This window comes from Pseudomonas morbosilactucae (genome assembly GCF_023241665.1).
Taxonomy (GTDB): Bacteria; Pseudomonadota; Gammaproteobacteria; order Pseudomonadales; family Pseudomonadaceae; genus Aquipseudomonas; species Aquipseudomonas morbosilactucae.
Window position 1 is genome coordinate 1 of the sequence record NZ_JALQCX010000049.1, and the last position, 96,627, is coordinate 96,627.

Below are 96,627 nucleotides of genomic sequence, written 5' to 3' on the forward strand. Positions count from 1 at the left end.
TGATAGCAACCAAGCCTTTATTGCCACATAGGGTTATCGGACATTTCGCCTTCCCCATTCGCCAAAAAGCCGGCCCCCACTGTCCGTAGGGGCCGGCTGGCTGGCGAAGAACACCGAGGAATAAAAAGCCGGAAAGGCGCGCCGATCAGCGGCTGCGCAGGCCCATGCGGCAGGCGATTTCGAAGGCTTGGCGGATCGCTCCAACGTTGGCCTTGCCCTGCCCGGCAATGTCGAACGCGGTGCCGTGAGCCGGGGTGGTGATGGGGATCGGCAGGCCACCCTGCACCGTCACGCCTCGGGAGAAGCCCATGAGCTTGATCGCGATCTGCCCCTGGTCGTGATACATGGTCACCACCGCATCGAAAGCACTGGCATCGCCCTGGACTTTCAAGAAAATCGTGTCGCCCGGGTACGGACCGTCCGCGGCAATGCCCAGGGCCTGGGCGGACCTCACGGCCGGGCCGATGATGTCCAACTCCTCGCGGCCAAACGAGCCGTTGTCGCCGTTGTGCGGGTTCAAGCCGCAGACACCGATCCGCGGCCTGTCCAGGCCATTGCGCTTGAGGGCGTTGTCGATCAGTTGGATGGCTTCCAGCACCCGCTCCTGGCTGAGCAGGCCCGGCACTTCGGACAGCGCCACGTGGGACGTCACCCGGGAAGTCCACAGATTGTCCAGCACGTTGAATTCACAGAACGGCCCATGGAAATCCAGCAGCTCGGCGAACCAGTGCAATTCATCGTTGTGGGCCATGCCGGCCATGTGCAGCGAGGTCTTGTTCAAGGGCCCGAACAACACCGCGTCCGTGGCCCCGCGCTCGGTCAGGCGCAGGGCCACTTCCAGGGTGTCGAGGCTGTAGCGCCCGCCGATCGCACTGGCTTCACTGCGCGGGAACGGGCCCAGGGCGCTACCGCGAAAATCGTAGAACAACGGCGTGTCGTCACTGAACACCAGGTCTTCCAGGGAACTCACCGGGCGATAGGGAAACGTCACCCCGGCGATGTCCATGCCGCGGCGCATCTCTGCCTCATCGGCGATCAGGATCACCTGGGCCTGGGCCCGCACTTGGGGATCGCCGAGCAAACGCGCGATAAGCTCCGGGCCGATGCCCGCGGGGTCGCCCAGGACCATGGCTAGGGTACTTTTATTCATGCTTGGCTCCTTACAGATTCAGGCCGTGTGCGGTCGCGGGCTTCAGGCTCGCAACGATAGAGGCGTTGGGCGTTGCTGTAGAACAGGCGCTCCTGATCGGCGCGGGGCAGATCGGCAACGATGTGTTTGAAACCGCTGTAGATGTCATCGAACGAGCCACACAGGCTGTCCACTGGGAAGTTGCTGGCGAACATTGCGCGGGCGCTGCCGAACAGTTCGATCACCTGGCGTACGATCCAGGCGTTGTCTTCGGCGCGCCAGGCTTTACCCCTCTGGCCCAGGCCGGAAATCTTCACCTGCACATTGGGCCATTGGGCCAGCCGCGCCATCGCCCCGTGCCAGGCCGCCAGGCCTTCGGCGCTGCGGTCGCTGGGCAGCCCGGCGTGGTTGAGAATCAGGGTGGTGCCGGGAAAATCCCGGGCCAGCCGCTCGGCTTCCGGCAGGTTCCACCAAGGGGTCTGCAAATCGAAATGCAGCCCCAGGCCTTCCAGGGCGGCAAAGCTGCGGCGCCAGTGTTCATCGCTCATCAGGGTCCGGGCCTGGCCCACCTGTTCGGGCGTTTGGGGCCCGCCGGGCTTGTGCCGGACACTGCGCACGCAAGGGTAGGACGCCTGCTCGGTGAGCACCGCAAGGGCGTCCGGATGATCGAGCCAGGCCTGGGCCACCACCGCATTGGGCACCCCGTAACGCTCGGCCAGGCCCTGGATGAAACGGGTTTCGCCGATCGGATCGCTGGGGTCCCATTCGGTTTCGACGTAGACCGTCTGCACCACTCGATGGGCACCGGCGTCGGCGAAATAATCCTCTGGGAAATAACGCCGCTTAATGGCGCTGTAGTCGCCATAGCGAAAGGCGATCCGTGCCTCCGGCGCGAGCCAGGGGTGGTAGTTGTTCTGCGGGTCCCAGAAGTGATGGTGGGCGTCGACGATCGGGCCATCCCAGAGCTCAGCCATGCGTCACCTCCTGAGGGCCGTCGAGGCTGATCAGCAAAGTGGCCAGGACAAACAGCGCCGAGCAGACCGCAAAGAAGCCCAGTACCGGGGCAAAGCCACCGGCGAACTGCAGGATCACTCCCACCAGGATCGGCACCGCGATGCCACCGGTGCTGCCGGCCATATTCATCACCCCACCGATCAGGCCGACCCGCGCCGGGGCGGCGAGCAGGGCCGGAAAACTCCAGTACAGGCTGCCCCACATCAGGAAGAACGCCGTCAGCGCCAGCAGGGCCACGGCGGCGAAGGGGTTGCTCAGGGTCGGCAGCAGCAGGAACGCCAGCAGCGCAATCACCCCGGAAAACGCCAGCAGGCTCTTCACCGCCACGCCCCGGCTGACGCCCTTGCGCATCAGGCCGTCGCAGAGAAAACCGCCGGTCAGCGAGCCTAGGGCGCCGCAGATAAAGATCACAAAGGTGGCGGCGCCAATGCCCTTGATATCAAAACCCCGGGCCTGGGACAGGTAGCTCGGGCCCCAGGTCAGCAAGCCGAAATAGACCATGGCCCAACTGGCCCGGCCGATCAGCAGCCCGCACAACGAACGGCTGGCGATGCCCAGGCCCTTGACCGGAATCCGTGCCGCTTCGGCGGCCGGTGTGGCCCGGCCGGCGTTGATCTTTTCCAGCTCCGCGGCGTTCACCTGAGGATGACTGGCGGGGTCGTCGCGCAGGTAACGGTAGGCCACCCAGGCCAGCACCAGGGTCGCTACGCCAGCGATCAAAAAGGCCAGCCGCCAAGAGTCAAGAATGGCAATCAGGTAGGCGATCAACAGCCCGCCAATGGCCACGCCCAGGGGGCTGCCACTGTCCATCAGCACCGCGCCGCGACTGCGTTCGCCCGGGGCCAGCCACAGGGAAATCAGCTTGCCGCCGGAGGGAAACAACGGTGCTTCGGCAGCGCCCAGGGCGACCCGGGCGAACAGCAGGGAAAGCCCGCCAGTGGCAAATGCGGCCAGCACTTGGAAGGTGCCCCAAAGCCCGGTGGACCAGCCGATGACCCGGTGCGGGCCAAAGCGGTCGATCAGCCAGCCGCCGGGAATCTGCAGCAGCGCATAGGCCCAGAAAAAACTGCTGAGGATCAGCCCTTGCAGGCTGGGCGACAGGGAAAACTCATGGGCGATGGTGGGCATGGCGATGGACAGCGAGACCCGGTCGATCAGGTTGACCATGGTCAGGGCGAAGATCACCGCGAAGATCCGCCAGCGCACATGGCTGGCTCGGCCCCCGGTGGTCGGGGCCGCTGAAGCCGGTTCGACACTTGCCGTGGGCAAGTGCAGGGAAGCACTGGAACGAGCCATGCTGGGTACCTCGTTTTCTTATTGTTGTGGGTGCAGCGTGCGCCGTCGAGGACGCGACCTGGGGAGCACTATCGAAGGCACAGTGATAACCGTCTAATCAAAACTTGAGATAAGGCGATAGCCAGAGGATATCCCTACAACGATTTCAGACCGCTCCGAGTCCAGCCCCCGTTTTTCCAGGGTTTAACAGCAACCGCTCTGGCTCAATACTTAGCACTGTGAACCTGGTGCAAGCCCGGCCCAACCTATAACCCCAGGCTATCGGTGTATGTATTGTTTTGAGTAGACGTTCGTGGCGTGGCTTCCCACACTCGGCCCAGGCTTGCGGCCCCGGCCAGTGACAAGCCACTCATAACAACTACAAGAACACGAGGCCCTCCCATGCGCACAACATTCGTTCGTCGCACGTCCCGCCTGCTCCTGGGTTGCACCCTGCTGTGCGTCGGCACGCTACCGACCCTGGCCCAGGCCTGGCAACCCGATAAGAACCTGGAAATCGTCGTCGCCGGCGGCCCCGGTGGCGGCACCGACCAACTCGCTCGGCTGATCCAGTCGATCATTGCCACCCACAAGCTGCTGGACGTCAACACCGTGGTGCTGAACAAAGGCGGCGGCAACGGCGCCGAGGCCTTCCTCGACCTGAAAATGGCCAAGGGCGAGCCCGATAAACTGGTGATCGGCACCAACAACATCTACCTGCTGCCCCTGGTGTCCAAGCTCGGCTACCAATGGCAGGAACTGACCCCGGTGGCCGCCGTGGCGGAAGACGACTTCATCCTCTGGACCTACAAGGACGCGCCCTGGAAAGACGCTCGGGGCTTCTATGAAACCGTCAAGGCCGACGCCTCGAAACTGCGCATGGGCGGCAGCCAGTCCAAGGATGTCGACCAGACCCTGACCCTGTTACTGAACCAGACCACCGGCAGCAAGCTCACCTACATCCCCTTCAAGAGCGGCAGCGAGGCGGCCACCCAACTGGCCGGCAAACACATCGCCAGCAACGTCAACAACCCTGCCGAGAGCATCAGCCAATGGCGCGGTGACCAAGTGCAACCGCTCTGCGTGTTCAGCCAGGAACCCATGCGCTACACGGAAAAGGTCGCCGGCGACAAAGCCTGGGCGGATATCCCCACCTGCCATTCCCAAGGCCTGGGCATCGATCAATACCGATTCCCGCGGACCGTGTTCATGCCCGGCGAAGTCAGCGCCGAACAACAGGCGTTTTACGTCGAGCTGCTGCGCAAGGTCACCCAGACACCGGAGTTCAAGGCCTACGTGACCCAGAACGCGCTGGTGCCGACCTTCCTCGAGGGCGAGCAACTGACCGCCTACATCGAGCAAGACACCGCCCGCGTCACCCCGGTGTTCAAGAACGCCGGCTGGCTGCGCAACTGATCCAACGGCTGCCGCCCCTCCGGCTCGTTGACTGAGCCGGCCGGGCCCTCGGCAGCCCCTTCTTGCGGAGAGACACCCATGTCCCCTTCTGTGGATTCACCCTCACTGGTCGGCACCCGCTGGGTCGAACTCGGCCTGGCCCTGTTCACCACCCTGGTGGGCGCGATGGTCATGTTCGGCAGCGTCGAACAAGGCATCGGCTGGGGCGACAGCGGCCCCGAGCCGGGTTACTTCCCCTTCTACATCGGCCTGCTGCTCAGCGGCGCCAGCCTGGCCAACGGGCTGTTGACCCTGTTGCGCTGGCAAGCCCTGGGCCTGGCGTTCGTCAGCCGCAGCGCCTTTGGCCAGGTGATGTCGGTGTTCGTGCCCATCGCCCTGTTCGTCGCGGCCATGCCGTTGACCGGTATCTACCTGGCCTCAGCGCTGTTTATCGCCTGGTTCATGTGGCGTGACCGGGTACGGGCCAAACCCTACGGGGCCTGGATGATCGGCAGCGTGTCCCTGGGCGCGGTGTTGGCCAGCTACTTGATCTTCGCCCTGTGGTTCAAGGTGCCGCTGGATACGGGCGCCGTGGGCGACTGGCTGGCCATAGCCGGGAGCAACCTGAAATGAGCGAATTCGATTCCCTGCTGCAAGGCATGAACCTGATCCTCACCCCCGGGCACATCGGGCTGATGGTGATCGGCGTGCTGCTGGGCATCCTGGTGGGCGTGCTGCCTGGCCTGGGGGCCCCAACGGCGTGGCGTTGCTACTGCCATTGACCTTCACCATGGCCCCGGTGTCGGCCATCATCCTGTTGTCATGCATGTACTGGGGGGCGTTGTTCGGCGGGTCGATCACCTCAATCCTGTTCAACATTCCCGGCGAGCCGTCCTCGGTGGCCACCACCTTCGACGGCTACCCCATGGCCCGTCAGGGACGAGCGGCAGAGGCCCTGACGGCAGCCTTCAGCTCGGCGCTGATCGGGGCGCTGTGCGGGGTGTTGCTGCTGACCTTCCTGTCCACGCGCATCGCCGAGTTCGCCATGTCCTTCAGTTCGCCCGAGTTTTTCGCGGTGTACCTGTTGGCGTTCTGCACCTTTATCGGCATGAGCAAGAACCCGCCGCTCAAGACCCTGGTGGCGATGATGCTCGGTTTCGCCATGGCCGCCGTGGGCATGGACACGGTTTCGGGCAACCTGCGGCTGACTTTCGACCAGCCGATCCTGATGACCGGCATCAGCTTCGAAGTGGCGGTGATTGGCTTGTTCGGCATCGGCGAAATCCTCTGCACCGTGGAAGAGGGCCTGGTGTTTCGCGGCGAGCATGCGCGCATCACGCCCATGGTGATCCTGCGCACCTGGGCCAAGTTGCCCCGTTACTGGCTGACCATTGTCCGCAGCACCCTGGTGGGCTGCTGGATGGGCATCACCCCGGGCGGGCCGACGGCGGCCTCGTTCATGGGCTACAGCCTGGCGCGGCGCTTCTCGAAAAACCGCGAGCAGTTCGGCAAGGGTGAAATCGAAGGGGTGATCGCCCCGGAAACCGCCGACCACGCCGCAGGCACCAGCGCCCTGCTGCCGATGCTGACCCTGGGTATTCCCGGCTCGGCCACCGCCGCGGTGATGCTCGGCGGGCTGATGATCTGGGGCCTGCACCCGGGGCCGACGCTGTTCGTCGAGCAACATGATTTTGTCTGGGGCCTGATCGCCAGCATGTACCTGGGCAACGTGGTCAGCCTGATCGTGGTCCTGGCCACGGTGCCGCTGTTCGCCTCGATCCTGCGGATTCCGTTCTCGATCATCGTGCCGATCATCATCATGATCTGCGCCATCGGGGCCTACTCGGTGCACAACGCATTTTTCGACGTGGTGCTGATGCTGGGCTTTGGCGCCCTGGGTTATCTGTTCAAGAAGCTCGGCTACCCCATCGCGCCCCTGGTGCTGGCGGCGGTGCTGGGGGACAAGGCCGAAGACGCGTTCCGCCAGTCGATGCTGTTTTCCGATGGGCAACTGGGCATCTTCTGGTCCAACCCGCTGGTGGGCAGCCTGACCACCGCTGCGCTGCTGATGCTGTTCTGGCCGCTGCTGTCACGCGCAGTACGCAGCCTTCTGGGGCTGCGGGGCGGGCAACCGGCGAAGAGCAACTCGGTGCCCTGATCCCCCCCTGGCAAGACCTGGCATTTGTTGTCAGGCTTGCCGCTGTCTTTCTCAAGAGCCCGGCCCCATGACCCGAATTCCTGATGCCAATATGATCCACAGCCGCCTGCGCCTGCGACAGATGCGCCTGATGCTGGCCCTGCAGGAGTTCGGTTCGCTCCGCCGCGCCGCCGACCACATCGGCATGACCCAGCCGGCCGCCACCAAGATGCTCCACGAAGCCGAGGACCTGCTGGGCGTCGAGCTGTTCGAGCGCTTGCCCCGGGGCATGCGCCCGACGCCCTACGGCGACACGGTGATCTACTACGCGCAGATGGTTTTCGCCGAACTCAGCGGCATGCGCGAAGAACTGGTGGCGCTGGAGTCCGGCAACCTCGGGCGGGTGGCGGTGGGGGCGATTCCGGCGCTGGCTTCAGGGCTGCTGACCCGTACCATCGCCACCCTCAAGCAAAGCCACCCACGGCTGTCCATGAGCATCCAGGTCGACACCAGCGACGTGCTGGTGCAAGCCCTGTTGCAGGATCAACTGGACATTGTGCTGGGCCGGATTCCCGCTGGCGCGCGGGCGGAGGAATTGATTTTCGACAGCCTCGGCGAAGAGGCGCTGTGCGTGATCGCCGGCGCGCAGAACCCCCTGGCCCAGGCCACGCAACTGAATTGGGCGCAGTTGCAGCATGAGACCTGGGTGCTGCAACAACACCCAAGCCCCATGCGTTCGATCATCAATCAGGTGTTCCATAATGCCCGGGTCGACATTCCCAGCAGCATTGTCGAAACCACCTCGATCATGACCTTGCTCTCCCTGGTACAGCAGACCGACATGCTCGGGGTGACGCCGCTGTCCGTGGTGGAGGACTACCCCGGACGTGACTTGCTGGCGATCCTGCCGATCAACTTCGAGGCGCGCTTGCCACCGTTCGGCCTGATTACCCGACGCCATCGCATCGCCTCGTCAGCGATGCAGGCTTTCGTCGGCTCGGTACGCGCCGAGCACCAATTGACCCTGCCCTGAACTAGGGAAGACTCAAAGTCACCAGGTAGTTGCCCGATGTCACGGGCCGGCCCGCGGTATCGACCAGTACGTACCGCTGCTGGTAATAAGGCTGGGCCGTGCCACTGTCGGCCAATAACTTGACCTTGACCCCGGAGCGGTTCAGACCGCCGACCGTGGCCACCGGGTTGACGCTGATGACATTGCCCCGCGCCGCCTTCGGGCATTGGCCCAGCTCCAGGCCGCCGGGCGAGGCCGTCTCGGACGCGCGGCAAGGGGTCTCGACGACACTGCCGCTAAAACGGATCACACCTTGAGACATGGGGGGTGCGGCCAAGCAACTGCCCGCCACCCCGAAGAACACGCTGATGCCGGTACCGATAAGTAGACCTCTCATACGAACTCTCCTGTGTATAAGCGTTATGTCGTCCCCCCTCATCAGCGACTTTAGTATTTGCGATTCACCCACCTGAGTTTTTTTGCGCACACAGCCCTTGCCCAACCGCCCCTGTTTAACGACGGTTGCCGACAGCGATGCGCTCCGCCCCCAGGGGAACGCGCAAGATCACCGGCTGCTGCCCTGCCGATCCGTTTTTTACCGATGACATGGCTGGAATATCACTGATCATTCATGTCGTTGATGACCAATCCAGGCAGTGTCCATCAGTGGCCAACCACAAAAATGGCCTCTAGCCATCATCGCGTAACTATGAGAATAATCTTCGCCAGAAGCAGGAAGGAACAGTTCCTGACGGGGCACTACGCGCATGCAGCTTTCGCCTGGTTCGGAGGTGGCAATGAGTAGTCGGATGTCGCAGTGGATCGAGCACTTCCTCAACCGCAGTCGGCTGATTGAGCCGACACTTTGGCTGGCCCTTGGCAGCGCCATGATCGGCTTGCTGTGGTTGCCCGATCAGCACCCGTTGCACCACCTGGCCACGGGGCTGTTGATCAGCCTCGCCGCACTCCTGCTGGTGATGCTGTTCTGCACGGTGCGTCAGCAGCGTGAGACGCGCCGCCAGTTGCATGAGCTGAACGCGCGCAAAAACCGCATCAAGGCGCTCAATACCCGCTTCGATAACCTGATGAACGCGGCCACCCAAGTGGCCGTCATCAGCACCACCGCTGAAGGACGGATACGCCTGTTCAGTGCCGGCGCCGAGGCCCTGTTCGGCTTCAACCGCGCCGAGATGCTGGGGCGCAATCTGGTGCAACGCCTGCACCTGCCGTCCGATCTCGATGAACGTCGCAAGGCCACCCAAGACCCGGCGCTGTTGCACACCTCGAACGTGCAACTGATCGATCACCTGTGTCGCAGCAGCGGCGACCAGGCCACGCAATGGAGCTACCAGCGCAAGGACGGCAGCCTGTTTATCGGCGAACTGCGCCGTGCCGAGTTTCACGACCCTGACAGCGGAGGCCTGGAACAGCTCAATGTGATCATCGATGTCAGCGAACGCAACGAACTGCTCAAGGACATCCAGGAGAGCAAGGCCTTCCTGAAAAAACTCACCCAGCGCATTCCCAACGTGCTTTACCAGTACCACCTGCGCGCCTCGGGGGACGGCTATTTCGCCTTCTGCAGCCCGAGTATCGAACAACTTTTCGAACTCAAGGCCGAGGACGTCCTGGGCTTGAGCTTCCTGCATAACCCGCTGTTCAAGCGCGTCCATCCCGAAGACATGCCGCTGATCATCAGCGTAACCCTGGAGTCCAGCCGCAGCGGCGAGGCCTGGGCCTGTGATTTTCGCGTGCAACTGCCACGCCAAGGGCTGCGCTGGCTGCACGGCGAAGCCTACGCCGAGCGCCAGGAGGATCGCAGCGTGATCTGGTACGGGTCGTTCATGGATATCACCGAACTCAAGGACCGCGAGCACGCCCTGAGCACCCAGGCGGTCACCGACGAGTTGACCGGTATCTACAACCGCCGGCACTTCATGGGCCAACTGGAGTGCCTGGTGGACAGCGGCAAACGCTACGGGACGGGATTTTCCCTGATCCTGCTGGACCTGGATCACTTCAAGTCAGTCAATGACCGCTGGGGCCACGACATGGGGGACGAGGTGCTCAAGCAAACCTGCCAACTGATCGGCCAACGGCTGCGCACCAGCGATATTTTTTGTCGGATCGGCGGCGAGGAACTGGCGATCCTCTGCCCGCAAACCTCAGGGGAACAGGCCGAACAACTGGCCTGGCAACTGCGGGAAAACCTCGCCCGGCAATCGCTGCCCGTGGTCGGCTCGGTCACCGCCAGCTTCGGTGTGGTGGCCTGGGACCCGGAGCTGTCAGCGGAAAACCTGCTGCGCCTGAGCGACCAGGCGACCTACGCCGCCAAGCTGGCCGGACGCAACCGCGTGCTCAGGGCCTGACGGCGCCGCCGCCAGGCCCTGGCAGGTCAGGCGCTCTTACGGAACACGAACACCAGGCCGACGATGATCAAGAGCATGCCGAGCAGGCTCAACAGCGCCAGGCGATTACCGAAGAACAGGTAATCCATCACCGCCGTCACTGCCGGCACCAAGTAGAACAGACTGGTGACATTGACCAGGTTGCCCTGGGCAATCAGCCGGTACAGCAGCAGGGTCGCCAGCACCGAAACCACCAGGCCCATCCACAACACCGGCACCACAAAGCCCAGGCTGTACTCGACATGCATCGGCTGGAAGGGCACGAACACCGCGCACAGCAAGAGCCCCGCCAGGTACTGCACGGGCAACGTCCCCAACGGGTTATCGGTGATGCGCTTCTGCATAATCGAGCCCAAGGTCATGCTGACCAGAGCCAGCAAGGCAAAGAGCATCCCGGCCAGGGACATTCCCGCCAGACCAATGCCTTGGTAGACCACCATGATCAGCCCCGCCAACCCCAGGCCCAGGCCGAACATCCGGCTCCAGGACCGCTGACGCTCCATCAGCACCACGGTAAGGATCGGCTGCACCCCCATCAGGGTGGCCATGACCCCGGGCGTGACCCTCAGGCTCAAGGCCAGCAGGTAGAAGATCTGGTAGGCGCCCAACAGCACCAGGCCCGTGGCCGCCGCGTAGAGCATCGGGCCACGCCCACGGGGCAACCTGAGCTTGAGCAAGGGCATCAGCAGCACCAGGCCGCACAGGGCAATGGCAAAGCGGATCACTAGGAAGGCAAAGGGCGATGCATGAGCCAGGCCCCATTTGGAGAAGATTGCGCCACTGCTCCAGAGCAGGACGAACAGGCTCGTGGAAGCCGCCGCCAGCGCGGATTTTTTGGAAATGAGCAACATGAAAACCACCTGTAGTCAGGCAAAAAGCCAACTCAGCAAAAGCTGAAATTCAGTCGTGTTTTTTCAGGCGGGCGCAGGCAACAACAGCGGTTGCTGATCAGCCCGGAATGCCAACGCCTGGCGGTGCTACGACTGCGTAGACCGGCACACTACTGACAGGTGGGGGGTATTGACCGATCTGCGCAGGCTGCTGATTCCCGCACGGCACGACGCCAGCGTTGACCGCTGAAACCACTACCGAGCTGTTGAGGGAAAAGGCCATGTACAGAGGGCTCTTGAGGAGGGAAAAACCTGAGTCGTCTGACTCGTCGAGCGCCGAATATACTCAGCGCCCGATCTTCATTGCAAGAATTATCAGAACAGCCACTTCCACAACGCCACCAGCACCACCACCGCCAGGATCGGCCGCAGGATGCGGTACAGCTTGGGATTGCGGCGCTTCCACTGTTTCACCACGCCGCTGAAGCGGTCGCTGAAGCGCTTGCTCCAGGCGTAGGCCTGGTTGATCCCGCCGACGCGCTCGTCGTCCAGGTTCTGCGGTGCGGTGGCACGGCCCAGCAGACCACTGACCCAACGGTTGAGGCGGGTCATCAGGCGGTTGCTCAGGGGGCGTTCGATATCACAGAACAGGATCACCCGGGTGGTTTCGGTTTCGTTCTTCACCCAGTGCACATAGGTTTCGTCGAACATCACATCTTCACCGTCGCGCCAGGCATAGACCTGGCCATCGACGAAAATCCGGCAATCGTCAGAGTTGGGGGTCGACAGCCCCAGGTGATAGCGCAGGGAACCGGCGAACGGATCACGGTGCGGGTTCAGATGGCTGCCACCGGGCAGCAAGGCGAACATGGCGCCCTTGACGTTGGGGATGCGGCTGACCAGCTCAACGGTTTTCGGGCACAGGGCTTCGGCCGAAGGCAGGGGTTTGTCGTACCACTTGAGGTAGAAACGCTTCCAGCCCTTCTTGAAAAACGAACCGAAACCGGCGTCGTTGTTCTTCTCGGCGGCGCGGATATAGCCCTCGTCGAACAGGTGCATGGCCTCGTCGCGGATCACTTCCCAGTTGTCCTTGAGCACGTCCAGTTCCGGGAACTTGCTGCGGTCCAGGTAAGGCTTGGAAGGCACCGCGGAGAACAGGTACATCAAGGCGTTGTATGGGGCGAACAGCGCGGAATGGTTGACGAACTGGCGCAGTACCGGCAGACGCGCCTTGCCCCGCAGGTGCACGTAAAGAATGCTGCCGACAAACAGCGACAACACCGCGAACTTGGCGGCAAAGGAAAAGCTCATGCAACGACTCCTTGGAAATAGGCAACCGTGAGGGGAGTGTTCACCCGGCCTGGCAGCCGGCAATGATAAACACTCCTGGGCCATGGAAAAACCCGCACCACTGAACATTCAGTATTAACGGCTTTGCAACAAAGGCGTTAAGTAGCATAAGCGCCCGAAGCCTTGAGTGATGTGGGTCAGCATTCGCCGGCAAGCCGGCGGCTTACAGGCGAATGGCGGCCGTCGCCTTACTGTTGGTTTTCCTGCTCGGTGAACAGGTCGCTGAAGAGCATGCTCGACAGGTAGCGCTCGCCGGAGTCCGGCAGGATCACCACGATGGTCTTGCCCTGCATTTCCGGGGTTTCTGCCAGGCGCACAGCAACGGCCATCGCCGCACCACAGGAAATGCCGCAGAGGATGCCCTCCTCCTGCATCAGGCGCAGGGCCATGGCCTTGGACTCTTCATCGGTCACCAGCTCGACCCGGTCGACCATTTCCAGATCGAGGTTCTTCGGCACAAACCCGGCACCAATGCCCTGGATCTTGTGGGGGCTGGGCTTGATCTCCTCGCCAGCCAGTTTCTGGGTAATCACCGGCGACCCCGAAGGCTCGACCGCCACCGAAAGAATCGGCTTGCCCTGGGTCTTCTTGATATAGCGCGACACACCACTGATGGTGCCGCCGGTGCCGACACCCGCTACCAGTACGTCCACGGCGCCGTCGGTGTCATTCCAGATTTCCGGACCGGTGGTCTTTTCGTGGATGGCCGGGTTGGCCGGGTTATCGAACTGCTGCGGCATGAAGTACTTGGCCGGGTCGCTGGCCACAATTTCCGCCGCCTTTTCAATGGCACCTTTCATGCCCTTGGCCGGCTCGGTCAGCACCAGTTCGGCGCCCAGGGCCTTGAGCACCTTGCGTCGCTCGATGCTCATGGAAGCAGGCATGGTCAGCATCAATTTATAGCCGCGGGCGGCGGCGACGAACGCCAGGCCGATCCCGGTGTTGCCCGAAGTGGGTTCGACGATGGTCATGCCAGGCTTGAGCCGGCCGGTGCTTTCGGCGTCCCAGATCATGTTCGCGCCGATTCGGCATTTCACCGAGTAGCCCGGGTTGCGCCCTTCGATCTTGGCCAGGATGGTCACGCCACGGGGCGCGATGCGGTTGATCTGCACCAAGGGCGTATTACCGATGGAATGGGCGTTGTCAGCAAAAATGCGGCTCATGGCTGGGTCCTTATGCAGCAGTGAAGAAGTGCTCAAGGGTATGCCTCGGACCCATGAGCGTCCAGTCGAGCCGAACGACTGCGGCCACCGGCAGTCCATCCTCTATACGGCTGGAGGCCCATCACCATGAAACGTCGCTACAGTTGGCCCTTGTGGACCCTGGCAGGCCTGGTCGTGCTGCTGGTGGCCCTGCATATCGCCCTGCCCTACCTAGTACGCGATTACCTGAATGACAAACTGGCGGACATGGGCGACTACCGTGGCCAGGTCAGCGACGTGGACCTGGCCCTGTGGCGCGGCGCTTATCGCATCAACGGGCTGCAGATCGTCAAGGTCGACGGCAAGGTGCCGGTGCCTTTCGTCGACGCGCCGCTGATCGACCTGGCGGTGAGCTGGCATTCGTTGTGGTACGACCATGCGGTGGTGGCCAAGGTACTGTTCGTCAAACCGCAACTGAACTTCGTCGACGGCGGCGCCAACAAACAGGCCTCGCAAACCGGCCAGGGCACCGACTGGCGGGCGCAACTGGGCAAGCTTGTACCCATTACCCTGGATGAGGTGCGAATCGACGACGGCACCATCAACTTTCGCAACTTCAGCTCCACGCCGCCGGTGAACATCGGCGCCACCCAGGTCAACGCCAGTATCTACAACCTGACCAACGTCGCCGACGCCGCCGGCAAGCGCGCCGCGCGCTTCGACGGCAAGGCCTTGCTGCAGGGCCAGGCGCCCCTGGAAAGCAGCGCCACCTTCGACCCGTTGAGCAACTTCGAGGACTTTGAGTTCCGCCTGCGGGCCCGAGACATCGAACTCAAGCGCTTCAATGACTTCGCCTCGGCCTACGGTAAATTCGACTTCAACGCCGGCCACGGCGATGTGGTGATCGAGGCCCGGGCGGAAAAAGCCCGCCTGACCGGGTACATCAAGCCCTTGCTGCGGGACGTCGAAGTGTTCAATTGGCAGCAGGACGTGGAGAACAAAAACAAAGGCATCCTGCGCTCGGTCTGGGAGGCACTGGTAGGCGCCAGCGAGAACCTGCTGAAAAACCAGAGCAAAAACCAGTTCGCCACCCGGGTCGAACTCAGCGGCAACGTACACCGCCAGGACATCAGCGCCTTCGGGGCGTTTCTGCAGATTCTGCGCAACGGTTTCGTCCAGGCATTCAATGCCCGTTATGAGCAGCCCAAGCCATCGACTGACTGAGTCACCGTGTGACGGCCCATTCAGAGACTGAATGGGCCGTCTGCGTTCACAGTCGACCGGGCGCCGCGTTATAGTCAGCCACCGCGTTTTTCAGTCGAACTGCCCCGGGCAGCTCGCCGTCACCGTTCGAGGATTTGCAGATGAAATTCGAAGGCACCCGCGCCTACGTCGCCACCGATGACTTGAAGCTGGCCGTCAACGCCGCCATCACCCTGGAGCGTCCGCTGCTGGTCAAGGGCGAACCCGGCACCGGCAAGACCATGCTCGCCGAGCAACTGGCCGAGTCCTTTGGCGCCAAGCTGATCACCTGGCACATCAAGTCCACCACCAAAGCCCACCAAGGCCTTTACGAGTACGACGCGGTCAGCCGCCTGCGCGACTCCCAACTGGGGGTGGACAAGGTCCACGACATCCGCAACTACCTGAAAAAAGGCAAGCTCTGGGAAGCCTTCGAATCCGAGGAGCGGGTGATCCTGCTGATCGACGAAATCGACAAGGCCGACATCGAATTCCCCAATGACCTGCTGCAAGAACTCGACAAGATGGAGTTCTACGTTTACGAAATCGACGAGACCATCAAGGCCAAGCAGCGGCCGATCATCATCATTACCTCCAACAACGAGAAGGAGCTGCCGGACGCCTTCCTGCGTCGCTGCTTCTTCCACTACATCGCCTTCCCCGACCGCACCACCCTGCAGAAAATCGTCGATGTGCATTACCCGGACATCAAGAAGGACCTGGTCAGCGAAGCCCTGGACGTGTTCTTCGACGTGCGCAAAGTGCCCGGCCTGAAGAAGAAGCCTTCAACCTCGGAACTGGTGGACTGGCTCAAGCTGCTGATGGCCGACAACATTGGTGAGGCGGTGCTGCGCGAGCGTGATCCGACCAAGGCCATTCCGCCCCTGGCCGGCGCCCTGGTGAAAAACGAGCAGGACGTACAACTGCTGGAGCGCCTGGCGTTCATGAGCCGCCGCGGCAGTCGCTAGGCTCTGCCCAGAAGCGGCCTGCGCGTCGATCATGCTGCGTTAAAAACAGGTTCGGAATGCTCATTTAGCAGGCTAAACTCCGCTTCCTCTCCTGTTTTTGCCTTGCCTGATCGCCGCTCGGCGAGCTTCTGAACAGACCCAAAGATTATTAGAGAGCGATAGACATGCTGCTCAACCTGTTCAATGAAATGCGCGCGGCCAAGGTGCCGGTGTCGGTGCGCGAACTGCTGGACCTGATCAACGCGCTCAAGCAGCGCGTGACCTTCGCCGACATGGACGAGTTCTATTACCTCGCCCGGGCGATCCTGGTGAAGGATGAACGGCATTTCGACAAGTTCGACCGGGCTTTTGGTGCGTACTTCAACGGCCTGGAAAAGCTCGATGACCACCTGCAGGCGCTGATCCCCGAGGATTGGCTGCGCAAGGAGTTCGAGCGTTCCCTGAGCGATGAAGAGCGGGCGCAGATCCAGTCCCTGGGCGGGCTGGACAAGCTCATCGAAGAGTTCAAGAAACGCCTGGAAGAACAGAAGGAACGCCACGCCGGCGGCAACAAGTGGATCGGCACCGGCGGCACCAGCCCCTTTGGCTCCGGCGGTTTCAACCCGGAAGGCATCCGCGTCGGCGACGCCGGCAAGCGCCAGGGCAAGGCGGTGAAAGTCTGGGACCAGCGCGAGTACAAGAACCTCGACGACTCAGTGGAGCTGGGCACCCGCAACATCAAGGTAGCCCTGCGTCGCCTGCGCAAGTTCGCGCGCCAGGGCGCAGCGGACGAGCTGGACATCGATGGCACCATCGACCACACCGCCCGCGATGCCGGGCTGCTGAACATCCAGATGCGCCCGGAACGCCGCAACAGCATCAAGCTGCTGTTGCTGTTCGACATCGGCGGTTCCATGGATGCCCACGTGAAGATCTGCGAGGAACTGTTCTCGGCCTGCAAGACCGAGTTCAAGCACCTGGAGTACTACTACTTCCACAACTTCATCTATGAATCGGTGTGGAAGAACAACATGCGCCGCGGCTCGGAACGCACCTCGACCCAGGACCTGCTGCACAAGTACGGCGCCGACTACAAAGTGATCTTCGTCGGTGACGCCGCCATGGCGCCCTACGAAATCACCCAGGCCGGCGGCAGCGTCGAGCACTGGAACGAGGAAGCCGGTTATGTGTGGATGCAGCGCTTTATGGAGAAGTACAAGAAGCTCATCTGGATCAACCCCTACCCGAAGGACACCTGGGGTTACACCGCATCGACCAACATCGTCCGCGACCTGATCGAGGACCAGATGTACCCGCTGACCCTGCGCGGGCTGGAAGAGGGAATGCGCTTTCTGTCCAAGTAGGTAGAGATTGGTCTTGCGGGCGTGAGCGCTGGCGAGCCGGCGGCTAAGGGAGCCGGCTCGTATAGCGGCTTAGAGGCCTTTAAGGTCGCGCTCTTCGATGGGGCGACTCTGGCGCAGGCGCTTGCCGCCCAGCACGACCCAGTCGATCAGGCGGAACAGGCATTCCAGGCCAAAAGACAGCAGCAAGGCGCCGCTCATGCCCCAGACCATGGCCTCGGGGGTCAGGAGGATTTGGTAGCTGTAGCCGTTCCAGGTTTCCTTGCGGATATCCGGATCGGCGGCCAGCGCCACTTGCAGCACGCGGATGTACCAAGGGCCCTGCATCGCCTGGAATTGCTTGTCCAGGGCCAATTGCCGAGTGAGCAGGCTGCTCAGGCTGTCGGCGTCGCTGCGAAATACCGGGTCGTCACTGGCGCGGTAATGAGCCACCAAAGCCTGCATATCACCCTTGAAAAACTGATTGGCGGTGCCCTGGAAGCCTTGCAGGCTGGTCTGGGCCTCAATCAAGTGGGCTTCCACGCGCTTGGCGTAGTCGCTGATGAAACCGGGTACCTGCACGCCCACCAACAGGCCAGCGGCAAACAGCACCAACCGCAAATAACTGAGCAACATAGGGGATGTCCTTATTCGGTCTGGCCGTGGCTGATGCATTCACCGCGCCGCCACAGGCTCCACTGCCCGGGTTCGTAGCGGGTCCAGGTTTCGTTTTCCGTCAGGGGTTCGGTGGCGATCACCGTAACCACGTCGTTGGGGGTGGTTTCGGCCTGGAAGTCGACGATCACGTCCACATCCTTCAAGCGCGCCGGCCCGAAAGGCGCACGTCGGGTGATCTGCGCCAACTTGGTCGAGCAGTAGCAGAACAGCCAGTCACCGTCGCTGAGCAAGCAGTTGAACACACCCTGGCTGCGGTATTCGGCACAGGCTTGCACCAGCGTCGGCAGCAACGCCTCGACCTCCACCGGCTCCGGGAAGGCACCGCGTACGCGGTTGAGCAGATCACAGAACGCCGCCTCGCTGTCGGTATCCCCCACCGGGCGATAGAAGCTCTGCGCCGGCCGGAAATCCGCCAGTTGGCCGTTGTGGGCGAAACACCAGTTGCGCCCCCACAGCTCGCGGACAAACGGGTGGGTATTGGACAGGCAGACCTTGCCGACGTTGGCCTGGCGAATATGACCGATCACCACTTCGCTCTTGATCGGGTAGCGCTGCACCAGGTTGGCCACTTCGGACTCGCAGCTGGCCGCCGGGTCCTGGAACAGCCGCAAGCCGCGGCCTTCATAAAAAGCGATGCCCCAACCGTCGCGGTGCGGGCCGGTACGCCCGCCGCGCTGCATCAGCCCGGTAAAGCTGAAGACGATATCGGTCGGTACATTGGCGCTCATGCCCAATAACTCACACATGCTCGGACTCTCGCTTCAATGCCGGGGCGGGCTTACAAACGCGGTTCGACTCGCGAACGCTGGGGGTTGCTGGGCACCGCCGGGCGGCCGTAGCGATCATCGCCGGCGCCGCCAAAGGGTTGGTCGTCTTCCACATCACTGGCCTTGACCGCTGCCTTGGCGGCCTCGGCGCGCTCGCGGCGCTGCTGGGCGGCACGCTCGATGGGCCAGCGGATCAGCACAAACAACAGGTAAACCGCAAACGCGATCATGCCGTACATGAACAGATCGGAAATGGCCCGCCAGGCGTTGTTGCCAACCTTGAGCAGCAGGTCCAGGGCGGTGATGGCCACGGCCGGGGCAAGCATGTCCTTGGTGGCGTCGACCATGGTCGGGCTGAACAGCAACACCGCCATCAACACACGCAATGGCTCACGCAACCAGCGCCACATCCAGCGGGTCAGGCGCATCCACACCAACAGGCAGCCCAAGGCGGCGAAGGCGTAGAGGCCCCAGGCGATCAGATAGTCGTTCTCGGTCATGGTGTCCATGGCAAGGCAGGCAAAGAGGCGCTTATGATAACGGCTTTTCGCATGTCAGGCTGCAACGCCGTCTGCCAAGCCCTCATTTGTCATCCGCCGAGAGCCATTCATGCCTTTATCTGCCAACGTCACCAGTGCCCCCCTCGCCCACAAGGCCGAAGGCGCTGACCCGTATGCCTGGCTGCAAGAGCGCGACAGCGATGCGGTGCTCGACTACCTGAAGGCTGAAAACAGTTATCAGGAAGCCCAGCTCGCCGACCAGGCGGCACTGCGCGAGACCCTGTTCCAGGAGATCAAGGGACGGATTCTCGAGACCGACCTGTCCCTGCCCTCGCCGTGGGGCCCGTACCTCTACTACACCCGCACCACCGCCGGCGACGAATACGCCCGGCATTACCGCTGCCCGCGCCCGGCCGATGACAGCCTGGTGGTGGATGAAAGCCAGGAGCAACTGCTGCTGGACCCCAACGCCCTGGCCAACGGCGGTTTCTTTTCCCTGGGCGCCTTCAATATCAGCCCGGACCATCAGCGCCTGGCCTACAGCCTCGACACCACAGGGGAGGAAATCTACACCCTGTTCGTCAAGGAGCTGTCCAACGACAAGGTCAGTGAGCTGGCGTTCGCGAATTGCGACGGCAGCATGACCTGGGCCAACGACAGCCTGACCCTGTTCTTTGGCGAGCTGGACGAAACCCATCGCCCGCACAAACTGTTCCGCTACCGCCTGGACGGCACCGCCGCCGAAGAGGTGTTCCACGAACCGGACGGGCGCTTCTTCCTGCACTGCTACCGCTCCAGTTCCGAACGCCAGTTGCTGCTGTCCCTGGGCAGCAAGACCACCAGCGAAGTCTGGGTACTGGATGCCGCTCAGCCGCACTTGCCGTTCATTTGCCTGGCACCGCGGATTGAAGACCATGAATACGATGTGGATCACGGCCAGCTCGACGGCCAGTGGACCTGGTTTATCCGCAGTAACCGCGACGGCATCAATTTCGCCCTGTACCAGACCCCGGACGCCGGCCAGGTGCCGACCCAGGACCAGTGGCTGGAACTGATCCCCCATGACGATCAGGTGATGCTCGACGGCGTGAGCCTGAACGCCGGGGCCATGACCCTGAGCCTGCGCGAAGGCGGGCTGCCGATCATCGAAGTGCACCCTCAGGACAGCCCGTCCTACCGGGTGCAACTGCCGGACGCCGCCTACAGCTTGCACGTGCAGAACAGCCTGGAGTTCAGCAGCGACCGCATCCGCCTGCGCTACGAGGCCCTCAATCGCCCGGCCCAGGTGCGCCAGTTGATCCTGCTCGGCGGGCAACAGACCGTACTCAAGGAAACCCCGGTCCTCGGTGATTTCGATGCCGACGCCTATGTCAGCCAGCGCCTCTGGGCCACCGCGCCGGACGGCACCCAGGTGCCCATCAGCCTGGTGGTCAAGCGCGACGCCCTGGGCCAGCCGACCCCGCTCTATCTCTATGGCTATGGCGCCTACGGTGAAAGCCTCGACCCGTGGTTCTCCCATGCCCGCCTGAGCTTGCTGGACCGAGGCGTGGCCTTTGCCATTGCCCACGTGCGCGGCGGTGGCGAACTGGGCGAAGCCTGGTACCGCGCTGGCAAGCAAGAACACAAGCACAACACCTTCAGCGACTTTATCGCCTGCGCCGAGCACCTGATCGCCCAAGGCCTGACCACCTCCAGCCAATTGGCCATCAGTGGCGGCAGCGCCGGTGGGCTGCTGATCGGCGCGGTGCTCAACCAGCGTCCGGAGCTGTTCCGGGCGGCGATTGCCGAAGTGCCGTTTGTCGACGTGCTCAACACCATGCTCGACCCCGAACTGCCACTGACCGTCACCGAGTACGACGAATGGGGCAACCCTGAAGAACCGGAGGTGTATGAGCGGATCAAGGCCTATGCGCCTTATGAAAACGTCAAGGCCCAGGCCTACCCGGCGACTCTGGTGATCGCCGGCTACAACGACAGTCGCGTGCAGTATTGGGAAGCGGCCAAGTGGGTGGCCCGGTTGCGCGCCACCAAGACCGACCAGAACCTGCTCCTGCTCAAGACCGAGCTGGGCGCCGGCCACGGGGGCATGAGCGGGCGTTATCAGGGATTACGTGACGTAGCCCTCGAATATGCATTTGTTTTTAAGGTTCTGGGCCTCGCCTGAGGAACTCCAGCCGGCGCTCCTGTCTTAATCTCGAGCGCCGTCGGTGGGTGCCCTGCTCAGGTGTCCAGCGATGCAACAGACACAAGAAAAAGACCGTGACGACATGTCAGAACCGACCTTACTGAATAACGAAATCCGCGACTGGCTGATGGACTGCGGCCTGTTCGACCAACTCTTGCCGGCCGACTTTGTCGCTGCCGCCGGTTACTTCAGCATCAGCAGCATCGCCGAGGGCGAGGAAATCTTTCACGAGGGCGATGCCGGCAGCTTCATGTGCATCCTCCATTCCGGCCAGGTGGCCGTGCAGAAAAGCACCGGCGACGGCCAACCTGTAACCGTCGCCACCTTGCGCAGTGGCCGGGCCTTCGGCGAGATGGCGGTGCTCGACGGCGAGCGGCGGTCAGCCACTTGCGTGGCTGCCAGCGATTGCCAGTTACTCAACCTGGGCAAGGACTCCCTGGAAAAGATGCTCAACGACGCGCCGAAAATTGCCGCCAAAATCATCCGCGCCCTGGCCATTTCCCTGTCCAAGCGCCTGCGCATGGCCGACGGGCAACTGCTGGCCCAGCATTTCTAAAGCAGGCTTCAGCCGCCCGGCGTCTTGGATTTGTTCTCGCTCTGCTCCAAGCCCGGCAGCGTCTGGTCCTTGGGGGGCTTGGGCATGTCGATCGGTGGCAGCAACGGCGCGCCCCCATTGCCGCCGGCCTTGGGCGTGCTCGGTGGCGTGACTTGCGGGTAAGGCGTGGGGGTCGCAGTGCCCGGCGAGCCGACGCTGGGGGTCGGCGTGACCGGCACACTCAGCAAATCCTCGGCCAGGGCACCACTGATCCATAGCGTCGCACTTAGCGAGAGCGCCGCCTGGGCAATGACCGTTAGAATAGTGCGCTTCATCAATGGCTCCCTCGCTATTGTCTGCCCCTCAGGCTACTCCCAACCGGGCCGGTTTGCCTTCTTCAATGAGACCCACATGAAACGTTTCGTTCTGCTCGACACCACCCCGATTCCCGACAATGGCGGTGCCCTGTGCCTGTTCGAATACGGCGAGGATTTCGTGATCAAGATCCAGGGCGGCGATGGCGGGCAGTTGATGAACACGCGCATGCACGGCTCCGAAGACGCCCTGGCGGAGATCCCTTGCCGCAAGGTGGCCGGGCGCCCTGGTTCGCGGGTGCTGATCGGCGGCCTGGGCATGGGCTTCACTCTGGCCTCGGCCCTCAAGCACCTGGGCAAGAGTGCCGAAGTGGTGGTCGCCGAGCTGGTGCCGGGGGTGGTGGAGTGGAACCGCGGTCCCTTGGGGGAAAAGTCCGGCCGGCCGCTGCTGGACCCGCGCACGGTGATCCGCCAGGAGGATGTGGCCAAGGTCCTGCAGGCCGAGCCCCAGGGGTTCGACGCCATCATGCTCGACGTCGACAACGGCCCCGAAGGCCTGACCCAGAAAGCCAACAGCTGGCTGTACTCCGCCGGTGGCCTGGCGGCCTGTGCCAAGGCTTTGCGGCCCAAGGGCGTGTTGGCCGTGTGGTCGGCCAGCGCCGACAAACAGTTCTCTGACAAGCTGCGCAAGGCCGGCTTCAAGGCCGAGGAAGTGCAAGTCTTCGCCCACGGCAACAAGGGCACCCGGCACACCATCTGGATTGCCGAGAAGCTCAAGGGCTGAGCTAAACTTCGTCCATTACCGTCATTAGTCTTTCTACAAAGGTGAACCCATGAGTTCGTCCACTACGCCGTCCAACACCTCCAAGCTGGACCGCATTCTCGCCGACGCCCAACGCGACCGGGAGATGGGCTACCGCGACAAGGCCCTGAAAATGTATCCCCACGTCTGCGGCCGCTGCGCCCGGGAATTCGCCGGCAAGCGCCTGAGCGAGCTGACCGTGCACCACCGTGACCACAACCACGACAACAATCCCCAGGACGGCTCCAACTGGGAGTTGCTGTGCCTGTACTGCCACGACAACGAGCACTCGCGCTACACCGACCAGCAGTACTTTGGCGAAGGTTCCCTGAGCACACCGAAGATCGCCAAGGCCACCCACAACCCGTTCGCCGCCCTGGCCGGGTTGATGAAAAAAGACGACGAATAACCCTCCCTTTTCCACCGTAGGAGCTGGCTTGCCAGCGATCGCGTTCCCGAGGGCGGTGCAAGGCTCAAGGGCCTTTCGCCGGCGAGCCGGCTCCTACAGGGGGTGGCGTGCGCAAGGGGCCGCCACAGCCTGTTCAATCCCCGTATAATCGCGCTTTTTCTCGAAGGCTCCCCGCTCGTGGCAAACAAAAGGTACAGCTGCATTGGTTTGTATAACCCCAAGTCGCCGGAGAACGTGGGTTCGGTGATGCGTGCCGCCGGCTGCTACGGCGTCGCCTCGGTGTTTTACACCGGCAAGCGCTATGAACGGGCCCGGGACTTTGTCACCGATACCAAGAAGGTCCATCAGGACATCCCGCTGATCGGCATCGACGACCTGAAGAAAATCCTCCCCCTGGGCTGCGTACCGGTCGCGGTAGAGCTGGTGGAAGGCGCCCGCTCACTGCCGGAATACACCCACCCGGATCGCGCGCTGTACATCTTCGGCCCCGAAGACGGCTCGCTGGACAAAGACATCCGCGACTGGTGCGAAGACGTGGTCTACATCCCCACCACCGGCTGCATGAACCTGGCCGCCACGGTCAACGTGGTGCTTTACGACCGCCTGGCCAAGGGCAACAACACCCGCTCCGGGCCCAAGTTCTGACAGACGGCCGGCACATCGGATGGAACGAGCAGGCGCCTGATGCAGTCAGCTTTATAGCCCTTCCCCTCTCTGGAGACAGAACATGAGCGACAGCAAAACGGTACAGATCATCGAGTCCACGCCCTTCCAGACCCCGCCCACGCAGAACGTCCAGGGCTGGGAACGCATCGGTTCCCTGGCCGGTGGCGTGGTGATGATGGGCAAGGGCCTGCGCCGGGGCGGCGTGTTCGGCCTGATTCAGGTGGCCATCGGCGGCGTGGCCCTGGCCCGCGGCATCACCGGCCACAGCTCAGCCAAGAGCCTGCTGGAAAAAAGTCGCCGGGACATGGACAACGTACGCTCGAAGATCGAACGCGCCGGGCAGGAACTGAAGAACCTCAAGGCCAATGCCGAAGCCGCCGGGCGCAAAGCTGAAGCCGCCAGCAATGATTCGGCCAAATCGCCCAAAGCCGGTAGCTGATCACCGCTGTGCCCGCTCCTGGCAGAGCGGGCTCAACGCAGCAAGTCGTTGTCCAGCACCGTCGAAGCCTCTCCCAGCACACTCTCGCTGAGCTTGACGAAATCTTCGGTGTTCACACTGCCCAGCCGCATCACCCCCAGCAAGACATCGTCCAGGGACCGCTTGTTGCGGGTCTTCAGGCGAATCTCCCGATCCAACTCCTGCAGCAGCAACACCGCCTTGGCCACCGTGGCACTGTCCACTTGCTCGCCCCGCAAGCTGTGGACCTTGTGGCTGTCCTTGGCCAGCCGCGCTTCCAGCGCCTGATAGCGCTCATCGCTGATGCCGCCAGCCCGGCGCAGCAACTCAATGGCGTAGTAATCGGCCAAGCCCTCGCTGATCCAGTCGCTGCGCTGGCGGTCATCGACGCGGGTCAACGCCTGCACCAACTCGCGCAACACCCCACTGCTGCCACTTTCGCTGACCAGTGGCAGGCGGCTGTGCAGGTAGACCGAATGGTGCCCGGAGCGGCTGCCGCGCCACATAGGATCAGCGGCGCCGACCACCAGCAATTTGTTTGGCTGCTGGGGGAACACCGCCTGCACCTGGGGCCAGACGAAGGTCAGCAAGGTCAACACATCCATACGCCGCATGCCCTGCCCCTGGGGCGAGGCCACGGTGACTTCGGTATGGCCCAGGCGGGTGCGGCGGCTGCCCAGGGCGCCGGCAAGCATCCAGCCGGTGGGGCGGTCGAACAGACGTGAGGGGTTGTCGATGCGAAAGCGGTTCTTGCCGATACGCGGCCAAGCGGTCTCGACGCTTTTCCAGGTGCCGGGCAGGTCGAAGGTCAGGCGCGACACCAACTCCACGCCGTCCTGTTGGTCCAGCCGGGCGGCCGGGACCAGGGTTTCCCCCCGCAGCAACGCCCAGTTGGCGGTGATGCGGCTGTCGAAGCCGGCTTTCTTCAGGCTGTGGTTCAGGCGTACACGGTAGCTCAGGCTGGCTTGGCCGCTGGCCGGGCGCCAGACGCCGCGCTGCGGGTGCTCCGCACTGGCCGCCGTCGCCTGCCACTGGCCATCGGCCTTGAAGTCGCTGTAATCGCCAGTTTGGCCCAGGGTGAAATCCAGGCTGCGCACCGCGGCACCATCGGCCAGGGTCAGGCGCACTTCGGCCTGATCGCTCTGGGGCAGAAAGCGCACGTGATAGTCCAGGTCGACCTTCTTCACCGCCCATGCCGGCGCACTCAGCGCCAGCAGCAGCGAGGCCAGCGACAGCCTTGCTCCCACAGCCATACACACTCCTTGGTGATGCCAGCGGCGGCGAGATCAGCCGGCGCGGAAAATCAGGTGATCTTCCCAATCGTCTTCCGGCACGCTGCCTTCGGCGAGCATGCGCCCGGACTGGGAAATACGCTCGTGGTGCACCGCGTCGCGGTCACCGCAGACCAAATGGTGCCAGAGCGGCAGGTCCTTGCTTTCGCTGACCAGGCGATAGCCACAGGTCGGCGGCAGCCACTTGAATTGGTCGGCCTTGCCCGGGGTCAGTTGGATGCAGTCAGGCACCGAGGCGCGGCGATTGGCGTAGTCGCTGCACTGGCAGGTTTTCAGGTCCAGCAATTTGCAGGCAATGCGTGTGTAGTAGACGGTGTTGTCGTCTTCATCCTCAAGCTTCTGCAGGCAACACAGGCCACAGCCATCGCACAACGACTCCCACTCCTCCTGATCGAGTTGTTCGAGGGTTTTGCGTATCCAGAAAGGTTCGACTTTGGCGGCCATGGTTCGAGTATCAGTATCAACGGAGTGAAAAGGCCGCCAGTCTAGTGCCACGGGGCCCCGGGGCCAAGCACTGGCGACTGTCGGTAGATCCCTACTTGCCAGCCGTGGCGCCGCGCAGTAGTTTTGCCAATCGGACCGACCCTGGTTCGCGTGCCATTAACGCTCAACCGCGTCGCACCCGGTGAACTGCACAGGGTCAGGAAAACCCCATCGCTCAGCTCAACTGCGCTCGCCGGTTTCCACCTCTTTTTTCTGAAAACGTTGCCTGGAGTCTTTTCATGAGCGCCAATTCCCGCGTTGCCGACTACGCGATCCACCCTCAATTCACCGCGCGCTGGTCGCCCCGCGCCTTCACCGGCGAAAGCATCCCGGAAGAAACCCTGCTGAGTTTCTTCGAAGCCGCTCGCTGGGCCCCATCGGCCTATAACTCGCAGCCGTGGCGCTTCCTCTACGCGCGCCGTGACACGCCGAACTGGGAACGCTACCTGGGCCTGCTCAACGAGTTCAACCGTGGCTGGGCACAACACGCGTCGGCCCTGGTGATCGTGATCTCGAAAACCACCTTCACCGCCCCTGGCGCGGCTGAAGAAAGCCCGGCCCTGTGGCACACCTTCGACACCGGCTCGGCCTGGGGCCACCTGGCCCTGCAAGCCAGCCTCAGCGGCTGGTACACCCACGGCATGGCCGGTTTCGACCAGGAACTGACCCGCAAGGAGCTGAAGATTCCAGAAGGGTATGCCCTGCACGCTGCCGTGGCAGTGGGCAAGCTGGGGGACAAGTCGACCCTGGCCGAGTACCTGCAAGCCCGTGAAGAGCCAAGCCCGCGCCGGCCGCTGAGCGAGACCGTGGCCGAGGGCGATTTCAGCCTGTAAGCCTGGGTTCAAGGATGGGCGGGCAACCCGCTCATCCCGCCAGGCCCCACAAGCTTGGGCTCAATAACCCCGTGCGAAGTCCACTTCCCCGCGCAGCCCTTCGCTGGCCTGATAGGCCCGCAGATTGTCGAGGAACAGCTGCACCATCAGGGTGGGCGACGTCGGTGCCGAGCTGTGGCCCGTCAGCAGCAGGCCCCAGGCAGTCCAGAACGGATGCCGTTGCGGCAAGGGTTCTTGCCGGCAAACGTCGATCACCGCCCCCGCCAGATGGCCTTCCTTCAAGGCTTCCACCAAGTCCGCATCAACCACCGAAACTCCGCGCCCGACGTTGATGAACAGGCCCGTGGGTTTGAACCGCTTGAACAGCGCCGCGTCGTACAGGTCGTGGGTCTGGGGCGTGTTGGGCAGCAGGTTGACCACGTAATCCACCTCGCCCACCAGGCGTCCGAGGTCCTCCAGGGCCGCCACTTCGACAAACGGCGCCTGTTCCCGAGGCTGGCTGGCGATGCCGTACAACTCGACGCCGAACGGCAGCAGGAACTGCGCCACGCTCTGACCGATGTCGCCGCTGCCGACAATCAGCACCTTGCGCCCTACCAGGCTTTGGCCCTGGCGGTTGTCCCACTTGCGTTCGACCTGGCTGACCAGCCGCGCCAGCACTTCGCGTTCATGGCCGAGGATGTAGGTCAGCACGTATTCGGCCATGACCTGGCCAAAAATTCCCACGGCCCGGGTCAGGCGGTAGTGACGCGGCAGGCCGTCCACCAGCAAGGGCGTGATCCCGGCCCAGGTGGATTGCAGCCACTGGGGCTGATGGCCCTGGCGCAACAGGGTCGCCAGCAGGTCCGGCTGGCCCAGCCACACGGGGCAGTCGGCGGCCAGGCGCGACAGTTCGGCGGAGTCGCCGCTGGTCAGCACCTCCAGCTCCGGCGCCGCTTCGCGCAGCAGGCGTTGGTAAATAGCGTGATCGTGTTCAGCAATCAGAACGCGCATGGTTCAAACCTTTCAAAACGGTGCAAGCGGCCGTCGACGAAGTCTGCTCCGTCGGCGGCCGCCGCCAAGATAATCAGTGCCATTGCCAGGGATGCTCAGGAGCGAGCCGCTACGGATGCCCGTCAGATCGGGTCATTGCGCCGCAACAACTCTTCCGGCAGATGCTCGATGTACTCATCTTCGGCCGGTGGCATTTGCAGGTGATAGCCCTGCTGGTCGAGGTTCTCCAGCACCTGGTGGATGTCCTCGCGGGACAGCTTGCGCTCCGGGCTCAGCACCAGGTCGAAGGCGTGTTGCGGTTTGCCGAAGGCCAGCAGGAGGTTTTCCGGTACGCGCTCCAGGGCATCGCTTTTCAGCACGTAGAGGTACATCCCGCTTTTGCGCGGGCTTCTGTAGATGGAGCAAATACGTTTCAAGGCTGTTCTCCGGAGCTGGCCAGGCTGTCGAGCAAGGCCTGGCCCATCAGTTCGCGGCGCCAGCCACGCAGCGAATCAGGCAATTTATAGGGTCCGTCTGGGTAGCCGCTCTTAAGCAGGCTTTCCAGGGTTTTCTTGCGCAGCATCAGTTCCGGCGCAATGTTCAGGCGCTCGGCTTCGGCCTGCCCCAGCGCCTTGAGCTGCTTGAGCAACGCCGAGGCCTCGATCGGCAACGGCTCGGCAATTGCCGGTGGCCATTGATCCGGGCCGACGCTGGCGGCGCGCTTGATCAGGTCGAGCAGGAAGGTGCCGTCCTGGCGCACGGTGCGCGGGTGCATGTCTTCGATTTTCGCCAGGGCGCCGAGGTTATCCGGCTGGGTCTTGGCCAGGGGCCATAGCGAGTGCTCGCGCACGATACGGTTGCGCGGCAGGTCGCGGGCACGGGCTTCGCGCTCGCGCCAGGCGCAGAGTTCGCGCAACACGGCTAGTTGGGCGCGGGACAGTTTCCAGGCCAGCTTGGCCTCGCGGTAGACCTCGTAGGGGTCCACTTCGCGGCGCAGGTTGGCCACCAACTCGGCGCCGTCTTCCAGCACCCAGTTGTATTTGTCTTCGGAGAGCTTGGGCCGCAGTTGGATAAAGACTTCCGCCAGGTGCAGGGCGTCTTCCGCGGCGTAGCTGATTTGCGTCTCGGACAACGGCCGCTGCAGCCAGTCAGAGCGGGTTTCACCCTTGGGCAGGTCAATGCCCAGGACTTCCTGCACCAGGCGCGAATAGCCCATGGAGAAGCCCAGGTTCAGGTAGGCCGCCGCCAGTTGCGTGTCGAACAACGGCACCGGCAGGCTGCCGGTCAGGCGCAGCAGGACTTCAAGGTCCTCGCTGCAGGCGTGCACCACTTTGACCACGGCGGGGTTTTCCAGCAGTGCCGCCAAGGGCTGCCAGTTGTCGATGGTCAGGGGGTCGATCAGGTAAGCGCGTTGACCGTCGCCTACCTGCAGCAAGCCGGCGATGGGATAGAAGGTGTCGACCCGCATGAATTCGGTGTCGAGGGCGACGAATGGCAGCTGCTGCCACTCGGCGCAAAACTGACCGAGGCTATCGTTGTCGCGAATCCAGTGAATATCGATGGCCACACGGCTCTCCCTTGAAGAATGGCGCGCAGTATATATCGCCCCCGGCGATTTCTGAGCATTCACTCGACAAGAGCCAGTAGGAAACTAACTGCAAACGCCAAAGGATAGTCCTGACCGCATCAGTCAGCCCCGTTTTCGCAGGACATAGACCCGGGAAACGCCGCAACCGGGAATGAAATCCTGGTGGTTGACGACTTCGAATCCGGCACTCTTGAACTCGGCCTCAAGCTGACACTTGTCGGCCAGGGGCGGCCCCTGGATCGGCCATGACGGGCTGCCCGGGTCATTGAGGCGGCCAGACACCCCGTTGCAGCGCCCGGCAATGCGCACCGCGACAATCACCCCGTCGCGGCTGACCCGGTGAAACTCGCGCAACAAAGCCAGGCGTTGTTCGGCGCACGCCAGGTGCTGAAACAGTTGCATGCAGAAGATGCAATCCACGGCATTGGCCGACAGGCCGATGTCGAACGCCGAACTCTGAAAGGTCTTGATGCGCTTGAGCAGGCTGGCCGAATGATGGGTCAGGGCGTGGTTGAGCATGTCCTGGGAGTGGTCCGCCGCCAGTACCACACGGTTGCCATGCTCGCCCAGCACTGGCCAGAAACGCCCGGCGCCGCAGGCCAGATCGAGCACCAACCCCGGTTCACCGGCGTGTTTCAAGGCGCGGCGCACCAACTGCTCGTGGCGCCACAGCATCAGCCTGGGCCACAGGCCGACCGGGTGCGGTTGCAAGCAGACCCGGGCATGGGCCAGGTCATAGCGCCTGGCGAACTCAAGCTCGATGGACGGTGGGGGTTGCGATGACATGACTCGCGAACTCTTGTTGAAATCCGATGGGCGCAGGTTACCCGGCGGTTCGTGAAAAAAAGGTCGATGGGGCGTCAAACACTCATTGCCGGGCCAATACGCCGTCCACCAGGCTGCCCCGGCAACCGGCGAACAGGTCCAGCGCAGGTTTGTAGACCTGGCTGTTGACCTCCAGCAGGCCGAGCATCGAGTGGAACAGGTTGTCCTGGCTCAGAGGCAGGTCGCGGCTTTGCTGCAGGCAGTGGGTGTCCACCGAGAAGGTCTTTTGGTAACTGTCGGAAAACCACGCCAGCATCGCCACGTGCTTCTGCTGCTCGGGCGCCAGCATGTAGGGCGTGCCGTGCAGGAACAGGTTGTATTCCCCCAGGGACTCGCCGTGGTCCGACAGGTAGAGCATGGCCGTGTCGACCTTGTCCTGGTTGCTGCGCAGCAGGTCGATCAGGGTCGCCAGCACATGGTCGGTGTAGACCAGGGTGTTGTCGTAGCCGTTGACGATGCTCTCGCGACTGCAATTGTTCAGCGCATTGCTTTCGCAGACCGGGGTGAAGTGCTGGTATTCCTTGGGATAGCGCTTGAAATACTCCGGGCCGTGGCTGCCCATCTGGTGCAGCACCAGCACGGTGTCCTTGTCCAGGGTGTCGATGAAGTGCTGCAGGCCCTGGAGCAGAATCTCGTCGCGGCACTCGCTGTTGGCGCACAGCGACGGATCCTTGAGGTTGCTCACATCGTCGAGGGTGACCCGATCGCAGGTGCCCTTGCAGCCCGACTGATTGTCACGCCAGACCACTTCCAGGCCGGCACGCTTGAGCACATCGAGCAAGCCCTCCTGGTTCTTCGCCTTGCTGGCGTCGTAATCCTTGCGCCCCATGTTGGAGAACATGCAAGGCACAGACACCGCCGTCTCGGTGCCGCAGGAGTGAACATCGGTGAAGGCGATCAGGCCGCTCTCCTTGCTCAATTGCGGCGTGGTATCGCGGTCGTAGCCGAGGATGCCGAAGTTCTCGGCCCGGGCACTCTCCCCCACCACCAGCACAGTCAGGGATTTACGGGCGTGGCTCTGCCAGGTCGGATTCTTCTGCGCGTCTTCGCCGATCTTCACAAAAGGCTGGTGGGCCGACACCACTTGCTCCCGCAGGTAGCCCACCGAGGCGCCGATGTAGTTACTCGGCACAATCATCAAGCGCAGTTCGTGGTGGTTGCGAAACAGCGAAGCCAGCCCCTGGTAATTGAGCAGTGCCACCGCGCCGAGCAACAGCGCCGAGGTGCCCCCCACCAGCACCTTGCTCAGCACTTCGCGGTGCCAGCGGCGATAGTGAATCGGGGTCTTGTACAGCAGCCAGGACGGCAGCGCCCCGAGCAACAGCACGTACACTAGCAACTTCAGCGACAGCAGGTCGCGGACTTCAGTGACGTTGGTCTCGGCAAAGTTGCGCAACATGCCGGCATCGATCATGACCCCGTACTGAGCCATGAAATAGGCCACACCGGCGCTGATGAAAAACAACAGGATCAGCAGCGGCTTGAGGACGGGACGGAACGCCACCAAGGTCAGGACGATGTTGAAACCACACAGAATCATCAAGCCAAATGCCAGGCGCATGGCCTGGCCAGCAGCGTCAGACGCGGTAATGTCAAACAGGTGCTGCCAGAGTACAACGTTGAAACCGACGAGCAAAAAGGCACTGGCAATCAGGGTGACCCACTCGGGGCGCACGGGTTTTATGTTCAACATGACGGTCTGCTTGATCCTGGAAAGAAACGCCATCCGGGAATCATGGATTGATCCAGCCCATGGCAGCCCGAACCTTAGGCACTGTGCCATCAACGTTTCGTGAAAAAGACGCCAAGGAATAGTTAAGCCAGGGAGCAGGACGGTCCTGCCTGCCGCAGTCGTCACTGGGCGGCGATCCGCGCTATCGGATTTTTAAATACCACTCGCGACTTTCTGATTTGCCCCACCCCCCCAGGCCAACGCCTAATCGCCGCCTGATTTCTTCAAGGCCTGGTTATGGAAAACGTTCGTGCAACCTCTCGCCCCGCCGTCTGGCTGATGCTCAGTGTGGTGCTGGTGGCCCTCAACCTGCGGCCGTCGATGGCAGCCGTCGGACCGTTGCTGTCGGGGATCCGCGGGGAAATACCGCTGAGTTTCAGCCTGGCCGCCCTGCTCACCATGCTGCCGGTCATGGCCATGGGCTTGGCGATGTTCTTTGGCATGGGCATCAGCCAGCGCCTGGGGGAACACCGCACCGTGGTCCTGTCGCTGCTGATCATCGGCCTGGCGACCCTGTCCCGGTTGTTTCTCGACTCGGCGGCCGAGCTGATTCTCAGTGCGGTGCTGGCGGGTGTCGGCATCGCCCTGATCCAGGCGCTGATGCCCGCGCTGATCAAGTCGCGCTTTGCCGACAACGTCTCGCTGTACATGGGGCTGTACGTCACCTCGATCATGGGCGGTGCCGCCGTGGCGGCCTCCTTCGCCCCACTGGTCATGAACCGCAGCGGCAGTTGGCGCCTGGGGCTGGCCATCTGGGCGGCGCTGGCGCTGCTGGGCCTGCTGTTCTGGTACGGACAAAAGGCCGCCCTGCCCAGGCTGCCAGCCTCCCGCGAGGGCCAGGAGTCCTTTGTCGGCAACCGCCGGGCCTGGCTGCTGGCGCTGTTCTTCGGCCTGGGCACCGCCGCCTACACCTGCGTGCTGGCCTGGCTGGCGCCGTATTACGTGGAACAGGGCTGGAGTGAACAGAATGCCGGGTTGCTCCTGGGCTTTCTCACGGCCATGGAAGTGCTGTCCGGCCTGGTGACCCCGGCCATTGCCAACCGCAGCAAAGACCGACGCGGGGTGCTGGTGGTCCTGCTGGTGCTGATCATCGCCGGCTTCTGCGGCCTGGTCCTCAGCCCGCAACACCTGAGCCTGCTGTGGCCCTGCCTGCTGGGCCTGGGGATCGGCGGCCTGTTTCCCATGAGCCTGATCGTCTCTCTCGACCACCTGGACAACCCGCGCCGGGCCGGTGGCCTGACCGCTTTCGTGCAGGGCATCGGCTACCTGATTGCCGGGCTCTCGCCGCTGCTGGCCGGGGTGATTCGCGACCAACTGGGCAGCTTCGAATGGGCCTGGTGGTCCCTCACTGCAGTGATGGTCCTGATGATCCTGATGGTGCTGCGCTTCAACCCCCAGCACTACCCGCAACACATTCGCTGATGACCCGGACACTGCCATGAAACCTGCCAACTTTGCCCACGCCCACCTCGGCATGCTGCTGTGGGCGGTCCTGATAGCCGCCTCGTTTTTTGCCGCCGCCCAGGTCAACCCGACCATCGACCCGGTGCTCCTGACCGGCTTGCGCCTGTTGTTTTCCGCCCTGCTGTTCGCGCCGCTGCTGTGGCTGCAAGGTGCACCGGCCATGACCCTGGCCGCGCTGCGCGGGCATGCCCTGTTGGGCTTGTTGCTGGCGCTGTACTTCGGGTCGCTGTTCGAAGCCTTGCGCTACACCTCGGCGGTCAACACCGGCACTTTGTTTACCCTGGTGCCGCTGCTGACCCTGTGCTTCGAGGGGTTCCTGCTGCCCGGCACCCGGCAGAAGCACCGTCTGCTGCCGATGCTGATGGCGGCGGGCGGGGCCTTGCTGCTGATCCTCAAGGGTGACGGTCCTGAAGCCCTGCCCGCGCCTTACCCGATCCTCGTGTATGGCATCGGCTGCCTGGCCATGGCCCTGTATTCGCCCCTGAGCCAGCGCCTCAAGGCCGGCAGCCTCGGGGGGCGCAGCCCGGTGGCCATGACGTTCTGGAACATGCTGTTTGGCGCACTGTTTCTGTTCGCCTTCTGCCTGGCCAGCGGGGGCTGGCGCAGTGGTGCCCTGCTGAGCGCCCACGACCTGTTGTGGCTGGGCTACCTGGCGCTGTTCGCCACCCTGGCGACCTTCTGGCTGCTGCACCGGGCCATTGGCGTGATCGCCCCCGCCACGGTGATTTCGTACATCTACCTGAGCACCTTGCTCCTGACGCTGTTTCACTGGCTCTGGCTCGGGCAGTCACCACGTCCCCTGGAGCTGATCGGCGCAGGGCTGGTGGCCCTCGGCATGCTGGCCCTGGTCCTCGGCAGCCGGCAGCCCCAGCTTGTCCGGGCATGACCGACGCTCATTCCGGCATGTTGCCCGGCGCAGTGTTGCGTTAGCATCCTGCCGGTTGGCGCTCCTGGCGCCGGGTGCTCAATGAGAACAACGGATGCTCAGCAGCAATTTGCTTAGAAAGCTCGATATGCAAGACCTGATGGTGTTCGTCGCCGTGTACGAGCAAAACAACGTCACCGAGGTGGCGGAGTCCCTCAGCGTCAGCCAATCCACCGTCAGCTATTGCCTGAAAAAACTCCGCGCCGGGTTTGAGGACGAGCTGTTTATCAACACCCGCACCGGCATGCATCCGACCCGCAAGGCCAGGAACATGTACAGCCATGTGCGGCAGATTCTCGACAGCATCAACCTCTGCCATGCCGGCGCCCAGGCCTTCGACCCGAGCCGCCAGGCAGTGACCTTCAATCTCTGCGCACCGGAATATTTCGAGCAACTGATCCTGCCGCGCCTGCTCCAGGCCTTCGACAGCGCCGGCCTGGCCGTGACCATTAACGTGCTCAAGCTAGAGACCGAGATTCCTGCCCAGGAATTGCGGGACGGCAGCCTGGACTTGGTGATCGGCTTCGGCCCGGACTTCCATCGCCATCACCCGGACCTGATGTCCCGGCAGTTGCTGGAGGATGATTTGCTCTGCGTCCTGGACAGCGCGGCGGATTCACCGCCGGGGGGACGCTTCGAGCTCGCGGATTTTGTCGAACGGCGCCATGTGTTCCCCACGCCCTGGACGTCGGACAGCAACATGGTGGATGGCTGGCTGGCCCGCCAGGCGCGCAAACGCCAGATCGTCGCCCGAGCCAACAGCTACGGCGCGGCGCTGAAGATGATCGTCGGCAGCGACTTCGTCCTCACCCTGCCCCGGCGTATCCAAGCCCTGCTAGCCCAGGAACCGCTGTTCAATCATTGCGAGGCCCCCAGCGGCTTGCCGGGGTTCAGCCTGGATATGCACTGGAGCCAGAACGCCGATCAAGACAGCGCCAACAGCTGGTTGCGCCAGCAGGTGCTGCTGGCCAGCAGCGAACCGGGCCTCTAGGCCCGGACGCGTTGTGCCTCAGAGGCCAATGGCGGTCTTGGTGTAGGACGCGCGGTCGATATCGAGGATTTCCACGCACAATTGCACGGCGATCTCGGCAGGCCATTCAGCCACGTCCTGCAACACCGCGAACAGGCTCTCCGACAGCTGCTTCTTGATTTCCGGGGAGCGCCCGCTGAGCATCGCCAGCTTGACGTGAACAAAGCCGCGCTCGCCCTGGCCGGTGCCGATACGGAACACCTCGTGCTTCACCGCCCGGCTCTTGATGTCGAACTCTGCCGCAAACTGCCCGGACGCCACCAGTGCGTGGTTGAGCCGCAGCAGGGCTTTGTCGGCATCCAGTGCCAGGTTGGCGGTGTATTCCATATGCAGCTGAGGCATGGCAGAGCTCCCGAGGGTGATGAAAAAAAGGGCGATAGATATACCACAGCACGGCCACTGTGTTTTGCCCGTGAATGCTCTAGGGCGGCGCTTCCAGTGTCCGGAGCCGGGGACCAGCCGAGCCCTCGCTCAACGCCCCTTGGCCAGGGCATCGGGCAGCAGGTCGCGCTCGCTCATGAAACTTTCCAGGCGTGAGCGCAACCAGCGTTCGGCAGGGTCGGTGTCGACATGGCTGAGCCAGACCATGGACAGGTCCAGGGTCGGGGTCTTGAACGGATAGGGCTCACAAAACAACTGCCCCGACGCGGCCATGGCCTGCGCCGTGTAATCCGGCAGGCTGGCCAACAGGTCGGTGCCGGCGAGCAGGGCTGGCAAGGAGCTGTATTGCGGTACCGACAGCACCACCTGGCGCTTGCGGCCGATATCCGCCAGCCACTCATCGGCAAAGCCGCTGATATTGGCCGTGTGGGACACCAGCACATGGGGCCGGGCGCAGTACTCATCCAGGGTCAGCGGTGTGTCGCTGGCATCGGCCCGCAATACGCTGGGCTGGATATGCCGCAGCAACTTGCGCTTGGCATTGGCCGGCAAGCCGCGGGTCTGGCTGATGCCCACGGTGATATCGCCCGAGGCCAACAGGTCGGGAATCCGCCAGTAATCCACATGCTGGACCACAAACACCACTTGCGGCGCCTCCTGGCGCAAGGCCCGCAACAACGGCGGCAGCAGGCCGAACTCGACGTCATCGGACAGCCCGATGCGAAAGGTCATGGTGCTGCTGGCAGGGTCGAAATCGTGGGTCAGGCTCAGGGCCGACGACAGCGCATCCAGGGCCGGCGACAGGTGTTGGATAATCTCCTCAGCCCGCGCCGTGGGCTCCATACGGTGCCCGACGCGGATAAACAACGGGTCGTTGAACATCGCCCGCAGACGGTTGAGCGCCGAACTGATGGTGGGCTGGCCAAGAAACAACTTCTCCGCCACCCGCGTGACATTGCGTTCGAGCATCAGCGTCTCGAACACCACCATCAAGTTGATATCGGCCTTGCGCAATTCATTGCGATTCATCCATCTACTCCCCTGTCCCCATCCGCCGAGCAGTGTAGAAAGGCCAGGGGGCGCCGTCTATGCGACTCAGGGTGAAGAATCGCTCGGGTTCAAACTGGGCGTTGTCAGGGAACCAGTCCAGGGGAGCAACGCGCACTGTTTCGCATCAAACATCCCCTGCTACGAGGCCGTGGGCGCAAGACGTGGCCGCTCCAGAGCGGTGGCGATCAGCCGGGTAAATACCTGCAAGGTTTCCAGCAGATAAGGGTCGTGCAGTTTGGCCGGCTGCGGATCCAGGGCACACAAGGTCCCGAAAAACGTGCCGTCGGAGAAGACGATGGGCAGCGAGATGTAACTTTCGAAGCCATACATTTTCGGCACAGGGTGCTGGGCAAACACGGGCTCGGCGCTGGCGTGCTGGATGATGATCGGCTTGCCGTGCTGACGCAGTTCATTGCACAGGGTGGCTTCAGGCATCAGCTCATCCCCCGGCCCCAATCCGAAATGCAATTCGTCATGCACCGCGCAGGCGATCCAGCGCTGCTCAGTCACCTTGGCAATGGCGGCGAAGCGCAGCGAGGTCAAGCGCGTCACCTGCGTAAGGATATCGGATGTGGCCTCGATCTCGGCGATGGTGGCTATTTCCTCCGCCGTCAGGAGATCGATGCCCAAGGCCGATTTAACTTTGAACGGCTCCGCTGTCGTATTAATCCCTGTCACTTTCAGGCCTCCATTTTCTCTCGCAAAAGATTGCATGAACGCCGCATTGCAACACGCCAGAAGAAACCTGATCAAGCCGATCAACACCTGCCTTAACCCTCGACAAGGTCTTCGACCGCAACTCGGTTCGGTGGCGCCCAATGGGGCAAAGTCCGCGTGGAATCACAACCTTGCTTAGGACCACCGCAAAATCGTTGCGTGCTGCCTGCTAATGACAAAAATATCGCCCACAAAAAAGCCCCGTAACTTATTCAGTTACGGGGCTTTTATTTGTATGGCGGAGAGATAGGGATTCGAACCCTAGGTACTGTCGCCAGTACAACGGATTTCGAATCCGTCCCATTCGGCCACTCTGGCATCTCTCCAACGGCGCGCATCATAACAGCACCTTTGCCCGAAGCGAAGCCCCTGGGCAAAATTTTTCCGTGCTATCAGTTGCTTGCGTCGATTACAGCGGTACGCCCAGACGGTTGGCGACTTCTTCGTAGGCTTCGATCACATCACCGAGGCCCTGGCGGAAGCGGTCCTTGTCCATCTTCTTCTTGGTGTCCTTGTCCCACAGGCGGCAGCCGTCGGGGCTGAATTCATCGCCCAGGACGATGGAGCCATCGCTGAACACACCGAACTCCAGCTTGAAGTCCACCAGCAGCAGGCCGGCGTCGTCGAACAGTTTGCTCAGGACTTCGTTGACCTTGAGGGACAACTCTTTCATGCGCACCAGTTGCTCGGCTGTGCCCCAACCGAACGCCACCACGTGGGATTCGTTGATGAACGGGTCGCCCTTGGCGTCGTCCTTGAGGAACAGTTCGAAGGTGTAAGGGTTGAGTTTCAAGCCCTCTTCCACACCCAGGCGCTTGACCAGGCTACCGGCCGCGTAGTTACGCACTACGCATTCCACCGGGATCATGTCGAGCTTCTTCACCAGGCACTCGTTGTCGCCCAGCAGCTTGTCGAACTGAGTCGGCACACCCGCTTCTTCGAGTTTCTGCATGATGAAGGCGTTGAACTTGTTGTTCACCATACCCTTGCGGTCCAACTGCTCGATGCGCTTGCCGTCGAACGCCGAAGTGTCGTTGCGAAACAGCAGGATCAAGCGGTCAGCGTCATCGGTCTTGTAAACCGATTTGGCTTTGCCGCGGTAGAGTTCTTCACGTTTTTCCATGATGGGCTCCGCTTGCTAAGTAGGTGGGCTAGGCGATGTGTCGCCAGTCGAGCCCTGAATCTTGATCGGCCAGTTGCAGCCAGTCCGGGTCGCACCCAAGGGTGTCGACAAAACATTGCCGGGCCAGCTGCGGCAGGTTGTTCTTGCTGCTCAGGTGGGCCAGGACCAGGTGTTGCAGGTCTTGCCAGCCCAACTCATACACCAGGTACGCCGCCTGGTGGTTGTTCAAATGTCCCAGTTCGCCGCCCACCCGCTGCTTGAGAAAGTAGGGGTAATGACCGCGAGCCAGCAGGTCTCGGCAGTGGTTGGACTCGATCATCAAGGCATCGAGGTTCCGGTAACCGTCCAGCACCTTGGCGCAGTAGGATCCGAGGTCGGTGAGGACGCCGAAACGTCGCTCACCGTCACTGAATACATACTGCGTCGGTTCCTGGGCGTCGTGAGCCACGGCAATCACGTCAATGCTCAAGGCACCGATTTGCAGCTGCTCGCCACCGGCCAGGAAACCTGCGGGTTCAATAGGTTTGCGCATCCCGCGCAAGGTACCGCGACTGAGGTACACCGGAAGATTGTAGCGCCGAGACAGCAAACCCACGCCATGCACGTGGTCGGCATGTTCGTGGGTCACCAGGATGGCGCTCAGCTGCGTGGGATCGACTCCCAGGCGCAGCAGGCGCCGCTCGGTTTCGCGCAAGGAGAAACCACAATCCACCAGGACGTACGTGTCATTACTGGCTACCAGCGTGCCATTCCCTTGGCTACCACTGCCGAGAACGGCGAAACGCATCAGATCAGCCCAGGTTGTCCTGAATCACGCCCAACACTTTGCGCGCCACATCGGCGGGCGCCACGGTGTTGATGTTTTTCTCGACGGTAACCTGCACGTTCTCGCCAACCTTGCTCAGGCGAACCTGATAGCGCTCGGCACGGGCTTCGATTTCTTCCTTGGCCGGCTTGCTGCCGAAGAGCTTGCCGAAGAAGCCAGGTTCTTCGTTCTTGCGCTCGGCTTTTTCCGCCAGGTTGATGTAGTACAGGCCCAGGCTGCGGTTGATGTCCTCAACCCGCCACTCGCCCTGCTCCAGGGCACGGCCAACGCTGGACCAGGCGCGATCGAGGTCGGCGCCCAGGTTCAATACCGGGTTGCCGCTGCCGTCTTCGCTCAGGCTCACGCGGCTTGGCGTATCGAAATCACGCGCAGCGAGCAGGGACACGGAACCGCCCTTCTCGGCGCTGCGGCTCATGCTGGCCAACAGGTCATCCACCAGGGCGGCGTCCAGGCCAGTGTTGACCGAACGATTGGTGAACTCGACATCCGCCGTACTGCCGGCAGGGCGCGCGGCGCTGACCACATAGACTTCACTGGTGTTGCGCTGCACGCCAGGCTCGATGCGCACCCGCACGCGGGCCTCGCTGTCGCCGGACACACCAGCACTGCTCAGGCGTTTGGCCACCGACGCAGAAAGCTCGTCAGGGTGCTGCCAGGAGGTAGTGAACTCACCGGTTTGCGGGCGCTGCTCATCCAGGCGGAAACCGTTGTCCTGGAAGAACTGCACGGCCACTGGCCAGACTTCCGCCGGCGAGTGCTGGGCCAGAACCCACTGGGCGTCGCCGCTCTTCTGCAGGGTGTAGTCGCTAGCATCGGCCATCGCCGACAGTGGCTGCGGACGCGGGACGATGTACTCGCCCTTGACGTTGTCATCCGCCACGTTGCGCGGGATCGGCAGCAGGGGATCCAGGCGCTTGGCCGTGCTGACGTCCGGTGGCAGTTGCATCGGAGCGGTTTGTTGCGCTTGCAGGTAATCACTGCCGCGGTCGCGGAAATAACCTTCCGGACCCCAAATCCAACCGCAGCCGCTGGTGCTGGAGATAATCAAGGCAAGTGCGGAAAGTCCGGCCATTCGCTTCATGCGTAGTACTTCCTCAATTAAACCAGTACGCCGGACTGGCGCATGGCCTGCCGCAGCGGTTCGTGACAGGCTGCGCTGAGCCAGGTGAGCGGCAGACGGATACCGTCCGGCATCAAGCCCATTTCATGCAGGGCCCATTTCACGGGAATAGGGTTGGATTCGATGAACAAGGTCTTGTTCAGCGGCATCAGTTTTTCGTGGATCGCCCGGGCAGTGGCGGCATCGCCGGCCATGGCCGCTGCGCACAGTTCGCTCATGGCGCGCGGTGCGACGTTGGCGGTCACCGAGATGTTGCCCTTGCCGCCCAGCAGGATCAGCTCGACAGCGGTGGCGTCGTCGCCGGAATACACCAGGAAATCGCTGCTCACGCCGGCCAGGATGTCCTTGGCCCGCTGCAGGTCGCCGGTGGCTTCCTTGATACCGATGATGTTTTTCACGGTGGACAGGCGAATGACTGTTTCAGCCTGCATGTCACACGCGGTGCGGCCTGGCACGTTGTAGAGGATCTGTGGAATGTCCACCGCCTCGGCAACGGCGCGGAAGTGCTGATACAGGCCTTCCTGGGTCGGCTTGTTGTAGTACGGAGTTACCAGCAGGCATGCATCGGCGCCGGCGGTCTTCGCATTGGTGGTCAGTTCGATCGCTTCACGCGTCGAGTTGGCGCCTGTGCCGGCAATCACCGGGATACGCCCTGCAACCTGAGCGACCACGCGACGAATCACTTCGATGTGTTCGTTGACATCCAGGGTGGCCGATTCACCGGTAGTGCCGACCGCCACGATGGCGTTGGTGCCCTCTTGCAGGTGGAAGTCCACCAGTTTGCTCAGGCTGTCCCAGTCGAGACGACCCTGTGCATCCATGGGTGTGACCAGTGCCACCATACTGCCCGCAATCATGCAACCGCTCCTGCCGGAAAAAGAGAGCGGTAATGGTACTGGCGCCAAGATGCTTGCACAAGCGAAGTCCAGCGCCGTGAGCATTCCCCTGAGCGATGGTTTTCGCTACCCTTCAGGCTTTGATCGCTACCGATAAGCTGGTACACCGGCCTCCAGCCCGCCCGTTCGGCCCCCAAAGCCCCATTCCTGCGTTGCCACCCTGCGCCCTCGCTGCTCAGGGGCTTGTTGCAACCGCCTGGTTCAGGGGCTCTGAAATCCGTACGACGCGCTGACCGGACACTGGCTTGCGAAAAGTATCGACCGCTCATCGCTTTAGGAATGCTGCATGTCCACCCCCACAGTCCGCGAACAATTCCTTGTTATCAGTGCCCTCGGCGCCAACCCCATGGAGCTGACAAACGTCCTGTGCCGCGCCAGCCATGAAAACCGCTGCGCCGTGGTGACCTCCCGCCTGACTCGTCATGGCGAATGCAGCGCGCTGGTCTTGCAGATTTCCGGCAGCTGGGACGCCTTGGCGCGCCTGGAAAGCGGCTTGCCGTTCCTGGCCAAGAAACACGCCTTCACGGTCAACGTGGTGCGCAGCGCTGCCCTGGAAAACCGTCCCCAGGCCCTGCCTTATGTGGCCTATGTCAGCGCGGCCTACCGCTCGGACATCGTCAACGAGCTGTGCCAGTTCTTCATCGACCACCAGGTCGAGCTGGAAAACCTCACGTGCGACACCTACCTGGCACCGCAAACCGGCGGCACCATGCTCAACGCCACCTTTACCGTGACCTTGCCGGCCGGCACCCAGATCAGTTGGCTGCGTGACCAGTTTCTGGATTTCGCCGATGCCATGAACCTCGATGCCCTGATCGAACCTTGGCGCCCACAGAACCCAATGTAAGGAAGCCCCCATGGCCGTTGCCATCGACCAAGCCGTTGCCGATTTCCAGGCCCCTGCCACCAGCGGGCAAACCGTCAGCCTTTCGGGGCTGAAGGGTAAACAGGTAGTGATCTACTTTTATCCGAAGGACAGCACTCCGGGTTGCACCACCGAGGGCCAGGGCTTCCGCGATCAATACGCGGCATTCCAGGCGGCCAATACCGAGATTTTCGGTATCTCCCGCGACAGCCTGAAGTCCCACGAGAACTTCAAGTGCAAGCAGGAGTTTCCTTTCGAGCTGATCAGCGACAAGGACGAAGCCGTCTGCCAGCTGTTCGATGTGATCAAGCTGAAGAAACTCTACGGCAAGGAATACCTGGGGGTGGATCGCAGCACCTTCCTGATCGATAAGGACGGCGTCCTGCGTCAGGAGTGGCGCGGTGTGAAGGTGCCAGGCCACGTCGATGCCGTGCTGGCCGCCGCTCAGGCGCTGAACAAGGTCTGATGACGACATGACAGGGCGGCTGAGCCAGCCGCCCTGCTGCCTTTAGAGCAGAGGCGCGACCACCGGCTCTTTTCTCGGCCAGGCATCCAGCACCGCCTTGAACAGGGTGGCCAGGGGAATCGCAAAGAATATCCCCCAGAAGCCCCACAGCCCGCCGAACAACAACACCGCACAGATGATCGCTACCGGATGCAGGTTCACTGCCCCCGAAAACAGCAGCGGCACCAAGACGTTGCCGTCTAGGGTCTGGATGATCCCGTAGACTGCCATCAGGTAAATGAATTGATCGCTCCAGCCCCACTGGAACAAGGCGATCAGCGCCACCGGCACGGTCACCACCACGGTGCCGACATAGGGCACCACCACCGAAAGCCCGACCAAAAGCGCCAGCAACGCCGCGTAGTTGAGCCCCAGCGCCACGAAGGCGATGTAGGTGACGCCACCACAAATGACGATTTCGATCACCTTGCCGCGAATGTAGTTGGCGATCTGCCGATTCATTTCCTGAGCCACCCGAGTGATCAACGCGCGCTCACGAGGCAGGTAGCCACGCACCCAGCGACTGATCATCGCCCGGTCCTTGAGGAAGAAAAACACCAGGATCGGCACCAGCACCAGGTAGATCATGATATTGACCAGCAAAGGCAGGCTGGACAGAGAGAACGTCAGCGCCCACTGGCCAAACTTGCCGATCTCCCCCCGCGCAGCCTCAATGGCTTGCAGCACCTGCTCGTCGGACACCAGGTGGGGATAGCGCTCCGGTAGCAGCAGGAGCAAGGATTGCCACTTGGCGAGCATGCCCGGCAATTCGTTGAACAAGGTTACGAACTGATGCCAAAGCAAAGGCACCACCACCAGGATAAACACCAGCAACAGCCCCATGAACAGAGCGAACACCAGCCCCACCGCCGCACCGGCAGGCACCCGCAAGCGCTCCAGGCTGACCACCAACCCCTGCATCAGGTAGGCCAGCACCATGCCTGCCAATACCGGCGCAAGCATGCCGCCGAGTGTCAGCACCGCCGTGAAGCCGAGGAACAACAGCACCGCGAGCACCACGGCCTCCTCGTCGGAGAAGTAGCGCTGAATCCAGTCGCGTAACACTTTGAACATCAATGTTCCTTAAAGAGAGGTGGCAAAGAACAGCCTGCACTCAGGCCTTCTTCAGCCAGTAACGATAAACCCCCGCCTCGTCTTCTTCACGCAGCAAGGTGTGGCCAGCCAGGCGGGCAAAGGTACGGAAATCGCGCTGCGACCCAGCATCTGTCGCAATGACTTTGAGCACGGCTCCGCTGGCCAGGCGGTTGAGCTCCAGCTTGGCCTTGAGTAACGGCAACGGACAGTTCAAACCGCTGGCATCCAGCTCGGCGTCATGCTCTACAGCGTCGATCATTGGGTCACTCCGGTCCGGTTTTCAAGGCACCTAGAATACCCTGCAAGGTCACTCGACATGTAGCGAGCCAATCAAAGAGCGGTAGCACGGCGATTTTCCTGAGGCTGCATAAACAGACGCCCAGGGTTTTGAGAAAGCACTTTTAGCCGCGCAGTTTTCACACCAATCGTCTGGTCCCGGACCCAGTGTCCAGCTACAGTAGAGCCTTTGTCGACTAAGGCTTTGTGCATGACTTTTCTGCGCCCTACCCTGCTGACGCTCGCTTGCCTGCTCGCCTCACCGGGCTTCGCCGACGACCTGCCGTCACTCGGCGACGCCAGTTCTGCCATTGTCTCGCCGCAACAGGAATACCAACTGGGCCGCGCCTGGCTGGCCCTTCTGCGTAGCCAGGTTTCGCAGCTCAACGATCCGCAACTCAAGGATTACGTCGAAACCAGCGTCTATAAACTGGTGGAAACCAGTCAGGTCAATGACCGGCGCCTGGAGTTCATCCTGATCAACAGCCCACAACTCAACGCCTTTGCCGCCCCTGGCGGGATTGTCGGGGTTAACGGCGGGCTGTTTCTCAACGCCCAGACCGAAGGCGAGTACGCCTCGGTACTGGCTCACGAATTGGCTCACCTTTCGCAACGCCACTTTGCCCGTGGCGTTGAAGCCCAACAGCGGATGCAGGTGCCAATGATGGCCGCCCTGCTGGCCGGTATCGTGATCGCCGCCGCCGGTGCCGGCGACGCCGGGATCGCCACTATTGCCGGGACCCAGGCGGCGGCCATCCAGGAGCAGCGGCGCTTCTCTCGACAGAACGAGCAGGAAGCCGACCGTATCGGCATCCTCAACCTGGAGAAAGCCGGCTACGACCCGCGCTCCATGCCGACCATGTTCGAACGCCTGATGCGCCAATACCGCTTCGACGCCAAGCCACCAGAATTCCTCCTCACTCACCCGGTGACCGAATCCCGTATCGCCGACACCCGCAACCGCGCCGAGCAGGCCAAACTCGGCGGCACCGAAGACAGCATGCGCTACCAGCTGATACGCGCGCGGGTGCAATTGACCTATGAAGACTCCCCGGGCCTGGCCGCCAAGCGCTTTCGCGCCCAGCTCGACGAAAACCCGAAAAATGACGTGGCCCGGTACGGCCTGGCCATTGCCCAGATCAAAGGCAGCCAGTGGAACGACGCCCGAGACAACCTCAAACAGTTGCTGGCCAAGCTGCCGAATGACATCACCTACAACCTGGCGCAAATCGAACTGGACATCGCCAACAGTCGCCTGGCGGATGCCCAATCACGCACGGAGCGCATGATTGCCCTGTACCCCGGCAACTACCCGCTGAACCAGATGCGCGTCGACTTGCTGCTCAAGCAGAACCGTCCGGCCGACGCCGAAAAAGCCCTGGAGAGCCTGCTCAAGACTCGCCCGGACGATCCGGACGTCTGGTATTCGGTGGCCGAGACCCGCGGCCTGTCCGGCAACATCATTGGCCTGCACCAGGCTCGAGCCGAATACTTTGCCCTGGTGGGCGACTATCGCCAGGCCATCCAGCAGCTCGACTTCGCCAAACGCCGCGCCGGCAGCAACTTCCCGCTGTCTTCACGTATTGATGCTCGCCAACGCGAGCTGATGGACCAGGAGCAAATGGTCAAAGACATGATGCGCTGACGGTTCAAGCGCCCACAAAAAAGCCCGCCTCTTTCAAGGCGGGCTTTTTCATGGGGTCAGATACCCGTCGGACAGGTTACTCAGCCAGTTTGAAGGTGATAAAGCTGGCTCGCCCCTGACGCAACACACGCATGGACACCGAACGATTCTTCGGCAATGCCTGAGCAATCTCAGTGAAGTTCTTCGCCGATGTAATGGCTTGGTTGTTCAGGTGAGTGATCACATCGCCGGGCTGCAGGCCGATCAGCGCGGCTGGGCCATCCTGCACCTCCTTGATGACCACGCCGCCTTTGAGGTCGAAGGACTTCTTCTGCTCATCGCTCAGCTCAATCACGGCAACACCCAGGCGGTTGCTGCTGCGCTCGACACCAGACTTGGGCAACGCACTCAACTCCTTGTCTTCATCAGGAATCGCGCCCACGGTCAGCTCAACGTTCTTGCGCTTGCCCTCACGAATCACTTCCAGATTGGCCTTGGCACCAGCCTTCAGTGCACCCACCAGATGGGGCAAATCGGCCGACATCACAATAGGCTGGCCATTGAGGCTGAGGATCACATCACCCACTTGCAAGCCACCCTTGGCTGCCGGGCCGTCATCCTGAATCTGTGCCACCAGCGCACCGGCCGGCTTGTCCAGACCGAAGGACTCGGCCAGGTCTTTGTTCACTTCCTGAATAACCACACCCAACCAGCCACGACTGACTTTGCCACCGCTTTTCAGTTGGTTGGAAACGTCCATGGCGACATCGATCGGAATGGCGAACGAAACGCCCATGAAGCCACCCGAACGGGTGTAGATCTGGGAGTTGATCCCTACTACTTCACCCGCCAGGTTGAACAACGGACCGCCGGAGTTGCCCGGGTTGATCGGCACATCGGTCTGGATGAACGGTACGTAGTTTTCATTCGGCAGACTGCGGCCGATGGCGCTGACGATACCTTGGGTCACAGTGTGGTCAAAGCCAAACGGCGAACCGATGGCGACAACCCATTGGCCGGCTTTCAGGTCCTGGGATTTACCCAACTTCAGGACCGGAAGGTCTTTACCGTCGATTTTCAGCAACGCCACATCGGAACGCGGGTCGGTGCCGATCAGCTTGGCCTTCAACTCACTACGGTCAGCCAGACGCACAAGGATTTCATCCGCGTCGGCAATCACGTGATTGTTGGTGAGGATGTAGCCGTCGGAGGAGATGATGAACCCCGAACCCAGGGATTGCGCCTCACGCTGGCGACCGCCCTGAGGCGAACGTGGCTGAGGCATGCCCCGCTCAAAGAACTCCCGCAGCATCGGCGGCAACCCTTCCAGATCCGGCATTTGCTGGTTGGAGACCTTGCGATCAGGCAACTTCTGCGTGGTACTGATGTTTACCACGGCGGGCGACGCCTGCTCGACCAACTGAGTGAAGTCAGGCAAGTCAGCGGCCTGGGCCGACACCGCCTGACCGAGCACAATCACGGTGGCAAAAATGGAAAGGTAAGACTTCAAGCGAGGTATCGACATACGACTCCCGTTACTACGAGCGTGATTAAGCGATATGGGGCAAAAAATACCGTGCTGAATGCGCAGGTACTTTTGCTCCAGGAACGGCGAACAAGGCCAGAACCGAGGGGCTCTGACCTATAGAAAAATAAAGGGGATTTTGCAAATGAAATTGCTGACCAAACATTTCATCTTCTCAATTGTGGAGTCGACATCACTGTCCTCTTACACAACCAACAAAGGCTTGCCGAGCGCTAAATCAGCGCTCACTGCTTGGCGGTAGCGTCGGAGCGCATCGACAAGGCAATACGCTCAGCAGTACCAATAGGGATCTCGCCAACCACCGTCACCATCATCTCCCCCTCGGGCGTGGTCAAACGCCGCGAAACCGCTACGGTTGGCCCCAGTTGGGTTCGAGTGTCCGTCACCGTGGCGCCATTGAGTGGCTCCAGGAATACGGAGAAACGCGCCAGGCCGTCGTCATACAGAAGGCTGTTAACGATAGTTCGGGTTTCAGGATCCTTGCGGGCCGTGCTACTGGTTAGTTCAAAGCCAGGCGGAAGCCAGTCCGAATGCCAGACCTGCGCAGCTTTCACCGCGGAAGCCTTGTCACTTTCCAATGTGACCGCCTTACAGTCAGAGCTAGGTTGCAGCTCGCTGCTTTGCGGCACATCTGCAGTGTCCAGTCGAGTGAACTGGAAACGCTCCAGCAACTGCCCTTTGTCGTTCAACAGCAACGACTTCAGGGGTAACCCGGTCTCACGATCCAAGTGCAGTTCGAAACCGTAACGATGCTGATCGCGCGGCGTCAGAGAGATGATCACAGCCTCGCGACCCGCCACACGGGATTTTCCGATGACGGCGAGGTCGTACCAACTCTTGAGTTTTTTCGGATCCAGGGCTCGCGCCGAGGAATCAGGAGCATCGCCCAAACCCGCTACCAGCGTGCCGCTGACGCACTGAGTACGCCCATCGACACGCACGACCTCCTGAGCGGATCCATCGAGCTGAATCAAGCGCTCGCGGACCTTACCATCCTGGACTAGATGCCAGATGTTATGGGTCGAAAAACTACCGTTGCGCTCATAAACGAAGGTGCCCTGGAAGCTCTGCTGCTGCTCGGCTTGCCCAAGACGCTGCAACCAATCCTGGGCTTCATCGGCATGGGCTGGAACAACAAACCAGCCACTAAGCAGAAGCGAAAGTAGAGGTATGGCGCGCATGATCCTCCTTAGCGGTTTTCCAAGCTCGCCGCACGGGCGTAAGGCAGAGCGCTTTCAGTACCTTTAAGGGCCGCTTGCTGAGCATGTTGACGCAGGTAGCTTGGCAGACGCTGATCGTGCCAGCCTGGCTGACCTTGCAATACACCATTGGCCATTGGACCGGTGGTGTCCGAACTCTCACTATAGCCGGCCAATACAGCAGGGCCTTTGACTTGCGGAGCCGCCAAGGTTGTCTGGCCGGACTGCTGAGCCAATTCGACACCAGCGATCTCGTCCTGGTTGTACAGGCGAACACCTGCCAATACAGCCACCGTCACCGATGCTGCAACCGCCAGGCGACCCAGGCTACGCCATGGTCCGCGAGAGGCTTTAGCCGGTACGGCTTCATCAGCCAGCGCAGCAGAAACGGCGGCTGCAATGTCTAGACGTGGAAGCAGCAATTCCTTGTGCATGGCCGCCCGGGCGATTTGATAACGAGCCCAAGTCTCACGGGTTTCCACTTCGTCAACGGCATTTAATACCCGACGCAATTCCAGTTCGTCCGCTTCGTTATCCATCACCGCGGACAGCGATTCCTGCAGGGCTTCACGACTCATGGCGGTTCCTCTCTTGGCTGTCGCCGCTGTCTCAGGTTTCCTGCAACAACGGCTGCAGGGCTTTATCGATGGCTTCCCGAGCGCGGAAAATCCGGGAGCGCACGGTACCCACCGGACATTGCATGACGCTCGCAATGTCCTCGTAACTCAGACCATCGAATTCACGTAAAGTTAAAGCTGTACGCAAATCTTCTGGAAGTTGCTGGATGGTTCGATGGACGGTGCCTTCGATCTCATCCCGCAGCAATGCACGCTCCGGCGACTCGAGATCCTTGAGGCCATGATCGCCATCGTAGAACTCTGCATCCTCAGAACTGACATCGCTATCCGGCGGCCGACGGCCGCGTGAAACCAGATAGTTTTTCGCCGTGTTAATGGCGATACGATACAGCCACGTATAAAACGCACTGTCACCGCGGAAATTACCAAGTGCACGGTAAGCCTTGATAAAGGCTTCTTGTGCGACATCCTGGGCTTCATGGGTGTCGTGCACAAAACGCACGATCAACCCGAGAATTTTGTGCTGGTATTTCAGCACTAGCAGATCGAACGCTCGCTTGTCACCGCGTTGAACGCGCTCGACCAGCTGCTGATCCTCTTCCTGGGTTAGCATGAACACTCCTCGATAAGCTCGGAGGAGGCTTGCATTGCTAATCGATCAGGCTTGCAAACATAGACTCGGGCTTTTCGCAAAAGTTCTCCCCCTCCAAGCAAGTTTCCTGCGGGCTCTGATCCGGCACGCACGAAAAACGCAGCGCGGGCTGGGCCGGCTGCGCGAATAATCCTGTCGTCGATTTCAGCGGCAATGACCGCAACACAAATGCTGCATAAAGCCGACGCTGTCCCTTCTTTCAGGCAACCTTCTATTGAGCTTGGGCACTTGGCAAAAGTTCCCAATCTTTATAGCCGTGCAGAACGAACATTGTGTAACCGAGAAGAGAAAAAGACTGCTACATCTTCGATACAGTCGTCAGATCACCGACACAAGCAGGCAATTGATCCAGACGAAGCGGCGGACACGAACCACTCTTTTGGTCACCGTAGTTTCACAATGCCACGAAGGCTCGCTATTGTGCCGATCCCCCCCTCTATATACTAGTGGGCTGTGTGGCTGCCTTGACTCGCCGATCCAGGCTTCTTGCGCCACCCCCGACCCGGGTCGCTTTGAGCGGAATCCTGAAATGAGCCAACAGTTTCAACACGATGTACTGGTGATTGGCAGCGGCGCTGCCGGCTTGAGCCTCGCACTGACCCTTCCCGATCATCTGCGCATTGCGGTATTGAGCAAGGGCGACCTCGCCAATGGCTCCACATTCTGGGCCCAGGGCGGCGTTGCTGCCGTTCTGGACGATACCGACACCATCGAATCCCACGTCGCTGACACCCTCAATGCTGGCGGCGGCCTGTGCCACGAAGACGCGGTGCGTTTCACCGTCGAGCACAGTCGCGAAGCCATCCAGTGGCTGATCGACCAGGGCGTACCGTTTACCCGCGATGAAGACGGCAGCAATGTCGACGGTACCTTCGAGTTTCACCTGACCCGCGAAGGCGGCCACAGCCATCGGCGCATCATCCATGCCGCCGACGCCACTGGCGCGGCGATCTTCAAGACATTGCTGAGCCAGGCTCGGCAACGCCCAAACATCGAACTGCTCGAACAACGAGTCGCTGTCGACCTGATCACCGAAAAACGCCTGGGCCTCGACGGCGACCGCTGCCTGGGTGCCTATGTGCTCAACCGCGGCACGGGCGAGGTCGACACCTTTGGCGCACGGTTCGTGATTCTCGCGTCCGGCGGCGCCGCCAAGGTCTACCTCTATACCAGCAACCCGGATGGCGCCTGCGGGGATGGCATCGCCATGGCTTGGCGCTCCGGCTGCCGGGTGGCGAACCTGGAGTTCAATCAGTTCCACCCCACCTGCCTGTATCACCCCCAGGCCAAGAGTTTCCTGATCACCGAAGCCCTGCGGGGCGAAGGCGCGCACCTGAAGCTGCCCAACGGCGAACGCTTCATGCAACGCTTCGACCCTCGGGCCGAGCTGGCGCCACGGGACATTGTGGCCCGTGCCATCGACCATGAAATGAAGCGCCTGGGCATCGACTGCGTGTACCTGGACATCAGCCACCAGCCGGAAGCCTTTATCAAAAGCCACTTCCCGACGGTCTATGAGCGCTGCCTGGAATTTTCCATCGACATCACCAAGCAACCGATCCCAGTGGTGCCGGCGGCCCACTACACCTGCGGCGGCGTGCTGGTGGACCAACATGGCCGCACCGACGTGCCAGGCCTCTACGCCATCGGCGAGACCAGCTTCACCGGCCTCCACGGCGCCAACCGCATGGCCAGCAACTCATTGCTCGAATGCTTTGTCTACGCGCGTTCCGCGGCCAGCGACATCCTCGAACAGCTGTCCCAAGTGAACATCCCCGAAGCCCTGCCCGCCTGGGACGCCAGCCAGGTCACCGATTCCGATGAAGACGTGATCATTGCGCACAACTGGGACGAACTGCGGCGATTCATGTGGGACTACGTCGGCATCGTGCGCACCAGCAAGCGCCTGCAACGAGCCCAGCACAGGGTTCGCTTGCTGCTGGACGAAATCGATGAGTTCTACAGCAACTACAAGGTCAGTCGTGACCTCATCGAGTTGCGCAACCTGGCCCAGGTAGCCGAGCTGATGATTCGCTCCGCCATGGAACGCAAGGAAAGCCGCGGCCTGCACTACACCCTCGATTACCCGCAGATGCTGGCCGAGGCCCGGGACACTATTCTGGTGCCGCCCACCTACGCCGACTGAACTTGAGTCGTACCCGCAGGCGGCGATGCACATCCGCCGCCTGCGAGTCGGCGGGCACACAGATTGATCGCACCCGGCGCTCCCCGCGCACACGAAAACGCAGCACCACCATCAATGGCAAGGCCAGGCTGTCAGGGCGCAACTGCACTGCCTGCCAGCCTGCTGCCGCATTCCACAGCTCCCAGCCATCGGCAGTGCGCCGCAACCCACGGAAAGCCCGAGGGTGAGTCAATAGAATCTGGCGCGGCAAGACCCAGGCGCCATGCGCCAGGCACAGCAAAATGCCGAGCAGGCAGGCCCAGGGCGGTGCATTCAGGATCAACAGAGTGCCCAGCGCGAACAGCTGGGCCAGGAGATACGCCGCCAGCAAGTGCCGTGAGGCCCGCCAGCGGCATTCAAACGCGTTACTTGGGCTGGACACGATCCAGGATCATGCGAACCATGCGCTGCAACTCAGGATCTTCCGATTCGCTGCGCTCCATGAACCAGCCGAACATGTCCTGATCTTCGCACTCAAGCAGCTTGCGGTAGCATTCGCGATCCACCTCATTGAGATGCGCATAGACCTCTTTCACAAAGGGCACCAGCAACACGTCAAGCTCAAGCATGCCGCGGCGGCTGTGCCAGTAGAGGCGGTTCAGTTCAACATCTTCGACCATGGAGCGCTCCTCAAATAGAGCGCAAGTATACAGGCCGAAGGGCACGAGAACAGTCGGCTTTGGTCGGCCACCACCGGTCCTTTGTGAACTACCCATTTCAAGGGCGCCCCCTTATGATGGCGACCAGACTTTTTGACCCTGCGATGACCCATGGCTGATTCCGCTTTTTTCTGCACGCTGTCCCACGAAGGCGTCCTCGCCGTCCGCGGCCCCGACGCCAGCAAATTCCTTCAGGGTCAGTTGACCTGCAACCTCAACTACTTGAGCGAATCCCAGTCGAGCCTCGGCGCCCGCTGCACCCAGAAAGGCCGCATGCAATCCAGCTTCCGCATCTTGCTCGAGGGCGACGGCTGCCTGTTAGCCATGGCCAGCGAGCTGCTGGAGCCGCAACTGGCGGACCTGAAAAAATACGCCGTGTTTTCAAAGGCCAAGCTCAGTGATGAAAGTGCCAACTGGGTGCGCTTCGGCCTGCAACAGGCGGATGCCAGCCTCAGCGCCCTGGGGCTGGAGCTGCCGGAAACCGATGGCGCCGTGGCCCGGGCTGGTGGCCTGATCTCAGTGCGGGTTTCCCCTCAGCGCGCCGAACTCTGGGCCCCGGCCGATCAAGCCGACAGCCTGCGCACCCGCCTGGCCAGCCAATTGGCTGAAAGTGACCTGAACCCGTGGCTGCTGGGGCAGATCCGCGCCGGCATTGGCCAGGTCATGCCCACCACCCGCGAGTTGTTCATCCCGCAGATGCTCAACCTGCAAGCCATCGGCGGCGTCAGTTTCAAGAAAGGCTGCTACACCGGCCAGGAAATCGTGGCGCGTATGCAGTACCTCGGCAAACTCAAGCGTCGCTTGTATCGGCTGACCGTGGCCGCCGGGGATTTACCCGCGCCGGGCACGCCGCTGTTCGCTCCAAGCCACAACAGCGCGGTGGGTGAAGTGGTGCTCGCCGCCCACGCCGAACAACAGATCGAACTTTTGGCGGTGTTGCAGGCCGAAGCCGTGGAAGCCGCCGATATTCATCTCGCCAGCCTCGAGGGCCCTGCCCTGCAATTGCTCGACCTGCCTTACCAACTGGACCGTGATCGCGAGATCCAGCGTTGATATAGCTGCACCTTGATAGCGACACCCTAGAGAACATACATGAACAATCTGGCGGATAAGGTCCAACAGGATTTGGTTGAGGCCATCGATAACGATGACCTGGTTCTGCCAACGTTACCGGAAGTGGCCATGCAGATTCGCCGGGCCGCCGAAGACCCGGAGATCAGCGTCAGCGCCTTGAGCAAGATGATCGGCCGCGATACCGCACTGTCCGCACGCCTGATCAAAGTGGTCAACAGCCCATTGCTACGCGCGACCCAGGAAGTCACCGATCTCTACACCGCGATCACCCGCCTGGGCATCAACTACAGCAGCAACCTGGCCATCGGACTGGTCATGGAGCAGATTTTTCACGCCCGCTCCGACGTGGTTGCGCAGAAGATGCACGATGTCTGGCACAAAAGCCTGGAAGTCGCCGGTGTCAGCTACGCCCTGTGCCGCCGCTACTCACAGCTCAAGCCCGACCAGGCCGCCTTGGGTGGGTTGGTGCACCAGATCGGCGTACTGCCGATCCTCACGTATGCCGAAGACCACTACGAGCTGCTGGCCGACCCGGTCAGCCTCGACCATGTGATCGAGAACATTCATCCGCTGCTCGGTGAAAAACTCCTCAAGGTTTGGGACTTTCCCGAGCAACTGGTGACGATTCCCCTGAAATACCTGGATTTTCAGCGCCAATCCCGACAGATCGACTACGTGGACCTGGTCCAGGTAGCCACCCTGTATTGCCACAAGGATTGCGACCATCCCCTGGGCCGCATCGACGCCCGCAATGTGCCGGCGTTCAAGAAACTGGGGATTGACCCGGAAAACCTCCAGGGCTGCCAGGACCTCGAAGAATCTCGCTCGATGTTTTACTAAAAGGGCACTCGGGCAAGGAACGCCCGGGCTGCTAGCCGCCGTTAAAACTCACCCGCACCTTCAGCCCCGAAAGCTCGCCGTCATGCAGGCTGACCTGGGCCAGATGGGCACGACAAATCTCCCCCACAATCGCCAAGCCCAACCCAGACCCGGCCACTTGCTGGTTACGCCGGTAGAAGCGTTCGAACACCCGATCCCGGTCTTCCAGCGGGATGCCCGGCCCATCGTCTTCAACCTCCAGTACACCCGGTGGCAACACCCGCAAAATTACATTGCCGCCCGAAGGCGTGTGGGCCAGGGCGTTATCCACCAGGTTGCTCAGCAGTTCATTGAGCAAGGTTGGCTCGCCCTTGAGCCACACCGGCTCGTCGGCTTCCAGGGCCAGCGCCACGCCACGGGCGTGGGCCAAGGGCGCCATCGCCATGCCCAGCTCCCGGGCCAGTTGGCTGAGGTCGAGCAACTGCGCGCCGCCTTCGGCAATCGCCCGGGCGCCGTTTTCGATCCGCGCCAGCGACAGCAGTTGGTTGGCCAGGTGAGTCAGGCGGTCCGTGCCTTGGGCCGCGCTCTCCAGGGTTGCCCGCCAGGTTGGCGGGTCCTCGGCACGCAGCCCCAACTCCAGCCGCGCCTTGAGCGCCGCCAGAGGCGTGCGCAGTTCATGGGCCGCGTCGGCGATAAACTGCGCCTGGCGTTCAAACTGCCCACGCAAACGCTCGGTGAAGTGATTCAACGCCCGGACCAGCGGCCACAACTCACGTTGCACCTCCACCAGGGGCAAGGGCCGCAAATCATCGGGCTGACGCTCTTCTACCGCACCGCGCAAACGCTCCAGGGGGCGCAGCGCCGCACTGACTGCGAACCACACCAGCACCAGGGCGCCAACCGCCAACATGCCCAGGCGCAACAAGGTATCGGCCATCAGACTACGGGCCATGGCCACACGGGCCTCGTCGGTTTCAGCCACACGAATTTCAGCCATGCCATTCATGTTCGGCTCGCTGACCGCCTTGAGCAGGCTCACCACCCGCACATTCTGCCCCTGGTAAGTGGCGTCGTAGAAACGCGCCAATGCCGGGTAATCGTCGGTGCGTGGTGTGCCCGGCGGAGGGCCTGGCAGGTTTTCGTAGCCGGAAATCAACTGCTGGTGAATGTCATTGACCTGGTAGTAGATGCGCCCGGCGCTGTCGTAGGCGAAGGTGTCCAGGGCCACATAGGGCACATTGGCGCTGAGGCCGCCGTCCCGTTGCGAAAGGCCCGCGGCAATGGTCCGCGCCGACGCCAGCAAGGTGCGGTCGTAAGCCGTGTCGGCAGCTTCGCGCCCATTCCAGTAGGCACTCAAGCCGCTGGCCAGCATCAACACCACCAGCAGCAGCGCCAAGTTCCACAACAACCGCCAACGCAGGCTGCTGGGCTTATGCATCGCGGCTTTCCAGCAGGTAGCCCAGGCCGCGGAAGGTGACGATGGCCACGGCATGCCCATCGAGCTTCTTGCGCAGGCGGTGGACGTAGATTTCGATCGCGTCAGGGCTGGCTTCCTCATCCAGGCCAAACACCTGGGAGGCCAATTGCTCTTTGCTCATCACCCGACCCGGCCGGGCAATCAGGGCCTCAAGCACCGCCTGCTCACGAGACGTCAGGGTCAGCAAATCGTCGCCCAGGGTGAAGCGCCGGGTATCCAGGTCGTAGGCCAGCACCCCGCAACGTTGCTGGCGCTCGCCGCCGAGCACACTGCGCCGCAACAGGGCCTTGACCCGCGCCTCAAGTTCAGTGAGTTCGAAAGGTTTGGCCAGGTAATCATCGGCGCCCAGGTTGAGGCCGTGAACCCGGTCCTTCACATCGCTGCGGGCCGTGAGCATCAATACCGGAAGGTTCTTGCCCCGCCCGCGCAAGCGCGCCAGCACTTCAAAGCCATCCATGCGCGGCAAGCCCACATCGAGGATCGCCATCGCATACTCCTCGCTGCTCAGCGCCAGGTCTGCCGCCACGCCATCGTGCAGCACATCCACGGTCAGACCCGTGCTTTTCAGGGCCTGGGCGACACTTTCGGCCAACTGCAGATGGTCTTCAACGAGCAGGACACGCATGGGTTTTTACCTCGTTCAGGGGGCATCGACGCCACTCTTTGCCGCGGAGTTTACAGCCGCAACCGTCGCTGTGAAGCCCGAAAACCGTGAAAGCCAGCTGAAAGGTTAGCGAAAGGTTGGCCCTTTAGAGTCGCTCCACGGACAGTCCCGACTGCCGTGGCCACCCCGAGTGGCCAATCGAAAAACGCCTCGAAGCGTTTTCGCCAAATAAGAACAATAACGGAGTACCACTGGATGCCATCCATGCAACCTCAGGCTAGCCAGCCTGCGCGTTTTTCCCGTCTCAGCCACACCGCCCTGGCCAGTGCCGCCGCCCTCGCCGGCTTTTCGCCGTTGAGCCAGGCCGCGTTCATCGAAGACAGCACGGCCAACTTCGAAACCCGCAACATGTACTTCAACCGTGACTTCCGCGACGGCACCAGTGCCCAGCAATCCAAGCGCGACGAATGGGCCCAGGGCTTCATGCTCAACCTGCAATCGGGCTACACCGAAGGCACCGTGGGCTTCGGCGTCGATGTACTGGGCATGCTGGGGGTCAAGCTCGACTCCAGCCCGGACCGCACCGGCACCGGCCTGCTGCCCACGCACGATGATGGCCGTGCGGCGGACCAGTACTCCAAGCTCGGCCTGACCGGCAAGGTCCGGGTCTCGTCCACCGAGCTGAAGATCGGCAGCCTGATACCCGAACTGCCGACCCTCAAACCCAACGACGGGCGCATCCTGCCGCAGACCTTCGAAGGTGGCTTGCTGACCTCCAAGGAAATCAAGAACCTGACCTTCACCGGTGGCCGCCTGAACAAGGCCAAGGACCGTGACGACAGCAACTACGAGGAGCTGCGCCTCAACAACAAGAACGGCCGCTTCGCCGACGACGTGAAGAGCGAGCATTTCGATTTCGGCGGCCTGGACTACAAGTTCACCGACAAAATCACCGGCAGCTACCACTACGCCCAGCTGGACGACGTCTACAAACAACACTTCATCGGCCTGGTAGCCTCCCAGCCGATGGGCCCCGGCACCTTCGCCAGCGACCTGCGCCTGGCCATCAGTGACGACCAGGGCCAGGCCCGTGGCGGCAAGATCGACAACAAGTCCCTCAACGGCTTGGTGAGTTATGCCCTCAATGGCCATAAACTCAGCGCCGGTTACCAGCGCATGTCCGGCGACAATGCATTCCCCTACGTGGATGGCACCGACCCGTACCTAGTCAACTTCGTGCAGATCAACGACTTCGCCGGCGCCGATGAGCGCTCCTGGCAGGCTCGCTACGACTACGACTTCGGCAAGCTCGGGGTGCCCGGCCTGAGCTTCATGACCCGCTACATCAGCGGCGACAACATCCAGCTGAAGAACGGCGACACCGGCAAAGAGTGGGAACGCAACAGCGAAATCAAATACGTGGTGCAAAACGGCACCTTCAAGGACGTCGCCCTGCGCCTGCGCAACGCCACCTACCGCTCCAACTACTCGGCTCGCGACGCGGACGAAGTGCGCTTGCTGGTGAGCTACAACGTGGACCTTTGGTAAGCAGAGACCTGGCTTCACCCTTTAGCCGTTTCGTAGAGGCTGGCTTGCCAGCGAAGAGGCCCGCGGGTCCCGCACAGGACCCATGGGCCATCGCCGGCAAGCCAGCGCCTACAGATCAGGGTCGAGGATGACCCGAACAGACCAACAACAACTCCTGTGGAGACGATCATGGACTTATCACTGCGTAAACTGGCCCTCGCCGCTGGCTGCATACTGTTCGCCGGCCAACTGCTGGCGGCTTCTTCCGCCGAGCCCAAGCGCCCGGAATGCATTGCTCCGGCCTCCCCCGGCGGCGGTTTCGACCTGACCTGCAAACTGGCGCAAAGCGCCCTGGTCAACGAAAAGCTGCTGAGTAAACCAATGCGCGTCACCTACATGCCCGGCGGTGTCGGCGCGGTGGCTTACAACGCGGTGGTGGCCCAGCGCCCCGCCGATGCCGGGACCCTGGTGGCCTGGTCCAGCGGTTCGCTGCTGAACCTGGCCCAGGGCAAGTTCGGTCGTTTCGATGAAAGCGCTGTGCGCTGGCTCGCCGCTGTCGGCACCAGCTACGGCGCCATCGCGGTGAAAAACGACTCGCCCTACAAGAACCTCGACGATCTGGTCCAGGCGCTGAAAAAAGACCCGAGCAAAGTGGTGATCGGCTCCGGCGGCACCGTCGGCAGCCAGGACTGGATGCAGACCGCGCTGATCGCCAAGGCCGCCGGCATCAACCCCCGTGACCTGCGCTACGTGGCCCTGGAAGGCGGCGGTGAAATCGCCACCGCCCTGCTCGGCGGGCATATCCAGGTCGGCAGTACCGACATCTCCGACTCCATGCCGCACATCCTCGCCGGTGACATGCGCCTGCTGGCGGTGTTCTCCGACAAGCGCCTGGACGAGCCGGAAATGAAAGACATCCCCACCGCCAAGGAACAGGGCTACGACATCGTCTGGCCGGTGGTGCGCGGTTTCTACCTCGGGCCGAAAGTCACCGACGCGGAATACGCCTGGTGGAAAGAAGCCTTCGACAAGCTGCTGGTGTCGGAAGAGTTCGCCAAGCTGCGTGACCAGCGCGAGCTGTTCCCCTTCGCCATGACCGGCCCCGAGCTGGACACCTATGTGAAAAAACAGGTCGCCGACTACAAGACCCTGGCCAAAGAGTTCGGCCTGATTCAGTAATCGCCCCTGTTCTCACAGCCCGATCCTCGCGACGAGGACCGGGCTCAGGAGTTTGCCATGCTCATTCAACGTATTTTCGCCTCGGTGCTGTTGCTGGTGTGTGTCGGCCTGGCCCTGATGGCCTGGCCGTACCAGGCGGCTTTTTCCTATGAACCGGTCGGTCCCCGCGCCTTCCCCCTGCTGATGCTCGGGCTGATGGGCCTGGCGCTGCTTTACATGGTGTTTCGTCCGGCCCCCATCAAGCACACCGAAGACGAGCCGCCCCTGGACCGTGAAACCCTGACCAAGATCGCCATCTGCGTGGTCCTGTTGCTGGTGTTTGCCGGCCTGTTCGAGCCCCTGGGCTTCATCCTCAGCAGTGTGCTGATCGGCATTCCCATGGCGCGCCTGTACGGCGGTCGCTGGCTGCCCAGCGCCGTGGTCACCACCTTGATGGCCGTCGGGCTGTACGTGCTCTTCGACCGGGTCATGGATGTGCCTCTGCCCCTGGGCCTGCTCGACGTTCTGGAGAACTGATATGGATACTCTTGGCTATTTGGGCCAGGGTTTCGGCGTCGCGCTGAGCCCTTACAACCTGGTCACCGCCCTCGCCGGCACCCTGATCGGCACCGTGGTCGGCCTGCTTCCGGGCCTGGGCCCGATCAACGGCGTGGCCCTGCTGATCCCCATCGCCTTCGCCCTGGGCCTGCCCCCGGAGTCGGCGTTGATCCTGCTGGCAGCGGTGTACCTGGGTTGCGAATACGGCGGCCGGATCAGCTCGATCCTGCTGAACATCCCGGGGGAAGCCTCCACCGTGATGACCACCCTCGACGGCTACCCGATGGCTCGCAAAGGCATGGCCGGCGTGGCCTTGTCGCTGTCGGCCTGGAGTTCGTTCATCGGCGCGTTCATCGCCACCTGCGGCATGGTGCTATTTGCCCCGCTGCTGGCCAAATGGGCGATCGCCTTCGGCCCGGCGGAATACTTCGTGCTGATGGTGTTTGCCATTGTCTGCCTCGGCGGCATGGCCGGCGACCGGCCGTTGAAGACCTTTATCGCCGCCCTGATCGGGCTGTTCCTGTCGGCGGTGGGCATCGACGCCAACAGCGGCGTGTACCGCTTCACCGGCGACAACATCCACCTCACCGACGGTATTCAGTTCGTGGTGCTGGTGCTGGGCCTGTTCTCCATCAGCGAAATCCTCTTGCTGCTGGAAAAGACCCATCGCGGCCAGGAAGCGGTGAAAGCCACCGGGCGCATGATGTTCAACTTCAAGGAAGCGGCCTCGGTGTTCGTGGTGAACGTGCGCTGCGGCCTGCTGGGTTTCATCATGGGTGTGCTGCCGGGCGCCGGCGCGACCCTGGCCAGTGCCGTGGCCTACATGACTGAAAAACGCATCGCCGGTGCCAGCGGCAAATTCGGCCAGGGCGACGCCCGTGGCCTGGCCGCCCCGGAAACCGCGATCGGGGCCTCCGCTTGCGGCGCGCTGGTACCGATGCTGACCCTCGGTGTTCCGGGTTCCGGCACCACCGCGGTGATGATCGGCGCCCTGTCGTTGTACAACATCACGCCGGGCCCGCTGTTGTTCCAGCAGCAACCGGACATTGTCTGGGGCCTGATCGCCTCATTGTTCATCGCCAACATCATGCTGGTGATCCTCAACATCCCGATGATCCGCATCTTCACCCGCATCCTGGCCGTACCGAACTGGGCCCTGGTGCCGGTGATCGCGATCATCACCGGGATCGGCGTCTACGCAGTGCACGCCACCACCTTCGACCTGTTCCTGATGGTCGGTATCGGCATCTTCGGCTACATCCTGCGCAAGCTGGACTTCCCACTATCGCCGGTCCTGCTGGGCTTTATCCTCGGCGGCCTGATGGAGCAGAACCTGCGTCGCGCCCTGTCGATTTCCAACGGTGCGATGGAGATCCTCTGGTCGAGCCCGATCACCCTGGGTGTGTGGATCCTGACCATCCTCATGCTGCTCATGCCGCTGCTGCGCATCTGGCGCAAGCGCTCGGCACAGCAACGCACGGTGGCCGATGTCTGAGGTCACCTTCAGACAGTGGTGGGGCACGCCCCTGGTGGGTCTGGCTGGCGGTTACCTCGCCAGCCAGGTCGGCTGGCCGCTGCCCTGGATGGTCGGCTCGTTACTGGCGATCATCCTGGTGCGCTGCCTGACCCCCTGGCAATTGGCGGAAATCCCCGGCGGCCGTAAATGCGGGCAATGGGTGGTGGGCATCGGCATCGGCCTGCACTTCACCCCGGTGGTGATGCAGCAGGTGATGAGCCACTTCGGCCTGATCTTTTTCGGGGCCCTGGTCACCAGCCTGTCCAGTGTGGTCGGGGTCTGGTTGCTGCGGCGCACCGGTGAGGATCGGGCCACTGCGTTTTTCTCCAGCATGCCGGGGGGCTCCGGCGAAATGGTCAACCTCGGCGCACGCAATGGCGCGGTGCTCAGCCGGGTTGCCGCCGGGCAGAGCCTGCGGGTGCTGACGGTGGTGCTGTGTGTGCCGGCCGCCTTCAAGTACCTGTTAGGCGACGGCGTGCCGCAGTTGCACCCGGCCAGTGTCGACGTCTATTGGCTGGCCTTGCTGTTTCCGGCGGGCGCCCTGCTCGCCTGGATCTGGCAACGCCTGCGCCAGCCTAACCCCTGGTTGTTCGGCCCCTTGCTGGTGAGCGCCGCGGTGAGCATCGGCTGGGACCTGCACATCGGTCTGCCGGACGGTGGCAGCCAGATCGGCCAATGGCTGATCGGCAGCGGCCTGGGCTGTCACTTCAACCGCCAGTTTTTTCGCCGCGCCCCATCGTTTATGGGCCGCACCCTGATTGGCACGGCCCTGACCATGCTGATCGCCAGCCTCGCGGCCCTGGCCCTGAGCGCCATGACCCATCTGGACCTGCGTTCACTGACCTTGGGCATGATGCCCGGCGGTATTGCGGAAATGAGCCTGACAGCCGAGACGCTGCAACTGTCAGTGCCCCTGGTGACGGCGATGCAGGTGATGCGCTTGTTGTTTGTGCTGTTTCTGGCAGAGCCGTTATTCCGCCACTGGAACCGCCAACCTTAACCCCACCGCAGGAGCCGGCTCGCCGGCGATAGCGCCCTCACCACCAACCACCCAACTCCCACCTCGCCTTGAGCTCGACCTTAAAGCGGCGGCAGGCGCCACTCGATCGGCGTCTCGCCGTTCTGCTCCAGGTACTTGTTGGTGCGGCTGAAATGCCCGCAGCCAAGAAACCCTCGATAAGCCGACAACGGCGACGGGTGCACCGAGGTCAGCACCAGGTGCTTGGTGGCGTCGATCAGCTTCTGCTTGCTCTGGGCATGGGCGCCCCACAGCAGGAACACCAGGTGCGGCTGATGCTCGCTGACCACTTCGATGATCCGGTCGGTAAAGAACTGCCAACCTTTGCCCGCATGGGCGTTGGCGTTGGCCCGCTCCACGGTCATGGTGGTGTTGAGCATCAGCACGCCCTGGTCGGCCCAACTTTGCAGGTAGCCGTGGTTGGGGATGTCGATGTTCAGGTCGCGCTTGAGCTCTTTATAGATGTTCACCAGGGACGGCGGCGCCGGCACCCCGGGCTGTACCGAGAAGCACAGGCCGTGGGCCTGGCCCGGGCCGTGGTACGGGTCCTGGCCGAGGATCACCACCTTGACCTTGTCCAGCGGCGTGGAGTTGAGCGCGTTGAAAATCATCGGGCCCGGCGGGTAGATCTCTTTGCCGGCAGCGTGTTCCTGGCGCAGGAACTCACGCAACTCTGTCATGTAGGGCTGGTCGAATTCGGCACGCAGTGCTTCCTTCCAGCTCGGTTCGAGTTTGATACGGTCGTCGACAGTCATGGGGGCACCCGGAAAAAACAATGGCCGCACCCTAGAAAAGCCCACCACGCTTGTCAATTGATCTGACACAGAACCGACACTTTGCCCCACAGCGATCATACTGAGCGCTCAAATTTCCGATCGAGGTCACGATGAATCTGCACTTCGAAGAACTGACCGGCACCGATGGCGCCCGTCTCGGCATCGCCAGCCTGGATGCCGAAAAGTCCCTGAATGCCCTGTCCCTACCAATGATCCAGGCCTTGAGCGAACGTCTCGACACCTGGGCCAAAGACCCGCAAGTGGTGTGTGTGCTGCTGCGCGGCAACGGTGCCAAGGCTTTTTGCGCCGGCGGTGAAGTGCGCAGCCTGGTCCAGGCCTGCCGGGCGCACCCGGGGCAGGTCCCGCCCCTGGCCGCGCAGTTCTTCGCCGACGAATATCGCCTCGACTACCGCTTGCACACCTACCCAAAACCGCTGATCGCCTGGGGCCACGGTTACGTGCTGGGCGGCGGCATGGGGCTGTTGCAGGGGGCCAATATCCGCATCGTCACCCCCAGCAGCCGGCTGGCCATGCCGGAAATCAGCATCGGTCTGTACCCGGACGTGGGCGCCAGTTGGTTCCTCTCGCGCCTGCCGGGCAAGCTCGGGCTGTTCCTCGGTTTGACCGGTGCCCATATGAACGGCCGTGACGCCCTCGACCTGGACCTCGCCGACCGCTTCTTGCTGGACGAACAACAGGAAGAACTGATCGACGGCCTGCTGCAACTCAACTGGCAGGAACAGATCCCCATGCAACTCAACAGCCTGCTCAAGGCCCTGCAGCAGGAGGCCGTCGGGCAACTGCCGCAAGCCCAATGGCTGCCGCGCCGAAGCCAGATCGACGAGTGGCTGGATGTCAGTAACGTGGCCTGCGCCTGGCGCGCCCTCAACCAATTGAGCGGCCACAGCGATGAACTCTTCAGCCGCGCGGCGAAAACCCTCAGCGAGGGCAGCCCCCTGACCGCGCACCTGGTGTGGGAGCAGATCCGTCGGGCGCGGCACCTGTCCCTGGCCGAAGTGTTCCAGATGGAATACACCCTGAGCTTGAACTGCTGCCGCCACCCGGAGTTCAGCGAAGGGGTGCGCGCGCGCCTGATCGACAAAGACCACAAGCCCCATTGGCACTGGCCGGATGTCAACAGCGTGCCCGAAGCGGTGGTCGAAGCGCATTTCCACAAGGCCTGGGAAGGTCGCCATCCGTTGGCGGATTTGTCGGACTACTGACCCGGGTTTCTCTCGCCCACAAAAAACGGCGCTCAATGCGCCGTTTTTTCTACGTCTCAAACCCCGGCCGTAGCCGGATCAGCGGTTATGGTCGCCGCGACCATCGTGGCCTCGGTCCCGGTCACCGCGACCGCCATGATCACCCCGACCGCCTCCGCCATTGGGTCGGTTTTGCCCGCCGCCATTGTTCCAGTTGGGACGGTCATGACCGCCACCGCTGCTCAAGTTGGGCCGATCACGTCCGCCGCCACCGTTGTTCCAGTTCGGCCGATCACGCCCACCGCCGCCGGTGCTCCAGTTCGGCCGGTCACGCCCGCCGCCGCCATTCCAGTTAGGGCGATCGTGCCCACCACCGTTATTCCAGTTCGGACGATTATGCCCACCGCCCCAGCCCGGGTTGGGCGCAGGTCGGTAGACCGTACGTGGCGCTGAATAGTAGCGCGGGGCCGGCTGGTAATAACGGGGAGCAGCCTGGTAGTAGCGCTGCGTGTAGACGGTGCTGCCCGGACTGTAATAGGAGCCGCCGTAGTAGCTCGGTGCCGGGCTGCTATAGATATCTGAGCTGTAATAGCTGGAACCTCCGCCGTAATAGGGGACGCAAGCAGAAAGAGTCAAACCCAGGAACGCAGTGATAAGCAGTCGACGATACATGGCGGCCTCCTGGACCGCGGATGAGCCACACCAGCGACGCTGGCGAGCGGCAGTCAGATAGGCTCTGGCTGACGAATAATCTGACCGCGAAAAGCCTATCTGGTGCGGCTTTCGCAATACATTGAAACAACTGTCCGACCGGCAACCGCCCCGCCCGCGCCAAGCAAAAAAAGCGCCGCCCAAGACACGGGCAGCGCGGGTTTGCAGGCAACGCCAGATCGATCAATGACGCCAGCGGCGGCCGCCATAACCGCCACCGTAATAGTGCGGACCATAACCTCCGTAATAGTGAGGGCGGTAATAACCAGGGCCGTAATAACCGCCGTAGTCATACGGGCGATAACCGTAGTAGTAAGGGCCCGGCACCGTATACACATCGGTGCGGTAATACCCCGGGCCGGGGTAGTAAGGTACACAGGCGCCCAGGCTCAGGCCGAGCACAACAGCGAACAGGATTCGACGGGACATGGCGGCCTCCTGGACCGCAAGGAAGCCGCGCCAGCGACGCTGGGCGGCGTCAGCCGATCAAGCAAGGCTGACAGTCAATAAGACCGTAAAAACCCCCGGCGGTGCGCCGCCACTCGGGCCTGCCGACAGAAGGACAAGGCCCCCGCAAAAACGCCCCTGGCTCAACCTGATCCGAGCCAGTCAGCTCCCATTCAAGCCTCGCCACCTCGGCCCCACGCTGGTGCAGGCGCACCAACTCAACGCAAGCCGCCCCCCTTCCAGCTCGCCGAAAAAGCCGCCCAGCCCCTCAAGACCGGGGGTTGAGCCGACTTGGCACGCCTCTCGCTTTACCCCAAAGGTGCAGGAGTCATCACAGCTTCGCGGCACCACAATTTGCAATGGCTGACTAGGGTTCCGGCTCGCATTCGCGAGTGGCTGGTCCGAGAGTTGGCGACCTCCAGTTGAGGTTACACGGCGGGACAAAAGCCCGGGAGACAAGCCACCGTTCACGGTGCCGCGTTGCCTTCTGTCCGCCCTTGATCAACTGGAGAACCGCCATGCCATCACGTCGTTTACCCGCCCTGTTCGCCGCCGCCTTCGCCGCCCTGGTGAGCCTCTCGTCCCACGCTGCGCCAAAAGACCACTTCAGTGTCTGCTGGACCCTCTACGCCGGCTGGATGCCCTGGGAATACGCTGGCAGCCAGGGCATCGTCGATAAATGGGCGAAGAAGTACGGGATCAAGATCGATGTCGTGCAGCTCAACGACTACGTCGAATCCATCAACCAATACACCGCCGGCCAGTTCGATGGCTGCACCATGACCAATATGGACGCCCTGACCATTCCCGCCGCCGGCGGCGTGGACAGCACCGCGCTGATCGTCAGCGATTTCTCCAATGGCAACGACGGCATCGTGCTCAAGGGCGAAGGCAAGACGGTCGCCGACCTCAAGGGCCTGGACGTCAATCTGGTGGAGCTTTCGGTGTCCCACTACCTGCTGGCTCGCGCCCTGGACTCGGTGGACCTGAGCGAAAAAGACCTGAAGGTGGTCAACACCTCCGACGCCGACATCTCGGCGGCCTTCAACACTGACCAAGTCAAGGCCGTGACCACCTGGAACCCCATGCTCTCGGACATCAAGGCCAAGCCCGGGGTGACGCAAGTCTTCAACTCCAGCCAGATCCCCGGCGAGATCATGGACATGATGGTGGTCAACAGCCAGACCCTCAAAGACAACCCCGCCCTGGGCAAGGCCCTGACCGGCGCCTGGTTCGAAGTGGTGGCGCTGATGAACGCCAAAAATGCCGCCAGCCAGGCCGCCCTGGAGCACATGGCGAAGGCCTCGGGCACCGACCTCGCCGGGTTCCAGGCACAACTGGACACCACCAAGCTGTTCGCCACGCCCCAGGAAGCCCTGGCCTTCGCCACCAGCAAGCAATTGCCGGACACCATGCGCAAGGTCGCCGAGTTCTCGTTCCAGCACGGCCTGCTGGGGGAAGGCGCCAAGGACACCAGCGCGGTGGGCATGAGTTTCGCCGGCGGGGTCAGCAGCGGCGACAAGAACAACCTCAAGCTGCGCTTCGACCCGATCTACGTGCAACTGGCCGCCGACAACCAGCTGTGAGCCCTGTCATCCCCTGGAGGACCTGGCCATGCGCCTGATCAATCGTCACCCCGATCGCCCGAGTCGCCTGTTGCTGGTGCTCCTGCCGTTCGCCCTGGTGCTGCTGGCTTACTTCATGGGGTCGGCCGAGCGTCTGGCGGACAACCCCAACGACAAGCTGCTGCCCAGCGCAGTGCAGATGGTCGACGCGGTCAAGCGCCTGGGCTTTACCGCCGACCCGCGCAGCGGCGACTACCTGTTGTGGCAAGACACCGCTGCAAGCCTCAAGCGCCTGGCCATGGGCCTGGGCATCAGCGCCCTGGCCGGCCTGTGCCTGGGCATTGCCGCCGGCACCTTGCCGTTGTTCGGTGCGCCCTTGTCGCCGTTGCTGACGGTGCTGTCGATGGTGCCGCCGTTGGCGATCCTGCCGATCCTGTTCATCGTCTTCGGCCTCGGGGAGCTGTCCAAGGTGATGCTGATCGTCATCGGCATCACCCCCTGCCTGGCCCGGGACCTGGAGCAGCGGGCCCGGGAGATCCCCGTGGAACTGCTGATCAAGGCCCAGACCCTGGGCGCCTCGACCTGGACCCTGATCCTGCGGGTGGTGCTGCCGCAATTGCTGCCACGGCTGCTGATCGCCCTGCGCCTGATGCTGGGGTCGGCCTGGCTGTTCCTGATCGCCGCCGAAGCCATCGCCTCCACCGATGGCCTGGGCTACCGGATTTTCCTGGTGCGCCGCTACCTGGCCATGGACGTGATCCTGCCGTACGTGGTGTGGATCACCCTGCTCGCCTGGCTCATGGACTGGGGCCTCAAGCGCCTGACCCGACGTGCGTTCCCCTGGTACGAAGGGGCACGCCCATGAGCTTCATCACGGTCAACAACCTGTGGCAGCAGTACGCCGGACAAGTGGTGCTGGAACGCCTCAACCTACAGATCAACGAAGGAGAGTTCTGCACCCTGGTGGGCGCCTCGGGGTGCGGCAAGTCGACCTTCCTGCGCTTGCTGCTGGGCCAAGAACGCGCCAGCCGCGGCGAGATCCTGCTGGATGGCCAGCCCCTGCTCGGCGAGCCGGACCCCAGCCGCGGCGTGGTGTTCCAGCGCTACTCGGTATTCCCCCACCTGTCGGTGCTGGACAACGTCGCCCTGGGCCTGGAACTGCCACGCTCGCCGCTGCTCGGCCGGCTGTTCGGCAGCGCCAAGCGCGAAGCCCGGGAACAGGCCGCCACCCTGCTGCACAAGGTCGGCCTCGGCCATGCCCTGGACAAGTACCCGGCCCAACTCTCCGGTGGCATGCAACAACGCCTGGCGATTGCCCAGGCGCTGATCATGAAACCCCGGGTACTGCTGCTGGACGAACCCTTCGGCGCCCTCGACCCGGGCATCCGCAAGGACATGCACCAACTGCTCCTGGAGCTGTGGCGTGAAACCCGGCTGACGGTGTTCATGGTCACCCACGACCTGGCCGAAGGCTTCAGCCTGGGCACCCGCTTGCTGGTGTTCGACAAGGTCCGTCACGACCCCCACGCCCCAGGTGCCTATGGCGCACGCATCACCTACGACATCCCTTTGAACAGCGACCGCCGCGCACTGCGCGCCGCCGTCGACGCCCTGCCGGCAACGCTGGCAGGCACGCTGCGTATTGCTTGAGAGGACTTTAGCCATGACCGATTCGACCCTACTGTTCCCGCCCTTCGCCGAAGAAACATTGCCCGGCGGCGGCCACCGCTCCTTTGTCCTCAAGCGCGGCCAATTGCTGCGCCTGACCGACCTGCGCGGCGGCGCCAACGTCAGCCTGACCCTGCTCAATGCCCACGAGAAAACCGAACGCCTGAACCTGCCCGACAGCCTCAAGTGCCAACACACCGCCAAACTCACCGCCGGCCACTGCCTGTACTCGGACATGGGCCGGGTGCTGGCGGCCATCACCGCCGACACCTGCGGCTGGAGCGACAGCCTCGGTGGCGTGCTGTGCGCAGAGGAAGTCGAAGAGAAGTACGGCCAGGGACGTTTCCAGGAACGGCGCAACGGTTTCTACCGTAATGGCACCGACAACTTGCTGGTGGAACTGGGCAAATGGGGCCTGGGCCTGTCCGACCTGCTGATGACCCTGAACCTGTTCAGCCGGGTCGATGTGGACGCCGACGGCGGCCTGCATTTTGTGCCCGGCAACGCCAAGGCCGGCGACTACATCGAACTCTACGCACCGATGGACACCCTGGTGGTGCTCACTGCCCTGCAGCACCCCATGGACCCCAAACCCGAATACGCCCCCCAGCCGCTCAAGCTCAGTTGGATGAACGCCGACCCCAGCGTCGCCGAGCATTGCCGCACTTCGCGCCCGGAGAACGAGCGCGGTTTCATCAACACCGACCGTCTGTTCGCCTGAGGATCGCCGCCATGTCTCTCGCCCTCGCCACTGCTGAAAAACACCCCGACACCGCGGTGTACCGCGCCACCATCCCCGCCGGCGAACCCTGGCTGATGGAAGTCAAGGCCGGTCAGACCCTGCGCATCCTCGACCTGGAAGGCAACCAGGCCGTGGACACCCTGTTCTACAGCCTGGCCAACCCCAAGGAGCGCTATGACGTGCAACGCACCCTGCGCCGGCAAAACCGGGTCTACCTGAGCACCGGCAGCGTGCTCTATTCCAACCTGGGCCGGCCGATGCTGACCCTCGTGGCCGACACCTGCGGCCAGCACGACACCCTGGGCGGGGCCTGCGCCCAGGAAAGCAACACCGTGCGCTACGCCCTGGAAAAACGCTACATGCACAGTTGCCGCGACAACTACCTGCGGGCCTGCGCCCACGATGGCCGCCTGGGCAAGGGTGACATCGGCCCCAACATCAACTTCTTCATGAACGTGCCGGTCACCGCCGACGGCGGCCTGACCTTCGAAGACGGCATTTCGGCACCCGGCAAATACGTCGACCTGCGGGCGGAAATGGACGTGATCGTGCTGATCTCCAACTGCCCGCAACTGAACAACCCCTGCAACGCCTACAACCCCACCCCTGCGGAGCTATTGGTATGGAACTGAAATTCCCGCGTCTGCGTCGCTGGTTGTTCGCCCTGTGCCAGAGCCGTTCGGGGCAGTGCCTGAAGTAACCCGGGCCTGGACTTTGCCGCCGGGGACGACCCCGGCGCCCATCGACAACTGCGGGACGGCCCGCATCCCAGGTCGAGGCGGATCCGTGATCGCCTCCAGGGGTTATGCCATGTTCGAAACTCTCTTGATCGCCAACCGCGGCGCCATTGCCTGTCGCATCCTGCGCACCCTGCGCGAACTGCAGGTCAAAGGCGTTGCCGTGTATTCCGAGGCCGATGCCGCCAGCCTGCACATTTTGCAAGCCGATGAAGCCCACAGCCTCGGCGAAGGGGCCGCGGCGGGCACTTACCTGGCGGTGGACAAGATCCTCGCCATCGCACGGGCCAGCGGCGCCACGGCGATTCACCCCGGCTACGGTTTTCTCTCGGAGAACGCGGCCTTCGCCGAAGCCTGCGAAGCCGCGGGCATCGCCTTTGTCGGGCCAACCCCCGATCAGTTGCGCGTGTTCGGCCTGAAACACACCGCCCGCGCCCTGGCCCGTGCCCAAGGCGTGCCGTTGCTCGAAGGCAGCGAGCTGCTGGACGACCTCGACGCCGCCCTGCTCGCCGCTGCGCAGGTGGGCTACCCGGTGATGCTCAAAAGCACCGCCGGCGGCGGTGGCATCGGCATGCGCGTCTGCCGCAGCGCTGCCGAGTTGAGTGAGTGCTTCGAAGGGGTCAAACGCCTGGGCCAGAACAACTTCAGCGACGCCGGGGTGTTTATCGAGCAATACATCCAGCGCGCTCGGCACCTGGAGGTCCAGGTGTTCGGCGACGGCCAGGGCCAGGTCATCGCCCTCGGCGTGCGCGACTGCTCGGTGCAACGGCGCAACCAGAAAGTCCTTGAAGAAACCCCGGCGCCCAACCTGCCCGAAGGCATGGCTGAAGCCCTGTGCGCCGCGGCCATCCAACTGGCCAAGGCGGTCAACTACCGCAGCGCTGGCACCGTGGAGTTCGTCTTCGACAGCGACACGCAACGCTTCTATTTCCTCGAAGTGAACACCCGCTTGCAAGTAGAGCACGGGGTCACGGAGCAAGTCTGGGGCGTCGACCTGGTGCGCTGGATGGTGCAATTGGCCGCTGGCGACCTGCCGCCGCTGAGCCATCTGAGCCAGACCCTTCAGGCGTCCGGCCATGCCATCCAGGCGCGCTTGTACGCCGAAGACCCGGGGCGGGATTTCCAGCCCAGCCCCGGTCTGCTGACGGCGGTTAGCTTCCCGGAGGCCGATGGCAAACAGCTGCGCATCGACACTTGGGTCGAAGCCGGCTGCGAAATCCCACCCTATTTCGACCCAATGATCGCCAAGGTCATCAGTTGGGCCCCGGACCGCGAACAGGCGCGCCAGGCACTGCATCAGGTACTGGGCGACAGCGTGCTCTATGGCGTGGAGACCAACCGCGATTACCTGCGGCAGATTCTGCTCGCGGCACCTTTCGCCAGCGGCCGGCCCTGGACCCGTTGCCTGGAAGGCCTGAGCTACCAGGCCAATACCCTGGAAGTGCTCAGCGCCGGCACCCAGACCAGCGTCCAGGACTACCCCGGGCGCCTCGGCTACTGGGCGGTCGGCGTGCCGCCTTCCGGGCCGATGGACAGCCGAGCCTTGCGTCTGGGCAACCGCCTGCTGGGCAACGAAGAGGGCGCCGCCGCCCTGGAAATCACCATGAGCGGGCCCTTGCTACGCTTCAACTGCGATGCGGTGGTGGCCGTGACCGGCGCGGTGATCCCCCTGACCTTGAACGGCGAACCGCAGCCGATGAATCGCGCGCTGCTGATTCCGGCCGGCGCCACCCTGAGCCTGGGCACCCTCGCCGGGGCTGGGGCACGCAGCTACCTGTGCCTGCGCGGCGGGCTGCAGGTACCGGATTACCTGGGCAGTAAAAGCACCTTCACCCTGGGCCAGTTCGGCGGCCATGGCGGTCGTGCCCTGCGGGCCGGGGACGTGCTGCACCTGCCGGTCCTGAACGAGCGCAGCGCCGGCCAGCAACTGGCACCGCAGCAGCTCGTCGAGTTGCCGCCCGTGCGGCAGATCCGCGTGATCTATGGCCCCCATGGCGCGCCGGAATACTTCACCGAGGGCTATATCGAAACTTTCTTCACCACCCAGTGGGAAGTGCATTTCAACTCCAGCCGCACCGGGGTGCGGCTGATCGGGCCGAAGCCGGAATGGGTGCGGGCCGACGGTGGCGAGGCCGGGCTGCACCCGTCGAATATCCATGACAACCCCTACGCGATCGGCGCCGTGGACTTTACCGGCGACATGCCGGTAATCCTCGGTCCGGATGGCCCAAGCCTGGGTGGTTTTGTCTGCCCGGTGACGGTAATCGAGGCCGACCTGTGGCAACTGGGCCAGCTCAAGGCCGGCGACAAGGTGCAGTTCTTTCCGGTCAGCCTGGAGCAGGCCCGCAACGCATGCCGGGACTGGCTGAGCGCTTCGGGCCCGCAACCTTCATTTGCGCCAGGCCCTCTCCAGGATCCGGTGGTCCTCGACCTTGGCCAGGACGATCGACGGCTGGTGGCGCGGCTGGCCGGGGACACTCACCTGCTGCTGGAAATCGGCACACCGGAGCTGGACCTGGTGCTGCGCTTTCGCGGCCACGCCTTGATGCAAGCCCTGGAAGCCAAGGCCCTGCCCGGGGTGATCGACCTGACCCCGGGCATCCGCTCGCTGCAAGTGCACTACCGACCGGAGCAACTGCCCCTGGCCGACCTGCTGGGGATCATTGCCGGTGAATGGGATGGGGTGTGCGCCGCCCAGGACCTGCAAGTGCCGTCGCGCATCGTTCACCTGCCCTTGTCCTGGGACGACCCGGCTTGCCAATTGGCCATCGAGAAATACATGACCACGGTGCGCAAGGACGCGCCCTGGTGCCCGAGCAACCTGGAGTTCATCCGCCGCATCAACGACCTGCCCAACCTCGACGAAGTGCAGCGCACGGTGTTCGACGCCAGTTACCTGGTGATGGGCCTGGGCGACGTCTACCTCGGCGCCCCGGTGGCCACGCCGCTGGACCCGCGCCACCGCCTGGTGACCACCAAATACAACCCGGCGCGAACCTGGACCGCGGAAAACTCGGTGGGCATCGGCGGCGCCTACCTGTGCGTCTACGGCATGGAAGGCCCGGGCGGCTACCAGTTCGTCGGCCGCACCTTGCAGATGTGGAACCGCTACCGCGAGGTCGCGGCGTTCGAAGGCAAGCCCTGGTTGCTGCGCTTCTTCGACCAGATCCGTTTCTACCCGGTCTGCGCCGATGAGCTGCTGCGGATTCGGCGCGACTTTCCCCTTGGCCGTTTCGACTTGGACATCCAGCACAGCCAGCTCAAGCTGGCGGACTACCAGGCCTTTTTGCAGCAGCAGGCCGAGAGCATCGAGGCGTTTCGGCAGCAACAACAAGGCGCTTTCCAGGCCGAACGGGAACGCTGGATCGCCAGCGGCCAGGCGCACTTCGACAGCGAAGAGGCCTGCGCGCCCATCGGCGCCGACACGCCCCTGGAACTCGGCCAACTGAGCGTCGACAGCCACCTGGCCGGCAACCTCTGGCAGGTTCAGGTGGAGACCGGTAGCCGGGTCGCGGCGGGGGATGTGCTGGTGATCCTGGAGTCGATGAAAATGGAAATCCCGTTATTGGCCCCGGTGGCCGGGGTGGTCCGCGAGGTCCGAGTGCAGCCCGGTTCCGCGGTGCAGGCCGGGCAACGGGTGGTGGTACTGGAAGAACAACGGTAAAGGCCAGCGTGCCGGCGACAGGGCACTGGAGCCCATCTTGGAGCCCCCTCGCCGGCCCCTCGGCAGGGGCTGATTTTCTGCCGAAGGCGCCGCTAAATGACGCAGTTATTTCCGTGCCGTGCCACTAGAATGGCTCCCATCGGGCCACTGCCAACGGAATCGCCATGTCGCTTCGTTCTCCCCTGTATTCACAACGTTCGTTGGTTATCTCACTGGTTGCCCTGCTGGGCTGCGGCTTCCTTGCCACGTCGCTGCTCAGCTACTACGCCTCCCGTACTTCGATCCGCGACAACATCGTCAACACCGAACTGCCGCTGACGTCCGACACGGTGTATTCGGAAATCCAGAAAGACCTGGTCCGCCCGATCCTGATCTCCTCGATGATGGCCCGCGACACCTTTATGCGGGACTGGGTCGTGGCCGGCGAACGCGACCCGATGCAAATGACCCGCTACCTCAACGAGGTCATGACCCACTACAACGCCTACACCGCGTTCTTCGTTTCCAACACCAGCCTGACCTACTACCAGGCCAAGGGCGTGCTGAAAAAGATCAAGGCCGATGAGCCCCGGGACGCCTGGTACTTCCGGGTTCGCGACATGACCGCGCCCTACGAGATCAACGTCGACCCGGACCTGGCCAACCAGGACAACCTGACCTTTTTCATCAACTACAAGGTCTACGACTACCAGAACAACTTCATCGGTGCTGCTGGCGTGGGCCTGACGGTGGACGCCGTGATCAAGCTGATCGACAAGTATCAGCAGCGCTACCAGCGCAGTGTGTATTTCGTCGACACCTTCGGCCGCCTGGTACTCACCGGCGCCGAGGGTGGCCCCGGCGGGGCCCGCAGCGGCCAGTCGCTGAGCGAGCTGCCGAGCATGCAGGAACTGCACGCCAAGCTGCCCAAGCCCCACAGCGGCAGCTACGAATACTCGGCCCAGGGCCAAGGGCATTTCCTTAATGTGCGCTTTATTCCCGAGCTGAACTGGTACCTGTTCGTCGACAAGCGCGAAGACGGCGCCCTCAGCGAAATCCGCCAGTCGCTGTACCTCAACCTGCTGATCTGCCTGCTGGTGACCCTGGTGGTGATCGCCTTGCTGGCCCGCGTGGTGCGCCGTTACCAACGCAAGATTGAAGCCCAGGCGACCCTCGACAGCCTCACCGGGCTGCCCAACCGCCGCGGCTTCGACCTGCTGGCGGCCCAGGCCATACACGAGGCCGTCCGCGAACCCAAGCCCCTCAGCGCCCTGCTGCTGGACCTGGATCACTTCAAGCGCCTGAACGACACCTACGGCCACCTGGCCGGCGACCAGGTGCTGACCGGTTTCGCCCGGGACCTGGAGAGCTGCCTGCGCCAGTCGGACATTGTCTGCCGCTGGGGCGGGGAAGAATTCATCATCCTGCTCAAGGACACCGACAGCGCCACGGCCCTGAAGATTGCCGAGAAGATCCGCCTGCTGACCGAACAACGGCACTATGAGTACGAAGGGCAGTCCCTGCGCCTGACCGTCAGCATCGGCTTGACCACCCTGCAAGCCGACGACACGCTGCACAACCTGCTGTCACGCGCCGACAAGGCGATGTACCGTGCCAAACAGACCGGCCGTAACCGCACCTGCGTGGAAATGCCTCACTCCAGCTATGAATAAACCCGACCTCTGCCCCGCCTGTGGTGCCCGCAACGACTGCACCCTGGCCGACCCGCGCCGCGCCAGCCAGGCCTGCTGGTGCTACAGCGTGAGCATCGACCCGGCCGTGCTCGAAGCGCTGCCTGCGGCGCTGCGCAACCTGGCCTGCCTGTGTCCGCGCTGCGCCCAGGTCGAGGCACAGTTGCAGGCAGCGGCCAAGCCGATCCCGTAAGATGCGCGCCCCTTCCAAATACCGCCGACAGCCATGCGAGTAGACCGTTTCTTCAGCAACCTGCCGCGCTTCAACCGACAACAGGTGCGCCTGCTGCTGGTACAGGGGCGGATCAGGATCGATGGGCAGGTCGTCAGGGACAGCCGCGCCGACGTCACGGAATTCAGCCGGGTCGAACTCGACGCCGAGCTGCTGCAGGAGGCCAAGCGCGCCCGCTACTTCATGCTGCACAAACCCCAGGGTTGCGTCAGCGCCACCCAGGACCCCGAACACGCCACGGTGCTGGACCTGATCCACGAGCCGGACAAACACGAGCTGCACATTGCCGGGCGCTTGGACTACAACACCACAGGACTGATGCTGATCACCAACGACGGCCAGTGGTCCCGGCGCCTGACCCAGCCGCAGACCAAACTGCCCAAGCTCTACTACGTGGAAACCGAACAGCCGCTGGGCCCGGAGTACATCAGCACCTTCGCCCAGGGCCTGTACTTTGCCTACGAAGACCTGACCACCCTGCCCGCCGATCTGGAAATCCTCGGCCCACGGTGCGCTCGGCTGAGCATCGTTGAAGGGCGCTATCACCAGGTCAAGCGCATGTTCGGCCACTTCGACAACAAGGTGCTGCGCCTGCATCGTGAACGCATGGGCCCGTTGGTGCTGGACGCGAACCTGCAACCGGGCGAGTACCGGGCATTGACCGAAGGCGAAATCCGCCAAGTCTGAAACTGCCGCGACTGCGCACGTCGCAGGCGCCAGAAATGACCACTGGGCAGAACCTGCCGAACAATTTGTCCAAGGCACTTGCAGGTTGGTCGCGGCCCTGCTTGAATCAGACCGTCGGCCAAAATGTGACCGATGAGTCACCACCATACTTCTAAGAAACTTTTTGCCGGCAGTGAGCCCTCAGGCTCCGCATTCCCGCCAGCAGATCGCCCGCCTATAACAACACCCGTCGACCTGCCTTATCGGATCGACATGGGCTCCCAGATTCCAGGCGTATGCCTACCTGTCACAAAGCCCGCGCACACTCAGTTGCGCGCATACCCGCTTGCCAGGAGTCTTACGACATGAGGCCAGAAATCGCTGTGCTGGATATACAGGGTCAGTATCGGGTTTACACGGAGTTCTATCGCGCAGATGCCGCAGAAAAGACCATCATTCTGGTCAACGGCTCGATGGCCACTACTGCGTCTTTTGCCCAGACCGTGAAAAACCTGCATCCGCAATTCAATGTGGTGCTCTACGATCAGCCCTACGCGGGCAAATCCAAGGCTCACAACAAGCATGAAAAAATGCTCACCAAGGAAGTCGAAGGGCAGATCCTCCTGGAACTGATCGACCACTTCGCCGCTGAGCACGTGATGTCCTTTTCCTGGGGCGGCGCGCCCACCCTGATCGCCCTGGCGCATCGCCCGCGGCGTATCGAAAAGGCCGTGATCAGCTCCTTCTCGCCGGTGATCAACGAACCGATGCGCGACTACCTGGAACGCGGCGTCGACTACCTGGGCAGCCGTGATGGCAATCGTGTCGGCCACCTGGTCAACGACACCATCGGCAAACACCTGCCGTCGTTGTTCAAGCGCTTCAACTACCGCCACGTCAGCAGCCTGGCGGAGCACGAATACGGGCAGATGCATTTCCACATCAGCCATGTGCTCCACAGCGATCGCCTGTGCTACCTCAAGGCGGCCAACAGCATCGATGTTCCGGTGTTGTTCATGAACGGCGAATGGGACGAGTACACCGCTGCCGATGACGCCAAGCTGTTCGCCAATCATGTGCAGAACTCCAGCTTCAGCACCATCCAGGCGACCGGTCACTTCCTCGACATGGAACACAAATCCGCTTGCCGAGACAGTCGCGACGCCTTGCTGGGGTTTCTGAAACCGGCCAGGCACGAAAGCCGTTCGCGGTATCAGTACGTCCAGGACCACCATGCATTGGCGCTCTGAAATGAGGTCATCGCGGGCAGCCTTGCGCTGCTGAGAATCCGCTGTTTTTTCCAGCAACAGGGTTTGTCCGCGATCGACTGCAACGCCTGCTGTTTTCCTGCCTGTCAGCCTGCCCCGCCTCTGCGTGCCCAACGCCCGCCGTCGACACCCTCCCCTGCCCGCGCGTCCCATTCCACACGCGCAAACGCACGCCACACAAAGAAAAACTTCAAATCCACGCTCACATCTGGTACAAAGTCAGCCGTTCGAGCGGGTGTCGTATAATGGCATTACTCCAGCTTCCCAAGCTGATAACGAGGGTTCGATTCCCTTCACCCGCTCCAGTCCATTTCAAATCCAGCGTCAGGATGCAATGACGAGGGATGCAGCACAGATAAAAGCCGGTCCAATGGACCGGTTTTTTTATGCCCGTCATTCGGCCATGGCTCCTGCCGCAACCCATATCACTGCCGAGAAAACCTCGGGCTGCGTCGCGACAACGCTTGTGTGCAAAAAAAACGGCCCTGGGCTTTCGCCCAGGACCGCGTTCAGTGGTTGCCCCCTTGTTGCCACCCGGCTCCTGCCGGGCATGGGCTTTTTTACCAGCCCGCCACTGTCAGTTGGCTGAACCTGAATTCGATGCAGCGCTGACCGCAAGCCGATTGCAGGCAAAAAACCGGCCACTGAGTGCCGGTTTTTATCTCGCTGGCACCGCCTCAGGTCTTGATCAGCAAGCCCTGGCCGGTCGGTAGGCTGGCAATGGCCACGCCCATGTTCGCCGCCCACTCATCCATGCCCTCTTTCTGCGGTTGGTAGCCATAGAAGGCGTAGTCATCGAGCAGCACGATCGCCCCAGGGACCAGGCGGTCCCACAGGTAGTCCAGGGCCGCGACTTCCGGTTGGGTGCAGTTGAGGTCGATGTGCAGGAACGCAATGCGCTGCGCGTCGATCTGATCGAGGGTCCCGGGAATGCTGCCCTGAATCAGGATCGCCCCTGGCCACTCGGCGAAGTTCTGCTGCACCGCTTCGAAGTTGGTGGTGTAGAAACCCGACGCGATCTCCTTGCGATTGCGCTCGGCCACGCCACCTTCCACTTCGGCATCCGAGAGCGAGCTTTCATCCAGACCGGCAAAGGTGTCCAGCAGGAAGAAGCGCTTGCCACTGTAGTTCCAGTCCAGGTCATGCATGATCGCCGAGCTCAGGAAGCCGCGGTTGACCCCGCACTCGACAAAATCACCCTGCAGCTTGAACGCGGTTCTCGCCGCCCACAGGCCCATGTGCACGCGCCAGAACCATTGATAGTCGGCACCCGCCGCCTTCACCCCACGGCCATACGCCGCCATGTAGGTGGGGTCGATCATAAAGTCATGGTTATGCCGGGACGCCAGGCCATCGTAGTGATAGGTGTCGGCGATCTTCGGCATCAGGGGGTTGTGGGTGGTCTTCTCCACATAGCGGGCATTGCCCTTGTAGGCACGCCCCTCGTTAAGCCCAAAACGCAGATAGTGCTGCGCCGGATCAAGGCCGGCCGCCTTAACATCCGGGTGCAGGTGCAGGTAGTGCTCGGCTGAAAAATCGTCGGGGAGCGACATGGATTATCCCTATCTAGCGAGTGGAGTGGCGCCGGTGACTGACGTAGGGCAAGCGCCCCAGGCACGCAGAATACAGGCAAGGCTCGGCGCACTCCATCAGCGCGCACGAACCTTTACTCCAAACCGTTGGGGATGAGCCTCTAACGAGTCAGGCCAGGCCGATCAGCCCTCCAGCGGGTTGATCTGGCGCCCAGCCTGCAAGGCCTTGGCCATCTGCAGGTGAGTCTCCAGCTTGGGCAGGGTTTCCTCGGCAAAGGCCTTGAGTTCAGGCACCTCGCTGGTTTGCGCCTGCTGCTGGATCTGCTCGATGGCCTCTTCGGTGGCCTTGACCTGGCTGGCGGCATAGGCCGCGTCAAAACCTTCGCCTTCCGGCACCTGGGGCATCATCGCCTTGGCCTTGCTGGCCACCTCTTCCCGAGGGGCCACGGGCAAGTCGAGCTTCTTGGCGATTTTGGCCAGGTGCTGGTTGGCGGTGGTGCGGTCGTTGATCACCTGGATGGTGTAATCCTTGACCTCTTTGGAAGAGGTTTTCTGATGAGCCTGGCGACTGGCTTCAATATCAGCCATGGCCTGGGCCGACGCTTCGTCGATAAAGGCCGCAGGCGACTGGGCGAACGCGCTGCCGGCACTCAAGCCCAGCAACAGCGCCAAGGCTGTACGGCACAAGGACGGGCTCCACGAGTGGGAGTTTCTGGAGTCGGTCATGATTCTCTTCCTCTTGGCCATTGGGGCTGCAACACGCAACACCCGCATGGACTGGGAAACGCCCAACCGGAAAAGGTTTAGAAAAACCGCCTCCGACACGACGAACGGCCCCTGGCCTGTCGCCGTCGATCAGCCTGATGTTGGCTCGCTGTAGCGTTGTTTCGCTGCACGCTTGGCGGCATACATGGCGTCATCGGCATGCTTGAACAACTGCTGCTCCTCAACCCCGTGCTCAGGGTAAAGCGCCACGCCGATGCTTGGCAGCACGCTCAGCAATTGCCCCTCCAGACGCAAAGGTTCGCTGAGCACATGGCGCACTTTTTCGGCCACGATGCCAGCGTCCTCGGGCTGTTGCAGGTTCTCCAGAAGAATCACGAACTCGTCACCGCCGATACGCGCCACAGTGTCGGTGTCGCGCACGCAACGCTTGAGCCGACTGGCCACAGCCTGCAACAACAGGTCGCCCACGCCATGGCCGAAGGTGTCGTTGACCTGCTTGAACTGGTCGAGATCGACATACAGCAAAGCCATACGCCCAGACTCACGCCGAGCCTGGACCAGGGCACGCCGGAGGCGCTCCTTGAGCAGCTCGCGGTTGGGCAGTTGGGTCAGTTGGTCATAATCGGCCAGGTATTGCAGCCGCGCATGCAGGCGTTTGCGCTCGATGGCCGTGGTCAACTGGGCCCCGACAAAATACAGCAGCTCTTGGTCCTGCTCGGTGTAGCACTGATCCCCCGAGGTGCTTTTGACGATCAGGGCGCCGATGGTGCCCTTCTGCGAATTGAGCGGCACCCCCAGCCAACAGGGGCGGCAGCCGGCCTCGTCGAGCGGCTGCGCTTCGGGCTTGAGCAGCACCGGCAGACCGCTGCGCAGCACTTGGTCACAGAGCTGGCCGGTAACGCTGTCGGCGTGGTCCGGACGGGTTTCGCTGTCATCCACATGGTAGGGAAAGCTCAACTGCTGGCAGTGCTCGTCGTACAGCGCCACAGAGAAATTCAACGCGGGCAGCCACTCGCCAATGATCCGGTGAACCCGCTGGAACAGCGCCAGCAAATCCTCGGTGGCATTGGCCGCCTCGGAGATGGCGTACAACGCTGCCTGCTTCGACTCCGCCTGCTTACGCTCGGTGATGTCCCTGGCCACGGCGATTCGCAACTGGTCGACCTCGGACCAGCGCGCCGACCAGAGAATATGGGCCACCCGCCCGTCCTTGCGCAGGTAACGATTCTCGAAGTTGGGCATCGGCGCCCCGGCCATGATTTCCCGAGCCGCCTGCAGGGTGCGCTGGCGATCCGCCGGGTGCACCAGCTCGATCATCGGCCGGCGATCAATTCCTCGGGGGTGTAACCGAAGATCCGCTCGCAGGCGGCACTGACAAAGACAAAACGGCCCTGCGCATCCACCGCACACACGGCATCCAGAAGCAGGTCGATAAAGCTGGCCAGGGGTGCGGAGTTCTTGCTTGCCATCGGGAAAAGAGACTGCCCATGAAAATGATGCACGAGTATCAATCCCTGACGCAGGTCCAACGGTGGTCACCGTTGACGGTTCGCGGCCGCCGCCCTGCGGCCGCTGTATGCCTTGATGAGAGGCAGGAGATTCTGCACGATTGCGCCCGGCGACCACCAGCGGCGTTCGTCAGGCCGAGCGCGAACCTAGTGGAACAGCCCCCTAAACGGGGATAACGGCTAGAGGCTCTGGAACCCCTGGGGCAGGACATAGCGCTGGCCATCATAACGCAAGGTGGTCAGCACCGGCTTGGCGGTCACGCTGCGGGACTGGCATTGCTCACCCTGGCCTTTGCCCGTGGTGGTGAGAGTGACCGAGCGCACGATCAGGTCGGCATAACCGTGGCTGCGGGTCTTGGCGATGTCCAGGGTACGGGTGGTTTCCGTGCGTTCGCCGGCGCAGTTACCGTCCCATTCGCCGCTGTAGGAATAGGCCAAGAACTTGTCCATTACCGGGCGCAGGTTCTCGCCCTCCCGCACATAGAGGTTCAACGAGACTTGATCCATGGGGTTGACCCGGGACGAACCCTTGAACGAAGCACGCACGCCAAAGGCGCGGACCTGTGGGGCCAGTTGATAGCGCCCGGTGTCGAGGGTCAGGCTCTCCAAACCCACGGCGTCGGACATAAAGGCCGACGGTTGCTGGTAGCGGGCCAGGGTCTTGCCGCTGGCGCTGTCCACCAGTGCCAAGCGGAGGTCATAGAGGCCGTCGTCCGAGGCATTGCCCAGAACGGGGTCGGGCTGCAATTCGGAGAGCACGGTGAGGGTTTGCCCAGGGAACGCCGGCCAATCCTTGCACAGCGCATAACCCGGCAGGGTCTGCGTGCGTTGCGGGGCCTGGCACTCGGCAACCGCCTGGGACGCGCTCGTCCACAGCCCGAATACGGCCAAAGAAGCGATCAAAGGGGATGGGAGGTTCATTCACGGCTCCTTGTGATGGCGCGGCAGCGCACGCCTTTGAGGGCGCACTATCCTCCGCGATCACGCGGCGTTCAACCGTCCGTGAAGAGCAATCGGTATCAGCGAAACCAAGCCGCCCGATGCGGGCAGCTTGATTGGGGAAAGTTGACGCTGTGACTGACCAACCCGTGACAGCGCCAGAAGGCGAGCGGTTAAAACGCGCTGCGGAAAATCTCTTCAATCTGCCGCTGGTCCGCCGCCCGCGGGTTGGTCAAGCCACACGCGTCCTTCAACGCGTTGGTGGCCAGGACCGGAATGTCCTGCAGCTTGGCACCCAGTTCACGCAACCCGGCGGGAATTTCCACGTCCTTGGCCAAGGTACGAATGGCGGTGATCGCCGCTTGCGCGCCCTCTTCCGGGCTGAAGCCGCGAATGTCGGCGCCCATGGCATGGGCCACGTCCGTCAACCGATCGGCACACACCATCGCGTTAAAACTCTGCACATGGGGCAGCAGCACGGCGTTGCACACGCCGTGGGGCAGGTCATAAAAACCGCCCAACTGGTGCGCCATAGCGTGCACAAACCCCAGGGACGCATTGTTGAACGCCATGCCCGCCAGGAACTGCGCATACGCCATGTTTTCCCGCGCCACCAGGTCGCTGCCATCACGTACGGCTTCCCGCAGGTTGTTGCTGATCATGCCAATGGCCTTCAGCGCACAGGCATCAGTGATCGGGTTGGCTGCCGTGGACACGTAGGCCTCGATTGCATGGGTCAAGGCGTCCATGCCGGTGGCGGCGGTCAGTCCCTTGGGCATGGCCACCATCAGCGCCGGGTCGTTGACCGACAGCAGGGGCGTGACGTTGCGGTCGACAATGGCCATTTTCACGTGGCGCGACTCGTCGGTGATGATGCAAAAACGGGTCATCTCGCTGGCAGTGCCGGCGGTGGTGTTGATGGCGATCAGCGGCAGTTGGGGTTTGCTGGAGCGGTCGACACCTTCGTAGTCGCGGATATGCCCGCCGTTGGTGGCACACAGGGCAATGCCCTTGGCGCAGTCGTGGGGCGAACCGCCGCCCAGGGAAATCACGAAGTCGCACTGGCCTTGCTGCAACTGCGCCAGGCCCTGCTCGACGTTGTCGATACTCGGGTTGGGTTTGGCGCCGTCGAACACCAGGCTGTCGATGTCCTGCATGGCCAGCTTTTCGGCCACCATGCTCGCTACCCCAGCCTTGGCCAGCCCAGCGTCGGTGACAATCAGCGCCTTGCGGAACCCGTAGTTGCGGATCGCGATCATCGCCTCGTCGAGACAGCCGTTGCCCATGATGTTGACGGCGGGAATAAAGAAGGTGCTGCTCATGGAAAATCCTCTTGGCTGACGCCGAATCTGCGAGGCCGATTCAGCAAACGCGCACAGGATCGACCCATCAGTCAGCCTCGATCTTGATCTGGCTCAAGGGTCTGTCGTGATAAAGTCTGCGCCCTGCAACCCTCTGCCTTGAGACGACAACACGCGATGACGGATTTCCAGGAATTTGATGCCAGCCTTGAAGACTGGACAGCCTTGCGCACCCGCCTGCCGGTTGCCGGTCTGCTGATCGGCAATGGCGCCAGCCGCGCCATCTGGGAGGACTTCGCCTATGACTCGCTGTTCGAGAACGCCCGCACTGTCGAGGAGAAGCCCCTCAGTCCATCGGAGCTGGCGGTGTTCGACGCCCTGCAAACCCGCAGTTTCGAACAGGTGCTCGGCGCACTGAAAACCACCAGCCGGGTCAACAAGGCCCTGGCCGTCAGCTCGGCGGCACCGCGCAACCGCTACTACGCAATCAAGGAAGCGCTGATCAACACGGTGCACGCGGTGCATATTCCCTGGCGCTTGGTGGATACCGCCAGCCTGGCGCAGATCGGCCAGGAACTGAGCCAGTACCGCACGGTGTTCAGCAGCAACTACGACCTGCTCAACCACTGGGCGATCCAGCAGGAAGGCGGGTCCATCAGCGACCTGTTCGAGGGCGAGGATGGGCGCTTCGAGATCGCCGCCAGCCACACCGACAAGACCCGCATGCTCTACCTGCACGGCGGCCTGCACCTGGTGCGCAACCTGGACGGCAGCGCGCGCAAGCTGGGCTCCATCGAGGGCACCCTGCTCGGCAGCTTTGCCATCAATAACACTCTGAAGACCCTGGACGACGTGCCGCTGTTCGTCAGCGAAGGCCCGGTGGCGGACAAGCTCAAGACCATTCGCAGCTCCGACTACCTGTCGTTCTGCCACCAGCAACTGCTGGAGTACAGCGATGCCCTGTGCATCTTCGGCCACCACCTGGGGGAACAGGACAGCCACCTGGTGCAAGCGATTCGCCAGGCGCCGACCAAGACTCTGGCCATCTCCATCACCCCGCGCAACGCGGCCTTTATCCAGCACCAGAAACGCCATTACGCGAAGCTGTTCGCGGGCCTGGACATGACCCTGCATTTCTTTGATGCCAAGAGCCACGCCCTGGGCCGTGCGGACCTGGCGGTACCAGTCGAACGCTGATCGGGCGCCCTGAGCCTCTGCTGCAAGGCACCACGCCGGTGGTGCCTGTTTTCACGGGGCCGCCAAGGCCAGCGTCAGAGCGCCGGAGCGGTCTTGTCCTTGACTTGGGTGCTCGGGCCATTGGCCTTGACGCTGGCGATGCCTTTGTCCCGGGCGGCGTCCGAGGTGTACGACTCGCTGCTGCCGATCACCTGATGATTGCCGGCCTTGAGGTTGAAGTACGGGTGGCCGTCCTTGGTGGTTTTCTTCTCATAACGCTCGTCCAGCGGGCTGTTGGCCTGCACCGAGGCGATGCCGTTCTCGGCGCTGCTGCGGGTGTCGTACAACTCGCTGGTGAGAATGGTCTCGGCATTGGCCGCCTTGAGCACAAAGCGGAACTGACCCGTGCTGCTTTTTTTCAACTCGTACCATCCAGACATGATGTAACTCCTGTGGGTTGATCGGGCATTGCGTGCGCTTTGACAGTTAAGACGCTGTGGGCGGTTTAGCCACCTGGGCCACGGCACCCGGTACGCCCCTGAGCAGCAGGCTGACCGAGGCCCAAGCCGCCAGCGAAGCCAGGGCCAGGAAACCCATCACCGCCCGATAACCGTTGAGAAAGGCGCCCTGGATATCGTCCACCGGGGTGGCGGAGAAGTGGTGGTACAAACCCACCCCCAGGGCCAGACCCAGGCCGCCGCCGACATTGTGCAAGGTCATCAGCGAGCCCATGGCCACCGAACCCACGTCCTCGGGCACCGAAGACATCCCCAGCACCGTCGAGGGGCCGAGGATGCTGGCCCAGCCCAGGCCCATCAGCACAAAGGCGACCAGCAGGTAGGCCAAGGAAGTCTGACGATCGAAGCCAACCTGCAGCAGCGCTGAAAGGACAAACAACAGCAACCCGGTCTTGATCAACAAAGCCGGCCCCTGGCGATCCACCCAACGCCCCACCCACGGCGAGAGCAGCGCCACACCGAGGGTGGTGGGCAACAACAGCAATCCGGCCTCTTGCACGCTGGCGCCACGTATCAGGGCGAGGTACAGGGGCATGACGAAAAACGCCACGCAATAGAACAGCGCCAGGCCGAAACTGGCCACGACGCCGGCGACAAAGCGCCGGTTGGCAAACAAATGCAGATCAATGATGGGGGCTACGACGCGCTGTTCGACCCGGACAAACCCTGCCAGGGCCAACAAGGCCAGCGCGCCCAGGGCCAGGGTCGGCAACGCGGTCCAACCCCAGGCCGCGCCCTGGACGATCACCAGCACCAGGCTCGGCAGGCCAATCAGCAGCAGGATCACCCCCAGCCCGTCCAGCCGGGCATTCGCCTGCGCCGCACGGGACTCATCGACGCTGAAGCTGCAGATGGCCAGGCTCAACAACACAAAGGGCACATTGATCAGGAAGATCCACAGCCAGCCGAAAACACTGGTGATCACCCCGCCCAGCACCGGGCCGACGGCCAGGCCCACGCCATTGACCCCGAACAGCACGCCAAAGGCCTTGCCCTGTTCGGCGCTGTCAAAGGTGCTGGCGACAATGGCCCCCGAGGCGGTGTAGAGCACCGCACAGGCCAGGCCCTGGAAGACCCGGGCGACGATCAGCCACTGGATCTGGCTGGCCAGCCCGGCGCCCAGGGACGCCAGGCCAAAGACACTGAGGCCGATAAACAACACGCGCTTGCGGCCATGCAAGTCGGCCAGGCGCCCCACCAGCACCATGAAGCTGGACAGAGCCAGGATAAAACCGTTGATCACCCATTGCAGGCTGTCCACCGAAGTGCCCAGGTCCGCCTGCAACGAAGGCAGTGCGGTGTTGACGATGGTGAAATCCACACAGCCGAGGAAACTGGCAATACTCACGCCGAACAACGCCCAGTGCTTGCGTTGCTGTTGCGTCACCCCCCCCATGGACACTCCCTTGTCAGCCCCAGATAAACCCTGGTTTGACGGCAAACGCCGCCACCTGATCTTCACCTTATTCAGCCAACTAGAGCCTGTGAAATACCCTTTGCCTCTAAACGCCAAACTTAAAAACGTATGCAAAGGCCTGTATCAGCCCTTGCCCCGTCCAACGCCCTTGGCCCCAGCCCGCAGGAAATCCCCCCAACGCCGCACCAGGTAATTGTGCTCATCCATCACCGAGTTCCACACCGCGATGTGCCCCATGCGCTGCTCATAGGAGCCGCCATCGCGGGTTTCGCCCCGATCGATCAGCGGTTCGCCATCGCTGCCCAGCAGCTCTTCCCGGGCTGGCTTGCCGGCGTACCAGTAATCCCATTCGGCACTGCTCAGGTGGTCGCGGCTGCGCGCCGGGTTGCCGATGTAATAGCCCTGGCGCGCCATCACCGCACCGGGCCAGCCCGACAGCCACCAGTTGAGGTAGGCGTAGGCCGCGTCCAACACCGGGCCCTGGGCATGGCGCGACAGCGACAAGCCGCCGAACCAGGCGCGATAACCCTCGCGGGGCACAGCCAGGCGGTATTTGACCCCGGCCCGATGCAGGCGCATCAGGGTCGGCGACCATAGACTCTGAATATCGATGCTCGGGCTGAGCATCAGCTGTGCGGCTTCTTCATCGTCCGACCAAAATGCCGCGAAATGCCCCTCGCGCTGTTTACGCACCAGGATCTCGGCCAGGCTGTCGATCTCTTCGATGCACAGGTTGCCGATGTCCTTGAACGACGCCAGCCCACTGCCCTGGGTGGCCAGGGCCGCGTCCAGAGCGCCGATCGCCGCATCGCTTTGCAGGGCGATGCGCCCGCTCCAGGCCGGGTCGAGCAACCAGCCCCAGCTTTCGTTGGCACTGGAAAACCCGGCCGGCAGGCGCTCCGGGCGATAGGCAAAACTGTCGGCATTGTGGGTCAGGGGCAACATGCTGATGCGCTCGCTGACCGTACTGCCGAGGCTGCCGTCGTGCTGCACGAACAGCCGCTCGCTGGGTACGCTGCCACTGCCCAGGCGGTCGTTGGCCGACAACCGTCCGCGTTTGGGCAGGTCGTTGATTTCATGCCACAGGGCAATGCGCCGGGTGTCGATGGGCTGGATGGCCCGGGCCGGCCAGACAAAATCGACGTTGTGAAACCACTGGTCGTAGAGGTCGTAACTGTCCGGTTGCATCACCGCGATGCGTTGCGCCTGTTCCACATCGTGCACTTGATAGACCAGGCGAATGCCCAGCTCCTGCTCGGCCCGCAGGCGCAGGGATTCAAGCAAGGTGACCGAAGTGCCGAGGACACGCAAAGTGATCGGTTGGGTTGGCGCCATCAGGCACACTCCCCGCTGGCCGGGGCAAAGCTGCGGGCGAAGACCTCGAAGGAATGACGCAATTGCTCGGGCGACAAACCCCGCAGGATAAACACCAGTCGCGAGCGCCGATCATGACCGGGCCACTGGGAAAGATGCACGGGAGCATGCAGGCAATGCTGCACGCCATGGATAACGATGGGGGCCTGGCTGGCGTTCACGTTGAGCAGTCCTTTGACGCGGAGAATGCGTTCGCCGTGGCATCTTAGCAGCATCGACAACCAGACTCCGAAGCCGACCCAGTCCAGGGGCCGATCGAACTCCAGGCAGCAGACTTGCGCCGCGCCGTGCTGGCTGGCGGCCTGTTCCCGTGGCCGATGCAACTGCCAGCGCGCCACTTCCCGGTCTGGCGTGGCGCTGCGCAAACCCTCCCCCAACAGCAACTGATCGCCGCTTTGTACCGCCTGGGTCAGCAACAGCGGCGCGCCGGGGTTCAGCGCCTGCAAGCGCTCACGCAAACGGGCCTGGGCGCTGGCGTCCACGCAGTCGGCCTTGCTTAACAACAGGCGATCCGCGGCAGCCACCTGGGCCAGCCATTCGGGGTGCAACCGCTCCTGCAACTCGGCGTGGCTGGCATCCACCAGGGTCACCACCAAGCCGATGTGCACCCGCCCACGCAACTGCGGATCGTTGTTCAGGGTGGCGAGGATCGGCGCCGGATCGGCCAGGCCCGTGGTCTCCAGGATCAACCGGCGAAAGGGCGGAATCTCGCCCCGACTGCGGCGCGCCAAAAGCCCAAGCAAGGCGTCTTTCAGCTCACCGCGAATCGAACAACAGACACAGCCACTGGGCAGCAGCACCGTGTCCGGTGCCACCTCTTCCACCAGCAAGTGGTCGATGCCGACATCGCCGAATTCATTGATCAGCAGTGCGGTGTCCCCCAGGCTCTCGCCTTGCAGCAAACGGTTGAGCAAGGTGGTCTTGCCGCTGCCGAGAAACCCGGTGATGACGTTCAGGGCAATACTCATAAACCGTGCTCCAGATGGCTGAGGATCTGCGGATCCAAAGGGTCCAACGGCCGCCCGAGCATCGACTCGGCCTGACCCCAGAGTTGCTCCAGGCTGCTGGCCAGTTCCTGGCGGCCGGTGGCGCCAAGCAACAGATAGGAAGCGCCATGCACGTCCTCGACCTTGAGCCGGAACGGCGCCAATACCCGGTTGATCGCGGCGATCCGGCGCAAGCGCTCCCGGCGCCGGGGCCATTCATCGCCCAACGGATCGCTCCAATGCACATCCTCACCCAGCAGCCCGCAGAGCCCGCACATGTTCAGTCCTCCTTCATGGCATGACGTCGCCGGAGTTCGGGCCCAGGGTCTGGCCGACAAACAGGTTGCCCCCAGGCTCGCTGGCCAGCAGCACTGCCGTGGGCGCCACTTCATCGGCCAGGCCGAAACGCCCCAGAGGCAGCTCGGCAGCCTTGGCGACTTTCCAGGCGCTGCTGATGCCTGCCACCAACGGCGTCTCGATCGGCCCCGGGGCGATGGCATTGACCAACACATTGTTCTTGGCCACTTCCAGGGCCAGGGACTTGGTAAAACCAATCACCCCGGCCTTGGCCGCCGCGTAATGGGTCAGCTCGGCGCCGCCCTTGATGCCCAGTTGCGAGGCGACGTTGATGATCCGTCCCCAACGCTGGGCCAACATGTGTGGCAAGGCGCGCTGGCTGGCGACAAAGACGCTGGTGAGGTCGACCCGCAACATGTCGTTCCACATTTCGATGCTCAGATCAACACAGCGCGCCTGGGTCAGCATGCCGGCGTTGTTCACTAGAATGTCGATGCCGCCGAAGTGTTCGACACAGGCATCGACCCCCGCCTGGGCGCCTTCAACGCTGCCGACATCAGCCACGCATTCGACGACTTCGGCGCCCAGGTCACGGCAGGCTTGGGCGCTCTCGGCAAGGCGCGCGGGGTCGCGGTCGGCCAGTAGCAGGCGCGCCCCCTCCACGGCGTAAGCCCGGGCGATGGCGGCGCCAATACCGCTGCCGGCGCCGGTGATCACGGCGCGGCGATTAGCCAGTTGTGGCATACAAGACTCCTTTGAATATTGGCCCCTGTAGGAGCCGGCTCGCTGGCGATGACAATCCCCTGGACGCCATCGCCGGCAAGCCGGCCCCAACAAAAGGCGATGAGGTTAGTCAGGCCAGCGCACAGTCAGGCCGCCGTCGATAATGATGCTCTGCCCGGTCAGGTAGCTGGACTCGTCGCTGGTGAGAAAGCGCACCAGTGACGCCACTTCATCCGCACGCCCGACCCGTCCCAGGGGGATGGCCTTGGCCGCCTTGGCCAGGCCCTCGGGGCCCAGAGAGTTTTGGCTGTCCAGGGATTGCGGGGTTTCGATCAACCCCGGAATCACCGCGTTGCAGCGAATCCCCTGCCCCGCCAGTTCCACCGCCAGCGAGCGGCACAGCCCGGGCACGCCGGCCTTGGCAGCGGCGTAGTGGGCATGGTCCTGCCAGCCATAGACACCGCCGGCAATCGACGAGATCGCCACCAGGGCACCGCCGTCCCCCATGTAGCGCACAGCCGCGCGGAAGGTGCGCATCACCCCGGTGAGGTCGACGTCGAGCATGGCGTTCCAGGCCTCGTCGGTCATCTCCAGAAGCGGCGCACGGCGCAGCAAACCGGCATTGGCCACGGCGTAATCCAGGCGGCCGAAGGTGTTGAACGCCTGCTCGGCCAGGGCATCCACCGAACGCGTGTCGGTGACGTCCAACGGCAACATCAGGCACTGGCCGCCCACCGCTTCCACCAGGCTGCGGGTGGTTTGCGGATCATGGGGGTCGGCCGGGAAATACCCGCCGGCCACCGCCACGCCACGCTGGGCATAGGCCACAGCCAGGGCCTGGCCGATGCCGCTGGCGGCACCGGTAATCAAAGCAACTTTAAGGGTCATGACCGGCAATCCTTATTTCACGGTTTCAGGACGAACATGGCGGGCAGCGAACATCAAGGCGCCCGACAGGAAGCAAGGCAGCGCGCCGAAGTACAGGGCCGACGTCTGCCAATCGCCACCGGCGGACAGCACCTGGGTGGCACCGAAACCGGCAACCACTGCGCCGATCGGACCCATGGCATGGATGATCGCGCCGCCGGTGGCGCGGATGCTGGTGGGGAAGCTTTCGCTGATAAAGAACAGCGCCGCCGAGTACGGGCCGATCAGGAAGAACAGGCCCAGGCTGTAGAGGCCAACCACCATTGGCATATTGCTCGGGCCGTAAAGCATGCCGGCAAACGACAGGCCGCCAAGCATCCAGCCCAGGCCGATCACGTTGCGCCGGCCGATCTTGTCGCCCATCCAGCCGTGGCTCAGGTAACCGCAGTAACCCACCAGGTTGGAGAGCACCAGGATGATCAGCGAGTTCTCGAACGAGATGTGGTGCACGCTGACGATCACCGACGTGCCGAGCACGCTGAACACTTGGATCGCCGCCCAGTTGAGCAGGATCGCCGCGCCAATCACCAGGGTCGCGCGCCGCGCCGGGCCACGGAAGGCCGCCGCCAGGCCGGCCTTGCTGTGTTCGTCGTAGTCCACGCCGTAGGTGGTGGCCACCGCTTGCGCTTCACTGACCGCGCCGCTTTTGCGCAGCTGGGTGATGCGCTGGTGAATCTGGAACTGCGGGCTCTCCTTGAGCTTGCGCGCCATGATCGCGATGACGATCGCCGGGATCGCGGCAAAGATGAAACAGCCCTGCCAGCCGATGATTGGCAGCAGCACTGCGGTCAAGCCGGCGGCAATCAACGCACCGACCGGCCAGCCGCCCTGCACCAGGCTGTAGATGAAGCCCCGGCGCTTGGCCAATTTCGGGTCATCGGAGGCCGCGTACAGTTCGCTGAGGTAGGTGGCGTTGACTGTCTCCTCGGCGTAACCCAAACCGCCCAGGGAACGAATCAGGATCAGCGGCGACTTGCCCCAGGCCCCGCCGATGGCGGTGAGCGCCGAGCAGATGGCCGAGCCGCTGACGGTGAAGATGATCCCCATGCGCCGGCCCAGCTTGTCCACCAACGGGCCGATGGCCAGGGCCACGACGGCGGTGCCGACCGCGACCCAGGTGGCGATTTCGGCCTGCTCGACCTCGCCCCAGCCGAAGTGCCGGCCGATTTCCGGCAGCAAGGTGCCAAACAGAATGAAGTCGTACACCGCAAACACCCAGGCGAAAAACGCGATCCAGGTGGCAAAGCGCACTTGGGCCGGGGTCAACTGCTGGGGTTTCCAGCCAGTCAGGTCAAGCTTGTTATAGATAGACATGAATCGCGCCTCGATAAGGTAGCGGTGATCAGCGGTTACGGGGGGTACGGCGGATAAAGTCGTCGGCGATCTCGTCGAAGGTGACGAAGCGCACGCCGGCATGGCTCTGGATGTGCTCGATCAAGCGCTCGAGCATCAGCAGCACTTGCGGGCGGCCAGACACGTCGGGATGGATGGTCATGGTGAACACCGCATGCTCGTGCTCGCGGTAGACCCAGTCGAACTGGTCGCGCCACATTTCTTCCAGGTGACGCGGGTTGACGAAACCGTGGCTGTTGGGGGCCTTCTTGATGAACATCATCGGCGGCAGGTCATCCAGGTACCAGTTGGCCGGGATCTCCACCAGGTCAGTTTCCTGGCCGCGCACCAGGGGTTTCATCCAGGTGTCGGGGTGCTGGCTGTAGTCGATCTTGGTCCAGCTATCGCCGACCCGCACGTAGTACGGGTGGAAGTCGTTGTGCATCAGGCTGTGGTCGTACTTGATGCCCTTTTTCAACAGCAGCTCGTTGGTCACCTTGCTGAATTCCCACCAGGGCGCGACGTAGCCGGTGGGGCGCTTGCCGGTGACCTGGGTGATCAGCTCGATGGATTTATCGAGGACGATTTCTTCCTGTTCGGCGGTCATCGCAATCGGGTTTTCGTGGCTGTAGCCATGCACGCCGATTTCATGCCCGGCATCGGCCACGGCCTTCATCTGCTCGGGGAAGGTTTCCATCGAGTGGCCCGGAATAAACCAGGTGGTGCGCAGGCCGTAACGTTCGAACAGTTTGAGCAGGCGCGGCGCACCAATCTCGCCGGCGAACAGACCGCGGGAGATGTCGTCCGGGGAATCTTCACCGCCGTAGGAGCCGAGCCAGCCGGCCACAGCGTCCACGTCGACACCAAATGCACAAAGAATTTCTTTAGCCATGAGCGGCCTCCAATGGTTACGTGTTGATGGAACAAGGTGTTCGGAAACTCAATCGCGCAGCAGCGCCGCCTCCACCGACAGCGCGGCCCGCAGCACGCGCGCGTCCTCGCCCTGGGGCAGGCTCAGCAGCAACCCGGTGGGCAAGCCCTGGGCATCACGGCCGCTGGGCAGGGCCACGCCGGGCATGTCGAGAAAACTGCCGGGCATGGTCAGGCGCAGGGTGGCCAGGTTGGTCCGGGCAAACAGCTCGTCGTCGTGCTCCAGGGGCGCCAATGGCGGCGCCACATGGGCCACGGTGGGCGTGATCAACAGCGCGCCGTCCAACTCGTCCAGCACCCGCTGCTGCAACAGCAGGCGAGCCTCGTACAGCTTGAGCAGTTGACTCGCGGGCATCTGCCGCGCGGCTTCCAGGCGCCGCCGTACCCGAGGATCGAGGCGCTGGGCCTCGGCACTGTCGAGCAACGGCTGGTGCAGGGCGAAGGCTTCCGCGGCGCCCAGCCAGCCGTGGTCCTGAATCAATTGCAGGGTGGCCTGCCAGCTCGCCAGCGGCTGCAAGTCCAGCAGCGCCCCGGCGTCCCGCAGACGCTCAATGGCCTGCATCAGGTTGCCCCGCACCGCAGGCTCGACCCGCGGGTCGTCCAACAACGCGCTGTCGACCCGGAACCGTTGCCCCGCCAGGCTGCGCACCGGCGGCGCCTGGCGCGGGTCATGGCCATGCAGCAACTCATCGATCAACCAGGCATCACGCACGCTGCGAGTCAGCGGACCGAGGCTGTCGAGGCTGTGGGCCAGAGGGAACACACCATCCCGACTGTAGCGCCGCGAACTGCTGCGAAACCCCACCAGACCGTTAAAGGCCGCCGGGATGCGAATCGAACCGGCGGTGTCGGTACCCATGGCGATCGGTACGATGCCGGTCGCCACCGCGACGGCGGAACCGGCCGACGAGCCACCGGGGATACGCGGCTGCGCGTCGCTGTGGGGGTTGATCGGGGTGCCGAAGTGCGGGTTCAGGCCCAACCCGGAATAGGCGAACTCACTGAGGTTGGTCTTGCCCACACTGACCATTCCGGCCCGGCTCAAGCGCCCCACACAGTGAGCATCGAGCAGCGCCGGCGGCGCGTCACGGCGAACCTCAGCGGCGGCGGTGGTGACACTGCCGGCGACGTCGAACAGGTCTTTCCAGGCCAGTGGCACGCCGTCGAACAGGCTCAAGGGCTGCCCATCGCGCCAGCGCGCAGCGGCGGCCTCGGCTTCGCGGCGGGCTCGGGCCGAACACAGGCTGATGAACACATGCTCGGACCGGGCGGCCTGCTCCAGTGCATGTTCCAGCACCTGGACCGGGTCGCTGCGCCGTTCGGCAAAAGCACTGGCCAAAGCCGTGGCATCGAGCGATGGGTAAGGGTTCATGGGGCAACTCCGGAAACCAATAAAACGTATCAAATATTAAAATGTACATTTTATACAGAGCAGAATCCGTGCCATAGATCGCGCCTCCGACTTCTTCAGCCAGGGCAAGACAGGACGGATTTGTTCAGGAATAGCGGGATAGATAGGTTGAAGCAGGACGCCAGCAATGCAGCGAAAATCTGAAGGGTTCGTCAGAAAGGCCTGACTTTAAATAATGTATCTTTCAATAAAAGGTACATTTTAGTGCAAAAAGGTAACACTCCCGCGCCAGCAAGCCCCACGACAGGGCATGAAAACGTGGCCCGCAGTGACACCGGACAACTGTGAGAGAATCCCCGGCCACCGCCGAAAAGCCCCAGAGGAACCGATGAAAGCAGTCTCAGCCGAGGACCCGCGCACCGCGTCGCGCTACGCGATGATCCGTCAGGTATTACGGGACGCGATCATCCAGGGCACCGCCCTGCAAGGCCTGGTCTTGCTGGAAGCGCCCCTGGCCGAGCTGTTCGGCACCAGCCGGGTACCGGTGCGCAAGGCCCTCAACCTGCTGCACGACGAAGGCCTGATCAGCCGTTTCGATGGCCGCGGTTACCTGATCAACCCAGAAGGCCTGGCCATTGAGCCGCTGCGCCTGCCTCTAAGCCATGCCCACCTGGGCCTGGACAGTGGCGACGAGCTGGTGGATACCCGGCCATTGGGGGAACGGATCTACGAAGAAATCGGCAGCGCGCTGTCGACCTGCATTGCCTTCGGCCATTACCGCCTCGACGAGCAGGCTGCCGCCGAGCATTACGGGGTCAGCCGCGCGGTGGTGCGCGAAGCGCTGATGCGCCTGCGTGATCGTGGCCTGGTGGAAAAGGAACCGTACTCGCAGTGGCTGGCCGGGCCGCTGACCGCCCGCGAAGTCACCGAGGACTACGAACTGCGCGCCTGCCTGGAGCCCGAGGCGTTGCGCCAGAGCGCTCCGGGGCTGAGCCGCGAGGTACTGGAGGCGATGCTGGAGCGGGTGAGCGAGGCGCAACAGGCCGAACATTGCAGCCTGGAAGACATCGAACGGATCGAAGAAGACCTGCACCAGCACTGCCTGAGCGGCTTGCAGAACCGCAAGATGGCGGCACTGATTCGCCAGGCCCAGAGCCCGATGATCATCAGCCGGATTTTCTATCGCCTGCTGGGGATTGGCGCCGACCCGGCGATGCTCGCCGAGCACCGGCTGATCCTCGAACTGCTGTTGCACGGTGCCTTCGACGCCGCAGCGCTGAACCTCAAGGAACACCTGCAACGGCGCGGCAACGAATGTTGCAGCGTCTGAAAGTGCTGTCCGTGGTCCCCGAACAAACCCTGCCCGCCTTCCTCAGCAAAATCAGCTAACCCACCCCTGTAGGAGCTGGCTTGCCAGCGATAGCGCCCGCAAGAGCGGCGCAAGGCTCAGGGCCGGCTCCCACAAAAATACACTCGACAGCGTGTGCGGCCGTTTGCCTGTAGGAGCTGGCTTGCC

General features: G+C 62.7%; 91 protein-coding genes, 2 tRNA genes, 4 pseudogenes and 1 riboswitch. Of the genes and pseudogenes, 43 read left to right on the forward strand and 54 right to left on the reverse strand.

Features of this window, described 5'->3' with window-relative positions; all coding sequences use genetic code 11:
- Positions 1-145: 145 nt before the first annotated feature.
- From M1B35_RS23380 to M1B35_RS23390, 3 genes are read right to left on the reverse strand one after another with little or no spacing between them, the layout of a single operon-like run.
- Positions 146-1,150, reverse strand: coding sequence for a 4-hydroxythreonine-4-phosphate dehydrogenase PdxA (locus tag M1B35_RS23380; protein WP_123336197.1), 1,005 nt, complete (start codon positions 1,148-1,150; stop codon positions 146-148).
- On the reverse strand, positions 1,147-2,103 hold the full coding sequence (locus M1B35_RS23385) for an amidohydrolase family protein (protein ID WP_268263227.1): 957 nt from the start codon (positions 2,101-2,103) through the stop codon (positions 1,147-1,149). The genes M1B35_RS23380 and M1B35_RS23385 overlap by 4 nt, the downstream gene beginning before the upstream one ends.
- On the reverse strand, positions 2,096-3,439 hold the full coding sequence (locus M1B35_RS23390) for an MFS transporter (protein WP_268263228.1): 1,344 nt from the start codon (positions 3,437-3,439) through the stop codon (positions 2,096-2,098). Before M1B35_RS23390 ends, M1B35_RS23385 begins: the two co-directional genes overlap by 8 nt.
- 381 nt (positions 3,440-3,820) lie before the next feature.
- Between M1B35_RS23390 and M1B35_RS23395 the strand changes: the two genes are divergently transcribed.
- The 4 genes and pseudogenes from M1B35_RS23395 (at position 3,821) to M1B35_RS23410 (ending at position 7,983) form a co-directional block, all read left to right on the forward strand.
- Complete coding sequence (locus M1B35_RS23395) at positions 3,821-4,834, forward strand: Bug family tripartite tricarboxylate transporter substrate binding protein (RefSeq protein WP_123336203.1); 1,014 nt, start codon at positions 3,821-3,823, stop codon at positions 4,832-4,834.
- Between the two features lie 78 nt (positions 4,835-4,912).
- Entirely contained in the window at positions 4,913-5,446 is a 534-nt protein-coding gene (locus M1B35_RS23400; RefSeq protein ID WP_268263229.1) for a tripartite tricarboxylate transporter TctB family protein, read from the forward strand.
- Positions 5,443-6,971 (forward strand): annotated as a pseudogene (locus M1B35_RS23405) (tripartite tricarboxylate transporter permease). Before M1B35_RS23400 ends, M1B35_RS23405 begins: the two are co-directional and overlap by 4 nt.
- Before the next feature lie 67 nt (positions 6,972-7,038).
- Positions 7,039-7,983 (forward strand): LysR family transcriptional regulator, encoded by a 945-nt coding sequence (locus M1B35_RS23410; RefSeq protein WP_123336209.1) that lies wholly within the window; start codon positions 7,039-7,041, stop codon positions 7,981-7,983.
- 1 nt (position 7,984) lies between these two features.
- Here the strand turns inward: M1B35_RS23410 and M1B35_RS23415 are convergent, their stop codons facing one another.
- Positions 7,985-8,359: a type 1 fimbrial protein gene (locus M1B35_RS23415; protein ID WP_268263230.1), complete on the reverse strand. Its 375-nt coding sequence runs from the start codon at positions 8,357-8,359 to the stop codon at positions 7,985-7,987.
- Positions 8,360-8,771: 412 nt separating this feature from the next.
- On the opposite strand from M1B35_RS23415, the gene M1B35_RS23420 reads away from it, so the two are divergent.
- Positions 8,772-10,331, forward strand: a complete 1,560-nt coding sequence (locus M1B35_RS23420) for a sensor domain-containing diguanylate cyclase (RefSeq protein WP_268263231.1) — start codon at positions 8,772-8,774, stop codon at positions 10,329-10,331.
- Between the two features lie 26 nt (positions 10,332-10,357).
- Here the strand turns inward: M1B35_RS23420 and M1B35_RS23425 are convergent, their stop codons facing one another.
- From M1B35_RS23425 to cysK, 3 genes are all read right to left on the reverse strand, one after another.
- Positions 10,358-11,221, reverse strand: coding sequence for a DMT family transporter (locus M1B35_RS23425; RefSeq protein WP_268263232.1), 864 nt, complete (start codon positions 11,219-11,221; stop codon positions 10,358-10,360).
- Between the two features lie 354 nt (positions 11,222-11,575).
- Complete coding sequence (locus M1B35_RS23430) at positions 11,576-12,511, reverse strand: aspartyl/asparaginyl beta-hydroxylase domain-containing protein (RefSeq protein WP_123336216.1); 936 nt, start codon at positions 12,509-12,511, stop codon at positions 11,576-11,578.
- Positions 12,512-12,738: 227 nt separating this feature from the next.
- Entirely contained in the window at positions 12,739-13,713 is a 975-nt protein-coding gene (cysK, locus tag M1B35_RS23435; RefSeq protein ID WP_268263233.1) for a cysteine synthase A, read from the reverse strand.
- Positions 13,714-13,839: 126 nt separating this feature from the next.
- Here cysK and M1B35_RS23440 point away from each other — a divergent pair, with 126 nt between their 5' ends.
- The 3 genes from M1B35_RS23440 (at position 13,840) to M1B35_RS23450 (ending at position 17,245) form a co-directional block, all read left to right on the forward strand.
- On the forward strand, positions 13,840-14,916 hold the full coding sequence (locus tag M1B35_RS23440; RefSeq protein WP_123336220.1) for a DUF748 domain-containing protein: 1,077 nt from the start codon (positions 13,840-13,842) through the stop codon (positions 14,914-14,916).
- Positions 14,917-15,056: 140 nt separating this feature from the next.
- On the forward strand, positions 15,057-15,902 hold the full coding sequence (locus M1B35_RS23445; RefSeq protein ID WP_123336222.1) for an AAA family ATPase: 846 nt from the start codon (positions 15,057-15,059) through the stop codon (positions 15,900-15,902).
- Between the two features lie 164 nt (positions 15,903-16,066).
- The gene (locus M1B35_RS23450) at positions 16,067-17,245 is read left to right on the forward strand and encodes a vWA domain-containing protein (protein WP_123336223.1); all 1,179 of its coding nucleotides are present in this window, start codon (positions 16,067-16,069) and stop codon (positions 17,243-17,245) included.
- A gap of 69 nt (positions 17,246-17,314) precedes the next feature.
- Here M1B35_RS23450 and M1B35_RS23455 read toward each other — a convergent pair whose 3' ends face one another.
- Genes M1B35_RS23455 through M1B35_RS23465 form a run of 3 tightly spaced genes read right to left on the reverse strand, consistent with a single transcriptional unit; the run spans position 17,315 to position 19,175 of the window.
- Entirely contained in the window at positions 17,315-17,857 is a 543-nt protein-coding gene (locus M1B35_RS23455; protein ID WP_123336225.1) for a DUF2937 family protein, read from the reverse strand.
- 11 nt (positions 17,858-17,868) lie between these two features.
- A complete protein-coding gene (locus M1B35_RS23460; RefSeq protein ID WP_123336227.1) occupies positions 17,869-18,645 on the reverse strand; it encodes a class II glutamine amidotransferase in 777 nt (258 codons plus the stop codon).
- 32 nt (positions 18,646-18,677) lie between these two features.
- The gene (locus M1B35_RS23465) at positions 18,678-19,175 is read right to left on the reverse strand and encodes an MFS transporter (protein ID WP_123336229.1); all 498 of its coding nucleotides are present in this window, start codon (positions 19,173-19,175) and stop codon (positions 18,678-18,680) included.
- Between the two features lie 100 nt (positions 19,176-19,275).
- Between M1B35_RS23465 and M1B35_RS23470 the strand changes: the two genes are divergently transcribed.
- Together M1B35_RS23470 and M1B35_RS23475 are read left to right on the forward strand one after the other, a co-directional pair.
- Positions 19,276-21,330 (forward strand): S9 family peptidase, encoded by a 2,055-nt coding sequence (locus M1B35_RS23470; RefSeq protein WP_268263234.1) that lies wholly within the window; start codon positions 19,276-19,278, stop codon positions 21,328-21,330.
- Positions 21,331-21,433: 103 nt separating this feature from the next.
- Positions 21,434-21,907 carry a cyclic nucleotide-binding domain-containing protein gene (locus tag M1B35_RS23475; RefSeq protein ID WP_268263270.1) on the forward strand — a complete coding sequence of 158 codons (474 nt, stop codon included), beginning with the start codon at positions 21,434-21,436 and terminating at the stop codon, positions 21,905-21,907.
- Positions 21,908-21,915: 8 nt separating this feature from the next.
- Here M1B35_RS23475 and M1B35_RS23480 read toward each other — a convergent pair whose 3' ends face one another.
- On the reverse strand, positions 21,916-22,221 hold the full coding sequence (locus M1B35_RS23480; RefSeq protein ID WP_268263235.1) for a hypothetical protein: 306 nt from the start codon (positions 22,219-22,221) through the stop codon (positions 21,916-21,918).
- 76 nt (positions 22,222-22,297) lie between these two features.
- Here M1B35_RS23480 and M1B35_RS23485 point away from each other — a divergent pair, with 76 nt between their 5' ends.
- The 4 genes from M1B35_RS23485 to M1B35_RS23500 all read left to right on the forward strand — a co-directional run bounded on the left by M1B35_RS23485 (position 22,298) and on the right by M1B35_RS23500 (position 24,516).
- Complete coding sequence (locus M1B35_RS23485; protein ID WP_123336235.1) at positions 22,298-22,984, forward strand: spermidine synthase; 687 nt, start codon at positions 22,298-22,300, stop codon at positions 22,982-22,984.
- 49 nt (positions 22,985-23,033) lie between these two features.
- Entirely contained in the window at positions 23,034-23,411 is a 378-nt protein-coding gene (locus M1B35_RS23490; RefSeq protein ID WP_123336237.1) for a YajD family HNH nuclease, read from the forward strand.
- Between the two features lie 177 nt (positions 23,412-23,588).
- Positions 23,589-24,056, forward strand: coding sequence for an RNA methyltransferase (locus M1B35_RS23495; protein WP_007926908.1), 468 nt, complete (start codon positions 23,589-23,591; stop codon positions 24,054-24,056).
- Between the two features lie 82 nt (positions 24,057-24,138).
- A complete protein-coding gene (locus M1B35_RS23500) occupies positions 24,139-24,516 on the forward strand; it encodes a YgaP family membrane protein (protein WP_123336239.1) in 378 nt (125 codons plus the stop codon).
- Positions 24,517-24,548: 32 nt separating this feature from the next.
- Here M1B35_RS23500 and M1B35_RS23505 read toward each other — a convergent pair whose 3' ends face one another.
- Together M1B35_RS23505 and M1B35_RS23510 are read right to left on the reverse strand one after the other, a co-directional pair.
- Complete coding sequence (locus M1B35_RS23505) at positions 24,549-25,787, reverse strand: hypothetical protein (RefSeq protein WP_123336241.1); 1,239 nt, start codon at positions 25,785-25,787, stop codon at positions 24,549-24,551.
- Positions 25,788-25,820: 33 nt separating this feature from the next.
- Positions 25,821-26,270, reverse strand: a complete 450-nt coding sequence (locus M1B35_RS23510; RefSeq protein ID WP_123336243.1) for a YcgN family cysteine cluster protein — start codon at positions 26,268-26,270, stop codon at positions 25,821-25,823.
- Positions 26,271-26,548: 278 nt separating this feature from the next.
- On the opposite strand from M1B35_RS23510, the gene M1B35_RS23515 reads away from it, so the two are divergent.
- A complete protein-coding gene (locus M1B35_RS23515; protein WP_268263236.1) occupies positions 26,549-27,142 on the forward strand; it encodes a nitroreductase family protein in 594 nt (197 codons plus the stop codon).
- Positions 27,143-27,202: 60 nt separating this feature from the next.
- Here M1B35_RS23515 and M1B35_RS23520 read toward each other — a convergent pair whose 3' ends face one another.
- The 5 genes from M1B35_RS23520 to M1B35_RS23540 all read right to left on the reverse strand — a co-directional run bounded on the left by M1B35_RS23520 (position 27,203) and on the right by M1B35_RS23540 (position 32,220).
- Entirely contained in the window at positions 27,203-28,135 is a 933-nt protein-coding gene (locus M1B35_RS23520) for a D-2-hydroxyacid dehydrogenase (RefSeq protein WP_123336247.1), read from the reverse strand.
- 122 nt (positions 28,136-28,257) lie between these two features.
- On the reverse strand, positions 28,258-28,551 hold the full coding sequence (locus M1B35_RS23525; protein WP_123336249.1) for a YcgL domain-containing protein: 294 nt from the start codon (positions 28,549-28,551) through the stop codon (positions 28,258-28,260).
- Positions 28,548-29,681 carry a ribonuclease D gene (gene rnd / locus M1B35_RS23530; protein WP_123336251.1) on the reverse strand — a complete coding sequence of 378 codons (1,134 nt, stop codon included), beginning with the start codon at positions 29,679-29,681 and terminating at the stop codon, positions 28,548-28,550. The genes M1B35_RS23525 and rnd overlap by 4 nt, the downstream gene beginning before the upstream one ends.
- A gap of 123 nt (positions 29,682-29,804) precedes the next feature.
- Positions 29,805-30,488: a class I SAM-dependent methyltransferase gene (locus tag M1B35_RS23535; RefSeq protein WP_268263237.1), complete on the reverse strand. Its 684-nt coding sequence runs from the start codon at positions 30,486-30,488 to the stop codon at positions 29,805-29,807.
- An 82-nt stretch (positions 30,489-30,570) separates the two neighbouring features.
- Positions 30,571-32,220: a phosphoethanolamine transferase gene (locus tag M1B35_RS23540; protein ID WP_268263238.1), complete on the reverse strand. Its 1,650-nt coding sequence runs from the start codon at positions 32,218-32,220 to the stop codon at positions 30,571-30,573.
- 276 nt (positions 32,221-32,496) lie between these two features.
- Here M1B35_RS23540 and M1B35_RS23545 point away from each other — a divergent pair, with 276 nt between their 5' ends.
- From M1B35_RS23545 to M1B35_RS23555, 3 genes are all read left to right on the forward strand, one after another.
- The gene (locus tag M1B35_RS23545) at positions 32,497-33,681 is read left to right on the forward strand and encodes a cyanate transporter (protein ID WP_268263239.1); all 1,185 of its coding nucleotides are present in this window, start codon (positions 32,497-32,499) and stop codon (positions 33,679-33,681) included.
- 16 nt (positions 33,682-33,697) lie between these two features.
- Positions 33,698-34,609: a DMT family transporter gene (locus M1B35_RS23550; protein WP_268263240.1), complete on the forward strand. Its 912-nt coding sequence runs from the start codon at positions 33,698-33,700 to the stop codon at positions 34,607-34,609.
- 94 nt (positions 34,610-34,703) lie between these two features.
- A complete protein-coding gene (locus M1B35_RS23555) occupies positions 34,704-35,639 on the forward strand; it encodes a LysR family transcriptional regulator (RefSeq protein WP_268263241.1) in 936 nt (311 codons plus the stop codon).
- Positions 35,640-35,657: 18 nt separating this feature from the next.
- Here the strand turns inward: M1B35_RS23555 and M1B35_RS23560 are convergent, their stop codons facing one another.
- The 8 genes from M1B35_RS23560 to dapA form a co-directional block, all read right to left on the reverse strand.
- Positions 35,658-36,020, reverse strand: a complete 363-nt coding sequence (locus M1B35_RS23560) for a 5-carboxymethyl-2-hydroxymuconate Delta-isomerase (protein ID WP_123336261.1) — start codon at positions 36,018-36,020, stop codon at positions 35,658-35,660.
- Positions 36,021-36,149: 129 nt separating this feature from the next.
- Positions 36,150-37,088 (reverse strand): LysR substrate-binding domain-containing protein, encoded by a 939-nt coding sequence (locus tag M1B35_RS23565; protein ID WP_123336263.1) that lies wholly within the window; start codon positions 37,086-37,088, stop codon positions 36,150-36,152.
- 159 nt (positions 37,089-37,247) lie between these two features.
- Positions 37,248-37,823, reverse strand: coding sequence for a GAF domain-containing protein (locus M1B35_RS23570; protein ID WP_268263242.1), 576 nt, complete (start codon positions 37,821-37,823; stop codon positions 37,248-37,250).
- A gap of 239 nt (positions 37,824-38,062) precedes the next feature.
- Positions 38,063-38,152 (reverse strand) — tRNA-Ser (locus M1B35_RS23575).
- An 83-nt stretch (positions 38,153-38,235) separates the two neighbouring features.
- On the reverse strand, positions 38,236-38,949 hold the full coding sequence (gene purC / locus M1B35_RS23580; RefSeq protein WP_123336267.1) for a phosphoribosylaminoimidazolesuccinocarboxamide synthase: 714 nt from the start codon (positions 38,947-38,949) through the stop codon (positions 38,236-38,238).
- Positions 38,950-38,977: 28 nt separating this feature from the next.
- Complete coding sequence (locus tag M1B35_RS23585; RefSeq protein ID WP_123336269.1) at positions 38,978-39,736, reverse strand: MBL fold metallo-hydrolase; 759 nt, start codon at positions 39,734-39,736, stop codon at positions 38,978-38,980.
- Positions 39,737-39,740: 4 nt separating this feature from the next.
- Positions 39,741-40,856 (reverse strand): outer membrane protein assembly factor BamC, encoded by a 1,116-nt coding sequence (gene bamC / locus M1B35_RS23590; protein ID WP_123336271.1) that lies wholly within the window; start codon positions 40,854-40,856, stop codon positions 39,741-39,743.
- A 17-nt stretch (positions 40,857-40,873) separates the two neighbouring features.
- On the reverse strand, positions 40,874-41,752 hold the full coding sequence (gene dapA, locus M1B35_RS23595) for a 4-hydroxy-tetrahydrodipicolinate synthase (protein WP_268263243.1): 879 nt from the start codon (positions 41,750-41,752) through the stop codon (positions 40,874-40,876).
- Between the two features lie 325 nt (positions 41,753-42,077).
- Between dapA and M1B35_RS23600 the strand changes: the two genes are divergently transcribed.
- Together M1B35_RS23600 and M1B35_RS23605 are read left to right on the forward strand one after the other, a co-directional pair.
- Complete coding sequence (locus M1B35_RS23600) at positions 42,078-42,638, forward strand: glycine cleavage system transcriptional repressor (protein WP_268263244.1); 561 nt, start codon at positions 42,078-42,080, stop codon at positions 42,636-42,638.
- 10 nt (positions 42,639-42,648) lie between these two features.
- Positions 42,649-43,122 carry a peroxiredoxin gene (locus M1B35_RS23605; RefSeq protein ID WP_268263245.1) on the forward strand — a complete coding sequence of 158 codons (474 nt, stop codon included), beginning with the start codon at positions 42,649-42,651 and terminating at the stop codon, positions 43,120-43,122.
- A 42-nt stretch (positions 43,123-43,164) separates the two neighbouring features.
- Here the strand turns inward: M1B35_RS23605 and M1B35_RS23610 are convergent, their stop codons facing one another.
- Together M1B35_RS23610 and M1B35_RS23615 are read right to left on the reverse strand one after the other, a co-directional pair.
- The gene (locus M1B35_RS23610; protein ID WP_123336280.1) at positions 43,165-44,235 is read right to left on the reverse strand and encodes an AI-2E family transporter; all 1,071 of its coding nucleotides are present in this window, start codon (positions 44,233-44,235) and stop codon (positions 43,165-43,167) included.
- Positions 44,236-44,275: 40 nt separating this feature from the next.
- The gene (locus tag M1B35_RS23615) at positions 44,276-44,515 is read right to left on the reverse strand and encodes a sulfurtransferase TusA family protein (RefSeq protein ID WP_123336282.1); all 240 of its coding nucleotides are present in this window, start codon (positions 44,513-44,515) and stop codon (positions 44,276-44,278) included.
- Between the two features lie 228 nt (positions 44,516-44,743).
- Between M1B35_RS23615 and M1B35_RS23620 the strand changes: the two genes are divergently transcribed.
- Complete coding sequence (locus tag M1B35_RS23620; protein WP_123336284.1) at positions 44,744-46,177, forward strand: M48 family metalloprotease; 1,434 nt, start codon at positions 44,744-44,746, stop codon at positions 46,175-46,177.
- 76 nt (positions 46,178-46,253) lie between these two features.
- On the opposite strand, the gene M1B35_RS23625 is transcribed toward M1B35_RS23620, so the two are convergent.
- The 4 genes from M1B35_RS23625 to rpoE form a co-directional block, all read right to left on the reverse strand.
- Positions 46,254-47,681, reverse strand: a complete 1,428-nt coding sequence (locus M1B35_RS23625; RefSeq protein WP_123336286.1) for a DegQ family serine endoprotease — start codon at positions 47,679-47,681, stop codon at positions 46,254-46,256.
- 245 nt (positions 47,682-47,926) lie between these two features.
- On the reverse strand, positions 47,927-48,883 hold the full coding sequence (locus tag M1B35_RS23630) for a MucB/RseB C-terminal domain-containing protein (protein ID WP_123336290.1): 957 nt from the start codon (positions 48,881-48,883) through the stop codon (positions 47,927-47,929).
- Between the two features lie 8 nt (positions 48,884-48,891).
- Positions 48,892-49,479: an RseA family anti-sigma factor gene (locus tag M1B35_RS23635; protein ID WP_123336292.1), complete on the reverse strand. Its 588-nt coding sequence runs from the start codon at positions 49,477-49,479 to the stop codon at positions 48,892-48,894.
- Between the two features lie 31 nt (positions 49,480-49,510).
- Complete coding sequence (gene rpoE, locus M1B35_RS23640) at positions 49,511-50,092, reverse strand: RNA polymerase sigma factor RpoE/AlgU (RefSeq protein ID WP_007930230.1); 582 nt, start codon at positions 50,090-50,092, stop codon at positions 49,511-49,513.
- Between the two features lie 568 nt (positions 50,093-50,660).
- Here rpoE and nadB point away from each other — a divergent pair.
- Positions 50,661-52,277 carry an L-aspartate oxidase gene (gene nadB / locus M1B35_RS23645; RefSeq protein WP_268263246.1) on the forward strand — a complete coding sequence of 539 codons (1,617 nt, stop codon included), beginning with the start codon at positions 50,661-50,663 and terminating at the stop codon, positions 52,275-52,277.
- On the opposite strand, the gene M1B35_RS23650 is transcribed toward nadB, so the two are convergent.
- Both M1B35_RS23650 and M1B35_RS23655 read right to left on the reverse strand, forming a co-directional pair.
- Positions 52,246-52,698 (reverse strand): protein YgfX, encoded by a 453-nt coding sequence (locus M1B35_RS23650; RefSeq protein WP_268263247.1) that lies wholly within the window; start codon positions 52,696-52,698, stop codon positions 52,246-52,248. The two genes, nadB and M1B35_RS23650, sit on opposite strands and share 32 nt — an antisense overlap.
- The gene (locus M1B35_RS23655) at positions 52,682-52,936 is read right to left on the reverse strand and encodes an FAD assembly factor SdhE (RefSeq protein ID WP_123336297.1); all 255 of its coding nucleotides are present in this window, start codon (positions 52,934-52,936) and stop codon (positions 52,682-52,684) included. Before M1B35_RS23655 ends, M1B35_RS23650 begins: the two co-directional genes overlap by 17 nt.
- Before the next feature lie 150 nt (positions 52,937-53,086).
- On the opposite strand from M1B35_RS23655, the gene ygfZ reads away from it, so the two are divergent.
- The gene (gene ygfZ, locus M1B35_RS23660; protein WP_268263248.1) at positions 53,087-54,028 is read left to right on the forward strand and encodes a CAF17-like 4Fe-4S cluster assembly/insertion protein YgfZ; all 942 of its coding nucleotides are present in this window, start codon (positions 53,087-53,089) and stop codon (positions 54,026-54,028) included.
- Positions 54,029-54,067: 39 nt separating this feature from the next.
- Positions 54,068-54,889 carry an HDOD domain-containing protein gene (locus tag M1B35_RS23665; protein WP_123336301.1) on the forward strand — a complete coding sequence of 274 codons (822 nt, stop codon included), beginning with the start codon at positions 54,068-54,070 and terminating at the stop codon, positions 54,887-54,889.
- Positions 54,890-54,920: 31 nt separating this feature from the next.
- Here M1B35_RS23665 and M1B35_RS23670 read toward each other — a convergent pair whose 3' ends face one another.
- Both M1B35_RS23670 and M1B35_RS23675 read right to left on the reverse strand, forming a co-directional pair.
- The gene (locus tag M1B35_RS23670) at positions 54,921-56,306 is read right to left on the reverse strand and encodes a sensor histidine kinase (RefSeq protein WP_123336303.1); all 1,386 of its coding nucleotides are present in this window, start codon (positions 56,304-56,306) and stop codon (positions 54,921-54,923) included.
- Complete coding sequence (locus tag M1B35_RS23675) at positions 56,299-56,970, reverse strand: response regulator (RefSeq protein WP_268263249.1); 672 nt, start codon at positions 56,968-56,970, stop codon at positions 56,299-56,301. The genes M1B35_RS23670 and M1B35_RS23675 overlap by 8 nt, the downstream gene beginning before the upstream one ends.
- A gap of 234 nt (positions 56,971-57,204) precedes the next feature.
- Between M1B35_RS23675 and M1B35_RS23680 the strand changes: the two genes are divergently transcribed.
- From M1B35_RS23680 to M1B35_RS23700, 5 genes are all read left to right on the forward strand, one after another.
- Positions 57,205-58,497, forward strand: a complete 1,293-nt coding sequence (locus M1B35_RS23680; protein ID WP_123336307.1) for an OprD family porin — start codon at positions 57,205-57,207, stop codon at positions 58,495-58,497.
- A gap of 168 nt (positions 58,498-58,665) precedes the next feature.
- The gene (locus M1B35_RS23685) at positions 58,666-59,655 is read left to right on the forward strand and encodes a Bug family tripartite tricarboxylate transporter substrate binding protein (protein WP_123336309.1); all 990 of its coding nucleotides are present in this window, start codon (positions 58,666-58,668) and stop codon (positions 59,653-59,655) included.
- A gap of 57 nt (positions 59,656-59,712) precedes the next feature.
- On the forward strand, positions 59,713-60,171 hold the full coding sequence (locus M1B35_RS23690; RefSeq protein WP_123336311.1) for a tripartite tricarboxylate transporter TctB family protein: 459 nt from the start codon (positions 59,713-59,715) through the stop codon (positions 60,169-60,171).
- Between the two features lies 1 nt (position 60,172).
- On the forward strand, positions 60,173-61,687 hold the full coding sequence (locus tag M1B35_RS23695; protein WP_123336313.1) for a tripartite tricarboxylate transporter permease: 1,515 nt from the start codon (positions 60,173-60,175) through the stop codon (positions 61,685-61,687).
- Positions 61,680-62,708, forward strand: coding sequence for an AbrB family transcriptional regulator (locus tag M1B35_RS23700; protein WP_268263250.1), 1,029 nt, complete (start codon positions 61,680-61,682; stop codon positions 62,706-62,708). The genes M1B35_RS23695 and M1B35_RS23700 overlap by 8 nt, the downstream gene beginning before the upstream one ends.
- Positions 62,709-62,788: 80 nt before the next feature.
- Here M1B35_RS23700 and ung read toward each other — a convergent pair whose 3' ends face one another.
- Complete coding sequence (gene ung / locus M1B35_RS23705; protein WP_123337503.1) at positions 62,789-63,481, reverse strand: uracil-DNA glycosylase; 693 nt, start codon at positions 63,479-63,481, stop codon at positions 62,789-62,791.
- Between the two features lie 131 nt (positions 63,482-63,612).
- Here ung and M1B35_RS23710 point away from each other — a divergent pair, with 131 nt between their 5' ends.
- A complete protein-coding gene (locus M1B35_RS23710) occupies positions 63,613-64,725 on the forward strand; it encodes an enoyl-CoA hydratase/isomerase family protein (protein ID WP_268263251.1) in 1,113 nt (370 codons plus the stop codon).
- Between the two features lie 282 nt (positions 64,726-65,007).
- Here M1B35_RS23710 and M1B35_RS32530 read toward each other — a convergent pair.
- Both M1B35_RS32530 and M1B35_RS23720 read right to left on the reverse strand, forming a co-directional pair.
- Positions 65,008-65,376: pseudogene (locus M1B35_RS32530) on the reverse strand (hypothetical protein); the annotation flags it as partial.
- A 222-nt stretch (positions 65,377-65,598) separates the two neighbouring features.
- Entirely contained in the window at positions 65,599-65,844 is a 246-nt protein-coding gene (locus M1B35_RS23720; protein ID WP_268263252.1) for a hypothetical protein, read from the reverse strand.
- A gap of 374 nt (positions 65,845-66,218) precedes the next feature.
- Positions 66,219-66,319, forward strand: a riboswitch (guanidine-I (ykkC/yxkD leader).
- A gap of 61 nt (positions 66,320-66,380) precedes the next feature.
- Between M1B35_RS23720 and M1B35_RS23725 the strand changes: the two genes are divergently transcribed.
- The 11 genes from M1B35_RS23725 (at position 66,381) to M1B35_RS23775 (ending at position 78,379) form a co-directional block, all read left to right on the forward strand.
- The gene (locus M1B35_RS23725) at positions 66,381-67,448 is read left to right on the forward strand and encodes a putative urea ABC transporter substrate-binding protein (protein ID WP_268263253.1); all 1,068 of its coding nucleotides are present in this window, start codon (positions 66,381-66,383) and stop codon (positions 67,446-67,448) included.
- A 28-nt stretch (positions 67,449-67,476) separates the two neighbouring features.
- The gene (locus M1B35_RS23730; protein WP_268263254.1) at positions 67,477-68,292 is read left to right on the forward strand and encodes an ABC transporter permease; all 816 of its coding nucleotides are present in this window, start codon (positions 67,477-67,479) and stop codon (positions 68,290-68,292) included.
- Complete coding sequence (locus tag M1B35_RS23735) at positions 68,289-69,077, forward strand: ABC transporter ATP-binding protein (RefSeq protein ID WP_268263255.1); 789 nt, start codon at positions 68,289-68,291, stop codon at positions 69,075-69,077. The genes M1B35_RS23730 and M1B35_RS23735 overlap by 4 nt, the downstream gene beginning before the upstream one ends.
- A gap of 13 nt (positions 69,078-69,090) precedes the next feature.
- The gene (locus M1B35_RS23740; protein WP_268263256.1) at positions 69,091-69,816 is read left to right on the forward strand and encodes an urea amidolyase associated protein UAAP1; all 726 of its coding nucleotides are present in this window, start codon (positions 69,091-69,093) and stop codon (positions 69,814-69,816) included.
- 11 nt (positions 69,817-69,827) lie between these two features.
- Positions 69,828-70,469 carry an urea amidolyase associated protein UAAP2 gene (locus M1B35_RS23745; RefSeq protein WP_268263257.1) on the forward strand — a complete coding sequence of 214 codons (642 nt, stop codon included), beginning with the start codon at positions 69,828-69,830 and terminating at the stop codon, positions 70,467-70,469.
- 178 nt (positions 70,470-70,647) lie between these two features.
- Positions 70,648-74,238, forward strand: coding sequence for an urea carboxylase (uca, locus tag M1B35_RS23750; RefSeq protein WP_268263258.1), 3,591 nt, complete (start codon positions 70,648-70,650; stop codon positions 74,236-74,238).
- Between the two features lie 164 nt (positions 74,239-74,402).
- On the forward strand, positions 74,403-75,890 hold the full coding sequence (locus tag M1B35_RS23755; RefSeq protein WP_268263259.1) for a sensor domain-containing diguanylate cyclase: 1,488 nt from the start codon (positions 74,403-74,405) through the stop codon (positions 75,888-75,890).
- Positions 75,883-76,101, forward strand: a complete 219-nt coding sequence (locus M1B35_RS23760; RefSeq protein ID WP_268263260.1) for a cysteine-rich CWC family protein — start codon at positions 75,883-75,885, stop codon at positions 76,099-76,101. Before M1B35_RS23755 ends, M1B35_RS23760 begins: the two co-directional genes overlap by 8 nt.
- Positions 76,102-76,134: 33 nt before the next feature.
- Positions 76,135-76,827: a 16S rRNA pseudouridine(516) synthase gene (locus M1B35_RS23765; RefSeq protein ID WP_268263261.1), complete on the forward strand. Its 693-nt coding sequence runs from the start codon at positions 76,135-76,137 to the stop codon at positions 76,825-76,827.
- A gap of 344 nt (positions 76,828-77,171) precedes the next feature.
- Positions 77,172-78,056, forward strand: a complete 885-nt coding sequence (locus M1B35_RS23770) for an alpha/beta fold hydrolase (RefSeq protein WP_268263262.1) — start codon at positions 77,172-77,174, stop codon at positions 78,054-78,056.
- A gap of 249 nt (positions 78,057-78,305) precedes the next feature.
- A tRNA-Gly gene (locus tag M1B35_RS23775) sits at positions 78,306-78,379 on the forward strand.
- A gap of 372 nt (positions 78,380-78,751) precedes the next feature.
- Here M1B35_RS23775 and M1B35_RS23780 read toward each other — a convergent pair.
- The 5 genes and pseudogenes from M1B35_RS23780 to yiaY all read right to left on the reverse strand — a co-directional run bounded on the left by M1B35_RS23780 (position 78,752) and on the right by yiaY (position 84,101).
- Positions 78,752-79,627, reverse strand: a complete 876-nt coding sequence (locus tag M1B35_RS23780; protein ID WP_268263263.1) for a TylF/MycF/NovP-related O-methyltransferase — start codon at positions 79,625-79,627, stop codon at positions 78,752-78,754.
- A 162-nt stretch (positions 79,628-79,789) separates the two neighbouring features.
- Positions 79,790-80,332, reverse strand: a complete 543-nt coding sequence (locus M1B35_RS23785; protein WP_123336344.1) for a DUF4142 domain-containing protein — start codon at positions 80,330-80,332, stop codon at positions 79,790-79,792.
- A 129-nt stretch (positions 80,333-80,461) separates the two neighbouring features.
- Positions 80,462-81,801: pseudogene (locus tag M1B35_RS23790) on the reverse strand (diguanylate cyclase domain-containing protein).
- A 219-nt stretch (positions 81,802-82,020) separates the two neighbouring features.
- Positions 82,021-82,761 (reverse strand): PA3715 family protein, encoded by a 741-nt coding sequence (locus tag M1B35_RS23795; RefSeq protein WP_123336348.1) that lies wholly within the window; start codon positions 82,759-82,761, stop codon positions 82,021-82,023.
- A 191-nt stretch (positions 82,762-82,952) separates the two neighbouring features.
- Entirely contained in the window at positions 82,953-84,101 is a 1,149-nt protein-coding gene (gene yiaY, locus M1B35_RS23800) for an L-threonine dehydrogenase (protein WP_123336350.1), read from the reverse strand.
- A gap of 156 nt (positions 84,102-84,257) precedes the next feature.
- Between yiaY and M1B35_RS23805 the strand changes: the two genes are divergently transcribed.
- Positions 84,258-85,277: a DUF4917 family protein gene (locus M1B35_RS23805; RefSeq protein WP_268263264.1), complete on the forward strand. Its 1,020-nt coding sequence runs from the start codon at positions 84,258-84,260 to the stop codon at positions 85,275-85,277.
- Between the two features lie 74 nt (positions 85,278-85,351).
- Here M1B35_RS23805 and M1B35_RS23810 read toward each other — a convergent pair whose 3' ends face one another.
- The 10 genes from M1B35_RS23810 to M1B35_RS23855 form a co-directional block, all read right to left on the reverse strand.
- A complete protein-coding gene (locus tag M1B35_RS23810) occupies positions 85,352-85,696 on the reverse strand; it encodes a YegP family protein (RefSeq protein ID WP_268263265.1) in 345 nt (114 codons plus the stop codon).
- Between the two features lie 46 nt (positions 85,697-85,742).
- Complete coding sequence (locus tag M1B35_RS23815) at positions 85,743-87,170, reverse strand: MFS transporter (protein WP_268263266.1); 1,428 nt, start codon at positions 87,168-87,170, stop codon at positions 85,743-85,745.
- 144 nt (positions 87,171-87,314) lie between these two features.
- Positions 87,315-88,526: an ABC transporter substrate-binding protein gene (locus tag M1B35_RS23820; protein WP_123336358.1), complete on the reverse strand. Its 1,212-nt coding sequence runs from the start codon at positions 88,524-88,526 to the stop codon at positions 87,315-87,317.
- Positions 88,526-89,533, reverse strand: a complete 1,008-nt coding sequence (locus tag M1B35_RS23825) for a CobW family GTP-binding protein (RefSeq protein WP_123336360.1) — start codon at positions 89,531-89,533, stop codon at positions 88,526-88,528. Before M1B35_RS23825 ends, M1B35_RS23820 begins: the two co-directional genes overlap by 1 nt.
- Positions 89,530-89,829 (reverse strand): hypothetical protein, encoded by a 300-nt coding sequence (locus M1B35_RS23830; protein ID WP_123336362.1) that lies wholly within the window; start codon positions 89,827-89,829, stop codon positions 89,530-89,532. The genes M1B35_RS23825 and M1B35_RS23830 overlap by 4 nt, the downstream gene beginning before the upstream one ends.
- Positions 89,830-89,842: 13 nt before the next feature.
- Positions 89,843-90,592, reverse strand: a complete 750-nt coding sequence (locus M1B35_RS23835) for an SDR family NAD(P)-dependent oxidoreductase (RefSeq protein WP_268263267.1) — start codon at positions 90,590-90,592, stop codon at positions 89,843-89,845.
- Positions 90,593-90,697: 105 nt separating this feature from the next.
- Positions 90,698-91,459, reverse strand: coding sequence for an SDR family NAD(P)-dependent oxidoreductase (locus M1B35_RS23840; protein WP_268263268.1), 762 nt, complete (start codon positions 91,457-91,459; stop codon positions 90,698-90,700).
- 12 nt (positions 91,460-91,471) lie between these two features.
- Complete coding sequence (locus tag M1B35_RS23845; RefSeq protein WP_123336368.1) at positions 91,472-92,812, reverse strand: MFS transporter; 1,341 nt, start codon at positions 92,810-92,812, stop codon at positions 91,472-91,474.
- A 28-nt stretch (positions 92,813-92,840) separates the two neighbouring features.
- Positions 92,841-93,722: a polysaccharide deacetylase family protein gene (locus M1B35_RS23850; RefSeq protein ID WP_123336370.1), complete on the reverse strand. Its 882-nt coding sequence runs from the start codon at positions 93,720-93,722 to the stop codon at positions 92,841-92,843.
- 48 nt (positions 93,723-93,770) lie between these two features.
- Complete coding sequence (locus M1B35_RS23855; RefSeq protein ID WP_268263269.1) at positions 93,771-95,132, reverse strand: amidase; 1,362 nt, start codon at positions 95,130-95,132, stop codon at positions 93,771-93,773.
- 367 nt (positions 95,133-95,499) lie between these two features.
- On the opposite strand from M1B35_RS23855, the pseudogene M1B35_RS23860 reads away from it, so the two are divergent.
- Positions 95,500-96,500: pseudogene (locus M1B35_RS23860) on the forward strand (GntR family transcriptional regulator).
- The last annotated feature ends 127 nt before the right edge of the window (positions 96,501-96,627 follow it).

Bases quoted from the DNA above. Each gene is read 5' to 3' on its own strand.
- M1B35_RS23380 (WP_123336197.1), bottom strand. From the start codon at position 1,150: ATGAATAAAAGTACCCTAGCCATGGTCCTGGGCGACCCCGCGGGCATC.
- M1B35_RS23385 (WP_268263227.1), bottom strand. From the start codon at position 2,103: ATGGCTGAGCTCTGGGATGGCCCGATCGTCGACGCCCACCATCACTTC.
- M1B35_RS23390 (WP_268263228.1), bottom strand. From the start codon at position 3,439: ATGGCTCGTTCCAGTGCTTCCCTGCACTTGCCCACGGCAAGTGTCGAA.
- M1B35_RS23395 (WP_123336203.1), top strand. From the start codon at position 3,821: ATGCGCACAACATTCGTTCGTCGCACGTCCCGCCTGCTCCTGGGTTGC.
- M1B35_RS23400 (WP_268263229.1), top strand. From the start codon at position 4,913: ATGTCCCCTTCTGTGGATTCACCCTCACTGGTCGGCACCCGCTGGGTC.
- M1B35_RS23410 (WP_123336209.1), top strand. From the start codon at position 7,039: ATGACCCGAATTCCTGATGCCAATATGATCCACAGCCGCCTGCGCCTG.
- M1B35_RS23415 (WP_268263230.1), bottom strand. From the start codon at position 8,359: ATGAGAGGTCTACTTATCGGTACCGGCATCAGCGTGTTCTTCGGGGTG.
- M1B35_RS23420 (WP_268263231.1), top strand. From the start codon at position 8,772: ATGTCGCAGTGGATCGAGCACTTCCTCAACCGCAGTCGGCTGATTGAG.
- M1B35_RS23425 (WP_268263232.1), bottom strand. From the start codon at position 11,221: ATGTTGCTCATTTCCAAAAAATCCGCGCTGGCGGCGGCTTCCACGAGC.
- M1B35_RS23430 (WP_123336216.1), bottom strand. From the start codon at position 12,511: ATGAGCTTTTCCTTTGCCGCCAAGTTCGCGGTGTTGTCGCTGTTTGTC.
- cysK (WP_268263233.1), bottom strand. From the start codon at position 13,713: ATGAGCCGCATTTTTGCTGACAACGCCCATTCCATCGGTAATACGCCC.
- M1B35_RS23440 (WP_123336220.1), top strand. From the start codon at position 13,840: ATGAAACGTCGCTACAGTTGGCCCTTGTGGACCCTGGCAGGCCTGGTC.
- M1B35_RS23445 (WP_123336222.1), top strand. From the start codon at position 15,057: ATGAAATTCGAAGGCACCCGCGCCTACGTCGCCACCGATGACTTGAAG.
- M1B35_RS23450 (WP_123336223.1), top strand. From the start codon at position 16,067: ATGCTGCTCAACCTGTTCAATGAAATGCGCGCGGCCAAGGTGCCGGTG.
- M1B35_RS23455 (WP_123336225.1), bottom strand. From the start codon at position 17,857: ATGTTGCTCAGTTATTTGCGGTTGGTGCTGTTTGCCGCTGGCCTGTTG.
- M1B35_RS23460 (WP_123336227.1), bottom strand. From the start codon at position 18,645: ATGTGTGAGTTATTGGGCATGAGCGCCAATGTACCGACCGATATCGTC.
- M1B35_RS23465 (WP_123336229.1), bottom strand. From the start codon at position 19,175: ATGGACACCATGACCGAGAACGACTATCTGATCGCCTGGGGCCTCTAC.
- M1B35_RS23470 (WP_268263234.1), top strand. From the start codon at position 19,276: ATGCCTTTATCTGCCAACGTCACCAGTGCCCCCCTCGCCCACAAGGCC.
- M1B35_RS23475 (WP_268263270.1), top strand. From the start codon at position 21,434: ATGTCAGAACCGACCTTACTGAATAACGAAATCCGCGACTGGCTGATG.
- M1B35_RS23480 (WP_268263235.1), bottom strand. From the start codon at position 22,221: ATGAAGCGCACTATTCTAACGGTCATTGCCCAGGCGGCGCTCTCGCTA.
- M1B35_RS23485 (WP_123336235.1), top strand. From the start codon at position 22,298: ATGAAACGTTTCGTTCTGCTCGACACCACCCCGATTCCCGACAATGGC.
- M1B35_RS23490 (WP_123336237.1), top strand. From the start codon at position 23,034: ATGAGTTCGTCCACTACGCCGTCCAACACCTCCAAGCTGGACCGCATT.
- M1B35_RS23500 (WP_123336239.1), top strand. From the start codon at position 24,139: ATGAGCGACAGCAAAACGGTACAGATCATCGAGTCCACGCCCTTCCAG.
- M1B35_RS23505 (WP_123336241.1), bottom strand. From the start codon at position 25,787: ATGGCTGTGGGAGCAAGGCTGTCGCTGGCCTCGCTGCTGCTGGCGCTG.
- M1B35_RS23510 (WP_123336243.1), bottom strand. From the start codon at position 26,270: ATGGCCGCCAAAGTCGAACCTTTCTGGATACGCAAAACCCTCGAACAA.
- M1B35_RS23515 (WP_268263236.1), top strand. From the start codon at position 26,549: ATGAGCGCCAATTCCCGCGTTGCCGACTACGCGATCCACCCTCAATTC.
- M1B35_RS23520 (WP_123336247.1), bottom strand. From the start codon at position 28,135: ATGCGCGTTCTGATTGCTGAACACGATCACGCTATTTACCAACGCCTG.
- M1B35_RS23535 (WP_268263237.1), bottom strand. From the start codon at position 30,488: ATGTCATCGCAACCCCCACCGTCCATCGAGCTTGAGTTCGCCAGGCGC.
- M1B35_RS23540 (WP_268263238.1), bottom strand. From the start codon at position 32,220: ATGTTGAACATAAAACCCGTGCGCCCCGAGTGGGTCACCCTGATTGCC.
- M1B35_RS23545 (WP_268263239.1), top strand. From the start codon at position 32,497: ATGGAAAACGTTCGTGCAACCTCTCGCCCCGCCGTCTGGCTGATGCTC.
- M1B35_RS23550 (WP_268263240.1), top strand. From the start codon at position 33,698: ATGAAACCTGCCAACTTTGCCCACGCCCACCTCGGCATGCTGCTGTGG.
- M1B35_RS23555 (WP_268263241.1), top strand. From the start codon at position 34,704: ATGCTCAGCAGCAATTTGCTTAGAAAGCTCGATATGCAAGACCTGATG.
- M1B35_RS23560 (WP_123336261.1), bottom strand. From the start codon at position 36,020: ATGCCTCAGCTGCATATGGAATACACCGCCAACCTGGCACTGGATGCC.
- M1B35_RS23565 (WP_123336263.1), bottom strand. From the start codon at position 37,088: ATGAATCGCAATGAATTGCGCAAGGCCGATATCAACTTGATGGTGGTG.
- M1B35_RS23570 (WP_268263242.1), bottom strand. From the start codon at position 37,823: ATGCAATCTTTTGCGAGAGAAAATGGAGGCCTGAAAGTGACAGGGATT.
- purC (WP_123336267.1), bottom strand. From the start codon at position 38,949: ATGGAAAAACGTGAAGAACTCTACCGCGGCAAAGCCAAATCGGTTTAC.
- M1B35_RS23585 (WP_123336269.1), bottom strand. From the start codon at position 39,736: ATGCGTTTCGCCGTTCTCGGCAGTGGTAGCCAAGGGAATGGCACGCTG.
- bamC (WP_123336271.1), bottom strand. From the start codon at position 40,856: ATGAAGCGAATGGCCGGACTTTCCGCACTTGCCTTGATTATCTCCAGC.
- dapA (WP_268263243.1), bottom strand. From the start codon at position 41,752: ATGATTGCGGGCAGTATGGTGGCACTGGTCACACCCATGGATGCACAG.
- M1B35_RS23600 (WP_268263244.1), top strand. From the start codon at position 42,078: ATGTCCACCCCCACAGTCCGCGAACAATTCCTTGTTATCAGTGCCCTC.
- M1B35_RS23605 (WP_268263245.1), top strand. From the start codon at position 42,649: ATGGCCGTTGCCATCGACCAAGCCGTTGCCGATTTCCAGGCCCCTGCC.
- M1B35_RS23610 (WP_123336280.1), bottom strand. From the start codon at position 44,235: ATGTTCAAAGTGTTACGCGACTGGATTCAGCGCTACTTCTCCGACGAG.
- M1B35_RS23615 (WP_123336282.1), bottom strand. From the start codon at position 44,515: ATGATCGACGCTGTAGAGCATGACGCCGAGCTGGATGCCAGCGGTTTG.
- M1B35_RS23620 (WP_123336284.1), top strand. From the start codon at position 44,744: ATGACTTTTCTGCGCCCTACCCTGCTGACGCTCGCTTGCCTGCTCGCC.
- M1B35_RS23625 (WP_123336286.1), bottom strand. From the start codon at position 47,681: ATGTCGATACCTCGCTTGAAGTCTTACCTTTCCATTTTTGCCACCGTG.
- M1B35_RS23630 (WP_123336290.1), bottom strand. From the start codon at position 48,883: ATGCGCGCCATACCTCTACTTTCGCTTCTGCTTAGTGGCTGGTTTGTT.
- M1B35_RS23635 (WP_123336292.1), bottom strand. From the start codon at position 49,479: ATGAGTCGTGAAGCCCTGCAGGAATCGCTGTCCGCGGTGATGGATAAC.
- rpoE (WP_007930230.1), bottom strand. From the start codon at position 50,092: ATGCTAACCCAGGAAGAGGATCAGCAGCTGGTCGAGCGCGTTCAACGC.
- nadB (WP_268263246.1), top strand. From the start codon at position 50,661: ATGAGCCAACAGTTTCAACACGATGTACTGGTGATTGGCAGCGGCGCT.
- M1B35_RS23655 (WP_123336297.1), bottom strand. From the start codon at position 52,936: ATGGTCGAAGATGTTGAACTGAACCGCCTCTACTGGCACAGCCGCCGC.
- ygfZ (WP_268263248.1), top strand. From the start codon at position 53,087: ATGGCTGATTCCGCTTTTTTCTGCACGCTGTCCCACGAAGGCGTCCTC.
- M1B35_RS23665 (WP_123336301.1), top strand. From the start codon at position 54,068: ATGAACAATCTGGCGGATAAGGTCCAACAGGATTTGGTTGAGGCCATC.
- M1B35_RS23670 (WP_123336303.1), bottom strand. From the start codon at position 56,306: ATGCATAAGCCCAGCAGCCTGCGTTGGCGGTTGTTGTGGAACTTGGCG.
- M1B35_RS23675 (WP_268263249.1), bottom strand. From the start codon at position 56,970: ATGCGTGTCCTGCTCGTTGAAGACCATCTGCAGTTGGCCGAAAGTGTC.
- M1B35_RS23680 (WP_123336307.1), top strand. From the start codon at position 57,205: ATGCCATCCATGCAACCTCAGGCTAGCCAGCCTGCGCGTTTTTCCCGT.
- M1B35_RS23685 (WP_123336309.1), top strand. From the start codon at position 58,666: ATGGACTTATCACTGCGTAAACTGGCCCTCGCCGCTGGCTGCATACTG.
- M1B35_RS23690 (WP_123336311.1), top strand. From the start codon at position 59,713: ATGCTCATTCAACGTATTTTCGCCTCGGTGCTGTTGCTGGTGTGTGTC.
- M1B35_RS23695 (WP_123336313.1), top strand. From the start codon at position 60,173: ATGGATACTCTTGGCTATTTGGGCCAGGGTTTCGGCGTCGCGCTGAGC.
- M1B35_RS23700 (WP_268263250.1), top strand. From the start codon at position 61,680: ATGTCTGAGGTCACCTTCAGACAGTGGTGGGGCACGCCCCTGGTGGGT.
- ung (WP_123337503.1), bottom strand. From the start codon at position 63,481: ATGACTGTCGACGACCGTATCAAACTCGAACCGAGCTGGAAGGAAGCA.
- M1B35_RS23710 (WP_268263251.1), top strand. From the start codon at position 63,613: ATGAATCTGCACTTCGAAGAACTGACCGGCACCGATGGCGCCCGTCTC.
- M1B35_RS23720 (WP_268263252.1), bottom strand. From the start codon at position 65,844: ATGTCCCGTCGAATCCTGTTCGCTGTTGTGCTCGGCCTGAGCCTGGGC.
- M1B35_RS23725 (WP_268263253.1), top strand. From the start codon at position 66,381: ATGCCATCACGTCGTTTACCCGCCCTGTTCGCCGCCGCCTTCGCCGCC.
- M1B35_RS23730 (WP_268263254.1), top strand. From the start codon at position 67,477: ATGCGCCTGATCAATCGTCACCCCGATCGCCCGAGTCGCCTGTTGCTG.
- M1B35_RS23735 (WP_268263255.1), top strand. From the start codon at position 68,289: ATGAGCTTCATCACGGTCAACAACCTGTGGCAGCAGTACGCCGGACAA.
- M1B35_RS23740 (WP_268263256.1), top strand. From the start codon at position 69,091: ATGACCGATTCGACCCTACTGTTCCCGCCCTTCGCCGAAGAAACATTG.
- M1B35_RS23745 (WP_268263257.1), top strand. From the start codon at position 69,828: ATGTCTCTCGCCCTCGCCACTGCTGAAAAACACCCCGACACCGCGGTG.
- uca (WP_268263258.1), top strand. From the start codon at position 70,648: ATGTTCGAAACTCTCTTGATCGCCAACCGCGGCGCCATTGCCTGTCGC.
- M1B35_RS23755 (WP_268263259.1), top strand. From the start codon at position 74,403: ATGTCGCTTCGTTCTCCCCTGTATTCACAACGTTCGTTGGTTATCTCA.
- M1B35_RS23760 (WP_268263260.1), top strand. From the start codon at position 75,883: ATGAATAAACCCGACCTCTGCCCCGCCTGTGGTGCCCGCAACGACTGC.
- M1B35_RS23765 (WP_268263261.1), top strand. From the start codon at position 76,135: ATGCGAGTAGACCGTTTCTTCAGCAACCTGCCGCGCTTCAACCGACAA.
- M1B35_RS23770 (WP_268263262.1), top strand. From the start codon at position 77,172: ATGAGGCCAGAAATCGCTGTGCTGGATATACAGGGTCAGTATCGGGTT.
- M1B35_RS23780 (WP_268263263.1), bottom strand. From the start codon at position 79,627: ATGTCGCTCCCCGACGATTTTTCAGCCGAGCACTACCTGCACCTGCAC.
- M1B35_RS23785 (WP_123336344.1), bottom strand. From the start codon at position 80,332: ATGACCGACTCCAGAAACTCCCACTCGTGGAGCCCGTCCTTGTGCCGT.
- M1B35_RS23795 (WP_123336348.1), bottom strand. From the start codon at position 82,761: ATGAACCTCCCATCCCCTTTGATCGCTTCTTTGGCCGTATTCGGGCTG.
- yiaY (WP_123336350.1), bottom strand. From the start codon at position 84,101: ATGAGCAGCACCTTCTTTATTCCCGCCGTCAACATCATGGGCAACGGC.
- M1B35_RS23805 (WP_268263264.1), top strand. From the start codon at position 84,258: ATGACGGATTTCCAGGAATTTGATGCCAGCCTTGAAGACTGGACAGCC.
- M1B35_RS23810 (WP_268263265.1), bottom strand. From the start codon at position 85,696: ATGTCTGGATGGTACGAGTTGAAAAAAAGCAGCACGGGTCAGTTCCGC.
- M1B35_RS23815 (WP_268263266.1), bottom strand. From the start codon at position 87,170: ATGGGGGGGGTGACGCAACAGCAACGCAAGCACTGGGCGTTGTTCGGC.
- M1B35_RS23820 (WP_123336358.1), bottom strand. From the start codon at position 88,526: ATGGCGCCAACCCAACCGATCACTTTGCGTGTCCTCGGCACTTCGGTC.
- M1B35_RS23825 (WP_123336360.1), bottom strand. From the start codon at position 89,533: ATGAGTATTGCCCTGAACGTCATCACCGGGTTTCTCGGCAGCGGCAAG.
- M1B35_RS23830 (WP_123336362.1), bottom strand. From the start codon at position 89,829: ATGTGCGGGCTCTGCGGGCTGCTGGGTGAGGATGTGCATTGGAGCGAT.
- M1B35_RS23835 (WP_268263267.1), bottom strand. From the start codon at position 90,592: ATGCCACAACTGGCTAATCGCCGCGCCGTGATCACCGGCGCCGGCAGC.
- M1B35_RS23840 (WP_268263268.1), bottom strand. From the start codon at position 91,459: ATGACCCTTAAAGTTGCTTTGATTACCGGTGCCGCCAGCGGCATCGGC.
- M1B35_RS23845 (WP_123336368.1), bottom strand. From the start codon at position 92,812: ATGTCTATCTATAACAAGCTTGACCTGACTGGCTGGAAACCCCAGCAG.
- M1B35_RS23850 (WP_123336370.1), bottom strand. From the start codon at position 93,722: ATGGCTAAAGAAATTCTTTGTGCATTTGGTGTCGACGTGGACGCTGTG.
- M1B35_RS23855 (WP_268263269.1), bottom strand. From the start codon at position 95,132: ATGAACCCTTACCCATCGCTCGATGCCACGGCTTTGGCCAGTGCTTTT.